We start from the raw sequence: 115,343 nt of genomic DNA, 5'->3' as shown, positions 1-115,343 counted from the left end.
TGTAACTGTAGCTAACATAGTTAACGTAGGGGGGTGTAGCATCAATAATTGTTACTCCCCCCTGGGTGCAGCCTTATTTTTTATTGGCCTTTTTCTCCTTCTTATCACTTCGCTTTTCTTTCATGGTTTTTTCAGGTTTCTTTTTAGTCGCTTTTTTTGAATCTTGGCCTTTAGACATACGTTTCTCATTTTACTGTGTTGATAAAATTGTCAGCGTCAGCTATTAGGTAGGCGCGACACTATGTGGGAATCATGCCTAGATATAAGCAATACAACCCATATCTAAGCATTTACGCCTCTATATAGCCATAGCTATGTGCTTACTGGCAGCCCTAGCGGCAAAAAACTGTTTTAGTCAGCGGTGGTTAAAGAACGCTGTTAATCCATGATAACGATGAGTGAGCCTGTAATCCCTTGTGGCCTAATAGGGCTTAATCTTTAAAGAGGTGTACGATAAGTAATCGTTACCGCTGCTTTAATCACCGTTTTAATCAACCCTGTAATCCCCGCTTTAATTATTCCTTTAATCATCTCTTCAATTAAAAAAGCCCATTCCCCCACTCAAAGCAGAAATAACACCGAGGGTAATAAGAAGTAACCCAAGCGCCTTTTCTACATAAGGCCCTTTAGCCACCACCTTTTCGATTAGCACTACGGCAGTCAGTATAAATATCCACTGCAAATTCATTACGCCGGTGACAAATAATAAGGCCATTAAAAACCAGCAGCACCCCAGGCAGTATTGGCCGTGTATAAACCCCAAGTGTATGGCGCCTTTTATGCCCTCTTGCCAGTGCAGCGATAGTAGCGACAGCGGCGAGCGGCAACGTTGTAAGCAGGCTTGTTTCAGCGGCGTGAACTGGTAGCTGCCAGCGGCAATCAGCAGCGCGGCACTAAACCATGGGTTAGCACTACGCATCATAGGGTTGAGTAGCGCCCAATAATGCAGGCCATATTGTATAAGGCTAATGGCTACACTATAGAGCGTCCATGCCAGCAGGTAGCCCAGCACAAAAAACAAGGTGGGTGTGTAGCTTGCTTGCCGCTGTATACGCTTTTGGTTGAGTTGCTCAACCAGCATAACCACCGGGTAGGCGGCAGGCAGCATCATGCCGGCCATCATAATCGCCCACATCATCATAAGCACCGCGATGTCGGCATAGCTCCAGGTGGCTACAGGCTGCATATTCATGCTCATACCAAACAGCATGTAGTACCAGCTGAAAATAATCAGCAGCAGAATAACCGCGGCCACTATTCGCCTATGGTAAAGGCTCTGTTGCCTAGTCACTTTTGCGACTGGGCTTAGCCGTTAGGCCAATTAGCAATGGCTTTTGCTGCAAAGCGGCCCACATGCTGAAAGGACATATTGCCATAATGCATAGACATGGCAGTGGTGGTGCCAACGATACCGTCGTCCCACATAAAGCCGCCGTCGGGGTAGGTGATATGCACGTGGTGGTCGTCACCGGTTACCGGGTTTTTTAACGGTGCTTGTTGGGCTTCTAATACCCCTTCAATAGAGAAGGAGGCATTGTTAGCATCGCTGTTCATGTGTATGTTTTTTATAACCGGGCCTTCAAATTCCGTGAAGGTGGAGGCTATGGCTTCTACCGGCATGCCGCCAGCCTGGCCTGACATAATAGTGGCTAAGGCCGTCACCTGTTCATCGCTAGCGGCACTATCAATAAATAAAGCGCCTTTGCCATTGCCCTCGTGAATGGCCTTGGGCCACATGGCAGCAAAAACCATTTTTAAGCCGGCTAAGTCCAGCTCTTTAAAGTGGCCTTTAATTACTTCAAACCCCAAAATAGCCTCGCAGCCACCAGATTCACTATCGGGGAAACCAGCAAACTGACAACCGCAGCCATGGCTACAGTTGCAGCATTCTATATGGTGCATGGATAAAGCCCATGGTTGTTGATTCGGCATGACTATTCTCCTGATAACCAAAGAATATGAGTATAGTTGGGCTTTTAAAATGCGTTAAAAAAATAACGCAATTAGTCAAATTATTTAGATGCCAACAGGTTTTTTTAAAAAATCCCTTGGTTCTTTTTGATCTAACAGGGCTTCGGCTTAATCTTTAAAGCAGTATTGTTCATAATCGTTACGAATCTTTTAGTGGTGTTTAGTTGGGCTAAAATAAACAACCATATGGGCCATTTAAGCGGCTCTAATAATGCGCGGTAGTACTATAAAAAAAGCATTAATATAATAAAAAGTGAATGGCTTGTTTATATTATTAGTTCGGGTATGCTTCATCACATTATTTAGTAATTAATTGGTTTAATTGTGAATAAACTTTATCGCTACATCTGCTGGAAAAATTCTCTTATCTTCCTCTACTAATGAGCGCGCCCGCGCTCACGCCTTATTTTTCAATCTAAAAAATTTAACACTGAGGTTTTCTGATGAAAGCTTTAACACCGTATTTATCTATTGCGGCGAATATCTGTGCGCGGGAATATTTGCTTACTAGACCTGGGGTGATGATGAACCATCTTTCGTTAGCCAATATTTTCGAAAAAATCGAAAAGCACAAAACTAACAAAGCCAATAACCAACATAAAATTCGCGTAGGCAGCAGAATTAAATTGTTGGGTGAGAAAAAATCATCAGTCATTACAATTACTTTAACAGAATCTGACGACTGCTATTCAGAAAACGGAAAGGTCTCAGTGCTGTCGTTGCTAGGGTCAAAACTATTAGGCGCTGAAGAAGGTGAGTCTATTAGTGTAAACGTATTATGGGGAAAGATTAATTTTACAGTGTTGAGCGTTAATAACGCACAACCATTAAAAGGAGGTGATTGATTATTTGCATGACTTGTTTTGAATTCTTTAATACAACTCCATTAAAAGGAAATCATTATGGCTAAAAATGTGAAGAAAAAACCTAAACGTACCTTGAAAGAAAAGCGAAACGAAAAAAAAGAAAAGCGTAAAAATTAACACGCTGAGATGAGAAAAGGGCGCATTTTTGCGCCCTTTTTTATAGGTTTACCCTTTAAGAGGGGTGTGTTCAAGGTTTAAAGTACACGGACCCCTTGAGGTTCTCACTGAAACTAAAGCCATAATATTTATCTATAATCGCATTCAATACGCCTTCAGTACGTAGCGCTGTAATTGCTTTATTGAGAGCTTCTATTTTATCAAGATGTTTGGATTTTTTGGACAATTGTAACCACTGTTCTCTATAGCCTAAATTAAAGCTGCCTTGTAAATCGACATATTGAATAGCGCCATATTTAGCAAGCTGATAATGCAACACCGCATCGCTACCCGCAGCAGCATCAAGGCGACCTGCCCGAATCATTTTTGCGGCTTGCTGGTAATGATTGAGTTTATATTTTTTAAGCGTGTCATCGGTATCAAACCTATCGCTAAGTTGAGTGCCGCGGGTTTTACCAATAATCAATCCTTTTAAATCATCGTAAGTGTTGATGGTGATACCTTTTCTGGGAATAACTGCAGTTTGCAGCGTGCGAATTAAAGCCACTGCCTCAATTAGATAATCTCGATCAGGGGAGCGAAAAATTATCCCGCCATCATGTGTGCCGGCTGCTAAACTTGCCCATAGCCTGCTGTAAGGTAGCAGTTTTTTGTTTATACAGACCCCAGATTTATTTTCAATGGCTGCTAAATATTCCCAGTGAACGCCGGTAGGTTGCCCGTTAGCATCTATATAACCCATGGGCGCGTTGTCTATTACATGCATACTCATGCACTCACTGCCATATACGGGTAATACTCCCGCCAGCATGGTGATCAGTGTCAGCCTTTTAATAGCGGCCCGTAGTGCAGTCATATATTCCTTTGCCGGCTTTAATTGGGGTTAGTTGAACAGCCCCAGCTAAACGGACTTGTTTAATGTAGGCGTCTTGGTGGCGTTGTTTATTAACTCGCTCGATTTGACCCCTTTTTAATGCAGTGCCGTGTTACCTAGGCTTGCTATCAGTCAATGGACTCGTATTCAAACTCTATGCCGCCAATTTTTGGTGATAATAGGTTGTATATCCACAGCCCAATACGCACCATAATGTAACCCATTATGCCCTGAAATACAGGCATCAGAATAAACATGCCAGAAAATATACCCATTGGTATTTCACTGCCGTTTGGCGCTGCTGGCGTTGGCGCTAAGAAAGAGATAATAATAAACGGTAATAAAATCACTAATGATGATGCAGCCATTAATAGTGCGAATACTTTTGCTGTTTGATGTGTTGAGAAACGCTTAATTTGAATTTTCAATATCAATACTCCTTGAGTTTATAGCACCTTATATGTGCGGTGCTTAAATTAACTGCTTAACGTCAAAAATATGCTAATGATAAAATTGCGCCATCTAGATTTATTTTGAATTCATAGCTTGTCCACTGTAGACCGGCTAGCATTCAAGGAGTCACACTCAAAGGGTCAGGGTCGTTGAAAAAACGTTAGTGATATCCTAGGTTAGAGAGATTCCTACCTAGTTTATTAGCGCGATGTAGCCACGAGATTAAGTTTTAAAAACCTTGACTCCTTGAACTGTAGGTTGACTTTGTTAGCTTTGAATTTTTCACGTAATATAATTACCTTTCATTTCAGGAGTATAGCATTCAAGGGGTCAGAGTCGTTGAAAAAACGTTAGTGATATCCTAGGTTAGAGAGATTCCTACCTAGTTTATTAGCGCGATGTAGCCACGAGCTTAAGTTTCAAAGACTCTGACTCCTTAATCTCCTTGATCAGTAGATAATATGATTGAGTTTTTGGGCTCTTCATGTTTTCTGATGTATTCCCGTATCTCAATAGTATACACGCCACCAGCGTGTTCAAAATAGGATATTCTTGGGCTTCCATTCCACGACAGTTCGGGTGTTGTTATATGCTCAGTAATCAGGTGCTCACCTTGGTAATCATATCTGGATACTTTTATATTGGGGTTTTCTTTAGACAAATAAATAAAATATATATTATCGATAGTGCAAATTATTTTGTTTAGGTGATGATATTCCTCGATTATCCTTGTCGGCGTCTCACTGACTAACAAGGTTAAAGTCGTATATCTCTTGTTTCCCTTAACGAGAATACTTCTATCTATGTTTTTATTATCACAGCCTATGGGATGATAAATATTAGGATAGTTATTAATGGCATAATCTTTATTTAAGTCAATGCCAGATAATGCTTTTGAAAGAAAAGTAACCTCTTCTTTTTTGGATGGTGATATAGATATGTTTTTTGTAATAAATTTTTCAAGAAATGGCACTTGTTTTTTATTGAATAATGATCTCAAAAAAATATCCCATAACGTGTTTGAAAACACATATCTTTCATAGCCTTTAAAGTCAACACCGTGAGGATAGAAAATATATTCTTCGCCTCCTAGGTGTTTTCTTCGTCGATGTTGTTCCTGAGAAATAATATGTCCGTTTTTCTCTAAGCGTAACTGATAAAATGAGGAACCGTTATCTAGTTTTTCTGTAACATCAAGGTGTAAAATATTATGTTCTTTGCTTGTTAGTTTTAAGCCAGTATTTAATATAATCTCTCTTACATTTTCATTCACATATTTTGGTCTTCTGTATCTACAGCCAGTCCCTTCATTGCAGTAATACGAAACACTATCAAATATGCCTTCTTTAAATTTAATATCCGAAACATTGCTGCTAAAACTAATTAAATCTTTGTCTGTTAGATTAATTTTGGAGCCTATATTTTTATAGTTAATATCCCCTGAAAACAGTTCCTGACCAATGCTGGTCAGTCTCTCGTTAAAACCATATCCTATTGAAATAATAATAATAATCGGAATGCTTACTAATTTTTTTATATTAAATAGAGAAAACACTTTATAAATAGCTAGACATATAGCGAGCATAAATATACTTGGAAGTGCCGCCATAAACAGCATATAGGCTATGGCGAATAGTATTATTAGAAGTACGAATATTTCTTGCATGTCAGTCCTTGATGCATAACGCTGCAGGCGAGTGATTTCAAGGGGTCAGAGTCCTTGAAATACTCTGTGGCTCTGCCCCCATAATTGCTAATCATGATAAAAAACAAAACTATGAACGCGATAGCCGCCCATTTGCTTGCATACATCTAAAAGCAGCCTCGCCCTTCCTTCCTCATATTGCATATCTGTTTTATAGCGAACAGGCGAATAGATGGCATCGTCACAAGTGACGCTTGTGTGCGAATAGCTAAACTGCGGTGTTTGTTGTGAAACTAACTTACCCAAATGCCTAAATGATGCAAAGGTTTGCTCCAGCGCTGGCTCAGTAACCTCAGCCTTAGCGCGTTCAGTTAATAGTTCCAGCCAATGATGGGTATCCCAGCGAGAAAAGTCCGCTACTGCTGATGCGGCAAAAGCCACAGCATCATCACCATAGGCGTCTTCCTGTTCAAAGGTTCGCTCTAGCTTATAAATAGCATTTAAGGTGTAGGAGTGATCATCGTTTTTATGCTTAAGTGATAAACATTCTTTATAAACCGGCAAGCTAGATCGGCGAGTATCAACATCTACAGATAATACATAAGCCTGCGCACATACCGCACGTTTGGTACGCCCTTCCAGCTCTAGCCCGCGCTCTATATCTTTACGAGCAGCGGCATGGTGGTTAAGCATGGCATGGCTATAAGCTCGGTAACGAAGTGAGTATTGGCCTAAAGGCCTTTCGATTAAAGACCGGGTAAAAGCCGAAATGGCTTTTTTATATTGCCCCTTGCCATAATAAACCCGGCCCTGAAGATAATAAGCAACGGCATGTCCACCTTCAGCCAATGGCGCCTCAATTAAAGCTAGCACCTCATCGTAAGCCTTTTTATTGAGTAGGGTGTCGGCTTTATCCCAGGTTGAAAACCAGCGTAAATGTTTTAGCTCTGGGTTGTCGGGTGATAATTTTTGAGCCTGCTGAGCTAACTCATCCATCCTCTTATGGCTGCCACGCCAGCGCGGCTGGTTGCTATCTATATAACTAGACCATACCAACCACGATGCGGGGTTTATATTTATGGCCTTAATAAAAGCCTTGTCCTTTAAGGAATTTTCACCTGCAGCGCTATAGAGGTTAATTAAACCGCTGTAAGCGGCCATTAAATCAGCTTTAAGGCTAATGGCCTTTTTGTAATCGGCAATCGCCAGTGCATGGTACGCATGCATATTGGCAAACTGCTCTTCTGTTGTATCCTTTGACCATTTACTGCCACGTTCTTCATAACTACGCTCAAGGTAAAATTGTGCGCTCAATAAATAGCTATAGGGTGAGTCGGGGTAGCGAGTAACTAACTGCTGGTAATGCGGTGCATCTTCCTTGCGCCGCAAAGTGATGGCAGCTATGGCAAAAGAGAGTTCTTCTTCAGTAATTTCACCCGCTTCCAATAATTGATACTGCTCATCAATATACTGATGCAAGGCTGGGTACTTGCCAGCCACTAACAAACGATGGCCTGTTAAGTAGCGTTCAAACTTGTCATTGAATATTTTATCGTAATCAATGGCTGGCTTTGCTTTATAGGCTACTGGAGTGACTAAATCAACAGGTTCTACGGCAAGCACACGAAAATAAAAAGCGGCCGCAGCCGCTGATATCAACAATAGTAATAAGGTGAAGGTTCTGCTCATTTTTGTAATGTATCCGTTTATATTATTATGCCCTTAATAGGGTGTATCGCTTTATTTAGGCTTCTATTTCAAGAGTTAGAGTTATTCTTGCCTAGTTTATTGGAGTGACGGAGCTAGGGGTTTAAGTTTCAAAGACTCTGACCTCCTTGATTCCTTGATTAATCTTTAAGAGGGCTGTATGAAAAATAATCGTTACGACCCCTTTAATTTTCTTTAATTTTTGTTTTAATTTATATTGCTATAAACTAAATATCAACGACTCTGACCCCTTGAATCACTAACCAATTGATATACAACCTATAGCGATTAATATTGAGACAACTACTGTTAATCCGTGGAGGATGAGTAGCGCATTTGGAACCCATATTTCTCGAGAAGTGAATGACCGATATATTTTTGGGTTCTCACCTCGCCCCAGCGCTTCCCATTCGGCTGCATATATCGCGGCTTCTAGGTGTCGCTCCATAGAATTTATAACTTTAAATTTTCCGGCATTCAATTGCCCGAAGGAAATTATCAGACTCCTCCATGCGCTACAAAGCACGACTCCAGCTATTGCCAATACAAAAATCCCCCAAGCTGCGAGACTCTCTCCTTCTGAGCTCTTCACTATAAGCCCAGATGCAGTCAGCAATGCGCCGTTCATAGTGAGGAAGAAGGTATTAACTGCCTGTCTTCTACCAACCAGTCCCTCAGAGCTCTGAACCATGATTTTGTAGAGTTCTAGAGCTTGCTTCTTAGAGTCTTCATTCTTAGGAGGGCCCTCAGGAAATAAAATATTGTCAAATGTTGATCTGGAGGGAGTCTCTTTTTCAAGGGCTATCGCAGCTTTTCGAATTGCTTTAACAAATACTTTATCTTGATTTTGTATTTCACTATCGAGTAGGTCGAACGGCTTGAGTGATTCGTGACTAGGATCTTCGCGCGCCATCCAAGCAGACCAAGCGTCATGAACATCGCTTTCAGTGACCGCTTGGCCTTTTACGCGAAGTAGCACAGCATAAATTTGTAGTAGTTCACCGTTATGCTCTTCCGGCAGCACTCCTCTCGGAAGGAAATTACTTATTTTCTTAGCTATTTCTTCGAGATACATACCCAATCACACCCACGTATTAAGCCAGTTTATCATTTGATAGAAATCCCAACGAATGACATTTTTTGATGGCAGCCCTGTAGGAATAGAATGTATTTTATCTTTGTTGATCTGAATGCCGAATATATAGTGATCTTGTCTAATTGTTTCAGCGATTTCCCAGAGCACCGCTTCAGATTTATAGGTGGTTTCTCCAATTAATACAATAGTCCCCTTTGTCGCCGCAATGCGTTTCTTGCACTCCGTTTTCCACTGCGATTCAAACGGAGTTTTTACCGAGTAGTCGTAAAACTGTATGTCGTTCTTTTGATCTTTCGCATGCTGAGATAGAAAGTCTCTTGCCCATTTATCTTCCATCTCAAAACTGATGAAGGCGCGTGGTTGTGCCATGAAATACTCCTTTAGAAATTTAATTTGCGAAAATTTGTAAATTTACTGTCTAACGACATGGTCGTTCAATGGTTTTTCAAGTGGTCAGAGTCGTTAAAACTCGTATGTGTAAATAAGGTTAGAATGATGTATTTCTAGTCTATTATCACAACGTTTCTACAAACTTAAGTTTCAACGACTCTGTTTCAGTAAGATAATCCAAATTTATTTATTAACTTTTCGCTTTGCTTATAAATATTAAAGCCATTACGTCAGCAATTTTTAACATCCATAATTAATTTCTTCTAATAGTTAATGTGTTTTGTATTTTCGCTTGACTCAGCCAGACTTAGCCTAGAAGATAATTTGTTTAAAGCCTAGTGTTCTCTACAAAAACTACAGTGGCCGGAGGTCTGATTGTCTGCGCTTGTTAAGTGCGCACTCAGGAACCTTGTGGGCTTAGTGACAGTGAACGACTCCGGTTTTAGTTTCCATGTGGCAGCATTGCCCTGGAGGTGAGCTTTTACGGCAACCACCACCGTGAGAAAAAGCAACTGTACTTGTTAGAATTAGAGCTAGAGTTATTACTGCCTTTTTCATATTACTTCCTTTTTAGTGAAATATATTAGCGGTGTTTTTCATGACACTGAGAGCCGTCTGCTTCCATACAGCATATTTCAAAGACTCTGATCCCTTGATTCTGCTGCGGCCATGCTGGCTTTGTGATGCTTTAATCTTTAACGTAAACAGCTAAGTAAGTCGTAGTGCCTTGACCTATACTTAGGCAGCCGGGCTGTGAAACTTGGAATACGGAATGAAACTTGTACCCTTCTGATGCTTTAGAATCCAAACGCTGCTCTAGGGCTTTTATTCCTTTATTTGAAAACTCTGAACCAATTGATTCAACTTTATATTTCATTTTACTTTCCTTGTTTTAAGTTTGAAAAATCTATACCGCCTGATCCTGGCTGGCACCGATGGAGTCTATTATATGTAAGCCTGGTCCCAACTATTAAGCCATGCTCCCTAAATGCTAATTCACTATAATGAGAGCAGCTAGGGTCAAATACACATCGACACCGTAATGCTTTTGGAGCTACCTTTCGATATAGGCGCAAAAAAACAATTACTGGTTTAATACATATAGGAACACCATCAAGAGAAAGGGCTGATACTTCTCTATCAATGGAAGTTGACCCTGTAAATTTTCTTTCAACAGAAGGCCTAAGCTTTTCATCAACATTAAACTCAAATGTATCCATACCTATTCCTTAATGCATAACAGCTTGTTCTTAGATCTGGTCAGATCTATATTCAAGGGGTCAGAGTCGTTGAAAGCCCCTATGTAATACATGGAACCAGAATGATACCTCTAGTTTCTTAAAGCGATGTAGCCACGAACTTAAACTTCAAAGACTCTGACTCCTTGATACCTTTAAGTGCTATAACTCCTGATCCTCTAAGAGGGCTGTATGAAAAATAATCGTTACTACCCCTTAAATTCCTTATACGATTTACTTGCAATTGGTATACACCGAATCTCCGATGGGAGTGCTTGTGCAATTAATATTATTTTGTTGGCTCGTAGACCATGCAGACCAAAGAGCGGCAGCAGCTGAATCACTTGCTGCTTGTGCTTGCCTACGCTGTGCATTAATAGATTGAACCTGCAAAGCAAACTGTAGATCTTTCTCTAGATTTGGATGAGATGCTTCGCGAGCAAGTGAGATATTATAATTACCTGTTGCACTGCCACATAGCTTGATGGGGTCCAGTAATGAGGATGCTCCGCTTACCCATTGGGCCTTAAAACCTTTTACAAGATAGCAGCCCTCAGAGTTAACGTGCTGCTTTAATGCTGCAGCATTGTAAGCTACAGAAACCGGGGCCATACCCCATGATTTTCCTGTGCCGACCTCTGTTATATAAGCGCCTTCCGGCTGAGAATAAACTGCCATTGTGGCTTGGGTTGAACAACCTGTGCAGATAGCAATTGAGATTATTGCAGAGATTATATTTATCATTAGAGCTCTCCGTGTGGTTTCGTATAACAATTTGTTTTTAGATATGGCCAGATCTAAACATAAAGTATAAATCTACAAAATTATCCCCAGATATAACCATGCTCCGCCGTTAATACATAAAGACTCATAGCTTATTAGTAAAACCCTGTTCCTTAGATTCCAGCAACTCTCTTAAAGCCAAAGGCAACAACGCGCGCATTTTTTGGGTAATTTCTTTTTCATGCTTTTGCCAAAGCACACCCAAATAAACAATGCCTAAACCTATAAAGGTTAAGGATATGGGAAACAGCCAGCTATCTTTAAAAATATCTTCGGCTAAGTGGCCTAGGTATAAACAGCAACCGATAGCGCCAAATATGGCGAATACGCGGCGTACTAGCAAAATGCCTGTGCCTATCATCACTAGGTTAATGCATAGGTAAATGAATTTGCTGAGTTCGCTGTCAGATTGTTGCAGCGTCATACCGCCCCAAAAGGCGATGACGCCGAATATGTATATCCAAAACGCATAGTCGGCTTGGTATCTTGCGCGTATGTCTACCCAAACGGCCAGGCCTATCATGAGTAAACCGCAATACATGGAAACGAGTTTGCGTAGCTCCCAGCTAAAACTATCGCCGCTGATAATCGCGGTAATATCCATGCTTAAATACCACAGCGTTACGGCGATAGGCATAATTAAAAACGGATATTTAAAGTGCCTAGCCATGATGGAGCCCACTATTAAGGTGCCGGCTTCCATATACAGCCAATGCCATTTTACATAGCGGTGATAGTCTTGGTAGTTGCTATCATCGGGCCACCAGCCCATGCCTTGTTGTAAGCCATAAATAGCCAAGGGGCTTAAGGCCACCACAAACGTGGCGCAAATGCCGGCGGGGATGCTTAGGCCTTTCTGTTTGAAGTTATGGCTAAGTTTTAGCCCTAGGGTGGCATAAATAAGTGAAATGCAAACTATGCCCCAGCCACCAAACGACTCCCAACCTAAGTTCATAAACAGGGTCATGGCGGCAATAGCAATTAGGCCGCCAAAGTAATACAGCACATGGGTAAAGTTAAAGCTGGGTGCAATATGTGAATTGGTATTGGGGTAGGTGTTTTCTTGAGAATCCGGGTGAGAACCGGTGATAGTATTGGGGCGAGTATCGGGGTGAGTCTTTAAAAACGCTAATAGTTTATCGGCTTGCTCTGCGCTGATAATATTTTCAGCAACCGCATCCTTAAAACTTTGTGGTGTGTACTGCATTAAAAATCCCTTTAACCGTCAATCATCCTAACGCGTTTTCTTAGCGTTGCCGCGATTGTTATCTATGCTGCACCAAAAAGCTAGCTCTTTGGGGGCGGTGTCGTTAATAAACACATGGCAGCGCGTTGAAAGCCACGGCCATTAGTTGGGTGGCTACACTGTTTGTTGACTCGCTATGCCGGCGTGCAAGGCTTACTTTATACGCTCATATATACCGAATGGATACCGGCGCGAGGCCGGTATGACGTTGTGTTGGGTTTAGTTGTTTGTGGATACCGGCGCGAGGCCGGTATGACGGTGGGTGTTGGGTTTGTGATTTATGGATACCGGATCAAGTCCGGTATGACAGTGGGTGTTGGGTTTCGTTATTTATGGATACAGGCGTAGGGCCGGTATGGCGGTGGGTGGTGCGCTTTGTCATGCTGAACTCGATTCAGCATCTATTTAGCTCGCCATTAACGCCTTCATTAACCCTGTTTTAACCTTGGCCTTGTTATGCTGGTCCAATAGTAGACTTTTACAGGTATTCACCTATGCATACGGAAATAGGCATAGCGGGAATAGGTTGTTGTCTTTAGCCTCGTCTTTTTATTTACGTTTATGGAGCATGCCATCATGAAATACCCAATCTGTACCGGGGGTATAGTGCTTGTAGCCGCTTTGCTAAGTGGTTGCCAACAAGATAACGCAGCAAGAAAAAGTGCGCCTGCACCAGACGTTGCCTACATTACGGTAACAACTGCCACACACAACATCGACACCCAAATGCAGGCCCGGGTAGTGGCTTCGCAGATGGCGGAAGTGCGCCCACAGGTAAGCGGTATTATTCAACAACGCCTATTTGAAGAAGGCAGCAGGGTTGAGCAAGGGCAATTACTGTATCAAATTGACCCCGCCACCTTTCAAGCGGCTTATAACGAAGCCAAGGCCAACCTCAATAGCGCTAAGGCCTCGCTGGTAACGGCACAATTAAAAGCCCAGCGTTATGCTAACTTGCTTAAATTTGATGGTATTTCTAAACAAGATGCCGACGATGCTAACGCCACCTATCTAGAAGCCAAGGCCGATACCGATAGGTACCAAGCGGAATTAGAAAGTGCGGCTATCAACCTTGAATACACCAAAGTTAAAGCCCCTATCGCTGGCCACATTGGTATTTCTACCGTAACCCAAGGCGCATTGGTAACGGCACAGCAGGCCACTGCCCTGGCCACTATACGCAGCTTAGACCCCATTTATGTGGATATGAGAAAAGGCAGTACCGAGCTGTTAAAGCTGCGCCAATTGCTGCGCGATAAAAGCATTAGCCAAGGCACTACGGCCGTTGCACTCACCCTAGAAGACGGTAGCGAGTACCTTTATAAAGGTGAACTTAAAATGCAAGAGGTGTCGGTTGATGCGTCTACCGGCACGGTAACCTTACGCGCTGAGTTCCCCAACCCCGAGGGCTTATTATTGCCGGGTATGTTTGTGCGCGCGCAAGTGAATGAGGCCGTTGATGAGCATGCCATATTGGTGCCCCAGCAAGGGATTTACCACAGCGCCAATGGCGAGTCTTATGCCTATGTGATTGACGATAAGAACGTGGTGCAAAAACGCATAGTACAAACGGTTAATGCCGTTGAAAACCAATGGCTAATCGCCAGCGGTTTATCGGTAAACGACAAGCTGTTAGTAGAAGGCTCTGACAAGGTGCGACCCGGCAGTGCGGTGAAGCCTGTGCAGGTAGAAATGAATAACAGTGGCACCATGGTAAACGTGGTGAAACCCACTAGCGATACCCCCGCCATGCAAGAAGGGGTGTAAGCCATGTTTGCTCGTTTCTTTATCGATAGGCCCGTTTTTGCCTGGGTTATTTCCATTATTATTATGCTTAGCGGTATTGCCTCTATTATGTCGCTACCCGTGGCGCAATACCCTGACGTAGCGCCACCGGTTATTAATGTAAGCACCACCTATACCGGCGCGGATGCGGCAACCGTTGAAAACAGCGTTACCCAAATATTAGAGCAGCAGCTTACTGGCCTTGATGGGCTGTTGTACTTCTCGTCTTCTAGCACCTCGGATGGCTCGGCCTCGGTGAGCGTTACCTTTGAGCAAGGTACCGACCCCGACTTTGCCCAAGTGCAGGTGCAAAACAAAGTGCAGCAGGTTAACTCGCGCTTCCCCGAGTCGGTGCAGGCGCAAGGGGTAACGGTAAGAAAATCCAATAGCGATTTTTTGCTGATTACCGCGCTGCATGATGAAACGGATCAAGCAACGGGGGCGGATATTGCCGATTACCTAGCCTCTAATATGGAAGACGCCTTAGCACGTGTTGAAGGTGTAGGTGATATAAGGGTGTTTGGTTCGCAATATGCGATGCGTATTTGGTTAGACCCCAGCAAGCTCAACGCCTATGCGCTAATGCCCTCCGATATTACCAGCGCCTTAAAAGCCCAAAACGTGCAAGTGCCCGCCGGTAAAATTGGTGCAATGCCCACCTTAGCTACGCAAGAGCTTAATGCCACGGTGACGGCGCAATCTATGCTTTCTACGCCGGAAGAGTTTCGCAATATCATCGTAAAATACGATGCCTCCGGTGCCAATGTGCGCTTGAGCGATGTGGCCAGGGTAGAAATTGGCAGTGAGAGCTATGACTCTATAAGGCGCTTAAATGGCCACCCGGCATCGGGTATTGCTGTGATGTTGTCGCCAGGTGCTAATGCCTTAGCCACCGCCAACCGGGTAAAAGCAAAAGTGGCCGAGCTGGTGCCAAGCCTACCCGACGGCTACAAAGTCACCTTCCCCCGTGACAGTACCGAGTTTATTAAAATTTCAATTAGTGAAGTGGTTTACACCCTCATGGAAGCGGTGGTGTTAGTGGTGCTGGTGATGTGGTTGTTTTTACAAAACTGGCGCGCCACCTTAATACCCGCTATTGCGGTACCGATAGTATTGTTGGGTACCTTTGGCGTGTTATCGGCCTTTGGCTTTTCAATTAACACCCTCACCATGTTTGGCATTGTGCTTTCTATAGGTTTGCTGGTGGACGACGCCATAGTGGTGGTTGAAAACGTAGAGCGGCTGATGCGCGAGAAAAACCTATCGCCACGCGATGCCACCATAGAGTCTATGGCAGAAATTAGTGGCGCACTGATAGGCATAGGCGTGGTGTTATCGGCAGTATTTTTACCGATGGCATTTTTTGGTGGCTCTACCGGGGTTATCTACCAGCAGTTTTCTATCGCGATTGTGTCGTCTATGACCTTGTCGGTGATCGTGGCGCTAACCCTTAGCCCAACCTTGTGCGCGAGCTTGTTGCGTGATGAGCGTAATGATGAGCACAATAGTGAAAGCAACAGTGCACACAACACCGCACACAATAGCGAAGGCAAAGGATTTTTTGCCAGTTTTAACCGCTACGTCGATCGCCTAACGGTTTCTTACAGCGGTTATGTACGCAAGATCATTACCGGTAAAGTGCGCTGGATGCTGGTGTACGGTGTGATTGTGCTGATCCTGGGTTTGCTTATTGTACGCATGCCTACAGGGTTTTTACCCCAGGAAGACCAAGGCAGTGTGATGTTTCAAATTAACCTGCCCGAGGGTGCATCCATCAAACGCACCAGTGCTGCGGCAGTGCAAGTAGAGAAATATTTAATAGAAGAGGAAACCGATAGTGTTATAGGCGCCTTTTCTATTTCGGGCTTTAATTTTTCGGGCAGTGGCCAAAATGCAGGCCTAGGGTTTGTAACATTAAAACACTGGGATGAGCGCTCCAAGCAAGATCAAAGTGCGGACGCGCTGATTGGGCGTATGAACAAAAACCTATCCTCTATACGCGATGCCAAAATATTTGCCCTGTCGCAACCGGTTATTCGCGGTTTGGGGCAAAGTAACGGTTTTAGCTTTGAGCTACAGGCGGCAGCTGGCACTAGCCGTGACGAGTTAGTTACCTTAAAGGACGAGCTACTCGCCCAAGCACGGCAAAGTGAATTGCTAGTGGGTATTAGGGAGGGCGCGCTAAGTAATACGCCACAGCTCAAAATTGATATAGACAACGGTAAGGCAACGGCGCTGGGTTTGTCCTTGTCGGATGTGTCCAGCACGTTAACTTCAGCGTGGGCTGGCAGCTATGTGAATGACTTTATTGACCGCGGCCGTGTTAAAAAAGTGTATGTGGCTAGTGATGCCGAGTACCGCTCGCAACCTAGCGATTTAAACGAGTGGCATGTACGTGGCCAAAATGCAGCGGGCGAAACCACCATGACGCCGCTATCGGCGTTTAGCACGGCGTCGTGGTCTAGTGCGCCGCAAAGTTTGTCACGCTTCAATGGCATAGCCTCGTTCAGCATACAAGGTGCCGCGGCCAGTGGCGTTAGCTCGGGCCAAGCCATGGCTGAAATGGAGCGCCTCACCAAGGACGTGGGCCAAGGCAAACTCAGCTATGCCTGGAGTGGCTTGTCCTATCAAGAGAAGCAATCCAGTGGCCAGTCGCCTATGTTATACGCCATCTCAATATTGGTGGTTTTTCTGGCGCTAGCGGCTTTATATGAAAGTTGGTCGGTACCGCTATCGGTTATTATGGTTATCCCACTCGGCGTGATTGGTGCCGCTCTGGCTTCGTCTATGAGAGGGCTAGATAACGATATTTATTTTCAAGTAGCGCTACTCACCACCATAGGGCTGGCCTCAAAAAATGCCATTCTTATTGTGGAGTTTGCGGAAGCCTCTTACCAACGCGGCATGTCGTTAATGGACGCCGCCGTGCAAGCGGCCAAATTACGTTTGCGGCCCATTATTATGACCTCCATGGCCTTTATGTTGGGCACCCTGCCCTTGGCCTTGTCATCGGGCGCTGGCGGCAATAGCCGTATAGCGATAGGCACCGGTATTGTGGGCGGCACGTTTACAGCAACGATATTAGGGATATTCCTGGTGCCCATGTTCTTTGTGTTGATTCGTGGCTGCTTCCCGAAAAGGCGTCCTGTTTATGACGATGACGAAAAGCCAGTGGAGCTTACCCATGAGTAAGTTATGCGCACAAGCGCAGATAAAGGTAGCTGTACTGCGCCGCGCAAGGTTATTACCCATCGCTTGGGCATTATTACTAACCGGCTGCAGCACCTTAGCCCCAGAGTACTCTCGTACGGAGTTGCCGCTGGCTAATGATTGGAGTACAGAGTCTTCTGCTCAAGACTCTCAGCAACTTAAGGCCCAAGGTTTATCCAGCGAGCTGGCCATGCAACTGCCTTGGCAACACTTTATTAAAGATCAGCGCCTAGCCGAGCTGATTGAGTTGGCGCTTAGCAATAACAGAAGCTTGCGACAAACCCTTGCCGATGTGGAAGCGGCCCGGGCCACTTACCGTATTCAGCGTGCCGATTTATTTCCTCACCTTGATGTGGGCCTAAGCGGTAATCGCAGTAGATTATCATCGGGCACTACCGAGACTAGCTACCAAGCAGAGGCCGGTTTAAGCGGTTACGAAATTGATTTGTTTGGTAAAAACCGCAGCCTTAGCGCCGCCCAAATGGAAGCCTATTTAGCCACGGCAGAAACCGCGAAAGCGGCCCATATCGCACTCATCAGTGAGATAGCCAATGCCTGGTTAAACTTGGCGGCGGATAACAGCGCGTTGACTCTAGCCCAAGAAACCATGGCCAATGCTCAAAAAACCTTGGACATCACCAACAAGCGCTTAGAGCTGGGCGTGGATTCACGGGTAGATGTGGCCAGCGCCGAAACGGTATACCACAGTGCCCGCTCCGATATTGCCCTGTATACAACCCAGGTAGCGCAAGATAGTAATGCCCTGCGTTTGCTGGTGGGTGAGCCGTTTGACCAGCGCTTGTTACCCGCTGCCCTGCCCAATAGCGCAACACTGGTCACCGATGTGCCTGCGGGTTTGTCATCAGCGGTACTGTTGCAACGGCCCGATGTATTGGCCGCCGAGCACAGTTTAAAATCAGCCCATGCCAATATCGGCGTTGCTAGGGCGGCGTACTTCCCCAGTTTGTCATTAACGGCAACAGGCGGTGTGGCTAGCTCGGTGTTTGCGGATATTTTTAGTGGCGGTGCCAGTACTATTTGGGCTATTGCCCCCAGCATTACCCTGCCCATATTCGACGGCGGCGCGAATGATGCCAACCTCGCGTATAGTAAAGCCCAACAACGCAAAGCGCTGGCCGCCTATGAATATGCTATCCAAAGTGCCTTTGCCGAAGTGGCGGATGCGCTAGCGCGACGGGCAACCATACAAGCGCAACTGGATGCCGAGCAGGCCTTAGTGGCCGCAGCAACCCGTAGTTATGATTTGTCGTTAGCGCGTTATCAAAATGGCGTTGATAGTTTTCAAACGGCCTTAGAGGCACAGCGCACTATGTATAGCGCACAGCAGTCGCTGATTCTTACTAGGCAGGCGGATCTGGATAACCGCATTACCCTGTATCGCGTATTGGGTGGTGGCTTGGCAGAAAGTAACATTGAGCAAGCTGAAGGCTAAATGTGCGCCTTGCTAGCTACTGTGTTGCTAGCTAAAAAGCTGACAGCAATGAAGGAATACCATCGCAATGATAAATGTACTGCTGGTTGAAGACGATATAGATCTGGCCACCACTATTGTCGACTATCTCGATATCGAATCCATTAGCTGTGACCATGCCAGCAATGGGCTAATGGGTTTGAGCTTGCTAGCAACTAATCATTACCAAATGATCATGCTAGACATCAATATGCCCAAAATGGATGGCTTGACGCTGTGCAATACCCTGCGCGAAAGAGGCATGGATATTCCTATACTGATGTTAACCGCACGCGATAGCCTAGAGCATAAACTGCAAGGTTTTGAAGCCGGTAGTGATGATTATTTAGTCAAACCCTTTGCCATGAAAGAGCTAGTGGCGCGCGTGCAAGTGCTGGCCAAGCGCCGCAGTGGCGAAGCCAGGCGCTTAGTATTAGGCGACTTAATATTAGATGTAAGCCAGCGCAGTGCGCTGTTAAACCAAAAGCCGTTAAAGCTTTCGCCCATCGCGTTTAAATTATTAGAAGTCTTAGTGCGCGCCAGCCCGCAAGCGGTAAGCCGCCAACAGATTATGCAAGCGGTATGGGGCGACGAACAGCCCGACAGTAATAGCCTAAAAGTACATATTTATCATTTACGTAAACAGCTGGATGCAGAGTTGAGCAGTATTAAACTAGATACTGTTTCAGGTATAGGCTTTGCCATTAAAAACAATAACGAGAACAAGAATGATAGCGAAGGGGCATTGTAGTGAAAATTAGGCCCAGCCTTAGGCTGTATTTTTTCATCAGTGTGGTGTTACTGGGCTCAGTAATGACTATAGGCTTTTCGTTTTTGAGTGTTCATTACTTTTTTGATGGCCTAGACAAAGGTTTAAAAAGCGTTATGCGTGAGCTAGCGAAAACACCGTATGTTGAAGATGGCCTACCTCAGCATATAGCGGGCTTTAGCGTGGCTAGCCGCTGGCAAGACACCCCGGCGATTATTCAGCAGCGCTTCCTGTCACCACCAGACGAGCTAGGTAAACTACAAAAATTAAAAGATCAGGACTGTATTTTTACCATGCCTGAAAATATTTATTTTTTGCTAAGTTATCACACCCCTGAAGGGGAAATGCGCTTTATAACCAGGGTTATGCTAGGCAAAGACCGGCCGGTAGAGGCGGGCACTAGCAAACCTAGAAAGCGTTTATATTGGACCATAGGCACAGCGGTTATCGCCATCGTATTTTTTGCCTTTGTGTTAATCATGATTATGCAAAAAATAGCTAAGCCTATAGAGTCGCTAAAAAATTGGGCCAAATCGCTAAACCAAGACACGATTCAGAACGCGCCACCAGACTTCAGCTACAACGAACTCAATGTGTTAGCGGAATTAGTGCAAAGCAGTTTAGCTTCGGCACACCAAAGCTTAGAGCGTGAGCAGCGCTTTTTAAGCTATGCCAGCCACGAATTACGTACACCTATTGCGGTTATACGCAGCAATGTAGATTTATTAAAACGCTTAAGTGAAAAAGACCCCATCAGCGACAAGCAGCAACTCACCTTACAGCGCATAGAGCGCGCAGGCCTAACCATGAGTGGTTTAACCGAAACCTTACTTTGGCTTAGCCGTAATGACGAACAAACCGTTGCGCCAGAGCCCATAAAACTCAATGAAAAAATACAGCAACTATGCAGCGACCTCAACTATTTACTCAACGGCAAAGCCGTTGAAGTCACCGTAGAGGCCGAAGCCTGTAACGTGAATATAGAAGCCACCGCCTGCCATATAGTGTTAAGCAATCTTATTCGCAATGCTTATCAGCACACCCAACAGGGCAAGGTGGCAATCAAACAACAAGATAGCCGGGTCACCATCACTAATAGTAACGATAGCGATAATACTAAAGCCCCTAAAGTTGAAGCTGGCGATAAAGAAGTCGCGTTAGGTTACGGCCTAGGCTTACAGCTCAGTGAAAAAGTGATTCAGCGCCACGGTTGGTTTTATGAGGTTACAGAGACGCAAGGAAATTATCACGTGACAGTTGATTTTGGGGGTGAGTAGTTTTGTGGTTGGGTGAAACTGAGGGGTAAATAGTTTAATTGGGGCCAGAAGTTAAGCTTCAAAGACTCTGAGCCCCTTGATCTCGCTATTAACAGTACGTTAGGTTAATAGCGCCAGCTAGGAGGCTTAAAATTTATAGCCTATGGCCAAAGTATAAACGTAAGGATCTAGATCTACATCGCTGCTGATGGTGTTGCCACCTTCAAAATTAATTGTTGCGGTGGTGTTTATATCTATCCAGCGTATAGACGCGTTGACTAGCCAGTTATCGTCAATGGCATAATCGGCACCCACTTGCAGAGCAATACCCCAAGAGTCATCTAATGCTACATCAGCTCCCGTCAAACCCAAGCCACTCAAAGCGGTATCGGCGGCATGAGTAATATCTTCATCAAAGAAAATCGTGTAGTTAATGCCGGCACCTAGATAAGGCTTAAAGGCGCTGCTGCTATCAAAGTAATAAATGGCTGATAGCGTGGGCGGCAGCTGCTTAACATCGGCAATATCTAGGCCGGCTAGCTCACCCGTAGCTGTTGCTGTATGGCGAAAAGGTGTGGCGGCCAGTAACTCAACTGCCCAGTGCTGATCTAAAACATAGCTAGCCGTTATGCCCAACTGAGTGTTGCTATCCACCGCTAAGTCGCTAGTGCGGCCTGTTAATGAGAGCACGCTGCCATTTAACGCAATCGCCTCGCTGTTTTCTTGCGGCTCTACCGTGGTGGCACCGGCGCGAATAATAATATCACCGGCCTGGTAAGCAAAAGTGGGAGTGGCAATGGCTGCGCTTAGGCCTACAATACAGGCTAACTGGGATACTGCTTTCATAAATTTATACTCTGGAATAAGGTTCTCGATGCTGATCACACCGCGGCTAATTTATGGCAGTCATTTAATCACAAGGCTAATAAGCATGTTTTGATGTAAATTAAGTTTTTTGTGTTTCGATGGGACAGAGTCTTTGAAAGCAGCTTGACAGACACTGTGTTTATGTACAGTATATGCCGATCTATGAAAATACTCCTTTTACCCAAATATGGCAGTGCTGTAGCGGCGGGCTTTCCGTCTGCCGCCGATGATTTTTTAGAAAATAATCTGGATCTTAATCAGCATCTTATCCGTCACCCTGCCGCCACTTACTTAGCCAGAGCCCAAGGTAGCTCTATGACTGGGCGCGGTATTTTTGATGGCGATACCCTCATTGTTGACCGGGCCATTGAGCCCAAGCATGGCAATATAGTAATAGCTGCCTTAGATGGTGAGCTAACCTGCAAAATTTTAGATAAACACAAGCAGCAATTAGTCGCTGCTAATCCCAAAATAAAGCCCATAGCCGTTGCTGAAAATAGCGAGCTAATAATAGAGGGCGTGGTTATACACTCCATTCGTCACCATGTACGCCTTAGTTGATTGCAATAGCTTTTATGCTAGCTGCGAACAAATATTTAGGCCCGACTTGCGTGGCAAGCCCGTGGTGGTGTTATCAAACAACGACGGCTGTATTGTTGCCCGTAGCAAAGAGGCAAAAAACTTAGGTATACCTGACTTACAGGCTTTTTTTAAAATAGCTCATCTGCTGCGCCAAAAAGGCGTGCACGTGTTTAGCAGTAACTACTGCCTGTATGGCGATATTAGCCATAAAGTAATGAGCACACTGCAAAACTATTCGCCCGATATAGAAGTGTATTCCATCGACGAAATGTTTTTATGTTTGGCGGGTGTGCAAGAGCCACTAATAGCCTATGGCCAAACGATCAAACAAACCGTTTGGCGCGATATACGCATGCCGGTAAGTGTAGGTATAGCACCGACTAAAACCTTGGCTAAATTAGCCAATCACGCCGCTAAAAAAATACCAAAAGTACAAGGTGTATGCCTATTAGACAGTCAAGAAAAATGGCAGTGGTTACAAAAGCGTTTACCTGTTACCAAAGTGTGGGGCATAGGCAGCCAGTTAGGTAAGCGGCTAAACGCAATCAATATAGTTAACATTTATGACTTAGCTACGGCCAATGCAAAGCACTTACGCAAGCAATTTAGTGTTGATGTTGAGCGCATCATAGAGGAGCTAAATGGAAAACCGGCTTTGTCATTAGAGCTGCAGCCAACGGCAAAAAAACAAATATTTTGTACCCGCTCATTTGGCGAAAAACCAACCGAGCTAAAACCGTTAGCACAAGCGATAAGCGCCTATGCAGCGCGAGCCTGCGAAAAACTTAGAGCGCAAAAGCAATATTGCAAAAGCATACAAGTGTTTATTAATACCTCACCCTATGACAATAATTACTACAGTCAACAATTGGTAGTGCAATTACCCTATCCCACCGACGACAGTAGAATTATAATTGCAAACGCCAACAAGGCCTTAAAGATTATTTATAAAGAGGATAAGCGCTATTTAAAAGCTGGCATAGGGCTGCTGGATTTAAGTGAGCGAAAATATAATCAACAAGACCTGTTTCAAAAGTCACAAAGCGAACAATGCGATGCATTAATGCTAACCGTCGATAAAATAAATCGCCGCTATGGCCAGGGTTTACTTTATTGGGGTGCAGAAGGCTCAAATAAACGCTGGCGCATGCGGCAACAGTTTTTATCACCGGCTTATACAACACGTTGGGAAGATATACCTTTTATAAATTGCTGAGTATCAAAGGGCAGAGGCGTGGAAAGTTTGAGTTTATATAGTCGGTGGTGCTATAGGATTATATTTCAAGAACCCGCCCCATTGAGCTCGCTTGATCTACATGTGCCTGATCGGTATGGGCTTTACGTTGACAATGTCAGTAATGAACAAAAATATTGACTATGTTCATATATGAACATAGTCTTAAGAGTAACCAAGGAGGACTGGTTATGAATATAGCAGCCAACCAAAAAGCTATCGATCACGGTATGCGGGGCCGTGTTGCGGTGAAGTTGTTTCTTGGCATAGCCGATGAATGGGGGCTATCAGAAGAGCAGCGCTGCACCCTTGCTGGCCTCAATAGCCGCACAACGCTTCATAATTGGCGTAAAAAAGTGGCCGCCAAAGAAGATATTAATCTCTCGGGTGATACCTTGGAGCGCCTATCTTACTTAGCAGGTATCTATAAGGGTGTTCAATTACTCTTTACCGATCCTGCTCAATGGAAGGCCTGGGTCAAAAAGCCCAACAGAGACTTTGGCGGGCAATCGGCGCTAGATAGAATGCTGGCGGGCCGAGTAGTCGACCTCTCAGATGTGCGCCGCCATATAGATGCGTGGCGTGGAGAGCATTATGGATAGGGTGGAATTAGTGTGTGATACCTACCGCCTTATTCCCAGCCATTTCCCGCCCATTCAAATTTTTGAGAACCTGCTAGACCCCGACGAGCTGGAAGTAGCCTATGCACTTGAAGGCATTACCAATGATAGGGTTCGGGACCAAGCCGGTGATATCTCGCTGGTTGTTTCTGAGGACAGGATAACAGGTTATGGCAGCACACCTATCATGGCAGCTTTCACCCATATCGGAGTCGAAAGCCGATTTACTAAGGGCCGCTATGGTGTCTACTACGCGGGGCTAAACCTAGCAACGGCACTCGCTGAATCCAAGTTCAGTAGAGCCAGATTGCTCAGTGCCACGGATGAAGCACCGCAAATACTTATGATGCGTTGTTACAAGTGCGCAGTAGATGGCACCGTGGTGGATTTACGTAATAATCCTCAGGTTCATAGCCCAGACAGCTTCGCTGACGCCCAAGCGGCCGCTGAAAAACTTCGAGAGCAAAACGAAATGGGCATTCTATACAATTCAGTACGCCATCCCGGCGGCGAATGCATTGCTGCACTTAGGCCCTCTCTGATGAAAGCACCGGCTATCCAGTCTGGTCACTACCAGTTTCATTGGAATGGTTCGGAAATAACCACAGTCTTAGCTGTTAACCTCGTCGAATAAAGGGAGAATCACTATGTCTCTTGAGCTAACTAATCAATTACTTTGGCCGTTTAAATCTCTTCCCGATGAGTATGTAGTCGTTGATACAGAAAGCACTGGCCTGTTTGATTCAGGCGGCGCACCAGGAATGGTTAGCGTAGGATTAGTTTTAGTTTGTAAGGGTAAGATTAAAAAAAGTGAGGAGTTTTTTGTTCGCCCCCACCGACCGATGACTGATGAAGCGTCTAAAATTAACGGTATTACCCAAAAGCAAGCGGAGCATCATCCAGCCTTCTGCGAACAGTGGCCCAAGATTTTACCCTGGATTAAAGGCCGCCTATTAGCATGCCATAACGCGTCATTTGATTGGTTGCTCATTGTAGATCATATAGCGAGGTATAACGCCGTTGCCGCTAGACCTGCCGGAGTATTTTGTTGTCAGCGTGCCGCACAACCATGGGCGCAAGCAAAAGAGATTCCATGCTCTACGCGTGGACCTTCACTGGATAAGCTTTCTGAATATTTAGGCTTAGAGAACTTACGGCACGCACAAGCGAATAAACATGGCGCGCTTGTTGATGCCAAACAAACAGCGAATGTGATTATTCGACTACAACAGTTTTGAAATAAGGCTAACCGACAGAGCCTTATAATAGGTTGCTTGCGTGATGGGTGGTAGTTAAGGGTTTTTATCTTTAGTAACTTGTGCCCGTTTAACCCATTTCCAGCCAGTAATCATAGGTTTAATCAGGTTTTCTTTTTTCCAAAGCCAATAATAAAAAATAGCTGCTACATGCAAAACGACCACCACGAGAATACATTTGGCTAAAAGCCCATGCCACCAAGCCAGGCTCGACATAGTGGCCTCAGTTACTAGGTAGGCAAGCGGCCCTGTTTCAAAGAAAACATCCGACTCTATAAATAAACCAGACAGCGCTTGCGCTGTTAGTAGTAAAAGTAATGCAAGCACCGAAAGCGAACCCAGTGGGTTATGCCCCGGTGTTCCGCTAGGGCTGCGTTTAGGTAACGTGCGGGCGTAATTTAACAGTGCCGACGGTCGAAAAAATAAGCTACTAAAACGTATAGGCGTGGGCCCAATAAACCCCCAAATCAAACGAACCGCCAATAAACCTAAAACCGTATAGCCACAATAAAAATGCCATTCTATGCGGGTGAATGACATGAATTCGCCAAAGAACCAACCTAGCGACACCACCACGGCTAGAACCCAATGCCACAAGCGTGTTAGTGGGTCCCAGATTTTTTCAAGTAGATACTTATGCAAGGCCGCTTACTGTTTTTCAGTAAAATCGTCGTGGCAAGCTTTGCAGGCTTTACCGACATCACCTAAGCTAGCGCGCAGCTCATTTAAGCTATTGCCAGCAGTGCTAGCGAGGGCATCGACAGCTGTTACATATTTCTCACCGTATTGACCAATTTCAGGGTAGGTGTCCCATATTTTTGGCAGCGCGGTAGTTTTACCCTCGTATTTATCGTTAGCGGTTCCTGGCGCCCACGCCCGGCCCATATCCAAACCATTTAACAACTGCAGGCTGTTACTAAGCTTAGCTGCCATCTCGGCATCGTAAGGCAACTTACCCTTCGCCATCGCCGCTAAGGGCCCTAAAAAATAAGAACGCAACTCCATATTACTTTGGCGAGCATGAATGAGGTCTAAGTTGGTGTCGTTACTATCGGCAAAACACTGCAAAGAAAGAACAAGCGCAGTAAAACCTAAAAGTGTGCGAGTGATGTTTTTCATAAATGCCTCTTTAATATTTGGAAAAATAGATTATGAACCAGTGTATTTTTTAACTCAAGGGAAAGCAGAAAGTCTGTGCGATTACATGTCTGATGCAAAATGCGCCATTATCTCAGCTGTAGTCATTTCTTTCGTTTCATTGGCAAAGCAGTAATAACTAGGGCGCATGTCGCTAAAATACTGCATATCCATTTCCAGCCCTTGCAAGCTTGAAAATAAGCCTAATGACATATTATATTCACCTGTCGCTTTAAATTTGTAAAACAGATGCGTTCCACATTCTGTGCAAAAGCCACGAGAGGCCCAAGATGATGATTCATACATTTTAACGTTATCACCACCTTCAATTGTTACCTTAGTGCCGCACTTAACAGCAAAGAAGGGTGATCCTCCCCAGGTTCTACATGATTGGCAATGGCACACCGTGAATTTTTGATTAACTTCATCTGCGGTAATTTTTACTGCACCACAAAGGCAGTTTGTTTCTAAATGCGACATGTTGATAACACCTTAGTAGGTAAAAATATAACAGTTTCAAGGGACAATATTGTTGAAATATCGTATGTTATGAGAGGGAAAGAACGATTGAGTCAAAATACAAACCCAAAGGATTTGAACCCTTGAGTTTATTAGTTTCCGCTTATTATTCAATGATAGTTGGATCTTTTACAATGTCTGGGACTTCACCAAATACAACTTCTTTTGAGTTTATATCTACGACCCATGGCTGAGGTATTGTTTCTTTTTTGCTTAGAATGTTTGGGTAAAACATTATTCTGTAATTTTTCCCTGCTTCTGCAATGAATTCAAGCTCGATATGGTCTTTTTTATCTAGAGCGTTGCTGATGCTACCGCCAATTAAACCTGTGCTAAATGCTTGTTGTGCAAAAGATTTTCCTAGGTTTGTATTGTATAGCAACGTGATTTTGTTTTTACCGGGTAAGACTTGGATTTCTTTTGGGTACCCTCTAGTAAAACTGCCTACAACGAGTTCATTCGATTGTGCAATAGCAAAACCCTCGTATTTTGTTTGAAACCCCCAGTCGTTATAGCCAGAGGCTTCAATGGTGGCTATTTTATCGCTAGATAATTTGACTCCAGGATAAGTTTGGCTGGTTCCGCAACCTATGAGAGCGATAGATATTATTATTGTTGCTAAAAATTTCATTCTATTTCCTATTTCAGAGAGTTTTTATTTTTTATATAGCGCTTAAATTTTCGTGTTTCAATAACACTGACTGACTTGATTTATAGGTCGTACGATAAATAACCGTTACGACCCCTTTATTTATTTACTTTGATGGCCTAGTTATAGCTCTATACTTAATCGTTTAAACGATGCTAAATAGTCCTCACTAGGACACTCAACTTCATTCACGTTGTATGCTGGAATAACGGCAAGTAATATTGGAATTGCGACTGCCGCCCATTGTGCAGGATTAGGTTCTATTTTAAGGCAGGTTTTAGTATTAGGTGAAAGAGTAATCTTAAACGTTCCACCGGTGCTGCCGTCTCCTGCTGTTTTAAAAATCTCCTCACCTGGGGGCAATAAAATATCAATGAATTCTTTCTCCATTATATCGACAATATAGTGCTGGGATGAACCAAAATTCGCAGCCATAGCTTTGCTATGACCGCCGGCATCTCTATAAACCAACAGTTGAGCTGGGTTATCTCCGGCATCGATCCATCTTGATTCTTTAGTAATTGAAGCGCAGCCAGTAATAAAGCTTAAAATTATTATTGTTATTGCAATTCTCACAAAACTCTCCTTGAGTTATAAAGGTTTTATTGGGGCAGAGTCCTTGATCCAAATAATATTAATCCTAGTAAAATATTATGCAGGATAATCCCCGTAACAGCTTTAGCCTTGGCAGTAATTTATAAATTTATCGTAAGCTCAAACTCAGCTGTATTAGTCGCAATATGATCGTCAATTACGCTGGCATTTAAATTAATGCTACTGCCGCTATTTTCCACATAGTCTGCTGATGTATTACCGGTGTTTTCACCTTCAATTTCATCTAGGGTAGTGTCAAAGTTAAGATTAATCTCTAATTCATCACTGGGGTCGGTAGGTTTAAATACACTAAGGCTTAGCTCTTCATTAGTACCGTTATTATTAACATCCACAAAAAAAACGGTGGACTCACCATCAAAGTCTACTGATACAGATAGAAGCTCGGTGGTGCCTTTATTTTGTGAAAAGCAGCTAAGCGCAATATCATCTTGGCTAAAGGAATAGCCATTCAGCTCGTAATTTAAGTTTAACTGGCCCATGGATATGGCATCTTGGATTTTAATGGCAGTAACAGTGCTGCTATTAACGCCCCCGCCTACATGTTGGCCTTCCATTAGCACATTACTAACAATACTCAGCTCAAGATCAGCGTCGGCCCTGTCATCATGCAGTGAGAGACCGCTGTCACCAGCGGCGAAGGTGTACTCGCGCAGGCTGCTGTCGGTGTTGCAAACATAAGCTTCTAAGTTGCTGCCGCTATTGGAAATACGCATCATCATGCGCTGCTGTTTGTTGCGCTCGGCATTGCGGCCAACTATGGAATAGTCCGACACTATCACCCATAGGCCGGTTAAATCGCTGTCACTCGCAGCGCAGGAGTCATAGCTAGTGCTTAGGTATGGCGCTGTTGTGGTTGCACTGCAGCTGGACTGATCGCCTGAGCCAGAGGAACTGCCGCCACCACCGCCACAAGCAGCTAATGCGAGCAATAAAATAGTCGAAAATGATAAGTGCTTAGTATCCATGGCTAGTTGCTCTCAATAGGCTAGATTGATAAAAACAATGGATAGAGTTGTGCTGTGGATAACAAGGGGGATTGGGCAAGAGCATTTCAACATCCATTTATTTTTTTATTATTCCTAACGCTAGTATTTAGCGTATCTCCCGATTCTGATCGAGATTAAACAAAAACGCTACCCTTGCAGGTAAGTTTTTTAACAGCTGCTCGGTAATACGCTGAAAATACATCACAAACTGTTTGATGGCCTCATCACTCATTACCCCACTAGCCTCCTGCTCACTGCCCTGCCCGGCTTTTATGCTGGCAGCGAGTTTGTGCTCTTGTTCTAAGCGCCATTGGTATATGCAATCAAAGGATGGGGCTTTAAGCATGGCCCAGGTATCTATTTGCTCGTGTAGGGTCTGGTAATGCTGTGCTAGTTGTTGGTTTACGTAGTGCCGCCAGGTGCCGTCGCTATCGTGCTCGGCTTCTAGGCTGTTGATGGCTGGCGATAATTCGGCATCGCTTTGTGGGCTAGCGCCTAAGCACCAGCCCTCTAAAATAATAATATCGACGGGGGCGCTAATGTTGGCCCATTGCTCGCGGGCTAGGCAGTCGTCGCTGGCTTTATTAAAGCGGGGTATGGCTACCCTGCCCGGCTTTTTTAATGCGGCTAACGTTGTGAGTGCCAATGCAATATCGTGGGTGCCGGGTACGCCGCGGGTGGCCAGCAGCGGGTGCACGGTTTTGGCTAAATGTAGTCGTGCACTTTTGGATAAGTAGAAGTCATCAATGCTGAGGCTCACCACCTTGAGTTTGTGCTGGTGGCTTAACACGGTGTGCAGGTAGGCGGCCATGGTGGTTTTGCCGCTGCCTTGGCTGCCGTTTATGCCTAGGGTGAGGGTTTGTTGGCTGTGGGCGTGTTGTTGTAGCAGTGTGTTTATTAGGGGCGTGTAGTGGTTGTGTGCTGATGTTAGGTAGCCATCGGGGAGTTGGTGTTGGGTTTGGAATTGTTTTAGAGTTTCCATTTATTTTTACGGCCGTTTTGTTTGAGGGTTACTTTCCGCCTTGCTGGGCGGGTTACTTTCTTTTGCTTGCCCAAAAGAAAGCTAACCAAAGAAAAAGGCACCCCTAGTCCGTCGTCGGCTGCGCCGATGCCCTGCGCTACTCAAAAAACTAACGGCCGCTGCGCAACTCACAAAAAACGATACTCAATCGTTTTTTGCTCGGACAGTGCTCGCTGCTTCGCGCCGTTATTTTTCTCCGTTGCTCGGCGACTCCCAAGGGGCAACGGGTGCTTCGTAGAGGGTGGTGTTTGTGATTGTAGGTAGTTAGAGAAACCTCTAACTACAAAAGATATTTTCTTGCTGGTGTGAATATAAAGCGTAACCAGTAAATCGATCAATTAATAAATTAAAACTAATGGGTACTAACTCAAGGCCGGTACGACTAGTGTAGTTTGTCATACTGAACTTGATTCAGTATCCACTTAGTTATGTAGATGCCGAATTAACTACTGCAAGGCCGCGTTCTATTTTTTAACTAAACCTAGCGCAGTGTTGGCTGCCCCGGCAACTAAAAACAAGCCTATCGCAAACACTACTATGGATGGCCCTGCCGGTGTATCTAGGCTGAGGGATAAACCCAAGCCCCCTACTACCGAGCCGCAGCCTATGGCTATGGCGGTGGCGGCCATTTGTTCGGGTGAGGTGACGAATTTGCGGCTGGCGGCGGCGGGGATGATGAGTAGTGCGGTGATGAGTAGCACGCCGATTATTTTCATGGCGATGGCTACCAGCAAGGCAATCATGAGCATAAGGGTGAGGCGCAGGCGCTCTACCGGCAGGCCTTCTACTTGGGCCAGTTCGGGGTGTACGGTGATGGCGAGTAGGTTGTTCCAGTTGCGCCATAGGGTGAGTGCTAGGGCCAGTGCTATGCCGCCTATCCAGTAGAGGTCGTGCAGGCTTACCGCGAGTAGGTCGCCAAATAGGTAGGCGTTTAGGTCTAAGCGCATATCGTCTATCAGGGCAATGGTGACTAGGCCCAGCGCTAAGCTGCCGTGGGAGAGTATGCCTAGTAAGCTGTCGCTGGCCAGTTGCGGTTTGCGTTGCAGCACTACTAACAACACGGCCAAGCCTAGGCAGCAGATGATGATGCCCAGTTGTATGTTAATGCTTAGCCACAGGCTGAGGGCTACGCCTAGTAAGGCGGAGTGCGCGAGGGTGTCGCCAAAGTAGGCTAGCCGCTGCCACACCACAAACGAGCCTAAGGGCCCTGCGATGGCGGCGATAATTAACCCGGCGCTAAGGCCCAACCATAAAAAATCAGGCATGGCCCTGCTCTCCTTTTTGTTCGTCTTGTTTCTGTTCGTTGTGCTTATTGTTGTGCTGATGGCTGCCGTGGTGATGATCGTGGCCGCAGCCGGCCTTCTCGCCATCATCATCGGCTATCACATCGCCGTGTATATCGTGCTCATGGTCGTGATCGTGATGGTATACCGCCAAGGCTTGGCTGTATTTTTCGCCAAACAGGGCCAAATAGGCGGGGTCGGTGCTAACGTGTTCGGGGTGGCCGTGGCAGCACACGTGCTGGTTAAGGCAGATGACGGTGTCGGTTTGCGCCATTACTAGGTGTAAATCGTGGGATACCATCAATACCCCGCAGCGGTGGCGGTCGCGTAGGGTTTCTATTAATTGATACAGTTCGGTTTGGCCGGCTATGTCTACGCCCTGCACCGGTTCGTCCAACACTAATAGCTGTGGATTGCGCAGTAGCGCCCTGGCTAATAGCACCCGCTGTAGCTCGCCGCCCGATATAGATTGCAAAGGGTTGTTGAGTAGATGGCTGGTGCCTACTTCGGCCAAGGCTTCTTTAATGGCTGCTTTGCTGGGGTGTGCCAGCCGCAAAAAGCGGCCCACGGTAATGGGCAGGCTGGGGTCTACATGCAGACGTTGTGGCATATATCCTATGCGCAGGCCGGGTTGGCGGATGATGTGGCCTTGGCTGGGTTTAATTAGCCCCAGAACGGCTTTAACTAGCGTGGTTTTGCCCGCGCCATTGGGGCCTATTAAGGTGACGATCTCCCCTGCTTTAATCGTTAAATCCACTGCCTGCAACACGGTTTGCTGGCCGTAAACCATGGAGACTTGTTTTGCCTGAAGTAAGGGCTCGCTCATGCCGTATCCCCCGCTGTTTCTGGGTTTATATTTTGGCATTGCGGGCATAGCCCCACCACTTCTACGCATTCATCCTCTACCATAAAGCCGGTGTCGTGTGCCGACTGGGCGATAGCGGCGCTAATGGCTGGGGTGGCTAGTTCTACCGTGCTATTGCAGTGGCGGCATATAAAAAAGTGGCTTTGATGGGTATCGCTGGGGCTGCAGCAACCTATATAGGCATTGAGCGAGGCGATGCGATGCACTAGGCCGTGCGCTTGTAAAAACTCTAGGGCTCTATACACCGTGGGCGGTGCTATGCGGCTGTTGTTACCGGGCGCGCGGCTGGCTGCTAGCATCTCTAATAACGTGTAGGCACCTAGCGGCTTGTGACTTTGCCAGATATAGCCCAACACCTGCCTGCGCAGTGGCGTTAGCCGCAGGGTTTTTTGCTGGCAGATGAGATCAGCCTCGGCTAAGGCGTTGCTAATGCAATGGCTGTGGTTGTGCTGTTCAAAACCGCTGGTATTGGTTGAGGTGCTCATGGCTTTTGGGTTGTGCCCTATGCTCATTAAAAGAAATGTTATAGTATAACGTTTCTTTTCGGGGTGATAGCGCCCGTTGTTATTAATGAAAATGATATTGACGTTATGACTAGCGTTATTACCACCCTATTGAGCCCACACACCGTGTTAACAACTATTGCCCATGCCTTGCCCCCGCTACGTTTAGCGCTACGCCTGTTATTGGCTGGCGTGTTGTTAATGGCGCCGTTGTTGTCGCAGGCCGATGCCGATGTTACTGCCGACGCTAAGCCCAAGTTATTAGCCTCTATCAAGCCTATACAGCTGATTGCGCTGGCGATTGCCGGTGATACGGCCGAAGTTGAGTTATTGCTAGCCCCTAATGTATCCCCTCACCTATACCAGTTAAAGCCTTCCGATCGCCAGCTTTTGGCCAATGCTGAGTTGGTGATATGGGTAGGCCCCAGCATGGAGCGCTTTTTAGCCAAGCCCTTATCGTTACTGCCCTCGCCGCGGGTGTTAACCCTGCTTAATGAATCAGAGCTAGATACAGGAGCAGATATAGAACCAGATCAAGACGAGCACGGCCATAGTGAGCACCAGCATCACGGCCAAGACCCACATATATGGCTAAGCCCAGTACAAGCCCAGCACATAGCCCGGCAAATAGCCCAGCGCCTAACCACCCTACTGCCCGCCCAGCGCCTTACTTTTGAGCAAAACCTGCAACGCTTTAGCGCCCAATTGGCAGCGCTGGATGCACAGCTGCAACAGCAGTTTAAGGCGCTACAGCCTAAACCTTATATGGTGCTGCACGATGGCTATGGCCATTTCGAGCGCCACTATGGCCAGCGCCATGCAGCGGTGCTAAGCCTTAGCCCCGACAAAAAGCCCGGGGCCAAGCACCTTTGGGCCCTAAGCGAGCAACTCAAGCAAGGCGGCATCGCCTGTGTTTTTAAAGAGCCGCAATACCAACCGGCGTTATTAGCCACCCTCACCCAAGGTTTGGCTATTAAACAGCAGCCCTTAGACCCCATGGCCAGCCATATAAAAGCCGAGGCCAATGGCTATTACCGCTTTATGGCCGAGTTCGCCGCCAGCTTTATTAGCTGCGTGCAGTAGTTAGAACATTTCCCCTAAGTTATTCAGTTAGTTATAACCCTTGCGTATAGATAACGATTTACCCTGTCGGTTAAATTTACATTTCACTGATTTGTATATCCAAAAAACAAACTTAAACTATTGATTTTAAACTATTTATTAAGATTGGCTTGATTAGTGTATATATAACTGTAGAAACGCAGTAGCCGTTGTCGTAATTTTGGAGTTATAGATGAACAATTATTTAAAAGCTTTGCTTGTCGCAGTAATAATTAGCGCTGCAGCACCCAATGCTTTTGCTGGCCTGATACAGGCAGAGTTTGGCTTTGGTTGGGGCGGTGATCGCAGCTACACCGGTACGTTAAGTGGTGTTGATGCCGATGCCGATGGTTTTTTACGCTTTGATGAGCTAACAGCGTTTTCTGCAGGGGGAACTTCTTCTGCAGGTACTTTGAGCATTAGCTTAAGTAGCTTATTTGATATAGGTGATATCGATTTAGTTAATCAAGTGTGGCTGCCCAATGCGGATTCTTGGTCTTGGGCCTCTGCAACTGCCTTTATTACATGGGATGACCGAGGCTCTTCTTGTACTACCTTCAATGGTTGTGGTGCCGATATTAATATTACCGTACCCGAGCCAGGCTCTATTATTTTATTAGCCATAGGCTTAATTGGCTTGGGCGTTGCTCGTCGCAGCCAGAAATAAAACAACACGAGTAAGCAGTGCTAAGTAAAAAGCTTAGCAAAAAATAATTAGTAAAAAACGGCCTCTTAGCAGGCCGTTTTTTTTTGGCTGATTAAAACGTAATGGAGTAGGGCGGGGTGTTCGCTACACTATTTTCATATTCGTAGGCTAATACAAAATATATTGCGGTTGTTAGGGGGTAAATAGCAGCGGTTTTTTTAAGCCTTGGGGGTAGGCTATAACCACAGCGAAAGTTGTTGTAGGGCAGGCCCTAAACCTGCGGGCAATAATTGTTTAAACATAATAACCAGAGGAACGAACCATGAAAGTATCCCCCAGACTTAGGCCAATACCGCTAGCTTTAGCTGCTGCTGTTGTGATTAATTGCACAACTAGTGCGCAGGCGCAAAGTGTTAGCAGTAACAACCTGATATTAGAAGAGATGATAGTCAGTGCCCGTAAGCGTGCTGAAAACTTACAAGACATACCCGATTCAGTTACCGTGTTTAATGAGGCGCAAATACGCGATGCCCGCATTACCACCATTAAAGATTTTTCTGCGCTAACCCCCAACCTTACGGTTGCTACCAGTTTTCGCTCGGGCTTAAATTTTGTCACCATACGCGGCTTAATTACCCCGCAGGTGGGTGAAGCGCCTTTGGCCTTTGTGGTTGATGGTGTGACCGTACCCAACCTTGAGTTTATTAACCAGGGCCTACAAGAGATAGAAAGCATAGAAGTTTTACGCGGGCCACAGGGCGCTTTATACGGTAAAAATGCTATAGGCGGGGCGGTTAATATAGTCACCAAGCAGCCATCTGATGAGTTAGAGGGTAGGGTGCAAGCCTCGTATGCCGAAGGTAATGACAAGAAAATATCGGGATCGTTAAGCGGTCCGCTAGTTGAAGATAAAGTATATTTTCGTGTGTCGGGTAACTACCGCGATTTTGACGGCCTAATCGATAATGACTATCTCGGTGAAGAGGTGGACTATATCAACGGCGCCTACGGTTTTCAGGGTATGTTGAAATTTAATATGTCTGATGTGTCTAGCTTAACCTTGAATGGCCGCTATTCGGATGTAGTACAAGGCAGTAATTATTTAGCCTCTATAGAAAAAGATGATTTAGAAAATTTTGATATAGAAGCCCAACCCAATGTAGTGGGTAGGGATGAGTCAACATTACAAACGTTATCGGCTAAATATGATTACGAAATGGATGGCGGTGATTTTACCTTTATTGCCGGGTGGAATGATGCCGATATTACCTTTTTCTCGGATGCCGACTTTGGCCATGCCGATGCCTCAGCCGAAAACTTTTTCTTTCCTAGTATGCAGTCTAACCCTATAAACGAAGACTCTATTAATATAGAAAGCCGTTATACCTCTTATAGCGATGGCCCTTTAGATTGGTCGTTAGGTGTGTTTTATGAAACTCGTGATAGAACCGTAGAGTTTGATACTATTTTTGACCTGCAACCCACCGAGCGCGTCACCCATAACACGCCGGTAGACCCCAGCTTGGTATTTGCCGGTGAGCGCACCGTGCAAGACACCGAAGCCTACGCTGTATTTGGCCAAACTAATTATGCTGTAAGCGATGTTATAGATTTTACATTTGCTTTGCGTTACGACTCAGAAACGCGTGAGGCTTACGATGAGCGCGCGCCACAGCTGTCAAAAGCTAAAGAAACCTATAGCGAAATACAGCCAAAAGCGTCTATAGCATGGCAGGCCAGTGATGATGCTTTGTTATCAGCAACCTATTCAAAAGGCTTTAGGTCAGGCGGCTTTAACGAGTATTCACCTTTCGTGGTACGCGACTACGACGAAGAAATTTCAGATACCTTTGAAATTGGCGCAAAAACTACCTGGATGGATGGCCGCCTGTTGCTTAACATGGCCGCGTTTTACATAGAGCAGCAAGACGCACAGTTCACCCGTTTTAACGGTAACACCTTAACCTTAGAAAACTTGAACGTAGATGAAGTTGAAATTAAAGGTTTGGAAATAGAAATTACCGCCAAAGCCAGCGAAACTATCCAGCTGTCGTTGGGTGCTGGCTATATAGACAATGAGATTGTTAAAAACACCGGTACCGATATATTAACCGGTAAAGACTTGGCCCTAAGCGAAGGCGATACCATGCCTTATGTTGCTGATTTTAATCTCAATGGTGCTATTAGCTATCTTAAGCCGGTTGACAACAACATGGACTTCAAAGCGCGCTTAGCCTTTAACACTTTAGGGCCGCTAAGCTATGATATTTTTAATGATGATACTGGCGAGTCAGATACCCATACCTTTTTTAATGCGAGTTTAGGTTTAGAAACGGATACTTGGTCACTGCTATTATTCGCTAATAATCTTAGCGATGAGGATGCCCCAGAAACGGTGTATAGCTATAACCCTTTAATTAGAATGCGTAACCAGCCTCGCCAAATAGGCGTACAAGCTTCTTATGACTTTTAATCTAAGGTAAATTCCCCTTGGCCCTGTATTTGTTGTGACAATGCAGGGCTTTTTTGTATCAAGCTTTTTTCTATGCGGTTATCCTAGTGATGAGTAATAAGAAAATGAATCAGGAGAGCATAAGGCATGGTTAATACCACAAGCTTGCAAAACAATGATAAGAACTATGACATGAGCTACGGCATCAGCGGCATTATCACCGCGCCTATAGGCTATGCGGTTTTATTATTCCTACCTATTTATTTAGAAGTGGCAGCAGCAACCCTAGGCTTAAGCGAGAGGCAGGTGGGCTTGTTTGCGGCTACCGATGCCTGTGGCTTGGCGTTAGCCACTTTGTTATTTTCGCTGTGGGTAAAAAAGTTAAATTTTCACACCGTTAGCTTGGCGGGTGTGGTGATTACCGTAGCCGGTAATTTGTTATCAGCGGTGGTGCAAGATTTTACCTTGCTGTGCTTAATTCGCGTTATCACCGGTATAGGCGAAGGTTTGCTAGTAGCGGTGGGGGTGAGTGCGGTGGGCATGACGGCTAACACCAATCGCTGGTTTGGCATTTACACCGCGGTTATCGTCGCCGTGCAAGCGGTGGGTTTATTAATTGTGCCTTTGGCTTATGAGTCGTGGCAGCTATCGGGTGTATTTTTATTGATGGCCGCATTTTATGCTTTGCCTTTGTTGTTTATCAAAAAATTACCTCGGGCTGCAGCCGAGAACGAAGGGGTAGGGGAACCGTCTATAACACCATCTGCGCCAGTCGCTGCGCGTTATATTATTTTGGCTTTACTGGGCTTGTTATTATTTTATGTTTGCATAGGCGGTGTGTGGGCCTATTTATCATTTATGGCCACAGATAGCGGGCTCACGCTAGCTTATGTGTCCAAAGCTTTATCTATTGCTTTGCTAGGTGGTTTAAGTGGCGCAGTATTCTTTGCATTGCTGGGCAAGTGGGGCGCTAGGCACAGTTTGTTATTCGTCTCTTCGCTTATTTTAATCGCCTGTTTATGGCTATTTAACGATATACAGAAAGGCATGTTCTTTATCGTGACGCTATTAGTGTTTAATTTTTTCTGGAGTGTTATAGGGGCAAGATTATTTGCTTTGATATCTGACGCGGATAAAACCGGAAAATATATTAGCGCGGCGCAAACTGTTGTGGGCTTGGGTTTTGTGTTGGGGCCTATTATTGGCTCCTTATTGGTTAGCGATTATGGCTATTTTGGTATTAATGCCATGGCTATTTTATCGATGGCCTTGTGCTTTATTGCCGTGACGCCTTTAGCGTTGTTAACAAAACGCTCTATTAGCTAGTTATAAAACTATGAGCTTAGTCGTTGTTAGAGCATTATTTTGTGCACGATTTAGATAACAACCTGCCTGTAATAGAGGAAAAGGTAATAAAAATGCACGAATAAACCGCTTGCCAAAAATAGCGACAAATTGTGCTGGCAAATTGATTCGATATTTCCTGATCTAAGGGTTATTCAAAACAATATTTGGTCATTAACTGATAATTTAACCATAGATATTAACCGCGCAGCTCGTTAGTGCAGTAGTAAAGAGTCTGGAGGCAGTATGACAGTTAGAGTAGCGACAGATGTTGGTGGCACCTTTACCGATTTAGTGTATGTAGAAGAGGGGACCATACGCACCATCAAAAGCGACACGGTATACCCCAATTTCGAACAAGGGGTATTAAATGCCGCCGCCAAGGCCGAGCTGAATTGTGAAACTATCGATTTCTTTGCCCACGGCACTACCGTAGTTATCAACTCCTTAACCGAGCGCAAAGGTGTTAAAACCGGCCTAATTACCACTAAGGGCTTTCGCGATGTGCTGGAAATTGCCCGCGGCGATACCCCCGATATTTTTAACAACTACTACCAAAAACCCAAGCCCTTTGTGCCGCGTTATTTACGCTGTGAAGTTGCTGGCCGCCTAGATTACAGCGGTGCCGAAGTGGAACCGGTGAATCTAGAGAACTTAGCCGATATTATTGCGCTGTATCAGCAAGAGGGCGTAGAGGCCATAGCGGTTTGTTTTTTACATGCTTATGCCAACCCCAGCCATGAGCAGCAAGTGGTCGCCGCCATTAAACAGCAGTGGCCAGAAGTGGCGGTTATAGCCTCACACCATATTTCACGGGAGTGGCGCGAGTATGAGCGCAGCAATACCACGGTGTTATCGGCCTATGTGTTGCCGCCTACCCAAGCTTACCTCGATCGCCTGCAAAGCAAGCTGGCCGAAAACGGCCTTAGCCGTGCGCCGTTTATTATGCAATCCAATGGCGGCATAGCAACTACCGCCGCCGCCAAGGCCAACCCCATCAGCTTAATTGAGTCTGGCCCGGTGGGCGGTATCTTAGGTGCCGCTGCCTATGGCAATTTAATCGACGAAAATAATGTATTGGCCTTGGATATAGGCGGTACTACCGCTAAGTGCTCGCTAATACATCAGGGCCAAACCGCCATCACCACCGAGTACGTAATAGAAAAAACCGCCAAAAGTAGCGGCTACCCGATAAAAACGCCGGTAATAGACATCGTCGAAATTGGTAATGGCGGCGGTAGCATCGCCTGGATAGATGCCGCCGGCAGTTTGCACGTAGGGCCGCAGAGTGCAGGTTCTACCCCCGGGCCAGTAGCCTATGGTCGTGGCGGCAGTGCGCCTACCACCACCGATGCTAATTTAGTGACTGGCCGCATTAACCCGCAAAGTTTCGCCAATGGCGACATTAGTCCCGACATGCAGGCAGTGCGCGAAGCTTTTACTGGGCTGGGTGAGCATTTAGGGGTGGATGCGCAAGCGGTTGCCCGAGGCGTATTACAAATTGCCAATGCCAATATGGTTAACGCCCTAAAATTAATTTCAATTAACAAAGGCTACGACCCCCGTGATTTTTCACTGATGGCCTTTGGTGGTGGCGGTGCTATGCATGCGGTTGAGTTAGCGGCCGAATTGAGCATACCCAAAGTTATCATCCCGCCCCATGCTGGAGTGTTTTCTGCCTACGGCATGTTAATGCTAGACCTGCGCCGGGATTATATCCAAACCCAAATTCTGCCCTTAAGTGAAAACGCCAAAGACGATTTACTGAATGCCTTTGGCCAACAAGAGCAGCAGGCCTATGAAGATTATTTAGCCGATGACTTCGGCGCCGAAAAAGTACGCTTTGAGCATTACATTGATGCCCGCTATAAAGGCCAAGAGCACACTGTAAAAGTACCCTTTAACAAAAATAGCCAGCTAGATTTAAACGCCATTATTCAAAGCTTTCACCAAGTGCATGAAAAGGCCTACACCTATCGCTTAGACGTAGCCATAGAAGTGGTTAACGTACACTTGGTGGCCTATGGCTTGGTAGAAAAATCCGAATTACAAAGCTTGCTGCAGGCACCTAGTGAAGATGCTAGCAGCGCCTACGTAGGCCAACGTGAAGTGGATTACGATGTGGCTGGCGTACATCAAGCAGCAATTTATCAGCGAGAAAAATTATTGCCGGGCATGTTAATTACCGGCCCTGCCATTATCGAAGAGAGCACCACCACCACCGTGGTGCTACCCAATAACCGGGTAACCTTAGATAAGTTTGGCGGCTTACACATACAGGTAAATGCATAGTCAATGATAGATGCAGCCATAAATGAATTCAGTAAGTAGGTGTAGATATGAACAAGGCAACTAACGATATTTTTACCATAGAGATAGTTAAAAACTCCTTGGTGGCGATAGGCGAAGAAATGTTTTTAGCGCTAAAGCGCTCTAGCATGAGCCCCATTATTTATGAGGCTTTGGATTACGGCATAGGCATTACCGATGCCACAGGCTGCCTTATCGCTCAAGGTAATGGCATACCAGGCTTTATCGGCACCTTAGATGGCGCGGTAAAAGCCATACTGGCTAAGTATGAAAACAGAAGCATAGATGAGGGCGATGTTTTTATTATTAACGACCCTTACTCTGGCGGCGGCACACACTTATCCGATGTCTCTATGGTTAAGCCAGTTTTTTACAAGGGCGAGCTAATTGCCTGGACCGCCAACAAAGCCCACTGGACCGAAATAGGCGGCAAAGACCCCGGCAGTTTTAGCGCCGATGCCTCAGAGATTTACCAAGAGGGTTTACAGTTTCCCGGTATTAAAGTGTTTGCTAAGGGCGTAGCCAATGACGCTATCTTAGAAATGATACGCGCCAATGTGCGTTTGCCCGATATGACCTTGGGCGACCTATGGGCCTGTTCGGCATCGTTGCAAGTGGGCGAACGCCGCCTGCTGAGCTTAATAGAAAAATATAGCTTAGACACGGTGCAAAATTCGATTACCCAATTATTGGACCACGGCGAAGCCATGGTAGCCGAGCAGTTTAAAAAACTGCCCCGCGGTGAATTTTATGCCGACGATATTATTGATGAAGATGGCTTGGGCAATGGCCCTTTTCATATACAAGTAAAAGTCACTATTACCGATAGTAAATTTATTGTCGACTTTACCGGCACCAGCCCGCAAGTGCCCGGCGGTATTAATATGCCCAGGGGGGCGTTGGTATCTTCGGCTAGGGAAGTCTTTATGGGTATAGCCGACCCCGGCGTGCCCGCTACCGATGGCTGCTTTCGTTGCATAGAAGTGATATGCCCCGAGGGCACACTATGTACGGTGCAAAAACCAGCACCGGTATCGTCGTATTTTGAAACCATGGTGTATGCCGCCGACGTGATGCGCAAGGCGCTATGCACCGCCATGCCCGGCGTGTTGCAGGCTGGTGAGTATGGTTCGGTATGCTCTATGGTGATGTCGGGTAAAAACAGCCAAGGCGATAGTTATTTATTAGTGCAGCCCTTGTTGGGCGGCTGGGGCGCAGGGGTGGATAAAGACGGCGAGAGTGGCCAGTTTTGTGTAGGCAATGGCGAAACCCGCAACATACCGGTAGAAATCACCGAGGCGCGCTACGGCGTGCGGGTAGAGCAATACGCTTTTAATGATCATGACGCCGGTGCCGGTACCGGTGAGCACCGCGGCGGCAAAGGCGTGGTGTTAGATTACAAAGCGATATCGGGCGATGCCGAAATCTCCACTTTTTTTGGTCGCGGCAAAACGCCACCCTGGGGCATAGACGGCGGCGATGTGGGCTCTTGCAACTACGCCCAAGTATTAAGAGATGGCCAAGTACTACAGCAGTTTAGTAAGGGTAGCCGGGTAGCGGTTAAGCAGGGCGATACCGTGCGGCTGGTTACCGGTACTGGGGCGGGTTGGGGCGACGCTAAAAAACGCGCGCCGGCTTTAGTGCAAGAAGATATACGCAACGGCTATATCAGTGCTGAGTTAGCTGAAAAAATCTACGGTAAGGCTTAAGCACGGTTTAGCGGCGAGCAGGCGTGATGGCTATGTTGAACAAGGAGGTTCACCCTAAGCGGCTAAGCCGCTTAGGGTTTTATATTTGATAAATACTGATTATCGAAATCTCATCTTTTAAATATTCTTCGTCTTCCGCTAAGTGATAAATAGCTTCTAATACTTGGCGGCCGCTAATAATGCGGCCAAAGGCAGCAAAGCCTAGGCCATCGGCGTAGCGCTTGCCGGCAAAATTCAGCGCTGGTTGCTCACCTATACAAAAAAAGAAACTGCCATCGGCGGTGCCTGGCTCAAAGCGTGCCATAGAAATCACTCCGTCTTCGTGCAATAGTCCTGTTTGCTCTGTGCTTTCGTGGGCGATGGGGGGTAGTAAGCGCTTATCACCGGGCGCCAAACCACCTTGTATCACTTGTATACTTGCGTTGGCGTCTTCGGCTTGTTGGGCGTTGTGCTCGTTAACAATGCGAAAAAAACTGCTGTTAGCAAACAAACCCTGCTGGCAATACTGTAAAAAGTTGGCCACGGTTAGTGGGGCCTGTTGTGGGTATAGCTCCACAATAATGGGGCCTAGCGGGGTTTCTATAGTGACCTTAGGAGTGGTGGCGGTAGATAAAGACATAGCATGGCCTTAATAGAGCGGGTTACAGAGTAAGGAATACGAACTATTATTGCCGTAGCAATCTATTATCGTATCCATCTATTGTCCTAGAAAGCGCAAAAATTATTTTTTGAAGTGCCCTGCGCTAACCGCAGTAATTACGGAATAGTGCAATGCAATCCGCCGCCTTTAGGGTGATATTGCGCCATACTAAGCTTAGCTAGAGTGTTATCGTTTAGCGACTAAGCGCTAAACCGGGAGACCTTGATGTCAAAAAAACCAATTAAGATGGACCGCATTAACCGTAATATTTTAAAAGAGTTACAGGGCAATGCGCGTATTAGCAACAATGAGCTGGCCGAACGTATAGGGCTTTCCCCCAGTGCCTGCCTGCAGCGAGTAAAAGCTTTAGAGGAGTCAGCCTACATTTTGCAGTATGTGATGGCGGTAGATATCAACAAGCTGTGTATTAATGTTAAAGCTTATTTGCATATCACCTTAAAAAACCAGGGCTATCAGGATTTTAGTGTCTTTGAAAAGGGTGTTAAGAAATACCCAGAGTTTTGCGATTGCCTGCGCGTGAATGGTGAAATCAATTATATTGCTTTTGTAGTTTGTTCCACCATTGCCGATTTCAATGAGCTCTGCGATAACTTATTGCAAAGCCCCTTAGGCATAGGAAAAATAACCAGTTATTTTGTACTGGATGAGCCCATGTGGTTTTCAGGCTACCCCTTAGATGGCTTGGAATGGCGCAACCCGGAATAATCTAACGGGCAGTCAATAAAAAAGCAGAAAGCAACAAACAGTAGCAAAAAACATAAGTAAGCATTAGAGGTGTGATGTGGTCCCCAGCAGTTTATCCCAGCAGTATCTTCAGCATATACAGCAACAGTTTAGCCAGACTTGCCAATTATTAAGTGAGCAAGGTTATGGCCGGCTGCTTATTGCTGCCGGGGATATTAACTATCACTTTCGCGATGATGGCGATTACCCCTTTAAACTTAATCCGTATTTTGCCAGCTGGTTAAATCTAGTAGAGGCTGCAGGCTCGTGGCTGATTATCGATTGCCAAGCAAGCAAGCCCACTTTATTATATTACTTCCCCGAAGATATTTGGCACCAGCCCGCGCCCTTAGATGATGCGCTAGTGCAGCAGGCTTTTGAGGTTGTTAGCTTTGACCATCCAAAAGAGTTACCGCAATGGTTAGCTAGCAACGAAGAAAAAATCGCTTATATAGGCCCTGCGCAGGCGTGTATAAAAAACTTAACAAACTGCACGACTAACTGTGAAAGCTTGTTAACGGCTATAGATTACTACCGCGCTTATAAAAGTGATTATGAGCAGGCCTGCATACGGCAGGCTAATGAAGCGGCGGTGTTGGGCCACCGGGCGGCAGCCGAGGCGTTTTACCGCGGTGAATCTGAATACCAAATACATATGGCCTATTTGCAAGCCACCCAGCAATTAGACAATGACCAGCCCTATAACAGCATAATTGCCCTAAATGAACATGCGGCGGTATTGCATTACCCCCATAAGTCGCGGCAACAACCGGCCAGCCCTAAATCCTTTTTAATAGATGCGGGTGTTAGCGTGGCGGGTTATGCCGCCGATATTAGCCGCAGCTATGCCTACCAGCCCGGCGTGTTTGCCGATTTAATTATCGCCATGCATAGCTTGCAACAAAACTTGGTGGCGTCATTGGCGGTAGGCTTAAGCTATGTGGATGTGCATATACAAGCACACCGTGCCTTGGCGGCGATATTATTAGAGTTTACATTAGTGCAGGGCAGTGTAGACAGCTTGTTAGCGCAGGGCGTGACTTCGGTATTTTTCCCTCACGGCCTAGGCCATTACTTGGGTATACAAGTGCACGACCGAGGCGGTTGGTTAACCGACCCACAAGGTGGCGAATTAAAAGCACCGCAGGCGCACCCTTATTTACGTTTAACACGCAGCATAGAGGCCAATCAGGTTTTTACCATAGAACCAGGTTTATATTTTATAGAGCCGATATTGCAGCAAGCGCAACAAGATGCGCGCGGCGCGGCCATAAACTGGGATGCCGTAACCGCCTTAAAACCTTGGGGCGGCATACGTATAGAAGATAATATTTTAATGACTGAAACCGGAGCGGTTAACTTAACCCGTCTAGCGGGTTTAGTGTAATTATTACTGTGTGTTGCTGAGTGCTGGGCTATTTAGTTATAGCCCTTTAAAAAACTATCACCCTCATCATTTCTATTTCTATCTTTTGGCTTGTCGCTAGTCGGCGGCTGCTTATTCAGTTTTAAACAATCAAAGTCAGTCGCTATGTTATTGGCAGGCTCAGCATTATGCTGAGCCTGCTTGTTGGCCTTGGTATTCTTGCTATCGCTGCTTTTCATCCGGTTAACTCCTCGTGGTTAACTAATACGTCATCTGTAAAAATCTTTATACCTAATTCCGGCTGATAGCCGTGAATTTCGGTGACATCTAACTTCAATAAAAAGTCTAAAATATCTTTGCTAACCACTTGCCCCGGCACCAATACTGGAAAGCCCGGCGGATAAGGAGTAACAAAGTGCGCAGAAACCACCTGCCTACCGGCGGCTATGGCATTTTGTAAATCTTGGTTATCAAAGCGCAGGTATTCGCAGTTGTCTTCTTCATAGCTCATAAAAAAAGCGCGGCGTATATCACCATCGGGTGAATGCTGGTGCTTAGTTTTAAAACAGGGATGAAAGCAGCTAAAGTCCGGCAGCGGTGGGTGCTCATGGGTTAATGAGTGTACACAGCGTTGATGCAGTAATTGCTCGGCGCTGTCAAAGCCCTCTATATTGCGTTTAATTTTCCTGGCCAGCTTGACTAACACTTCTAATAAAAACGTCACCGAACTGCGCGAGGTACCTATGTTGGTCATAAATAAAACGGTGTTACGTGAGGTTTTATTTATTTGTATGCCGTACTTGTTCATTAGATAGGTGTTTTTAAAGGTATCACCATCTATGCCTGCATGGCCTATATGTAAGGTGACGCGGCTGGGGTCTAGTACAAACTCATCTTGTTGCCAGGCTTCTTCCATACGGCTCCAGCCAGTTTTAGGGTCGTAAAAGCTTTCTACGCCTGAGACTCTATATTGTTCGGGGATGAGATCTTTATTTTTTAATACCCTAAAGTATTTTGATAATAGTGGGCTGGCAGATATTTGTTCGCGCAAATTAAAGGCAGTTTCTAATTGCTTGTGTACTAACTCATAGCCTTCTAATTCTACCTGGCGACGGCCTACATCCAATGACGCCAGTATTTGATAGTTAGGCGAAGTGGTGGTGTGGGTCATATAGGCTTCATTAAATGCGCCGCGGGCTTTTTTTCTGAAGTCCTGATCATGTATATGAATCATAGAGCCCTGCCGCATAGAGGTTAGGGTTTTATGGGTAGATTGTGTGGCATAAACCCGCAGCCGAACCTTGGCGGGGTCGGGTAATAGCTTTTGCGCAACTAAGCTGTCGATACTGGGTTCGCCATCGTGTGCTTGCTGTTTTGCTACAAACTGTTGATATTCTGTTTGGTAGCTAGCGCTGCTGTATTTTTCTTGTAATTGCTTGGCGGCATACATAGCGCTGCGGGTACGATAGCTGGGGTTAAAGGCAGCAAAGGCAAACCAGGCTTCATCCCAAATAAAAATCAAATCAGGCTTAATCGCTAAACACTCTTCCATAACCTGCTGTACGTTATAGACAATGCCATCAAAGGTGCAGTTGGTGAGTATTAGTAGCTTAACCTCATGTAAACGGCCGGCTTGCTTGTATTCTAATAGCTTACGTTTAATAGTCGCTAAGGGTACCGCGCCATAAATTGAGAATTCATTGAGCGGGTAAGAATCTAAATAAGAAACCTGTGCACCCATCATAACCATGCCGTAATGATGTGACTTGTGGCAGTCTCTATCGATAAGCACCACATCACCAGGTTTAACCAAAGTTTGCACAACAATTTTATTGGCGGTAGAAGTGCCGTTGGTTACAAAGTAGGTTTCTTGTGCGCCAAAGGCGCGGGCGGCTAATTGCTGGGCGTGTTTAATGGGGCCGCGGGGTTGTAATAGCGAATCTAAGCCGCCACTGGTGGCTGAGGTTTCAGCTAAAAATATATTCTTGCCGTAAAAATTACTAAAGTCTTTGGTCCACCGCGAGTAGTTGATGGACTTACCTCTAGAGAGCGGCATGGCATGAAATACACCAGTAGGTTTACGGGCGTATTCTTTTAAGGCGGTAAAAAAAGGCGTTTGATAGCGCTCGTGTATGCCCGCTAAAATACTACCGTGATGTTCTATATTGCCAGGCTCGCGGTAAAAACTGCGGCGAAAGTTGTCGGCGTCTAGGCTGGCGGTTTCTTCTACCCGGTCAGCGGTTACTAAAAACAAATCAATTTCTGGCCGTATATGCTTTATTTTTTCACCCAGCATAATACTGAGTTGGGTTTGGCTAAGCTTATGTAACTCGGTTTCGCTTACGTTTAATGAGAAGTGCTCAAATATATCGTAGTGGTTTTTTGAACGTATATCGAAGCCATAGCGAATAATGCAGGATTGTATATTGCGATTAATTAACACCGCGATTAAGGCATCTTCAAAGCTTCGCACGGTGACTATATTGTAAATGTATTTGTCATCTTCGTGGCGCAGGTCTAAAAACGTGGCCCGTATTTGTTCTTCATCTTCGCTGCTGTGAAAGGCATCTACCACTAAAACTTCAAAATAGGGGCGCGTATCTTCCTGGCCACTATTGTCGTTGTGTTGAAATACCTGGCCAGTGCTGTGGCTATTAAGGGTGGCGGGCTGGCCTAGGTCTACTGCTTTGTGATGATAAGCATCGTTAACCAAGGAACGTTCGATTAAATGCACAGCGCTGCTAAGATTTTCAAAATCTTTTTTACGCAGTAAGGCCCATAAATACGAAAAGTCTTTTTTAGAGGGAAAGGCGGAATATTCCTCTATATTATTGAGCAAGGTCATGGTGGCAAAAATACTACGCCGCGCCACCCGGTATTCAAGCGGGCTAAGTTTGCCGGAGTTAATACGGGTAAGCTGTTCTTTTAGCCGCGCCCAATAGTCTGAGCGCAGTTGAGAAAACTTATGGTAAAACCCCAGCATGTTATAGCTATGAAAGTTATTGGGCTTGCGAGGTGATATAGCGTGGCTGTAGTTCATGTTCTGGTTCTTGTTCTGGCTCATGTTATGGCTCATGCTGTTAATCATCACTCATGGCTAATAAGGAGGCGTTGCCACCTGATGCTGTGGTGTTGTTAGACACAACTTTTTCCAATACAAAGCGCTGCATCATATTGGGGCCATGGCGTTCGCTAATTAAAGGCAGTAAGGCACCGCTGCGTTGGCTTAATAGCGTATCGACATGTTGTTGCAACGCTGCTGAGCCCGCAACAGCCACGCCGTGGCAGTGTGGTGCTAATAGCAATGCCAGTAGTTGTTGCTCGCTGTTAACACTGTCGCGCTGGTAAAACCCTTGCAGGCCCGCTTGTTGTATATAGGGGCTAATGTCGAAAGCATTATCACTAAGCTGCACAACACGGTTACCGCATAAAATGGCGGCAGCAACTTGGCGTAGCCCATCTTCTAAATAGTGATCGCCCAATTGCAGGCACAGTAAATTGCCGCGCTTTTCTATGTGCAGTTGGTTGAGTTCACCAGTAGGGCCAGGCAGGGTGATAGCCTGTGCTTGGTTAGCTAGCGCCTCTTCGGCCATAACATTGATATGCTGGCTAAATAGCGGCGATAAATTTAAGGGGTTATCGGCCAGTAATAAATCTATTAAGTGGCGAACTTTTTCTGCGCGCTGGCTAACGGTATCACTAGCTGTGTTGATGCTGTTTGACGCTAGCATTAAAAAGTTTTGGTTTTCTTGTTGCTGAGCACCTACAGCTAAGGCCGATAAGTTAGGCGCGGTATTATCGTTAGCGCTAGTATTCTCAGCAGCTTGTTGAGTTAAGCGATAAACATAAGCCGGGCCGCCAGCTTTGGGCCCGGTGCCTGATAGGCCGTGGCCACCAAAGGGTTGCACCCCTACGATGGCACCTATGGTATTACGGTTAATATAAATATTACCGGCGTTAATATGCTTAACCGCTTTTTCGGCGCTGCTTTGTATGCGGCTGTGTATACCTGCAGTTAAACCAAAACCGGTGCTGTTAATATCGGCCAAGGCTTGTTCAAATTGATTGGCTTGGTAGCGCACTACATGCACAACTGGGCCAAACACTTCTTGCTGTAATACATTGATGCTATCTATTTGGTAAAGTCGTGGCGCAAAAAAAGTACCGTGTTGGCATTCGTCGCTAAGCTCGCATTGATACAGTAATTTGGCTTTGTCTTTGACGGCATCGCTTTGTAAATAGTGATCGTGTTGTTGTAAGGCCGATAAGGCTTTGTTATCGATAACCGGGCCTATGTCGGTGTGCAAATTATTGGGGTCGCCTATGTGTAGCTCTTGCATGGCACCGATAATCATTTCGATAATGTCGTCGGCGATTTCTTCCTGTAAAAATAATACCCGCAAGGCCGAGCAGCGTTGGCCAGCACTTTGAAAACCAGAGGCGATAACGTCGTCTACCACTTGTTCGGGTAAAGCGGTGGAGTCCACTATCATGCAGTTTTGGCCGCCGGTTTCGGCGATTAAGGGTATGCGTGGGCCGCTGCGTTCGGCCAGCTTATGGGCTATCCATTCGCCTACACCGGTAGAGCCGGTAAACATGACGGCGGCTATACGCGGGTCGGGTAGTAATAGTTTGCCGACTTGTGGGCCAGGCGTGACGATGAGCTGCACCACATTATCGGGGAAGCCACACTCGGCCATGAGTGCTATGGCGCGGGCGGCGATTAAGCACGTAGTGTCGGCAGGTTTGGCCAGCACGGTATTACCCGCGGCTAAGGCGGCGGTGACTTGGCCTAAGAAAATCGCCAGTGGAAAATTCCAAGGGCTGATGCACAGCACTACGCCACGTGACTGCAGCTGGCCGTGTTCGCCCCATTGTGGATGGGGGCCACAGGCTTTACGAGCCTGCACAGCATAGTAGCGACAAAAATCTACCGCCTCGCGCACCTCGGCTACGCCATCGGCAGCTATCTTGCCCGCTTCAAAAGTACACAGGGCGATAAACTCATCCATGTGCTGTTCTAGTTTATCGGCCAAGCGCTCTAGGCAGTTGGCGCGTTCGGCCACGGCAACCTTGGACCATTGTTGATACACGGTGGTGGCTTGATCTAACGCTAGGCTTAGCTGCTGGGACGAGCTGCGCGGCACGGCGCCTAAAAAATTACGTGTATCCGTGGGGCTGCTTGATACCGCTAAAGACTCATCTGCGAGGTTGAAGTCAGCGGCGGTTTTACTATGTTGCTGCGCCCACTCTTGGCTGTTGTTGGCCAAGCTTTGCAGGCGTGGTATATCGCTTAAATCAATACCGTGGGAGTTGCTACGCTCGTCGCCATATAAGTTTATGGGCAAAGGAATATGGGGGTTGGGGATTTGCGACCAGCTGCGTACTTTGGTTATGGGGTCTTGTACCAGCGAGCTTAATGGCACCTCGTCGTCGACAATACTGTTTACAAACGAGGAGTTTGCACCGTTTTCTAACAGGCGGCGCACTAAGTAGGCGAGCAGGCTTTTGTGTTCGCCTACCGGGGCGTAGTTGCGTACAGGTATCTGGCTGATAATATCGTCGTATAGGCCATCGCCCATGCCGTGCAGGCGCTGAAATTCAAAACCACTTAAGCTGCCGTTTTTGCCTTGTGAGGCGCGCTCTAAAATATAGGCCACCGAGTAGGCGTTGTGCGTGGCAAACTGGGGGTAGATTGCATCGCGGTTATCCAGCAATAAGCCGGCGCAGGCTTGGTAGCTTACATCGGTAGCGGCTTTGCGGGTAAACACCGGGTAGCCATCTAGGCCATCGACTTGCGCGATTTTTATTTCGCTGTCCCAATAAGCGCCTTTAACTAAACGCAGCATCATTTTTTTGCCGGTTCTTTTGCTTAGGTCTATTACCCACTGCAATACCGGCAGGGCGCGTTTTTGGTAAGCCTGCACCACTAATCCAAAACCTTCCCAGCCAGCTAGCTCGGGCGCGGTGAATACGGCTTCAATAACATCCAGTGAAATATCTAAGCGGTCGGCCTCTTCGGCATCAATGGTAAAACCTATGTCGCAGTCTTTTGCCATTATGGCCAAGGCTTTAAGGCGGCTAACTAACTCGTCCATGACCCGATCGCTTTTTAACAACTCATAACGGGGGTGTATAGCTGAGAGTTTTACTGAGATGCCGGCGCTCTTGTAAATATCGCGGCCCTTAGTGGTGGCTCCTATATGCTCAATGGCGGTTTGGTAGGCTTTAAAATAGTTGTCGGCATCGGCCATGGTGCGGGCCGCTTCACCCAGCATGTCATAGGAGTAGCGATAGCCCTTGGCCTCTAGTTTGGCGGCGCGTTTGCTGGCTTCGGCAATAGTACGACCCAGCACAAATTGGTTGCCCATAATACCCATGGCCTGACGCATAGCTAGCCGTATTACCGGCTCACCCAGTCTTGCTACTGTATTTTGCAGGGTATTGAAATGCTGTTGTTGATCATCAGCTTTAAAGCGCACCACTTGGCCCGATAGTAATAAACCCCAGGCGGAGGCATTAACAAAAAAGGAGGCACTTTTGCCTAGGTGAGCGTGCCAATCACCGCTGCACAGTTTGTCGCGTATTAGGCGGTCAGCGCTGATGCTATCGGGCACCCGCAGCAAGGCTTCGGCTAGGCACATTAAAACTATGCCCTCGTTAGTGGAGAGCGAATATTGATTGAGCAGGTTTTGTATGTGGCCGCCTTTTTGGGCAGCCAGACGCACCTGCTGGGCTAGGGTTAATGCCTGTTGATTAACGCGCTGCTGCGCGGGGCTAGTAAGCGTAGCTAGTGGCAGTAAGTCAGTGACTACCAGGGCTTCATCGTAGCGATAATACTGGCGTATGCGGTTGCGTAGCGCGTTGCTGGTGTCGATAGTGCTGGGCAGTTGCATAAAACGTTCCCTTAACATGGCGTTTACAGGCATAGCTGTATGGATAGGCTGAATAAATAGGTTCGGATAGCGCTATTTGTATGGGCAGATGGTAGGTAAAATGGCGCAGCATGTGCTTTGGAAGTACGCTATATTTTCAATACAAAATAGGGTTTATGGGTAATTAAGCCGTAGCTTAAATGGCAGCTTAGCCGTTACTCTAGTGAATCATGTTTATTGCTTAATACCCCTAGGGCTATTAAGCGGCGGGCTATTTATAGGAGTAGGGTTATAGCCATGAGTAAAACCGAAAAACAACTAGATCGCATCGATCAAAAAATTCTTGATACCTTGCAACGCAACGGCAAAATCGCCAATTGTGACTTAGCGGAGTTAGTACACCTTAGCCCTTCGCCCTGTTTAGAGCGGGTTAGGCGCTTAGAAAAACGCGGCTATATTAAAGAGTACGTGGCCCACCTTAACCCCGAGTTATTAGATGCCGCCTTGGTGGCGTATATAGAAGTGTCATTAAAACGCACCGCCACCGAAGACTTAAACAAATTTAATCAGAAAATGCGCGACTTGGATGAAGTGGTGGAGTGTGTGATGGTGGCCGGTGGTTTTGATTATTTAATTAAAATACGCACCGAAAACATGCAAAGCTATAGACATTTTTTAGGCGAAAAACTGGCCGCCATAGAGGGGGTAGCGCAAACCCATACCTATGCGGTAATGGAAGAGGTGAAGTCCACCCATATTATTCCGGTGGTGAAACCTGGGGCGAGAAAGTTGTAGGCATTTAAAAGTGCCAAGAATTATAAAGAGTTAATGGTAATCAACAGTTTTAATTTTCACGTCATACCGTCCTTCCGGCCACAAGCCGGAATCCATAAAGCTACAAAATTAGTAACAAAGTGAAAGGCCATGGATACCGGCTCGAAGGCCGGTATGACAGCAGTGGTTTTAAGTCATACGATTGCCAATCGTCCTTCCGGCCTTGCGCCGGAATCCAGAAAGCTAAGAAACCAATAACTAGCCGTAAAGTAATAATCCGAAACAGCGTAGCTTTATAGAATCATCAATTACCCAACCAAAAATTGAGCGGTAGCACTAACCCATGGATACCGGCGCAAGGCCGGTATGACCTACCCCATGAGCGAAGCGCTTGCGATGACTTAATCGAAGCACCCTGTCATCCCAAACTTGATTTGGGATCCATATTTTGCAGTGCTAGAAGTAGCAAGCTCGGCAAATACGTTGATAAGGATTTATTAAATAATAATTTTAGATTGGCGTAGTTAGTGTGGATTCCGGGTCGTGGCCCGGAATGACGCAGAGTAGGGCGATGACTTAATCGAAGCACCCTGTCATCCCAAACTTGATTTGGGATCCATGTTTTGCAGTGCTACAAGCGCCAGCCTTATAGCGGATAACTTCCCTTAATCATCACTAGGGTAAAGACGCTGCATCAAAATATTCTTATATTCCTGCGGATCTTTAATTTCCATTAAGCCGCCGGGGCGATGATGCTCGCCGGGGTCGAGTTTAATTAATAAGCGAGTCACCCAAAAGCGCACCGCGGCGATACGTAAAAAATCATTCCATACGCTTTTTTCATCGTCGCTGAGCGGGCGATTTTTTTCATAGCCGGCGAGTAGGGCGTCACAGTTATCGTGGTTTAAGCTGCCGTCATGCTGCGAGCACCAATCATTGGCTACCACCGCCAAGTCGTATATTAAATAACCATCGCTGGCACTAAAAAAATTAATAATGCCCGCTAGTCGCCCGCCTACAAATAACGCGTTATCTCTAAACACATCACCGTGTATTACGCAGCGGGGTAGGTTGAGGTTGCTGTTGTGCAAATTAACAAAGTGGCTAATTTCATCGTTGAGTAATTTTTGGTCGGCGTCTTCTAAATGCGGGTTGAGTTCGGCGGCGGCAGCTACCAGCCACTCCACTGAGCGCGGGCCTTGGTGCTGTAAATTGGCATCCATACAGGCGCGATGGATGTTGGCTAGGGTTGCGCCCAGTTCTTGGCATTGTGCCGGGTTGGGTTGCATTTGGTGTAGCCCCGGTACTTTCGGTATGAGTAGTGCGGGTTTACCTTGTAAGTATTTTAAGCTCACGCCGTCACTGTCACGCTCGGGGCAGGGCACGGGTAAGCCTTTGAGGTTAAGCAGGGTGGTGAGCTTGGTGTAAAATTGTAAATCGTCTAAGTTTTGTGCTTCAAATAAGGTGAGCACAAACTGATGCAGCGGTTCGGTTTGCAGCTCGCTGCCAAACTCGGATTGATCGGTGGTGATTAAATAATTGGTGTTGGTGATACCCTCGGCTATGCCTTTATAATTCACTAGCGGGCCTATGCCGAAGGGGGCGATGTAGGCCTCTATCTCTTCTCGGTCTAGCACGGTGTAAACAGCCATGCATTTACTCCTTTATCATTGCTTTATGTTTGGCGATTGCTGTTAAAAAGTAGCGATGCTACTGTAGCGCACCCCTATCTATAACTATAGCTCTGCTCTGCCTTTGTTGCTTGGCTGGGCGTTAATTAACTTCTTGTTGCGAATTAAAACCATGTCTCAAAGCCCTACTGCCCCGCTTGTTCTTGTTGATGGCTCCTCTTACTTATATCGCGCCTTTCACGCCATGTATAAAGCCGACTTACGCACCTCTAAAGGTGAGCCTGTAGGGGCCATTAGGGGCGTAACCAGTATGTTGCGCCGGTTAGTACAAGATTACCCCGGTAGCAGCATAGTGGTGATATTTGATGCCAAGGGCAAAACCTTTAGGGACGAGATTTACAGCGAGTACAAAGCGCAGCGCCCCCCCATGCCCGATGACATGCGCCCGCAAATAGAGCCTATTCATAATATTGTAAAAGCCATGGGCATGCCGCTGCTGGTAATAGAAGGGGTAGAAGCCGATGACGTGATGGGCACCCTAGCGCAGCAGGCCACCGATCAGGGTATAGATGTGGTGTTATCCACCGGCGATAAAGATATGGCGCAGCTGGTTAACCAGCATGTCACCCTAGTCAACACCATGACCGAAACCGTGATGGACGTGGAGGGCGTTAAAGAAAAGTTTGGCATACCCCCAGAGCTCATCATCGACTACTTAGCGCTCATGGGCGACAAAGTAGACAACATCCCCGGCGTACCCGGCGTGGGCGAAAAAACCGCCTTGGCCTTATTACAGGGCTTGGGCAGCCTAGAGAACATCTACAACAACCTCGATAAAGTGGCAGATTTAGACTTTCGCGGCGCTAAAAAAATGCACGAAAAGCTAGCGGCCAACCGCGAGCTGGCGTTGTTATCCTATGAGTTGGCCACCATTAAGCTAGATGTAGAGCTAGAGCAGGGCCCGCAAGATTTAGTGATGCACCCAGAAGACCGCGAGGCCTTACTGGCCCTGTTTACCGAGCTAGAATTTAAAGGCTGGATGGATGAATACAGCCAACCTCTCAAAGAGGGCGGCGGTGTCGATAGCGCGGTAGCGGCGGTGGCCGAAGTGGATTACCAAACCGTGCTCACCGAGGCGCAGCTGGATGAGTGGCTGGCCCGCTTACAGGCCGCCGACTTATTCGCCTTTGATACCGAAACCACCAGCCTCAATTATATGGAGGCCAAGCTAGTAGGGGTGAGCTTTGCGGTAGAAGTAGGCAAGGCCGCCTACGTACCCTTTGGCCACGACTACTTAGGCGTGCCCGAGCAGCTTAGCCAAGCGTTAGTGCTGGCCAAGCTCAAGCCGCTATTAGAAGACGCCAATAAGGCCAAAGTAGGGCAAAACCTAAAATACGATAGGTCGGTATTGGCCAACCACGGCATTAAGCTACAGGGCATAGCCTTTGACACCATGCTGGAATCCTATGTGCTTAACTCCACCGCCAGCCGCCACAATATGGACGACCTGGCCTCGTTTTATCTAGACCACAAAACCATACACTTTGAAGACATAGCCGGTAAGGGCGCCAAGCAAATTACCTTTAACCAAATAGAGTTAGAGCAAGCCGGGCCCTACGCCGCCGAAGATGCCGACATTACCCTGCGCCTGCACCAAACCCTGTGGCCACGGCTAGCGCGCGAGCCCAGCCTAAAATCGGTATTCGAAGACATAGAGCTGCCCCTAGTAGCGGTGCTATCCGATATAGAAATGAACGGCGCCCTAGTCAGCCGCGAGCTACTGGGCCAACAAAGCGCAGAGATTAGCGCCCGCCTCACCGAACTAGAGCGCGAAGCCTTTGAGTTAGCCGGTGAAGAATTTAACCTAGGCTCGCCTAAACAACTGGGCCGCATCTTATTTGAAAAGCTAGCCATACCCGTTATTAAAAAAACCCCCAAAGGCGCGCCCTCTACCGCCGAGGAAGTGCTGGCCGAGTTGGCCTTAGATTACCCGCTGCCCAAGTTATTAATGGAGCACCGCGGCCTAAGCAAACTCAAGTCCACCTACACCGATAAACTACCGGAGATGATCAACCCACGCACCGGCCGCATACACACCTCCTACCATCAGGCAGTAACCGCCACCGGCCGTTTATCCTCATCTGACCCCAACCTACAAAACATCCCCATACGCAGCGACGAAGGCCGCCGCGTTAGGCAGGCCTTTATCGCCGGGCCGGGCAATAAAATAGTCGCCGCCGATTACTCGCAAATAGAGCTGCGCATTATGGCCCACCTCTCGCAAGATAAAGGCTTGCTAGACGCGTTTTCAAAAGGTTTGGATGTGCACAAAGCCACCGCATCAGAAGTGTTTGGCGTGCCACTAGAGCAAGTGTCGGGCGAGCAACGCCGCAGCGCTAAGGCGATAAACTTTGGTTTAATTTACGGCATGTCGGCCTTTGGCTTAGGTAAGCAACTCAACATAGGCCGCAACGAAGCGCAGGACTATATGGATGCCTACTTCGCCAAATACCCCGGCGTGTTGCAGTACATGGAAAACACCCGCGAGCAGGCCGCCGAAAAAGGCTATGTAGAAACCCTATTCGGCAGGCGTTTATATTTACCCGAAATCAACGCCTCCAACGGCATGCGCCGCCAAGCCGCCGAACGCACCGCCATCAACGCCCCCATGCAAGGCACCGCCGCCGACATCATCAAAAAAGCCATGGTGCAAGTGCAAGCCTGGTTACCCGAGTCGGGCTTACAAGCCCGCATGATTATGCAAGTACACGATGAATTAGTGTTTGAAGTTGCCGAAGGTGATATGGCTGCGCTGTGTGATGGTGTGGTGGCGCTTATGGCTGAGGCGGCTAAATTAGATGTGCCGCTGATTGCGGATGTGGGGTTTGGGGATAATTGGGATGAGGCGCATTAAGCTGAGCGCGGGGCGCTCAGCAGCGGTAAGTTGTAAGCTTTAAGTGGTAAGAAAAGGATAAAAGCTAGGAGGGTGGTGGTAATAGGTAAGTGGAAGTCTGCGCCTTCTTGTTTGAGGATAATGAAAGTTTTATAGGCAGATGTAACTATATAGGTATGGGCATAAATATACGGATATAGGCTTTTTGCCTAGGTGCAAGCATTGTGTTTATATGTGGTCATTCTCAAGAATAAATGGTTATGTTTCATCAGTAGCCAACTAACATCTAAGAATATACGTTATGGAAAATGCACTATTTGGTTTGGGCGGGATAATTTTAGGGGCATTTATTGCCATTGCCAAAGATTGGTGGTTCACAAGAAGGAGTGAAAAAAAAGATCTCGAATATTTGGCAATCCAAGTGTCTTGCATGCTTGAAAACTTCGCATTGGTCTGCGAGGAGGTTGCGTTCGATGACGGATTGCACCAAGGCCTGCGCACTGCTGACGGCTGCAAAAGCATTCAGGTTGCAGCACCTGAGTTTGATCCAGAGCGACTAGATGTTGTGTGGCAGTCACTTCCTTCCGATATAATGTATAAAATACTTAACCTCCCAAATGAAATTAGAGTGGTTAATCGCCAGATATCGGATGTAACTGAACATGTATCAGGGCCACCTGATTATGAAGAAGTTTTCGAAGCTAGAACAATAGAATACGGCTTACTTGGCATTAAGGTTATGGAGTTAGTTTCGGACTTACGAAAGCTTGCTCAGCTGCCAAAAGAGGGGATAATTGAACATGATATATGCAGCACCTTAAAGCAACAAATTGAAAAAACAGAGTCTATAAAAGCTGAGAGAAGCAAAAGAAATGCAGAATTTATCGCTTCTATTCGAGTAAAAAAATAACAATACGTTCAAGTTGCGCCAGCAAGCTGGACCGCTAAAGACGGTGCTTCGCGTCAATGCGGCCCATTAACTTAGCGTTAGTATTTCTCAAGGAGTACTCATAGTCTATTTTGAAAATATTAAATTAAGTAAAAAAGCAATTAAAGGGATCGGTGACAAATGATAACTAATTACAAAGCTAAACGATTCTCATTTTTCTTCGACCTCTTTTGCGATATTCATATGTGACAATTCCCAGAAATGAACTGTTAAAGCTTTCTTTCATCGATAAATACAGGGTTATAAATGGACGTGCTTTCGAAAGAGTTCTTAGAAATATTATCAAGAGAGCGCTTGCTCGCAGCTGGCATTACTGCTTGTTTTGCATTTGTTGGTGTTTTAATTGGATTATTAGGTAATCGTTTACTAGAAGTACGTAGAGAAAAATTGTCTAAAAAAGTATTTTCGGCTTCATTAGCTGTTGAGATATCTGTAGCCATAGATATTATAGGCTCAAAAGGAAACCTAAGATCTTCATTAGTGGAATCTAAAGATAGGATTTGGGCATTACTTAAAAAAGAAACTGAATTAGATAGTCAATACATATCCCATTTTCCTAAAATATTTGACTCGAAAGTTACAGTAAATGAACTAAACAATAATTGGTTTCCAGTATTTCGAGATAGCTCTTTTAATGTTGGTATTCTTGGTCACAATAACGCTCAAGATATAGTCAGGTTTCACCTGCTAATGAATTCCGTATTTACTGACTTTATTCAGTACTCTAACTCTGATTTTTGGGGACATGATCATACTGCTGTGTCAAAATACAGAATAATTACTAAGCATCTTTCCATGCTTGATGAAGCTATAGAAATTGGAAATAAAGTATCGGAAGCTTTGAAGGTATAGAGTCAAGCAAATCAAGGGTCAGAACCGTTGAAATTTCAAATTAAAGGGGTCGGTGACAAATGATAACCAGTTACAAAGCTAAGCGATTCTTATTTGTCACCGACCACTTTAGGCTATGCACCGGAAAAAAATTTACGCGTTTTGTGTGCTGATCGCGCAAGCGTTAATATATTAGCATGCAAACCACTTCGCTTTCATTTTCGGTGATTGCGGCGTTATATTATATTGGAGTCTCGGATGTTGCATAAAATTGAAAAATGGATTGATCAGACGAACATTGAGTACCAAGATCAAAGGGTTTCTTGCTCTAAATTTTCTGATGAATTCAAAGGATTTTATCCTTTAGAGTTCCTTCAAAAATCATATTTTGTGATTATCGATACAATTCCAAAACCTAATTTTCCTGAGCTACGTAAAATGGGGTTGGGTGACTTTATAGATATGGAAGTGCACGGAATAACGTACAAAAACACTTATTATCTTCTTCCACAGCTGGCATCAGAGTTACGTTTACATTTTCATGAACTTGTCCATGTTGCACAATGGGGGCATTTAGGTGCAATACCATTTATGGAACGTTACATTACTGAAATTCAAACTTCGGGATATGATGAATCACCTTTAGAGAAAATGGCATACGCTTTTGATTCTCATTTTACGGATGGTGGCGAGAAAATAGATGTACCTAATTATGTGGCACAAAAAATATAAAAAGGCATTTAAAATCAAATTAAAAAGAATTAAAGGGGTCGGTGACAAATGATAACTAATCACAAAGCCAAACGATTCTTATTTGTCACCGACCCATTTTTCGCTATGTCAAATAGATATGGGTGGTTTCTACACAGCGTATAACCCAGCCATAAAACCAATAAGAAGTGAGCTGTGGATGGACGATTGTGTCAAAACGTTTTTCTGCAAGCTCGTTATAGCTGTCAAGAACTATTCAAGGAGCCATCTTGAAGTCAACAAAGTATCAAGTGTTTTTGAGTTCAACTTACTCTGATTTAGCAGATGAAAGAGAAAACATCATTAAAGCTATTTTAGAGATGTACCACATACCAATCGGTATGGAGATGTTCAGTGCTGAAGATGAAGATCAATGGGAAATAATACGAAGAACCATTGAAGTGAGCGATTATTACATTCTCGTATTAGGCTTGAGATATGGATCGAAAACATCAGATGGTATTAGCTTTACTCAGAAAGAATACGAGTATGCTTTAGAGAAAAAGATACCAATTCTTGCTTTTGTAATGAATGACACGGTTTCCTTGTCAAAGGACAAAAGAGATGATGACCTATCTGATATTAATAAGTTTAGAGAGTTGGTGTTAACGAACTCAAAAATGGCACAATTTTGGGAGACAAAGGATCAACTCATTAAAAGTGTCTCAATTTCGCTGATGAAACAAATCATGCAGAAGCCTGGGGTAGGATGGATTAGAGGAGATAGTGCTAACGCCGACGAAGCTCTTTCAAAGGAGTTGTCTGCTCTGAGCAAAGAAAATAGAGCGCTAAGAGAACGAGTAGTAGAGCTTGAGTCAAAGATTTCGTTAAAAGCCCCTGCAATAGAGATAGATATAAAGCAGCCAGTTATTGATGACAATTTTTTTTCGTATAAAAAGGAAGTAATTCCTAACGCATTGGACATTAAAGACGTAGATGCTCATTTATTAGAGTACATTTCAAAGGACGATATAGAGAAATACAATAACGCCATCCCAAGCCAGGGAGAGGTAGATGAATACAATCGTGAATGTGAAAAGGTTTTTAAAATAAAAAACTATTCCATCCCGCTAGTAATTGAGGTTTTCAACAGCGGAACCACGAAGGCCAAAAATGTCTACATTGATATAGAGTTCTCTGAAGGACTTTCTATATATGAAAATGAAGAAGAACATAGTGAGCCAAAATCTCCTATTCCATTCAACCCATTAGTTCGCGCACAATCCGATTATAGGGAGCAGAATTCGGCACTATCTCGCTTGCACTCTCAGCTTGGTATTGGAAGTACATTCGCTCAACTCTCGAAGATAAACCCAGCATTTAATGCGAAGCTCCTTCGCCCTATAAATCAGAAATGGTGGGCAAAGCTGGATGGGCAAAAAATCACAGTGAAAATTGAAAGTTTGCTCCATACAAGACGAATGATATTTGATGATGAATATATGATAGCTCCTTTGAAGTCAGGGAAGCATACGATTGATATTCGGGTTATATGCGAAGAATATGAGGAGATAGAAACCAAGTGTATTGAATTTGAGGTTTAGGTTGGGGATATAACAAAGCGCTGCTGTCGGACAATTTTTACGCTGCGCTCCAAAATTACCCCAGAGAGCGGCGTTATAGGGCTTTTAGATAAATCGATTTCACTGATATACGGATATTTAATAATGGAATTACCAAAAATTGAAACAAAACGATTACTTTTGAGAGAGATTGCTGAATCTGATTTAGATCACATATATGCCATTTACTCAAACCCTAGTGTCATTCGATATACTGGCGATACCCTTTGGACTGAAAAGGAAGAAGCAGTAGAATTTATTGAGGGGGCACATGAGGGCTTAGAAGAGGAGTCATTATTTGGTTGGTGTGTAGAACTTAAGGAAACTAAGCGAGTAATTGGCACCTGTGCCCTGTTTGACTGTGAACTCGAAAAAAGGGTGGCAGAAATATCTTATGAAATCCTTCCAGATTACTGGCGACAAGGTTTAACAAGTGAGCTTCTCCCTCCATTAATTGAATTTGGGTTTAAAGCACTGGATCTTAATCGAATAAATGCGTTTGCCGATTCTAGAAATACAGCTTCAATAAAACTGCTTACTAGTAATCACTTTAAGAACGAAGGGTTAATGAGAGAAAGTTGGATTGACAGTGATGGCTGCCCAGTCGATGAGCATGTAATGGGTTTGTTGCAACGAGAATGGTTAGCGTGAAAATACGCCCTATAACAATACGGGCAATGTACGCCTGCGGCTGGACAGCTAAAAGCGTGGCTTCGCCACAACGCTGCCCATTCCCTTTGCGTTAGATTTCTTGGAGGTTATGTGGAAATAGCTGACATCGCAGAAAAGTTACAGGGGTTGATCGATGATGACCCAGATAAAGCTATCAGTGAAGCTTTACAACTTTCAGGAAATATCAACCTTGAATTGTTAAAGGCAGCAATTCTTGTAGATGCAGGAGCAATGGTTAAAAGTTATGATGCGGTCCTAAAAGGAGTAGAAATATTTCGTAATGCGGTTAATGACTACCAAGATAACTCAGAATTAAAATATAACTTGGCCAACGGCTTACATGCTTTGGCTCTGTCTACAACATACAAAGATTTCAGTTGGTACAAAGACACTGAAACTTCTAGATTAGAAGCTAGACAAAACTTCTACATGGCAGCAAATGACTCTAAGGCTTCAAGTGATATAAGGTCTCAATCCTTTACCAATTTAGGAAACCTTTTATGGTCATCTTATCGTTGGGTAGAGGCATATGATTATTACACACTAGCTCTGACTGAGAACCCTCTGAATGGAGTCGCCAGCTCAGGTGCTTTAAAAATGCTCAAGCATGCATCACATCAAGAGTTAGGTGACTATGAATTACTAGTACAAGAGATTGAATATTTAGCAACCCATGCAAAGGAAAATTTAGAAACCATATTTTCTTACGCTGGTGGTTATGGTGTAAAAGGCATTGTAGATGAGATTAAAGACATTCGTACTGGAGAAAGAAAGAAGCCTGCTAATGAATGCGAAGAATATGAGAGTTTTGTCGTTTCAAATAATCTAACTTTGTCTCCGACTATTCATTCCCATGAGCACGCATCGAAATACTGGGATAATGTTAATATCTCTTCTGTAGGCGTTGATGTAAGTGGTAATAGTTCAGTTCCTGAAATATTCGCCATGATTAACATTATCAAATCTGATTATATCCTTGCTAGACAGTTATTTTTTAATGCTACTAATCGATTGTTTAATGAAACGGGAAACTATAACGACACTTTAAATTATGCGTGTTATGGAGTGAATGAGTCGGCTTTAGCTTTGGCGCAGCGTAGTGCATTAGATATTTTGGATAAGGTAGCAGTAGCTACACTATCCTATCTGGGAATTAGTGGAGCAAAGGGAACTTCGTTCAAACAGGCGTGGTTCAAAAAACCAAAAAAAGGCAAAGTCGAAAAAGAAGAAGAAGTTAAGCCAGAAATTTTCCAAGAAGTAGAAAATGGCAATGCTGCACTATTAGCATTGACCGAGGTTTCTAAAGATCTATCAAATAAAATGGGTTTTCTGTCTAATAAGCAGACGTCTCGAAACTCATCTACTCATCGTTTTACTATACTTCATGATTTTGGAGCGGTACCAACAAGTCCCTCTGGGTGTTTAGAGCATTTTGACTATGAAATGTTCTTAAGGGAATCGCTATATACATTAAAGTTAGCTAGAAGCTCAGTTCTTTACTTTGTTCAAATGGTACTTATTCGAGAAAAGAGGCTTGCGTCAGAAAAGGATGGCATTGTAATGCCATTATTCGTTCCGTCTCATGAGGATATTCGAGGGTACGATGAGTAAAAATCTAACAAACGCGTCAATTAGGACGCTCGCAAGCTCGCGCCTATAACGCGGGCGTTATATTTTCGTCGAGGGACTGAGTTCTGAATAAATATAGATATGATCCAATAGTTACAGGTGTTTTCGTAGGGATTGGAGCGTTAGTTTTATGGTCTTTCTCTTAACTAGCTATTGAAGGCAAAGTATTGCCTGCCTATTTTGAGCATGTGTCAAGATTCTTTACTGTATTGACTGCTGCACTGGTCGGTGCATTTGCTGCATTTCGTTTCAATTCGATGCTTGATAGCAAAAAGCAATTAAAGGGGTCGGTGACAAATGATAACTAATTACAAAGCTAAACGATTCTCATTTGTCACCGACCCCTTTTGCGGGCCTTCGCTTCTCCGACCCCATTTGCGCTTCGGGCTGGTGCTTGCTGTGTAGAAAGGCTTCTAATGAGTCGACTATCGCTTCCATTCAGGGGGTGTGAGGCCTTAAGGTGGGTGTCTTAATAGGGCTTGCATGCTAAAGGCTATAATAAGTCAATCTTACGGAACTCCGTGGGGTGGCGGCGTTAGCAGTAAGAATGCCAGAAAATAATTTAGCAAATCGAGGAAAAGATGAGCCAGTTTAATAATATTTCTGATTGGATAGGGCGCTTCGTGTACGGCCTTATCAGTATAAGTCTTGGTCTTATCAGCCTCGCGATGATGGGTGTTGCCCTGTGGAATATTTGGGTTTCGGTACACGAGCAAACGTTGCTTGTAAAAGCCCTTCTTGATGCCATAGGGTTGATTGTGATTGGGATGGCAGTCTTTGATGTCTCAAAATTCTTGCTGGAGGAAGAAGTATTCAGCGACAGTAGCACGAAGTCAGCCGCAAAACAGAGAGGGACTTTATTGAAGTTTCTCGTCATCATTGCCATTGCGGTAAGCTTGGAAGCCCTAGTGTTCATTTTCGATGCCGGAAGAAAAGATGTTGCTCTGTTGATCTACCCAACTTTTTTATTGATTGCCGCTGTTTTTGTAGTGGTCGGCCTTGGTGCATATCAGAAGCTGACTCTGGATGTGAAGGGGTAATAGAATTAACGATGAATTAAAGGGGTCAATTAAAGTGGTCGATGACAAATGATAACTAATTACAAAGCTAAACAAATTCTTATTTGTCACCGACCGCTTTTGCGTTACTGACCCCTTTTGCGTCAAAGTCGTTGAAATATAAGTACCTGCGCTTTGAAACTTTGGCGCCCTCTTGAGGCCCCACCTGCAACCTCCATCTCACATCCTAGTTGAGCTCAACCCGCTATTAGGCTAATCTGTGCGCCTTCCCCAAATAGGGGAGGTTCTCAGGGCGGGGTGGAAGTCCCCACCGGCGGTAATCGTGCGTAAGTGCGTAGCCCGCGGGCGCTCCCGTCACCATGTGGCGGGGGGACAAGCAGACTCGGTGTGATTCCGGGGCCGACAGTTACAGTCTGGTTATGAGAATGAGGTTGCTATGCTTTCCCACGCCATAACTGCCGTGAGAGGGCTAGTTGCCTTGTTTGCCCTGTTGTTTAATTGCTAACAGAGGCAAACAACAGATGAAATCTAATTCTATGTGTTTCGATATTGCTACCCGCGATCGGGTGGCGTTTATACAATCATGCTGGCACAGCGATATTGTGGACAGGCTGCGTGATTCTTTTCTTGATGAATTCGCCAAACTCGACGGCCGACAGGTTGATGTATTTGAAGTGCCCGGCGCGTTTGAGATCCCACTAAAAGCCCAGTTTCTGGCCAATAGCGGAAAGTACGCGGCAGTGGTCGCTGCTGGCCTGGTGGTTGATGGCGGTATTTATAGGCATGAGTTTGTTGCCAGTGCGGTGATAGACGGCCTGATGAAGACACAACTAGCAAGCCACACGCCCATCTTCTCCGCCGTATTAACCCCCCATGATTTTATTAGCGACGGCCAGCCTGAATTTTTTGCTGAGCACTTTACCGGCAAAGGCATAGAGTCCGCCCAAGCCTGCGCATTAACGCTAGCAGAATACTCGCGGGAGCAGATCGCGCTAGTTGGGTAAGTGGGCTTAAACATATGGGCGGCAGGTAAGCTTTTTGTACAACCCTACGCCTAACAAGCGCCAGCAACAGGGCTCGCCGCTGTGGCGGGCTTTATTTTCCTCGGAGAATATTTCATGACGATAATTGTTGCCGGAAAATTAATGCTTAAGCCAGGCGCAGGCAACGCGTTTATTGAAAAATCACGTGAGGCACTAGAAGCGTTCAGAAACGCAGGCCCAGATAAGAGTTCTTTTGCTCTGGTAGCGTCTTTTCATGTAAATGAGTATGAAATCAATACATAACAAGTGCATGTTGCCTAGCTGATTTGCAATTAACGCAATGAATCAAGTGGGTATCAGATGAAACAATGCTTAATGCGAGTAACAAATATTAGCCGTTGCAAATTATCCCGTTTAGTCTAAATTTATATTTGTACATTCATACTTAAAATAATAGAGAGGTGTTCATGAAAAAACTTATATCTTTAGCCTTCAGTGCATTAGTTATTGCTAGTAGTTATAGCCTTGCAGGCCCAGAAGACTGTGCAAGTGGGGAAAAATGGCGTGCTGACTTAGGGTGTTATACGCCTGCCGTGGGTTCTACCCGAGGTTAATGCTTGGTGTGTGGGGCTAGGTTGCCTCACACGCTTCCCCGCCTAAATAGTATTTCTTAATTAGTTGATCAATTCTCAGTATCTAGCCGTATGGCGATTACCCAATCTACAAAGCCTATTGTTAAGTAGGCGCGAAAGCGTTTTTATTCTGCTTATACACGCAATCGTTCTTTTATTTATCCCCTACACCTATACAATGCTACGTCAAAAAGGCGCATAGCTAATGCTACCTAGTGCAGCTACGGCACTCAGGCTGTTCAAGGGGTCAGAGTCGTTGAAAACTTGCATGTAATAAGCGGAAATAAAGTGATGCCCCCTAGCTTATTACCCCAAGGGGCCAGAAACTGTATTTCAACGACTCTGACCCTTTGAAATCTTACTCCTTGAAATCCTTGAAAATTGACTTTTTGAAACTAGAGTATTATCAATGTTAAAACTTTTTAGAATCGCAAGCCTAGTAGAGGGCTTTTCTTATCTACTGATATTGTGCGTAACGATTGGCCTTATTAACCGAGAGTTTGTTTACTTTCTTGGGATGGGGCATGGTGTATTGTTTTTGTTGTACGTTACGTTTTCAGCTTTAGCTTCACATACGCAAAATTGGTCTGTGTTTGTTTGGCTAATGGTTCTTATAGCAGCTGTTGTACCCTTTGCGTTTATTCCAATAGAAATATTTATCAAAAAAGAACTCACTAAAAATGAACAAAGCACATAACTAAAAGAGCAATGCATGTGCGCCTTCGTTGTACGGACGGGTTATCGCCAGCTCATGGTTTGGAATAAACGGTAGAATAAACGGGGCCAGGGTAATTTTTAGTTAACTTATCGAAAATTAAAGGGGGCGGTGAAAAATGATAGCTAATTACAACGCTAAACAATTCTTATTTGTTATAGGCCTCTTTTGCACACAAGTTGCTCGCCATTTATTCGGGCGTTATATTTCAGTACATAAATCATGAGCTATACAATAGATTTTGATCAAATCGAGAAAATAGTAACGGTCACTTACTCAAAAACAGTTAGCCTTGCTGATCGCATCATGGCAGTTAATGATGTCTGCTCTTCCTGCGCAGATATAACACCCCTTAAAATATTAGTCGATGTTCGCAATCTAGTAATGCACTTAAAAACGCGTGAACAAAAAGATTTCGCCGTTTTTTTATCCAGTAACCCTTTGCTAAAAAGGGCTAGAATAGCAGTTCTACATGAGGCTACTTTTAATCCAAATGTAATAATTGATACCATTGCATTTAACAATGGCTATAAGTTAGCGCAGTTTAATCGGAAAAATGATGCCGTAGTCTGGCTCAATGAAATAGGATAAGTTGCAGAACAACCGCAGCAAGCTGCTGGGGCGGGCTGCCGACCGGGGACAGGGTCAACGACGCTGTCCGCTTGAACTGTACCTTGAAGTTTGTGGCTATTCACTTTAGTGCATAGTGGTGTGCATAGCGGGGTCATGCATAGTGGAGTCAGATAAAATTTATTTTTAAAAGAATCCATGCTTTGTCTAGGCGGTAGGAAATATGTTGAATATTTTGTTTCTCTTTGTGGGTATAGCCTTACTTACCTGTGGCGGTGAAGTATTGATTCGTGGCTCGCTGGCTGCCGCAAGGCGTCTGGGGGTGTCACCTTTACTAAGCGGCCTGGTTATCGTCGGTTTTGGCACATCGGCTCCGGAGTTAGTGGTCTCCGTTAATGCGGCCATAGAGGGGCGACCAGACATTGCTATTGGTAATGTTGTTGGTAGTAATATCGGCAATATTTTATTGGTGTTAGGCCTCTGCGCGGTGATCACGCCGTTAGCGGTCAAACCATTGGTGTTAAGGCGAGACGCTGCCACCGTAGTGGCTGCAAGTATATTGTTTCTAGTTTTAGTGCTGGTTGGCGGCGGTGCCCTTGGGCGTGCCGATGCAGCCATCTTCCTGCTTGCCTTAGTCATCTACTTAGTCTGGGCTTATTGGAGTGAGCGCTTCCACGCGGCACCGTCGGGTGAGCTACATCAAGCTGAAGCAGAAGAGCTTTCCACCGAGCCGAAGTCAATATTGTGGACGGTAATTGCTGTGGTTCTTGGCTTGTCGTTGTTAATTGGCGGATCACAAGTACTGCTGATTGGAGCCATTGGTATTGCCGAGCACTTTGACGTACCAGAGGCCGTTATTGGTTTGACCTTGGTGGCGGTGGGCACGTCTCTTCCCGAATTGTCTATATCGGTGATCGCAGCGATTCGGCGCCACGCTGATGTGGCGGTTGGCAATATACTTGGAAGTAATATCTTCAACTTACTGGGAATTCTGGGAGTATCAGCACTGCTACAGCCACTACCGGTGCATGTAAGAATCTTGCAGTTTGATCAATGGGTTATGCTTGCAACGTCTTTGCTCTTGTTTGTGTTTTTGTACACTGGGCGTCGTTTGAGTCGCTTTGAGGGCGCAATACTATTGCTGGGTTACGGTATCTATGTCTGGCTAAGTTTTACGGTATTCGGTGGTTAGCAGAAAATAAACGCAATAAGCGAGACCAGAGACCTTTTTAGTTAACGATTTAAAGGGGTCGGTGACAAGTGATAACTAATTACAAGGTTAAACGATTCTTATTTGTCACCGTTCCCTTTTGCATTTTAGTTCGCACCTCAATGGGAGAGCTTTTTATCAAAAGGATTTACTTTCGGCTCATTAAATACCCGTAACCAAAAAGTCTATTGCGCCAACAATATCTTCTCTACTGGTAACTAATGATCCTTCGTTCTTTTTGAGGAGTTTTGTAGAAACACTAGTGATCTGGTGTGTTAATAGAAAGTGATTTTTATTCTTAACTTTGATTATAGGGCAAAGGTTGGAGGGGTAGCTTTTATCGGCTTTGCTTGCAGGTGTTAGCGGTATTACCACTCGGCTATTTAAGTTATCTAGGAGGCCGCTTTGAATATCAACAAAATAGGGGTAAGCCTTATTTGTGTCCTTATCTGTATTCGCATAAACATCAAACTGTTTCATTAAAAGATCCTATGCTTATCAGCAAAGAGGCCGTTTTGTTCAGTAAGCTCATTACAGGTTTCTATGGCTTGCTTATTGTCTTCTAACCACTGTTTACGGCGTTCTTTACGTACTTTTTCGGTAAGCGCCTGCTCTAATGTTGCAGAGAGGTTTATTTTCAAAGCACGGGCTTCGGCTAGTAAGTCTTTGTTTATACTAAGGTTTGTAGCTTTTTTAGGGTTGTCCCTATCAATTATGGGCTGCATTATATTTACTCGCACTATAGTCTATACGCATTGATCATGCGCATTATCGTAGTTGGAGGTATATAACAAGTCAAGCAGTCGGATTACAATAGGCGGGATCAGTAGTAAGCGGGGTCTGAGATATTTTTAGTTAACGTATCTGTTTTCTTAAGATTAGAAGATCAATGATGATACGGTAGAGGCTGATTTTTCAGTTTTCAGGCATGGCGTAACTTCCTACCCCCCCCTCCTACAAAAGTAATAACAATAGCGTCATGGAATAGTGTTTATGCCAAAACACATTTCTTCAGGCTCGATATGTTTCAAGAGGCAATAATGAGTATTCAAGAAGTAACTCAAAAAAATTATCAAGAATTAATCGATGTTTGGGAATCGTCAGTTAGAGCAACCCACGATTTCCTTCCCAAGAAAAATATAGCAGAATTAAAGCCTGTTATTTTGGCGCACTATTTTGATGCGGTGGAATTACGTTGCTATAAAAATAGTGGTGATGAAATTATCGGGTTTATTGGTGTTGCAGATTCAAATATAGAAATGTTATTCGTAGAAGCCGATCACTTTGGTCAAGCAATAGGACGAAATCTCACTGAATATGCAATTGAAAATCTGGGGGCGATGATGGTTGATGTGAATGAGCAGAGCCCGGCTGCGATCGAATTTTATAAGCGTATGGGGTTTGTTCGAACAGGGCGTTCAGACCTTGATGGTCAGGGTAACCATTTTCCATTAATTCATATGAAATTAAATAAATAAACGCTCCTAAGCGGGGCCAGAGTAATTTTAGTTAACGTATCAGTTCATCAGGAGATTTAATGGCGAATATCATGGTAATTGGCGCAAGCCGTGGGCTTGGTCGGGCTTTTGTGGAGGGGCTGGCTAGTGATGGCGATAATATTTTTGCTGTGTCACGAACAAAGCCTGAGGGTATTAATGTGCCGCCTGATGCTGAGCTACATTGGATTGAGGCTGATATGGCGAAGCCTTTAAAAGCCGCGCAAAAAATTGCAGAGGCTGCACCCCAGAAGGTTGATACACTTATTTATAATCTTGGAGTATGGGAAGAGTATGCCTTTGAGGACAACTATCAGTTTGAACAGGATGATGACGCGTCCATCATCGAGATGATAAGCATCAACATCACGAGCACGATTTTGTTGCTGAAGCACATTATGCCTAAGGTGTTAAATGCCGATAAGCCGCAAGTGATCATTACCGGTTCAACCTCGGGGCTGCGTCAAAGCGGTAGGCCGGAAGTGACTTTTGGTGCATCCAAGCATGCGTTGACTGGCATTGCCGATGCCTTGCGTGAGGGCTATAGAAAAAGAAACCTCGCCGTTACCTGTTTGCAGTTGGGTGATCTCAATACGGATGATGCGCTTGATGTTGCGGTATCAGAAGCTGCCAAAAAGGGCGAGGGGCGTTTGATTCCAGTACACGATGTGGTTGCTGTGGTTAGAACGCTGCTGCAGCTATCGCCATCGTCGTTTGTCAGAGAGCTAACCATGCCGGCTATCTTGGATGATCGATTTTAGTGAGCGCCTAATAGCCCTATAGGCTTTTTTAGCTAGCAAATGATGGCTGCAATAAAACGAGTTAATAATGTTTAAACGATTCAATAACTGGCTGGAAAACCGGCGCGTTAAAAAAATGGGCTTTACCGCCCAGCAGTGGGAGTCAGCGATTGCTGATTGGCCGGTTATGCAGCGTTACCAAGGTGCTGAGCGGGATGCATTGCGCGATATGACCTTTCGCTTTTTGGTTCGTAAGCGTTTTGTTTCTGGCGGTGGCTTTCAATTCACTGATGCGATGTGTTTAAAAATTGCCACCATGGCCTGTGTGCCTATTCTGCAGCTAGGCTTAGATTGGTACGACCATTGGGTTACGCTGATTATTTATGAAGGGGATTTTGTACCCAACCGCCCTTATCGCAGCGATGATGGTGTGGTTCATGCAAGAAGCCCGGCTCTAAGCGGCGAAGCCTGGCTTAGAGGGCCGGTGATTTTATCATGGGCGTCTATCTGTGAAACGGGTGCGCATGCGCGGCACAATAAGGCCAGTAATGTGGTAATTCATGAGCTGGCACATAAGCTAGATATGTTACGCGATGGTGCCAACGGCGCACCGCCTATGCATCAAGATATGCGTGCAGGGGAGTGGCACGATATTTTTACTGCGGCCTGGGATAGATTACAGCGCGATTACCACAAGCACCGTCCATTACCCCTTGATGATTATGCGTTAACAACGTCGGGCGAGTTTTTTGCGGTATGCAGTGAAACCTTTTTTGAAGACCCGCATAGCATGAAGGAGCATATGCCAAAGGTGTATCGCTTGTTATGCCAGTTCTATAGGCAACAGCCTGTACCGATTGCAATATCGGGCATGTGAATCAAAAATACATTAAGGGAGAGAAGTCTTTGGTTAGTAATAGAAAGGCAATTGACTGAGCTGCAAATACTCTCAAACATTAATTTATCTATCTAGTACTTTACTATGCGCATTGGCATGCGCATAATTGGCAAATAACTCACTGAGGGCAGAGCTATGGAACCTTTATTTGACAAAAATGCGCCAAAAAAACCAACAAACCTTAGCGTAAACAGTGACTTACTGAAAAAGTCCAAGGCGATTAATATAAACCTTAGCGCCGCGCTTGAGCAGGCATTAAAAGATAAGCTTGCCCAAGATCAGGCTGAAAAATGGGCCGATAACAACAAAAATGCGATCAAAGCCTACAACAATTTCGTTGATGAGCACGGTTGTTTTGGCGATGAATACAGGGAGTTTTAATGTCTCAATTTGACGTTTATATAAACCCAAGCAAAAACACCCGCGCTGCCCTTCCCTATATTATTGATATACAAAACCCTATTATTTCTGATATCGCCACAAGAATAGTCATCCCTCTTGGGCGGAGTAAGAATTTTAAAAATGAAAAAATGCAGGGGCTTACGCCTGAAATTAGCTACGATGGTGAAACACTGTTACTGCTAACACCTCAAATTGCCGCAATCCCATCCAAACTGCTAAAAAATCCTATTGGCTCACTAAGTCATTTTCGTGACGAAATTATTGCCGCTATGGATTTTGCTATTACCGGTATTTAATCAGCCAGCTAAAAACGTTTATAAAAAATACCGTACCCATTGAGGTGCGAGCTTAAGTTTTCAAAATTCTGGTTAGTACTTTTACTTCACATCCGTATAACAGTACTCTATAACATGCTATGCATTAATTGTTAATCAAGGAAATTTAATATGGAAAATTCACAAGAGTTTTTACGTTTAGTCCTTGATTCAATTACTGAGCACATCGTTGTTATAGATAAAACGGGAGAAATTAAGTTTGTTAATAAGAGCTGGTCTGCCTTTGGCGACAACAATGCCTGCGCTGTAAGAGGCGGCTGGGCTGGCGTTAACTATATTGAAGAATGCGATAAGGCTGCCGTTACGGGCGATGAATTTGGCGCAAAGGCAGCGGAAGGTATTAGGCGCGTAATAGCAGAGCGTGACGCTATATTTTATTTTGAATATCCATGTCATAGCCCGGAAGATGAGCGTTGGTTTATGATGAGGGTTACGCCTTTTCAAGTCAGCCAAAATAAATACTTTGTCATATCTCATCAAAATATAACAGAACGAAAGCTAGCGGAAGAAAAGGTTAAAGCTTTAGCAAGAGTGGACGGCCTTACTAAAATACCCAATCGTCGGACGTTTGATGAGTTTTTACATAAAGAATGGCAAAGATGTTACAGGTTAAATAAACCCATCAGTGTGGCTATAGTAGACTTAGATTACTTTAAGTTAATCAACGATAGATATGGGCATCAAGCTGGAGACGAATGCTTGATTAGGGTAGCAGAAGTATTAAGTGAACTCTCCAATCGCCCCAGCGACATCTGTGCCAGATATGGGGGTGAGGAGTTTGCTGTAGTTTGGGGTGATACCAGCTTGCAGGCAGCAAGCGTGTTGGCTGAAAAAATATTAACAAAAATTGTTGGCCTCAATATACCAAATGCTGACTCGACAATTGATAAATTTTTAACTGCTAGCATTGGAGTGGCCGAATTAATCCCATCCAGTGAAACAACGGAAGCTGAAATTATAAAAAAGGCAGATCAAATGCTCTACAGAGCGAAAGATAGTGGTAGAAATAGAGTCAGCTATTGAATCTGCATTTCTATTACTAACAAAGAGCGAGGGCGCTAAGGTGCTTAGGCTGTATTAGCCTCATGCTCCGCATAACGGATGGCAATTTCACCTAGCATGATGGCTGCGATAGAGCCGATCACTACGGGCCAATCAAAGCCCACTTCTGGGATGTACATAAATAAGAAGATACAAACCGTAAGCATAGCAATGCTTGCAACTGTGATTAAGCGGGCAAAGCCATTGCCACCAGGAACTCTGTAAGGGCGCTCTTTATCAGCATCGATTTGCCGAGCACGATAGAAAGCCGCAACGGTGCCTATGTAGGGGAGAAGGAAAAGAACGGCGGAAGCAGCAAATAAAGACCAGAATAAGTCTTCGTTTGTTTCTGCAATCATTGCATAAAAAACTAGCACCAAAGTTACCATCAGTACCATGAAGAAGGCTGCGCCTACGGGGGTGCCGTTTACAGTGTGTTCTTTGGCAAGGAAGTTTGGCATTTCACCATCTTTAGCGGCTTCAGCCATAGAGCGATTGGTGCCAATACACCAAGTCGTAATATTTGAAAAAAAGGTAAACATGGCAAATAGGCCTAGGGTCATTGCTGCGGCACTACCAAGCTGTGAGTCACCGAAAACAACGCGTAGGGTATCAATAAGGCCTTCTACCAGGTCAATTTCCCCCACGGGAACTACGGCCAAAATCGCAAAGGTGCCTAGGAAATAGGCCATAAAAATCAGAACACCCGAAATGAAAATAGAGCGCGGGATATCACGCTTGGGGTTTTTCATTTCTTCACTGGCAGAGGACATCAATTCGAAGCCCAGCATGCCGTATATAATGGTGGAGATGTATTGGCTGCTGCTACCCCATTGAGGGGCGAAGGCTTCCCAAGAAAACTCATTGGCCAGTTGATCGGGAGTATTAATGGCAAAAATAATACCGGCAACTATCAAGCTGGTGAAGGTAATCATTTTTAAAATAGCGCCAATGTTCGGAACCCACTTACCGATACTCAGGGATTGAATGGTCATAAAGAAAATAACCCAGTTCAACAGAATGGCTAAGCCCAACTTGAGCATCAAACTCATCGCCGGCCAAAATAATGCGGCAAACATGCCTACAAATAAAACCGATACTGAAGCTGACCAAAGCACATTGTTTAGCCAGTACAACCAAGTGACTCGAGTTCCCCAGCGCTTGCCAAAGGTGTCTCGTACCCAAGCGTAGATACCACCTTGCTCAGGATAGGTGGTTCCCATTTCTGATGAAATCATGCCGTAGGGAATAAAGAAGACTAAGGCGAGTAGGGGCCACCAAAATAAGCTGGACACACCAATGGAGGCGGAAGCCGCCAAGGTATCCAATAGTAAAATGGCTGACACCGTAAACAGGGTCATGTCGCCCACATTCAGCGAGCGTTTGTGGTGATGGCTTTGGCCTGATTGCTTCATGATTTAGCTCAACTCTATTATTGTTGTATGTTGAATTCAGGGTCCGGAATCCAGGGCTCAGCCCCTTTTAAATCTAAGCTCGCACCTTAATGGACGTGGGCTTAATGATTAAAGCGTTGTTACTGCGATAAAAACTTATTGAATTTTTTATTCAACGACTCCTTGAGTTTTTCCTTGGCGCGTTCTTCTTCGGCCTTGGCTTTGGCGCGCAACTCTGCCTTGGCCGCTGCTTCATCGGCTACATCTATGCCTAGCTTATCACTTAATTTTTTTGCGCCCTTGTCTCGCAAGGCTTGAGTGGCGGCTTGTTCAAATAATGTATTCATGGCGCTGCCATCAGGCTTACACCATTGGATAATCGGTGTTGCCAAGGTGCCTTTACAGCGCACTGGCCACTGTGTGCCTTTGAGGTATTTGTTGTCGCTAAGCGCTGCCAGCATCACGGCAATTTTATAATCAAAACCTTGGTTAAGTAGGTCTATATCGCCACTGGCGTTGAGTTTCCCTTGGTCAGTATCGGCAGTAAAGTTGGGCATAATCAGGTGGCCTTTTTCTACTTTGATATTGGCCAGTAGTTTGCTAATTTCAGTATCAGCCTTGAGGGCCATGGGTAGCTTTTGCTCGTAGTCGGGCAGCAGCGAGGCAAAGTCACCCAGTTTATTTTTGATGGCATCTGCCGCTATCTGGTTGACATTAACACCGTGTAGCACGGTATTCGCCATGCTTACATCGATTTGGCCTAGCGCCTGTTTGATTAGAGTGTCGATGTCGTTGCCTTCGGTGCGGGTATCTAGCGCTACGCTGCTACGCCCCGATAATAATTGCACGCTCATAAAGGGTTGTAGTAATTGGCTAATTTCGATATCACTAAGAATAATGCTGGTGGCGATAAGCGGTTTTGCCGAGCGGGCATCCACCGTTACTTTACCGGCGAGTGAGCCCTGTAATAGTTTTGCGTTGATATCAGTAATGCGCACATCGCCATCCAAGGCTTTAATATCGAGCGCAATAGCTTGCAGCGGAATTTGTTTGAGGATGATTTCATCGGCTGTGAATTTGCCTTTTAAATTCAAGCCTCGCAGTGTTTCTAGCGGGAGTAATTCGGCGACAGCTTCGACGTTAGGTTTAGCCTTGTTTTTATCTTTACCCGCAGCGGGTGGGCCAACAACTTGTTGCGTTTTTGGGGTGTCGTTACTTGCGGGCGGTAAATAGCGATCGGCATCGAGTTTGTCTAGGTGCAGGGTGAACTGTAGCGCTTGTTTGGCAACATCAACAACGGCCACTTCACCGGACAAGCTAGAATCATCCAGTTTAAGGGTGAGCGGTTTTATGTTGATAGTGTTTGGCGTGCCATTGAGTTGCGCGTTGAATGTTACTTTTGTGAGCGCGTGTTTATCTTGAGTAAGCGGTGCGGGTATCGACAAAGCGGCCATCAATGTTTTGGCATTAAATGTTTCAGATTGTAGTTGGCCACTAAAGGCCGGCGCAGTACTGACGCTAGTGGCCTCGATAGTCGCTTTTGCGACTAAATCGGCTAGCTGTAATCGCGACAGATTGATCGAGGTTTTATCGTTAGCTTGGTCAAATTGAAGGTCACCCTCAATTTTTACCGCAACGGGCTTGGCAAATACCCCGGCTATATCTGCTGATAGCTGCAGCTCACTGAGGCCATAGTGCTTTGTTGCCAATGACGCATTGACCATGGCTTGTAATCGGGTGGTGACGTCCAACTGTTGTTGATCGCGCACCCGCGCTTCTAGCAGTAGTGGAAAAGGTTGGTTAAGGTTAACGTGCTGCAATTCTAATAAGGGCAGATCAACCGTATAGGCTACCTGGGTGGTTTTATCTTGGTAGTGAATGCTGGAGTCGCTAATGCGTATGCGGGGTATCAGCAGCTCAGGAAAAGTTTGCGGCTTAGCTTTTTTGGTAGCGACAGTGTCGGTATCAGTGCCGGCAGGTGGTTGCTGCTCAGTAGAGGCGATTTGCCAGTTATTTTGGCCTTGTTCATTGATGCTTAAGTTGGCTTGTAGACCTTTAATATCCAAACCGTCGATTTCAATTTTTTTCGATAACAGTGGCAGAACTTTGACCTCTAGGGTCATCTCATCTATTTTTAGCAGCGGCGGCTGGCCGGCTTGCAAGGCCAGTTCAACGGCATTGGCGCCAAAGCCTACTATGGGGTAAAAGCGCCAGCTTAAATCGCCGCCTAGCGTTAAGCTTACACCGGCTGTGTCGTGGGCAACACGGCTGATATCCTCACGATAGTCGTTGGGGTCTACCAAGGTCACCAACAGCACAATAAGCAACACTGCCACCAGCACCACAACGCCTAGCAATGCCAGTATGGTATAAGCAACACCTTTGAAAACCTGTAACATGGTTATTTCCCAAGAAAATAAAAGTATATCGGGTGGCTGTGTGCAAACTACCCTTAGCCTACCACTTACCGCTAGCTGATAAGTAGTTAAAAAACCCTGCCTCTTGGACGACATGATAGTGCTTTTGTTCGATAGAGATCTGTAATCACGTAATCAAGGGGTTCGAAAAATGGGGTCGGGGACATTTTTTCAAAAACTAACTCGAAACCCAATCGTTTAGCCTTAATGAGGCTGTCTTGATAGATAGTTTTGATAGATCGTTGATAGAGAGAGATTGGTAAGCAAACAGACGGATAAACAGAAAGAACAGCAATGGCGCAGAGGGGACGGGCCAACACAATACAAGGTGTTGCCACCACCTCCAACCTAGGCGGCTGGAGGTGGTGACTAACGCGACGGGCTTATGCCTGCTTTTTTTCGGGCTGGGGCTGGTCGTGTAGAAAGGCTTCTAAGGAATCGTCCATCGCTTCCATCCATGGGGTATGGTGCTCGGGTGCCTTGGTGCCGGTTAGGGTGGAGCGGTAGCTCTTGTTGCGGTAACCGAGTATGTCCGCTTCCTTGTCGTGCTCCCATTGCTTAAACGTTTCGGCAACGGCGCTTAGATCAAAGGGCGGGTAGTCGGTAGGTTCTAGCAGGTCGACTATGTAGGCTGTTTGAAAGTCTATCTCGTCGCTGGGGTCGGCTGATAGCTCTTCGCGGGCCACCCACTGTTTCGTGTCGGCTAACATCTCCTCACTGCTGGGTAGTTCGATGCGGCCCAGCATAATGTCGCGGGCATACCAAGCTTGGGCATCAAACATGTTAAAGGTGTAGTACTGATCCTGCATGCCTAAGAAGATGAGTTTGGGGTTGGCGAGTGACACGATGCCTTTGTACAAACCTTCGGGGTAGAGCCTGTTGTGAGTGGTTAGCGTTAGCTCGTCGGGTAGAAACGGGAAGTGATGCTGATAGCCGGTACATAGGATGATGGCGTCTACTTCTTTGCTGCTGCCATCTATGAAGTGTGCGGTTTTGTCTACTACTTCGGTGAGCAGCGGCACTTCGGCAAAAGAGTCTGGCCAATTAAAGCCCATGGGCTGGGTGCGATAGCTAAAGGTAACGGATTTGGCGCCGTACTTGTGGCACTGCGTGCCTATGTCTTCGGCGGAGTAGCTACTGCCAATTAACAGCAAATCTTTGCCTTCAAATTCGCAGGCATCGCGGAAATCATGGGCGTGTAAAACGCGGCCGGGAAACTGCTCTAAGCCTTCAAAGTAAGGCGCATTGGGCGTGGAAAAATGCCCGGTAGCGACGATGACCTGATCGAACTCTTCGCTGCTTAATTCGTCTTGCTTGAGGTCACGCACGGTAACGGTGAACTTGCCGGTGGCCTCGTCATAGGCAACCCAATGCACCGCAGTATTGAACTGGATGTACTGGCGCATATTACTCTTGGCTACGCGGCCCATGATGTAATCGCGTAACACCGCGCGTGGCGGGTAGGAAGCAATGGGGCGGCCAAAATGCTCTTCGAAGCTGTAATCGGCAAATTCTAAACATTCTTTGGGGCCGTTAGACCAAAGGTAGCGGTACATGCTGCCGTGTACCGGTTCGCCATAAGCATCTAAGCCGGTGCGCCAGGTGTAGTTCCACATGCCACCCCAGTCGTTTTGTTTTTCGTAGCAAACGATTTCGGGGATTTCAGCGCCGTCGCGGCGGGCTGCTTCAAACGCACGTAATTGGGCTAGGCCGCTAGGGCCAGCGCCTAGTATGGCAACTCTATCAGTCATAATGACTCCTATTTTCAGGCGATACGTCGTGTACTGGGCTCATTATGGCCAGCGACGATTTAACGCGGAAAAGAGCGCGGCTGGTACCAGTAACGGTAGGGCCATCAAGCTCTGTAATAATGCGCACTAAGATCGGGTTTACCGATGGCGCAATGTGATGGAGGCTACATCTGTCGGTGAAACAGAGAGCCGTGGGCGGGCAGGCCGCCGATGAAACGCGAGATCTCGAGAAACGCTGGAAGAAAGCGCTCGAACTGGTCAAGTAAGAGAAAAATACTTGGTAACTCGTATACCAGGGCGGGCACTTTAACACAGATCAGGTGTCGGCGTCTTTTGCGGCCTTAGGGCGATGGTTTCGACGAGGCAAGCTGGAGCCGCCGACCTAGCCTTCAACACTGAGAAAATAGCGCTGCAGTGGATGGTTTAGTGGCAGCAAGTATTAATATGGGAGTCTTAATAGAGAATATAATGTCGTTGGACAAACTAAGATAAAGGGCTAAAGTTATGAAAAATAACTACACCTAGTTTATACACGCGCGCTATGGTTTGGTATGTAATGCGATCGTCTTTGAAGGCATGGAATTGTTTTTTCGAAAACAGATAAGGATATTATGCTTAAATGGAAAAAGTATATGAAGATAGAGTCAAGGAAGCTGAACTAGAAACACTTCGTGCACAACGAGATAAGCTTGAATTAGAATCTAGAGAAATACGCGAGCGGCTCGATGAGACCAAAAAAACCGTAAACTGGAGTGTAAGGCTTAACAGTAAGTTGGGGATTTTGCTGCTAGGCGTATTTCTTTCAGGGATCATTGTCCCGGCCTTTCAATACAATCAGCGTGCTTGGGAATGGAAACGGGAAAATCAGTACCAGGCTTTCCAAGAACAAGAACAGCGCAAGTATATTTTACTTAAACACGTTATTGCCTCGATGGTCTATGTTACTCGTTCGAGTGACGTTGTTATGAATCTTATAAAAGACAATGATACAAGCGCCGAAGCGGTTAAACATGCTTTGGAAGTGATCGCTGAGGCGCAGTCAAATCGTTTTGAAGTAAACACCAGCATAAGTTACGAAAAGGAATTGATTGACGATAAGGAGCTGTCAATTAGCGTTGGTCAATTCTTTAGTGCGTATAACGAACTTATTGTTGGCCAGCGTGATATGGTGATTGCCCTTTATGATGATCCGAAAGCACGTAATTCTACCCGCTTCGGTAAATCTGTGGCTGAACTGGTTAAACACGCGGACGGACTAAACCAAAACTACACGACATTGATTGCGTCGATTAAGCAAAGCATACAGAGGACAAAAGATGAGAATAAAACACTTAATTTTTTCTAGTTTCTTGCTATGTGGGTTTTACGCTTCCCCTCTGTTAGGGGGGGCGGAGAGTGGTCGCACAGAAATAAAGTGGGATGAGGCGATTTCACCGTATGCAGGAGGCAAGCCACTCGACGTGGTTTCTATAGAGAGAGTACGACAGCAGGCCAACACCGCCAGAGTTTTGATCTCTCAAGATAAGCAATGTAACAATGCATTTTTGTATTGGCTTGATTCCAGTAGCTCTAATGATTTTTATCAAGGAGTGAAACATTACTTTAGGCTAGATAATCCACCGTGGAAAATGGGTTTCGCAGAAATTAAATCGATAACAATAAAAAATATATTGGGCGAAATAACCGAGGTCGACGCGATCGTATTCCCTCGTGAACTACCGTATACGCTTGTTAACAACCCGCTAAGCTATGACATGTTGACTGAAAAATACCAAGAGACTATCACCCTGAAGATCAGAACAGTAAATGAATCGACCGGTCAGTCTCTTGCCATTGGCTGTACTAGCGGTGATTGGCCGGAGCAAAAGGTCGATCAACTTACGCCAGGCCAAAGTATTGTGTTTTCGTACAACGCCGCCGATCCGTATGCGCCGATATGGTGGGCGGTGGATTCAGTCGCGAGCAGTGACAATTATCCGTACAAACTCAAAAAATCCATCATCTATCCTAATATGAAGTCCGCGGGCGATTCTCGCTAAGCACCACCAAAACGAATGTTGAATAGGGCTGACTTAGGGTAAAATACGCGATTATGTTAATTGATGATAACTATGGCCATTAACACCAAAAATACAGCCAACACCGAAGTCACTTGCTCCAATTGCCAGGCTTGTTGTTGTCGTTTAGAAGTGATGATTATCACTGATACCGGTGTTCCCGATAGGCATATTGCACGCGATAAATGGGGCGCAGAAACCATGCTGCGTTTAGAGGATGGTTGGTGCTCGGCGTTAGATCGCGACACCATGATGTGTTCAATTTATGAAAACCGGCCTTGGATTTGCCGAGAATTCGAAATGGGCTCCTATGAATGCCGCGATGAAAGAGCGGTGCATTTGATAATAAAAGTCGCTAGTGATTAAGTCGATAGTCTCTAGTAAAAACAAAAATGCCAAGCAAATTGCTTGGCATTTTTTGTAACAGCGGTAAAATTTTCTAGAGACTAGAGACTAGAGACTAGAGACTAGAGACTAGAGACTAGAGACTAGAGACTAGAGACTAGAGACTAGAGACTAGAGACTGCTACCCCCCCATATTACTCACCATCATATTCAGCTCAGCCGTAGATTCTAATAATTTTTCTATCGTCTCTTCAGCTTTAACCGGGTCTAGGTTGATGCGTTGGTAGACTTCGGCGGGGATGTCTTCTAAAGGCGCGTCGCCTATACGATGTTTGCGCAGTAAGCGGCTGGCAACGTAGAGCAGGTTGGCGTGTACAAAGTCTTCGCCTACGTAATTGGGCTCGTTTTGAAAGCGTATGGCGGTGCACACTTCGTCGGGCATGCTCCACAGGCGCATTAACCAGCTGCCTAATTGCTCACGGGTTACACCCAGTACGTGGCGGTCTATGTGGTTGTGGTTGCTGTAGGGGTTAGCTTCTTGCAGACGACAAATGTTGGAGAATTGCGGCGGGAATACTTCAGCCAAAATAAGGTGGCCAAAATTGTGCAGCAAGCCGGAGAGGTAAGTCACGCCCATGGCGGGGCGCTCTTTGGGGCTGATGGCGCTAACCAATGCCTCTACTGCCGTGGCAGTGTATACCGCTTGCTCCCAATAGGGGCTAAAGCCACTGACGGAATCTTTAGGCATGCTCAGCGTTTTACCTAAGGACAAACCCAGCGATAAGTTTAATACCAAGTCAAAACCCAGCACCCGGACGATGGCATCGTGTACCGATTTAATTTTACCAGGGGCGGCGTAATAGGGCGATGAGGCCCAGCTAACGACTTGTGCCGCCAGTGAGGGATCGGCCTCAACGATATCGGTTAAGTCTTGTATATCGGCATTGGGGTCTACCCGCAGTTTAATAATGCGTTGTGCGGTGCTGGGCAGCGGGGGGAACTCTAAGGTTTCTTCCAAGCGTTGTTTAATACGTAGTTGGGTAAAGTTAGCAATGGCGGAGGTGATTTCGTCTACATCTTTGGCGTGGTCTAGGGTAGTGCTTTGCAGTTTATCCAAGTCCACGGTGGCGGTCATATAGGTGACATTGGCGCAAAGGTTTTTAAAATCGGCCACGCTCACATAGATGGTTTGTTCGTTGTGGCCGGTGGCCATTTGCACTTCTTGTGCATCTAACACGCTCTGGTCGACGATGGTGTATAGCGGCAGCACGCCGGGCACGCTGGGGCATTCGTCTAATTCATACTTTTCACACAGCTCTTTTATTTCAGCCTTGGTGCTGGCGCTGAGTTGGCGTTTAACTTCCGTGTTGAGGCGGTCTATGTCTAACAGGCTATTGGCAGCGCTGATAATTTGCACTTTGCCGCTGCCATCTTGCAGTACCGTAGACTTAAGAGTGAGGGCATCTGGGTGTGGATTCACGGCTTCTACCAATGCGTAGTGAGTATTGTTTTGTTGTAGCACTTTTTCAGTGGCGGCAGGTACAGCCATGAGTTGGATCCTTTTGGTAATACTGGGCGTTATCGCCCTTATTGTTTAATGCGGTGTTTATTGTGTAAGGGTTTTTACTTATGGCTGCAGTGTAGCCTAACTCTAGCGCTATGTTGAGCGCATAGAATAATTTTAGCAGATATTGTGAACTTGATTTTATTTGTCTTAAGCCTAAATCTACACTTGTGCATATTGCTCGCTATCAGCCAGCCAGCGCTGGATTAACGGGGCAACGATGGGCTGTTGCTGTGCCAGCAGTTGTTCGGCGCAGTGTTTAACGGCGGGCAGTAGGTGGCTATCGCGCTGCAAATCGGCGATGCGCAGTTGCAGCAGGCCGGTTTGGCGGGTGCCTAGTAGTTCACCGGGGCCGCGCAGTTGTAGGTCTTTTTCAGCGATGACAAAGCCATCGTTGCTGTCACGCATGGCTTGCAGGCGCGCTTTACCTTGTTGCGATAGTGGCGCTTGGTACATCAGTAAGCAGTGGCTGGCAGTGCCGCCTCGGCCCACCCGGCCGCGCAATTGGTGTAATTGTGCCAGCCCTAAGCGCTCGGCGTTTTCAATAATCATTAGGCTGGCGTTGGGTACATCGACCCCCACTTCTATCACGGTGGTAGCCACTAATAAATCTATCTGCTGGGCTTTGTAGGCTTGCATGGTGGCGGCTTTGTCAGCGGCTTTCATGCGGCCGTGTACTAGCCCCACGCGCACCTGCGGCAGGGCCGTTTTAAGCAGCTCGGCGGTGTGCTCGGCAGCTTGCGCCTCTAACGCTTCCGACTCATCGATTAAGGTGCATACCCAATACACTTGCCGGCCCTGTGCGCAGGCGTGGGCAACGCGGGCGACCAGTTCATCGCGGCGGCTGTTGCTGATAACCGCGGTGTTCACCGGCGTACGCCCCGGCGGCAACTCGTCGATGATGGAGGTATCAAGGTCGGCATAGGCGCTCATGGCCAATGTGCGCGGTATCGGGGTGGCGGTCATAATCAGCTGGTGGGGTTGGCCTAGTGGTGTTTTTTCTTTGAGGGCCAGGCGCTGGTGTACGCCAAAGCGGTGTTGCTCGTCGATGATGGCCAGCCCCAAGCGAGCAAACACCACCTGCTCTTGAAATAGGGCGTGAGTGCCCACCACCATGGCTGCGCTGTTATCGGCGATGGCGTTGAGCTGGGTTTGCCGCTGCTTACCTTTGAGCTTGCCGCTAAGCCAGGCGACGTTAACGCCTAGCGGGGTGAGCCAGTCGGTAAAATTGTTGAGATGTTGCTCGGCCAAAATTTCAGTGGGGGCCATCAGCGCTACTTGGTAGCCGTTGGCTATGGCTTGCAGTGCCGCCAGCGCCGCGACCACGGTTTTACCTGAGCCTACATCCCCTTGCACTAAGCGCAGCATGGGCTGTGGCTGGCTGAGGTCTAGTCTGATTTCGGCGGCTACCCGCTGCTGGGCGCTGGTAAGCCCAAAGGGCAGCTGCTGTAAGAATTGCTGATTAATCTCGGCCACATAAGGCAGCGCGGGCGCGCCCTGCTGGCGGGTTTGTTGGCGCTGCTTAATGAGGCTGAGGTGGTGAGCCACCAACTCCTCAAAGGCCAAACGCTGCTGGTGGGGGTGTAGACCTGCGCTTAAGGCTGCTTGGTCGGCGTTACTAGGCGGGCGATGTAGGTATTGTAGTGCCTGCGCTAAAGCGACCCCGCGGCTGTGTTGCTGGGGCAGGTATTCCTGTGGCTGGTGTTGCTGCATCAGTAACAATGCTTGCTCACTGAGTTTGCGCCAGCTCAGCTGGCTTAGGCCCTCGCTGCTGGGGTATACCGGCGTGAGGGTGGCCTCGGTGGGCGGTGGCTGTTGTGCGTTGACGACGCTGTATTCGGGGTGGTACAGCTCAAAGCCGCTGGTGCCACGGCGCACTTCGCCATAGCAGCGGATGAGGGTGCCGGGGCTGAGCTGGTTTTTTTGCGCTGCCGAAAAATGGAAAAAGCGCAGAGTCACGGTGCCAGTGCCATCTTGTATGCGGCAGGCTAGGCTGCGGCGTTTACCAAACATGATGTCGGCCAACCTAACTTCGCCATCGATCACCGCATCTTGGCCTGCCTGCAAGGCGCCTATGGGCGTGACTTTAGTACGATCCTGGTAGCGCAAGGGCAGGTGAAAGAGCACATCTTGCACGGTGCATATGGCTAGTTTGGCCAGTTTTTTGGCCAAGGCTGGGCCTACCCCGGTTAAAGCGGTGACCGGTAGTTGATCCAAGGTTAGCGGCTCAGGCATAGGCGGTGGCTTAGTGTAGGGCTAAATGGCAGTGTTTAATGGCATCACACAGCGCTTCTATAGCCTGCGGCCTAGGGAAGCTGGCGCGCCAAGCCACCGCGACCTTGCGGTTGGGGCTGTTTTGGGTAAACGGCTTTACGGTGTAGGGGCCGTCATCGTGGCCTTCGGCTAACTGTGCCGCCGAGGCGGGCAGTATGCTAATGCCTAGGCCTGAGGCCACCATGTATTTGAGGGTTTCCAATGAGCTGCCTTCTATCACGCCGCTATGTTGTTTATTGAGATTGGGGCAGGCCGCTAACACCTGCTCGCGAAAACAGTGGCCTGCGCCTAGCAGCAGCACGCTTTCTTCATTGAGTTGTTTGCTGCTAAGGCTGTTATAACGGTTGAGGGCGTGTTGCTGGGGCAGGGCAATCACGAAATCCTCTTGGTATAGGGGCTTGGTCACTACGTCGGGTTCGTCAAAGGGCAGTGCCACGATAATTGCATCCAATTCGCCGTTGCGTAGCTTTTCACGCAACACCGCGGTGTAGTTTTCTTCTATGAACAGCGGCATATGGGTGGCAATTTTGCGCAGTTGTGGCACTAGTTGTGGGAATAGGTAGGGGCCTATGGTAAAAATAGCCCCCACTGAAAAGGTGCTGCCCAAAGGGTCTTTGCCTATGCTGGCGATGTCGGCGATGACGCTAGCCTGCTCTAATACCAGCTGTGCTTGTTGAATGATTTTTTCGCCTATGCTGGTGGCACGTACTTGCTGGCGGCTGCGTTCAAACAGCACTACATCTAAGCTTTCCTCTAACTTTTTGATGGCCACGCTTAAGGTGGGCTGGCTGACAAAACACTTTTCGGCGGCTTTACCAAAGTGCTGGGTTTGATGCAGGGCAACAATGTAACGTAGCTCGGTCAGTGTCATGGCCTAGGACTCTTAATTGATAAAAACTATTAAAAACGCAAAATAGATTGTGCTATTAAATAAAAGCTTGCGCCAGATAACAAGTCTGAGCGTAACAAACCGAGAGGGTATCGATGCAAAAATTATTAATTGTAGGCTGCGGTGATATAGGTATAAAGCTGGCGAGCGTGTTGCCAGCGGCGGTAAGCGTGTACGGGCTACGCCGGGATATTAGCAAGTTGCCCGAGCGCATCATAGGCCTGTGTGCCGATGTGACTGAGCCGGATAGCCTCAAAGCCTTAGCCGATATGGATTTTGATGCGGTGGTGATTAGCTTAACCCCGGGTGAGGCCTCGGATGAACGCTATCAGAAAATCTATGTGCAAGGGACGGCGCAGCTATTGGCGGCGTTAAACCACGAGCGCCTGCAGCGATTGATATTTGTGTCCAGCACCAGCGTGTACGGCCAAAACGATGATAGCTGGGTGGACGAGCACAGCGTTACCGAACCTACACGTTACTCGGGTAAACGATTACTGCAGGCAGAGCAACTGTGCCTAGACTATGGCCGGCAACATCAAGTCGCTACCAGTGTGCTGCGCTTTGCCGGTATTTATGGCCCCGGCCGAGGACGCTTATTACAGGATGTGTTGGCGGGCAAACAATCGCCACCGCTGTATAGCAACCGCATACACAGTGATGATTGCGCAGGTTTTTTGCAGCATTTACTACAACTGCCTGTCGCGCAGCTACAGCCTTGTTATATAGGGGTAGATGATTTACCGGTGCGCTTAAACGAGGTAAAAGATTGGCTGGCTCAGCAGTTGGCTTGCGAGCTACAAGCAGTAATGGCGAGCTCTGCTCAACGCGCAGGCAGTAAACGCTGTAGCAATCGAGGCATGAAGCAATCCGGCTATCAATTGCTATACGGCAACTATCAGGCAGGTTATACACAGTTATTAGCGGAACTCATCTATACTGGCTAAACGATAGTAAAAGCTGAGGCTGTTATGAAGGTGTTGATGAAGTTGTCTTTGAATGTAATGTTGAAGCTATCACTGAAGGAATTATTATGAAATTGCGATTACCGGCTTGGCGTTTGCTTGCTTGTTTGTTGCTTAATGTCTTGCTCAGTAGTTATAGCGCAGCCGCGCCAGCTTCTATGCAGCAAATAATGGCGCAAGGTGAATTACGGGTGGGCATGAGTATGGCCACGCCCTGGGTAATGAAAGCGAAAGACGCTAGCTTAATAGGCTCCGAGCCAGATATCGCTAGGCGTTTAGCCGCAGACATGGGCTTGACGGTTAAATTGGTAGAGCTGCCCTGGCCACAACTGGTACCCGCGCTCAAGCAAGGCCGTATCGATATTATTATTACCGGCATGGCGATCACACCCAAGCTCGCCTTAGATGTTAATTTTAGCCATAGCTATGGTGAATCCGGTATAGGTATGGCCAGCCATATGGAGAAAACTAAAAATATAAAAACCATGGCCGATTTACAACGCGCCTCGGTAAAAATAGCGTCAGTCGCTGGCAGCAGCGCTGAAGAGTTAAGCAAACGTTTATTTAAAAACGCCACCTTAAAAACGTTTTATTCGATTACAGAAGCCGAGCAAGCGTTGGTTAAAGGGGATGTTGATGTATTGATAGGCCCCAATGCTGAAATGCATTTTTTAAGCCTGCGCCATCCCAAGATAATAGACCAACCTGTAGCTACCCCCTTATTAAATACCTATGAAGCCTTTGCTGTGCGTAAAGGCGATTATGATTTCATCAATTTTTTAAATGCTTGGATAATTTCGCGCAAGGCCGATGCCTGGTTAGATAGCACCCGTTACTACTGGTTTAAAACCTTGCGCTGGCAAGGTTTGGTGGCGCCATGAAAAAATCTGTAGCAAGCACTAGGCGTGTTTTATGGGCTGCGCTATTATTCGCCGCGCCGCTGTATGCCGAGCAAGAAATAGAGCTGCTACCAATCCAAGACTACCGCATAGAAATGGAAGAGCTGGTGGTTAAAGGCGTAATCCCTGAATGGCGCATAATTGAACTGGAACAAGAGCTGTGGAACCGCAACCGCTTTAAACTAATGGAGCAGCAGCTAAACCCTCGCATAGAATGGTTTCCGCAATACACCAAAGACGAACGCGATAGCGCCCATGACATTAAAGATCGCACAGAAGAAAAGCCAGAGATAAAACTTTTTGAGTGGTTGTTTTAGGGCGGAAAAGTCTCTAGCTTTTAGTCGCTAGTTCCTACTAGAAAAGATTTGCAGTTTTCCGTTGACAGTAGTCTGTGTTGAGGCAGAATTTTAGCGACTAGCGACTAGCGACTAGCGACTAGCGACTAGCGACTAGCGACTAGCGACTAGCGACTAGCGACTAGCGACTNTAGCGACTAGCGACTAGCGACTAGCGACTAGCGACTAGCGACTAGCGACTAGCGACTAGCGACTAGCGACTAGCGACTTTAGTGCGTTAACCGCGACACTTTAACCACATCAGAAATCTGCCGTATACGTTTCATTATTCTTGCTAGGTGTATACGCGAATGCACACTCACCACCACGTTGACTATGCTCATGCGTGGGTCTTCGTCTTCTATACTAATTTTTTCTATATTGGCGTCGGTGCCATTTATACGGTTGGCTAACACGGCAATAATGCCACGGCTTTTAATCAGCTCTACTTTTAACTCAGCAGAAAATTCGCCTTCGACTTCTTCGGCCCATTGCAGCGGTACTGAACGCTCGGGGTTGTTGCGAAACTCATTGCTGTTATGGCAGTTGTCGGTGTGCACGACAATGCCGCGCTCGGCGCTAATAAAGCCTATGATGGCATCGCCGGGTAAGGGGTAGCAGCAGCGAGCAAAGTTCACTCTAAAGCCTTCCGTGCCATTGAGGGTGAGAGATTGTTGGGCGGGTTGTTTGCTGCTGTCGTTGTCGCGCATAAGTTGGTGCGCGGTTAAAAATGAAGAGCGTTTGCCTAAACCTATGTCGGTTAATACGCCATCGATGCTGTCGTGGCCGGTGTTACCCAGTAGGTGCAAAACTTGTGATTCGCTTAGCGTGTTAATGCTGGAGTTCATGCCGGTGAGGGCCTCATCCAGTAAGCGGCGACCTAGGCTGACAGATTCTATCGCGCGCTGATTTTTTAGCAGGTGCCGTATATTTGAGCGCGCCTTGCTGGTGACCACAAAGTTTAACCACGCCGGGTTAGCTTGGTGTGTGTGCGCCGTCATAATATCTACGGTTTGGCCACTTTGCAGCGGCTCTGACAGCGGTGCTAAGCGGCGATTAATACGACAAGCTATGCATTTATTGCCTACATCGGTATGCACCGCGTAGGCAAAATCTACCGCAGTGGCACCCTGCGGCAATTCCATAATTTTACCCTTGGGGGTGAATACATAGACTTCGTCGGGGAATAAATCCAATTTGACGCTTTCGATAAACTCTAAAGAATCGCCCGCGCGTTGTTGCAGCTCTAATAAACCTTGCAGCCACTGTCGTGCGCGGGTGTGGCTGCCGTTCACGGGTTCGCCATCATTGGTTTTGTACAGCCAATGGGCGGCGATGCCGAAGTTGGCCATCTCTTCCATTTCGTGGGTGCGAATTTGAATTTCTATGGGCACGCCGTGTAGGCCAAATAGCACCGTGTGTAAGGATTGATAGCCATTGGCTTTGGGTATGGCGATGTAATCTTTAAACTGGCCGGGCACGGGTTTATATAAACTGTGTATGCAGCCCAATACCCGGTAGCAGGTGTCTACGTCGTCTACTAAGATGCGGAAGGCGTAGATGTCCATGATTTCAGAGAAGGATTTTTTCTTACTCTCCATCTTTTTATAAATGCTATAGAGGTGCTTTTCTCTACCGCTAACTGCGGCGCTGTGGCCTTCGCGGACTAGGCAGTGCTCTATGGACTCTTTGATTCTTTCGATTAATTCTTTGCGGTGGCCGCGAGCCTGTAACACCGCGGCATGTATGCGTGTAGAGCGCATAGGATGCAGGGTGGCAAAACCTAGGTCTTCAAACTCTACCCGTATATTGTGCATGCCTAGGCGCTGGGCGATGGGGGCGTACATGTCTAGGGTTTCGCGGGCAATGCGGCGGCGTTTTTCGGGTTTGAGCACACCGAGGGTTCGCATATTGTGTAGCCGGTCGGCTAGCTTAACTAAAATAACCCGTATGTCTTTGGCCATGGCCAAAGCCATTTTTTGAAAGTTCTCGGCCTGCGCCTCGGCCTTGGATTGAAACTCCATTTGGGTCAGCTTGCTGACGCCATCCACTAGGTTGGCAACGGTGCCGCCAAATTGTTCTTCTAGGGATTTTTTGGAAATGGCGGTGTCTTCGATGACATCGTGCAGCATCGCGGCTATTAAGCTTTGATGGTCCATGTGCATATCGGCGAGTATGCCGGCTACAGCCAAGGGGTGGGTGACGTAGGGTTCGCCACTACGGCGGCGCTGCCCTTCATGGGCTTGCTCGGCGTAAAAGTAGGCGCGTTGGATCTGATTGACTTGTGCTGAGGTGAGGTAAGTCTGGAGAGTGGTGCTTAGCTCTTCAATAGAGGACACGTCTTGATGTTCGTGTCCTGCAGGAAAGAAGCTGTATTGTTGCATGGCACTCTCCGGGTAATACTAAGCCTGTGGCTGTTCTTCCTCGGACGACGCAACGGCTATCTCAAACTCAGCCTCTGGGTCTATCTTTTTGGGATTCATGATTTCAGCAGGGGTAATTTTTTCGCCGGCAATTTCGCGTAACGCTATGACAGTTGGCTTATCGCCGTCCACGCTGACTAGTGGCTCTTTGCCACCGGTGGCAAGTGCGCGGGCGCGTTTGCTGGCAACCATAACGAGTTCAAAGCGATTGTCGACTTTATCTAAACAATCTTCAACGGTAATACGAGCCATCGAGGTATCCTACTTTTCAGCCCCAGTGCAGGGCAGTTTAACATGAGTGTGGCACAGGCTGGGTTAATGCTAATAACGCCCAGCCCAGCTAGCCGCGTAGTGTATCAAATATGTTCAGGTGATAATAGCGTTAGCGGCCGCTAGTTGTGACTATAAGCGTAGTTACAAGCATAGTTACTGTCTGACTTAACTAACTTAGCAGCTGTTGCAGTAATTGGGGGTGCAGGCGCTGTTGTTGCTGTCTGCTGAGGCGGTGGCAGCGGAAGATGGCCTTGAGGTCATCTAGGGCGCTGTTGAAGTCGTCATTGATCACCAAAAAATGGGCTTCGGCATAGTGTGACATTTCGCTTACCGCTTCATTCATGCGCTGCTCTATCACGCTTTCATCATCTTGGCCGCGTTGGGTGAGGCGCTCACGCAGGGCTTGCTGCGAGGGGGGCAATATAAAGACGGAGACGGTTTCGGGCATAAGTTGACCAATTTGATGGGCACCCTGCCAATCTATTTCCAAAATGACGTCTTTGCCTTGCGCTAAGGTCTCTTGTACCCAGTGCTTAGAGGTGCCGTAGTGGTTGCCGAATACTTCGGCGTGTTCTAAAAACGCCTGCTCAGCCAGCATGGCCTCGAATTGTGGGTGCGTGCAAAAGTGGTAGTTCATGCCATCGTGTTCGCCGGGGCGTATGGCGCGGGTGGTGTGTGAAACGGAGACGCAGATATTGCTGTCGGCTTCTATCAAGGCCTGTACTAGGCTGGTTTTACCGGCACCTGAGGGCGCGGAGATAGTGTAAAGCTTACCGGTGGGCATGGCAGTAATCCTGTGTCTCTATAGTGGGTGGGTATAGGGCTTATTGGGTTAAGCGGTTAGCTTACTCGATATTCTGAATTTGCTCGCGCATTTGTTCGATTAGCACTTTTAATTCAACGGCGGCCTGGGTGCTGTCGCTGACGATGGCTTTGGATGAAAGGGTATTGGCTTCGCGGTTGAGCTCTTGCATTAAAAAGTCTAGCCGGCGACCGCAGGCGCCCCCTTTTTTGAGCACCCGGCGCACTTCGTTCACGTGGGTCACTAGGCGGTCCAGCTCTTCGTCTACGTCGGCTTTTTGCGCTAATAAGACGATTTCTTGTTCAACCCGCTCGGGCTGGAGGTCGGCGGCCAGTTCGGCCATGCGCTCTTGTATTTTGCTTTTTTGTGCCGCCAGTATTTGTGGCATTTGCTCGCGTACCGATGCAGTAATCTCGGCTATGGCGTCTAGCCGTTGCACAATAATTTGTTTGAGTTCGGCCCCTTCGCGCGCACGGCTTTCGTTGAGCTGACTTAAGGCGGCATCAAAGGCGACCAGTGCTTGTTGCTGAATTAACTCGCTGTCTATATCTGAGGCTTCTAATACGCCGGGCCATTGCATGAGTTGCAGGGCGTCTAGTGGCGCCGGTTGTTGTAGTTGCTGCTGTATGGACTCGCTGGCGCTAATGACTTGTGCTAGTAAGTCTTGGTTAATGTTGAGCTGCTCGTTAGCGCTATGGTTTTGAAGTTGAAAGCGCAGGCCGCACTCTACTTTGCCGCGGCTTAACTGCTTGCGCAGTTTGTCACGGATGGCGGGCTCTAGTGCGCGCATGGTATCCGGCAGTTTTAGGCTGGGCTCTAAATAGCGGTGGTTGACGGAGCGTAGCTCCCAAACCAGTGTGCCCCAATCTTGTTGGCTGCTGTGGCGGGCAAAAGCGGTCATGCTGCGTATCATGTGATGGCCTTGAAGATAATGGCAAAGGACAGGCATTCTAGCCTGTCGTTTCCTTGCTGGAAAGTACATGGCTGGAAAGTGCGTTGCGGGCCATCGCACTGGTGGCGGGCTTAGTGTGTATAATGGCGGCTTTCTGTTACTTACTTTATGCTTGGATGTAATCATGATTAGACCCAGTGGCCGCGCTGTCGACCAATTACGCGATGTTTCTATTACCCGTAACTTTACCTGCCATGCCGAAGGCTCGGTGCTAGTGTGTTTTGGTAATACCAAAGTAATTTGTACCGCGTCTATAGAAAGCCGTGTGCCGCCGTTTATGCGCGGTGAAGGCCGGGGCTGGATAACCGCCGAATACGGCATGCTGCCTCGCTCTACCGGTAGCCGCATGGGCCGTGAAGCCGCCAGAGGCAAACAGGGTGGCCGCACCGTAGAAATACAGCGCCTTATTGGCCGCTCACTGCGTGCCGCGGTAGATCTAGAAGCCTTAGGTGAAAACAGCATCACCATAGATTGCGATGTCATCCAAGCCGATGGCGGTACTCGCACTGCGTCGATTACCGGTGCCTGCGTAGCTATGGCCGATGCCATTGCAGTGATGCAAGAGCGCGGCATGATTACGGGCAATCCGCTGAAGCAAATGATTGCAGCCATTTCGGTAGGGGTATACCAAGGCCAGGCGGTATTGGACTTAGACTATCCAGAAGACTCCAATGCGGAAACCGATATGAACGTTATCATGGGTGACAGCGGCGGCTTTATAGAAGTACAAGGCACCGCCGAAGGCGAAACCTACAGCCGCGATGAGCTCAATCAAATGCTAGATTTGGCAGGTAAAGGCATTAACGAACTTATCGCCATGCAGAAAGAAGCTTTGGCTAAATAAGTAGAGCCTGTGGCTCTACAGCGGCAAGAGGTAAGCTACAAGCTGTAAGAAATAGGTAGTCTTAATAAAAAAAGCCCTCATCGAGGGCTTTTTTTATCTTGCGGCTTAAAGCTTGCCGCTGATCTAAACCCGCACAGCGGGTTTAGATCTTACATCTCAAAATCAAAATCCATAATAATCGGCGCATGGCTGGAAAATACCTGGTTTTTATAAATCGCGCCATACTCTATCACCGGCTGTAAACCGCTGGACACCACCTGATAATCTACCCGCCAGCCATCCTTGCTGTTGCGGTCGCCATTGGGCCACCAGGTGAATTCATCGTTGTCGTCATTGATTTCACGGAAGGCGTCGACATAGCCCATATTGTTGAATAGTTGGTCCATCCACTGTTGTTCTTCGGGCAGGAAGCCTGAGCAATTTAAGTTTTGGCTGGCGTTCTCTACGTCTCTATCGCGGTGCGCCATATTCCAGTTACCGCAAATCACAAACTCGCGGCGTTTGTTGCGTATCTTAGTTAAGTGGGCTTGGAATAATTCAAAAAAGTGCTTTTTGTGATGCTGCGCTTTGGCATCTTGCTGGTAGGCACTGGGGGCTAAGAGGCAGCCTATGCTGATATTTTGGAAATCCGCCTGTATGTAGCGGCCCTCCATATCAAAGTCCATAAAGCCTAAGCCGGTCATGATGGCCTTGGGCATGTCGCGGCAATAAATAGCAACGCCGTTAGAGTTAGGCTCTACCGCATCGAAAAAATAAGGGTTATAGCCCTGCGGGAAAAAGATCTCGTCGTGCAGGTCGTATTCCTGCGCTTGCAGGTTTTGCACACAAATAAAATCGGCGTCTTGGTCTAATAGCCAGTCGTAAAAGCCCGCCTGGGCGGCTTCACGGATACCGTCAGCACAAAAACTAATAATTCTCATAGTCGTCTCAAATCTATGCACGTGTGCAGTTTACAGAGGTGTTATGCGCACAGCGGCTATGTTATGTATTTATTGTGTGTTATTAAACCACAAAATCTATCGCATAAGGCCTTACACTAATGATCGCCTAGTGATCGATTAACATATGTAACCATTACCGATAGGGAAATTAAAATTAGTTGCGCAAAGGCGGTGTTGCTATAATTATCAGCGCCCGGCAGCTAATGTAGCAAGAGTGTAGAACTTGTTGGCCCCGAAGGCTAGTAGCCCGGTTATTTTTTTAAATGCTATAGGATGTATATGCACGCGTATCAACAACAGTTTATAGAGCTCGCCATAGGCCAAAAGGCCTTGTGTTTCGGCGAGTTCACCTTGAAGTCAGGGCGTATTAGCCCTTATTTTTTTAATGCCGGGTTATTTTGCAGTGGTGCTGCGCTGGCGTTGTTGGGGCGTTGCTATGCCAATGCCATCGTCGAATCTGGGGTAGAGTTTGATGTCATCCTAGGTCCGGCCTATAAGGGTATACCTCTAGCTGCAGTGACTGCCTGTGCCTTGGCCGACCATCATGGTCGCGATGTACCTTATGTGTATAATCGCAAAGAAGCCAAAGATCATGGTGAGGGCGGCGTGTTAGTGGGCGCCCCCTTAACCGGCAAGGTACTGATTATTGACGATGTAATTACCGCGGGTACTGCTGTGCGCGAGGTGATGACTATGATAGAAGCTGCCGGAGCCGAGCCTGCTGCCGTGGTGATAGGCCTCAATAGGCAGGAGCGCGGCAAGGGTGCGCTATCAGCCATACAAGAGGTAGAGGCTGACTATAAAATACCGGTGATCAGCATTATTAATTTACAGCACGTTATCAATTTTTTACGTGAGAAGGGCAGTGCTGTTGAGCTGGAGCAAGTGCAGTCGTATTATCAGCAATACGGTGTATAGGGAATAATCATCAAACAGGATGGGATTAAACGGGTGGCGAACTTACAAACATTATTGCTAGGTGTTCTTTTATACAGCTGCTGTGTGGGGGCTTATGCCGCAGATACTGGCAGCGAGAAGAGCTACTACCGCTACGTTAATGAAAAAGGCGTGCAGGTTATTGTTGATTACCTGCCGCCAGAAGCGGCCCCTCTAGGGTATGACGTTATTACGGTGGGTGGCCAATTGATCAAGCGGGTGCCTCGCCAGCTGACGGGTAAGGAGCTGCTGGACAAAAATAATGTGCTTACCCAAGAGCGTATGCGTGAAGAAGAGCAGCGGCGTTTAGACGAATGGGACAAATCCCTAATGCTGCGTTATAGCAGCATAGAAGATATAGAGGCTGCCCGTGAGCGCGCCATACAAAGCGTCAAGGTGCGGGTGAGTATCTTAAAATCGAATCGCTCTTCGGTGAAATCTGAAATCGAGCGAGAGCAAGCAAGGGCCGCCGATATAGAGCGCGGTAGTCGTGAAGTGCCTCAGCCTTTGCTAGAGAAAATCAATGTCTTACACGATGAGATTAAAGATATAGAAGACTCTATCTCGGCGCGCGAAAATGAAGTGGAAACCATCGCCTCGCGTTTTGCCAGGGATATCGATAGATTCAAAACGCTGCAAGACCGCATCCATATACGCAGCCAAGCACGGCCTAAAGCGACGAAGAGAAGTTATTACTAAACGTGGGTTGCCTTGCTGCCGCTAAACCTTTCGCCGCTAACCATCTGTTGCGGCTGCTCAGTCCTAGTGGCGGCTACTAATTAACTGCTAACCAAGGCTTCTTTCATTAAACCGTTAACCAATACTGGCCATTGTAGTTGCCAGTTTTCGGTGGGTGGGCGTTGAAATTCACTGCGTACAAATTGACTAATGCGGCCTTCGGCGGCACTCAATAATAGGTTGGCGGCGATATTTACCGGTAGGGTGGTGCGTACGCCTTCGCGGATTTCGGCTTCACGTAAAATCTGCTTAAGCTGGGTTTCTAGGCGGTCGTAAAACTGCGCTACGCGGTTGCGTAAGCGCTCGGTTTCGCCGGCTAAGGCGTCACCGGTTAATATGCGGCACAGGCCTGGGTTGCGTTCACTAAAGCCTAACAGCAGTGTGAGTATCAGTTCGCAGCGCGCTAAGGCTTGCGGCTCATCATTTAAGATTAGGCTGACTCGGCTAAATATCGTTTCTTCAATAAACTCAATTAAGCCCTCAAACATTTTAGATTTGCTGGGGAAGTGGCGATAAAGTGCAGCTTCAGAAACCCCCACCTCTTTCGCCAGCTTGGCGGTAGTGATGCGTTCGCCCGGGCTAATTTCTAGCATGTGAGCGAGGGATTCTAAAATTTGTTGGCGGCGTGATGTTTTTTTAGTCATGACCAATTATTCTGTATTGGTTGAGCAGCCATCCTAACTACTCGTAGCTCGGGCTGCAATAAAAAAAAGTGTGAGAAATACAAATAAATAACAATAAAACTTAGCGGTTTAAGCCGGCGTGAAATAACGCCGTACGCTTTTAGTTTTTATTGGTAATTAAAGTACCCACGCCTACGTCGGTAAAAATTTCTAATAGCAGCGCATGGGGCACGCGACCATCTATAATATGGGCGCTGTTAACACCGGCTTTTACGGCGCTTAGGGCGCAGGCTATTTTAGGTAGCATACCGCCATATATAGTGCCGTCGGCAATTAAACTATCAACCTGTGGTGTAGATAAACCCGTCAGTACTTCGCCTTGCTTGTTCATTAAGCCGGCGATATTGGTGAGCAGCATTAACTTTTCGGCCTTTAGCACTTCAGCCATCTTGCCCGCCACTAAGTCGGCATTGATATTGTAGGAGCGGCCGTCTTCGCCTACGCCTATGGGCGCAATAACCGGTATGAAGTCGCTGTCAATTAAGGTGTCTAAAATGCCGGTGTTAATTTTTTCGACTTCGCCCACGTGGCCTATATCAATGATTTCAGGCGCCGTCATGTCGGGTGTTTGGTGATTAACGGTCATTTTTTTGGCTTGTATTAAACGACCATCCTTACCGGTAATACCTACCGCTTTACCACCTATAGTGTTGAGTAGGTTAACAATTTCTTTGTTGACTGCGCCGCCCAAAACCATTTCTACCACGTCCATGGTTTGGCTATCGGTAACGCGCATGCCGTCGACAAAATGGGATTCTATGTTGAGGCGTTTCAGCAGTGAGCCTATTTGCGGGCCGCCGCCGTGTACTACCACGGGGTTCATGCCTACCAATTTCATTAATACAATGTCGCGGGCAAATTGTTGTTTGAGGTTGTCGTCTACCATGGCGTTGCCGCCAAATTTCACAACGATGGTTTTGCCGGTAAATTGTTGGATATAGGGTAGCGCTTCGGTTAGCACATTGGCGATATTGGTGGCGGCGTCTCTAGAGAGCGACATGGTGGTCCTTAACAAGTAAAAGGCGCTATTGTAGCGCGGGCGTTGTGGCTCTGCGAGAGGTGGTGTTAACAGCGCCTAAAAATAAACCGGCGCTAGTTAAAAATCAAACTGCAGGCTGCTATCTATATTGCTCAGCTGCTGTTTAAAAATAGTTTGGATATCGCTTAGAGTTTGCTGATCGTTGGCCTCAAAGCGCAGCACCAACATGGGGGTGGTATTCGAGGCGCGTACCAAGCCCCAGCCATCATTAAAATCAACTCTAACCCCGTCTAGGGTGGAGACTTTGCCATCACCAAACTGACCCTGTTGAATGAGCTGTTCAATAATGCTGAACTTGCGCTGCTCGTCGCTGGCCACTTTCAATTCGGGGGTGGCTACGGTAACGGGGAAGACACTGAGCTGGGCGTCTAGGTCGGGGTCGGTAGTGCTTAAAATTTCGATTAAGCGTGCCGCCGCATACATGCCGTCGTCAAAACCAAACCAGCGCTCTTTAAAGAAAATGTGGCCGCTAAATTCGCCGCCCAGTAAGGCGCCGGTTTCTAGCATTTTTTCTTTCATAAAGGAGTGGCCGGTTTTCCACATAATGGGGCGGCCGCCGTAGTTACTGATTAAGCTGTTGAGGCTGCGGGTGCATTTAACATCAAAAATAACATCGGCACCGGGGTTACGGGAGACGACATCCTGCGCCAGCAGCATTAATAAGCGGTCGGCGGGCACGATATTACCTTCGGCGGTTACTACCCCTAGGCGGTCGCCGTCGCCATCAAAGGCTATGCCTAAGTCGGCACCCTCTGTTCTTACTTTGACGATTAAATCTGCGAGGTTGGCCGCTACCGTAGGGTCGGGATGGTGATTGGGAAAGTCGCCATCTATGTCGCAGTAAAGGGGAATAACGTCACAGCCCAGCTCTTCAAACAAGCGCGGGGCGATGTTGCCGGTGACACCATTGCCGGCATCAATCACAATTTTTAGCGGCTGGGCGATAGCGACATCGTTAATAATATAATCGATGTACTCGTCTTCTATCACTTCGCTGCGGTAGGCGCCCTTGCCGCTGTGCAGCTTGTTATTAACTATGCGATCGCGCAGGGCGCTGATGGCTTTTTCGGATAAGGTGTGGCCGGCAATAACAATTTTAAGGCCGTTGTATTCGGCGGGGTTGTGGCTGCCGGTAATCATCACGCCACTTTGGGTTTCTAGCTGATGAGTAGCAAAGTACAGCAGCGGGCTGGGCACCATACCTATGTCTATCACATCGCAGCCGCTGGCCAATATGCCCTTGCTCAGCGCCTCGCGTATGCGGGGTGAACTGTGGCGGCCGTCGGCAGCAACCAGTAGCGATTGCTGGCCTTGGTCGCGGGCTTCACTGCCTATGGCTAGGCCTATGGCGTAGCAGTGTTCGTCGGTGAGTTCTTGATCGGCAATGCCGCGTATATCGTAGGCTCTAAAGATGGTGCTGGGGATGTCTTGCGGCAGTGCTGGCGCTGAGTCGCCGGCCTGGCTATTTTGGCCTAGCTCCGCGGCTATAGCATCTACCGGGTTGATGTTGGCGGTGTCGTCTTGTTGCTTGGCGGCGGCCTGTTTTCTTTTGATTTGTGCCTCTAGTTTTTTCAGGTCTGCCAGCAGTTGTTGCGCGGTATCGCTAAAGCCCGGCAAGCTAAAAGGCCCTTTGCTGCGGGCAGCTAATAGCGCCAGATTATCCGCCAGCGCTTTGTTTAGGCTGCCGAAGGTGAGCGCTGTAGCAGCCAGTATGGCCACTAGGCAGATAGCCAGCAGTATCCAAATCAGTGGCGAGGCGGGGCTGTGGTTGGCGATCAGTTGTGCTGAGGGAGTGAAGCTGAGCTGCCAGTGGTTAACGGCGGTGCTGCGGGTAATGGTAGGCGCGTTACTGGCGGCGTCACCTATTTTTGCCAGAGTGCTATTGCCGCCCAAGGTTTGCACTAAGCTAGTTTGCCCTAGATTGCTGTCTAGTTGGCTTAGTATCTCGTGTAGCAGGGTGTTGTTGTAACTAATCAGTAAGGCACCTGCGGCGTGTTTTTTACCTTTGCCTTGAATGGCTTCGGCCAGTGAAAAAAGTGGCAGCTTATCGCTGCGATAAGACTCGATGACGATTTTTTCATCGTTGCTTACTCGCCGCAACATATCCAACTCAATATTATTGCGTAGAGAGGCCTGTTGTTTATCTAGCCCGGCTATACCCAATGTTCCCAGAGGGATGATTTTGGCGCTAATGGCTAGCGGGAAGCTGCGCTGTAGTTCAATTTGAAAGGTGACCAAGCGAGCGGAGTCGCCGTTTTCTAGAGCGGCAAGTAATTGTGGGTTGGTAGCCAGTTGATGGCTGCGCAGCTGGATAGTGTCTATGGCTTGGTTGAGCAAAAAAACTTGGTTGTCGGCTAAGCGGTTGGCTAGGGTGTCTAGCTGTTCGCGCTGGCTATTGGGCTGTTCAATTAAGGCCAAATATAAAAAGCTGCCGCACACGGCTAGTAGGCTGATTAAAGCGCAGCGTACTAAATTGGTTTTAATCGCATTGGCGGGCTTAGCGGCGGGGCTGTTGTTATTATTTTTTTGCTTAACCATATCTATCCATAAGGGCAATAGCCCGTTGCAAAAAGCTGTCACTTACGTGTGCTAAATAATGGGAGTTGTTGGCTCCCTTGTCCAGTTTATATCGTCATAGCGCTTACTTGGCGCTTAACAGTTTGCTTGCTTAAAATGCTGGGCGATATGGACAATAGCGGCACGGGCTAATTGTGTTTTACTGGCCAGCGCTAAGAGCTGCTGGCCATGTTGAGTAATGAGGGTGGCGGCATTGTTATCGCTGTTAAAGCCGATGGCGCTATTGGCGACGTCGTTGGCAATAATCATATCCAGATTTTTACGGGCCAGCTTTTGTTGGGCGTGGGCCAGTAGGTTTTCGGTTTCGGCGGCAAAACCTACGCAAAAAGGACGCGGCTGGTGCTGGGCAACGGCGCTAATAATGTCGGGGTTGCGCACGAGGCTGATGGTCATGCTGTCGTCATTTTTTTTGATTTTTTGCTCGGCTACCGTGGCGGGCCGGTAGTCGGCAACGGCGGCACAGCCTATAAAAATATCGCAGTGCGCTAGTTGCTCGTTGACTGCCTGCAACATTTGCTCGGCGCTTTGTACATTGATGCGCTGGCAGCGTTCGGGGGTGGCTAGGTGTACGGGGCCGGCGATTAGGGTGACGCTGGCGCCGGCGTCTATGGCGGCCTGCGCTAGAGCAAAGCCCATCTTGCCGGAGCTGTGATTGCTGATAAAGCGTACGGGGTCTATGGCTTCTATCGTGGGCCCGGCAGTGATTACGAGTTTAACGCCGTCTAGGCTGCCGCTAGCAAATTGCTGGGCGGCTAGCTCGGCAATGTGGTTGGGCTCTATCATGCGGCCGGGGCCTACATCGCCGCAGGCTTGCTCGCCGTCGCCGGGGCCAAAAATGGCGACCTGCTGGGCGATTAACGTGCTTAGGTTTTGCTGGGTGGCGGCATCGCGCCACATGGCTTGGTTCATGGCTGGGGCGATGGCGATGGGCGCATTGGTGGCCAAGCATAGGGTGGTGAGTAAATCGTTGGCCTGGCCGGTGGCTAGCCTAGCCATAAAGTCGGCGGTGGCGGGGGCGACTAAAACTAAGTCTGCCCAGCGGGCTAGGGCGATATGGCCCATGGCGGCTTCGGCCTCAGGGTCTAGTAGGCTGGTGTGTACCGGGTTGCCCGAGAGCGCTTGTAAGGTTAGCGGGGTGATGAATTCCTGCGCCGCTGCGGTCATCACCACTTGCACTTCGGCACCTTGTTCTTTGAGGCGGCGTATCAGCTCAGCGGATTTATAAGCGGCTATGCCGCCGGTCACGCCTAATAGGATGTGCTTATTGTTTAATTGCTGCATGGGGTTGTGGGTCGACCAATAATTAATAAAGGAGTAAATTAAGCGCTACATAATAACAGCGAATTGTAAGTAACTGTGCAGGGGATTGCACGAATAAAGCCTAAACAAGGAGTGGTGATGGCAATTACAGACTGGCCCGCGGCAGAGCGGCCCCGAGAAAAACTGTTGGCAAAAGGCGCTGCGGCCTTATCGGACGCAGAATTACTGGCCATATTCTTACGCACCGGCACTAAGGGCATGAGCGCTGTCGATTTGGCACGCGATTTATTAGAGTCCTTTGGCGGCTTGCGGCCGTTGCTCAATACCGATTTGACTCAGTTCTGTGCCGCCAAGGGTTTGGGGGCCGCCAAATATACCCAGTTGCAGGCGGTGCTAGAGATGTCGCGCCGCCACTTGGGTGAGCAGCTACGCCGCTCCAACGCCCTCACCAGCCCGCAATTAACCCGTGAATATTTGCGCGCCTGCCTCAGGGATGAATGCCGCGAGGTGTTTGCCTGCCTATTGCTGGATAGCCAGCACCGGGTTATCCACTACGAGCCGCTGTTTTACGGCACCATCGATGCCGCTTCCGTTTATCCGCGAGAAGTCGTTAAACTGGCGTTAAAGCATAACGCCGCGGCACTAATTTTGGCCCATAATCACCCCAGCGGCATAGCCGAGCCTAGCCAAGCCGACCAGCGTATTACCCAACGTTTATGTGAGGCTTTGGCGACGGTGGAGATACGCGTTTTGGACCATATTGTGGTGGGTGATGGCGAGGCCTTATCGTTTGCTGAGCGCGGCTTATTGTGAGGCTAATCTGGGGTAAATACGTGTTTTTGGGTGAAATATAGACTAAATTGGCTAAATTCACTCCATTCAGTTGATATGGCATAGCTGTTCTGGTATAAAGTCGCGCTCTGTTCGGGGTGGTCTACATAGAGATCACATGCAGTCTCCATAAAGTGCTCTTTGAGCCTTGAAAGACCTTGTAGCTTGCCCGGCTCACCAGTTTTAATTTGCTATCTGAAAGGGGCGCTCAGCTCATGTCTAAAGTATGTCAAGTTACCGGCAAACGTCCGATAACAGGAAACAATGTTTCCCACGCAAAAAACCGCACTAAGCGTCGTTTTTTACCTAACTTACACCAGCACCGTTTCTGGGTTGAGTCTGAAAAACGCTTTGTTTCATTACGTGTTACCAGTAAAGGTATGCGTATTATCGATAAAAAGGGTATAGATGTCGTATTAACTGACATTCGTGCTCGTGGCGAAAAAGTTTAAGGAGCTAGATTATGGCTAAGAAAGGTGCACGCGACCTCATCCGTCTGGTTTCAACTGCCGGTACTGGTCACTTTTACACGACTGACAAAAACAAGCGCAACACTCCTGATAAGATGTTGTTCAAAAAGTACGATCCTGTGGTTCGTAAACACGTTGAGTACAAAGAAGCGAAAATTAAGTAATTAATCTCGCTGCTTAAAAACCCAGCCCTGTGCTGGGTTTTTTTATGTTTCGAGTTAAGCGCTAGGCGCTTAACAGTGGCAAGTTATAAGCTGCAAGCTGTAAGAGTGAAAATTTGCCGGTGGATGGAACCAAGTTGGAAGAGGGGCGTCAGAGTATGCAGAACGGAAATATTTATTGTTTTTGATCTGAACTCCCTGAATCGTGCCCACCCCCTAAGGGCACACTTTAGACCCGGCGCGTTAATTGTGACCGGGTTTTTTTATGGGTGAGAGTCGCTAGTTCCTAGTGGTTAGTCGCTAGAAGAAAATATTTAGCGGGAATGGAACTAGTGTTGAATAGGGGCGTCATAGTAAATATGAGGATGCTAAGCATTCCCCATCCAGGTCTCCAAAGTGTCTCGATCCCCTATGTTTAGACACTGTTTTATGCCCAGTACGGTTTTCGTCGCTGGGCTTTTTTTTGGATAAAAAGTCGCTAGTTATATAGTCTTTAGTCGCTAGTAAAAAACGCTAGAGGCTTTATAGCTAGGTGCTTTTCAGCTCGGAACTAGAGACTAGCATCTATTGACTGAGGTTGTGGCCGGGCTGGGCCCAGCCACTCCCCCAACTTCGTTCTCAGCTCTGGCAGCCCGGTACGCTTTAGCGACGAGAATAGTTGCACGGAGATTAGCGGTTCGGCTCCAAACTCGTTGCGTACCTTTAGCAAGGTGGCTTTGGCGGGGCCGTTTTTAAGCTTGTCGCTTTTGGTGAGTAGTATATGCACCGGCATTTGGCAGCTTTGTGCCCAGGCTATCATCATGCGGTCAAATTCCTGCAGCGGGTGGCGGCTGTCCATTAATAAAATTAAGCCTTTTAGTGATTGCCGCTCGCGTAGGTATTGCTCCAGGTGGCGCTGCCAGGTTTCTTTGACGGCTAGTGGCACTTTAGCATAGCCGTAGCCGGGTAGGTCGACTAAGCGCTGGCTGTCGCTGAGTCTAAAAAAGTTAATCAGTTGGGTGCGCCCAGGAGTTTTACTGATGCGGGCCATCTTTTTATTTTCGGTCAGGGTATTAATAGAGCTGGATTTACCGGCATTAGAACGGCCGGCAAAGGCAACCTCTACCCCTATGTCGGGCGGGCAGTCAGCCAATTTGGGGGCGCTGGTGAAAAATTCGGCAACTCGAAAGTTAAGAGCTTTGCTACTAGGTTCGCTGGTCACACGTTGGCCTTAGGCTGAGTATTGCTAGTGGTCTATGGGGTTAAGCCGTCAGCAGTATAGCTGCTGGCGTAGGCTTATTCGTTAAAGCTTGTCGTGCGGGGATGGCGGTTTGAGTCTACTCTTGTGTATAATGCCGCCGTTTTCTAATATAAGTGCGCACTGCGAGTGCATTATCGTAGTCTATGCAGGAGGTATGCAATGAAAAAACTACTTTTAGTTGTTCTTTTACCGTTTATGGCGTCTATGACGCAAGCTTCCGAACAGGCTGTAAGCGCGTACTACGCTAAAACCTGCGGACTATGCCACGCCACCGGTGCGGCCAATGCACCTAAAACAGGGGTGGCCAGTGACTGGGCTCCACGTTTAGAAAAAGGCATGGATACCCTTCTGCATAGCGTACAAAACGGCTTAAATGCCATGCCGCCTAAAGGTATGTGTATGAACTGCAGCGCAGATGACTTTAAAGCATTAATCGAGTATATGTCGGCGGCTAAATAACCGCGGCCTAATAACAACAAGTCGTTTTTGATAATGGCTGCTATTTGAAGATTGGATTGATTATGAAAAAACTATTAGTAGGGGCTTTAGTTTCTTTCGGTTTGGCGAGCTGGGCCTATGCTGGCGGCGATGCTACTGCCGGGGAAGGCAAAGCAGCGGCCTGTGTGGCTTGTCATGGCCAAGGTGGCAACAGTACGGTTCCCAGCTTCCCTAAGCTAGCCAGTCAAAACGAGCGCTACTTAGTTAAACAGTTACAAGATATACAGTGTGGTGCCTTATCAGCTGATGAGCAAAAAGCACGTAAATGTGCCGGCCGCAATATTGCCCAAATGGCAGGCCAGTTGAATGGCCTCAATGATCAAGACTTAGCCGATATCGCCGCTTACTTCGCCGCGCAGCCAGCATCCGGTGGCCAAGCGAAAGCTGAACTAGTGAGCAAGGGTGCAGAAATTTACGCCGCGGGTATACGTGCTAAAGGTGTTGCCGCCTGCGCTGGCTGCCACTCACCTACCGGTAAAGGCAATGCGCCTGCGGGTTTCCCGCGTTTATCGGGTCAGCATGCTGACTATGTTGCTGCGCAGTTAAAGGCTTTCCGTGCCGCCGCCGATGGCGACCACAGTGGCCGCAGCAATGATGGCGACACGCAAATGATGCGCGACAATGCTTACCCGCTTAGCGACAGTGAAATTGAAGCGGTAGCCAGTTATATTTCTGGCTTGTATTAATAGCCCTCATAATGACTCTAGTAATATGCGTTTGGGTCATGTAAAAAAGGCAGCTATGGCTGCCTTTTTTGTTGCTTGCGCTTAACGCTAAGACACTTTAAGCACGCGCTAGGAGCTCTTATAGAGGAACTCTATAGCCAAGTTTGGTGTCTTACCAACCCAGTATACTTATACCGATAATATGATTTAGTTTGGAGAAGACTATGAGCTCAACGAGACGACTGGCATCCCTGGTGATCAGCGCCCTAATGTTAATGATAGCAACTACAGCCTTTGCCCAGCAGCAATATGAGGCGGGCGTACACTACACGGTGCTGGATACCCCTGTGCGCACCCGTGATGCCAGTAAGATAGAAGTGGTAGAAGTGTTTTGGTATGGCTGCGGCCACTGCTATAACTTTGAGCCTATTATTCATGCTTGGGAAGAGAGCAAGGCCGACGACGTAGACTTTTATCGCTCACCGGCAATGTGGGGCGGCGCTATGAAACTGCACGCGCAGGCTTATTATGCGGCGCAAGCACTAAAAGTCTTGGATACCCTACACACACCTCTATTTGTGACCTTGAATGTAGAGCGTAAGCGCTTGAATACGCCAGCAGCTGTGGCCGATTTGTTTGCCGATTATGGCGTAGATCGCGATCAAGCCTTAAAAACCTTAGGGTCATTTGGGGTGCTAAGCCAAGTGCGCCAAGCCGATGCCCGTGCTCGCAGCTATAAAATTAGCGGTACTCCGGAAGTTGTGGTAAATGGCAAGTATCGTGTTAGCGGTAAGATGGCTGGTGGCCAACAGCAAATGATAACCGTAATGAATTATTTAATTGCTAAAGAGCGCGCAGCTATGGCAGCGGCCAGCTAGACGCCTTTTAAATAGTCATTCGTCACAATACCCACTAAAGCCGAGATGAATCTCGGCTTTTTTATGGGGGCTATTTACTAGGCTATACTTGCCAGTAATTTTTTAAATAGAGATTTATGCCGTGCCTACCCAATCCAATAATAATGCCGGCAAGAGCTGGAAAGACAAATATCTAGATAGTCTCGATCAACAAGAGCGCCAAGATAAGCAGTTTAAAACCTTATTGAGTTTGCTTAATCAAGCCACCTTGCGCATTAGCATGATTGCCGATGGCATGGACAAGGGGTTGGATAAACAGCTGCTAGGTATGCGCGGCTTATTACAAGCCAAAAGCGTATCCGCCAAAGAATTAAAGACCGTAGTTGAGGCTTTAGGCGGGCAAGTAAAACGCATGGACGCCATTAAAACCGATAGAGGTCGGCAAGTGGCCTTGGCTTTTACCGCGTTAGTGGCACAGCTGCAGCAGCTAAAACCCGATAGTGATAATAATAAAGCGCTGAAGGCTTTTCAGAAAGTGGCCAAAGCGCGCAGTGCCGATTTGCCCTTTCAGCCCTTATTGTTAAAAGAATTTAGTGAGCTACAGCAGCGGGTGCTCGCCGATAACGCAAATGCTGCGCCTAGACGGTCATGGTGGCAGCGTTTACGAAGCGGGAGCGGTGAGTCGTCGGCCGAACAGGTGCAGCCTGAGTCCGTGGCGCATGAGGCTGATGGCAGCGCTGAACCGGCCTTAGGCTTAGGTGTAGGCTCGGCGGCAGAGTCTGGCTCAGAGCAGGCGTTATCGCTGTCGGTTGCCGCGGCCGATGAAGTGGTACCGGATCTACCTCGTGTGGGGGTGGATAAAAGCCAGTCGCTAGAGCCGGGCTTTTCAAGAATTAATACGGTTGTGTGTGAAATCTTGAGGGAGCTACTACAGCAAATAGAGCCGCCGCCCATGGCTGTGGCAAACCATGAAAAGGCCATGCAGCAAATAGAGCAAGGCTTAAATTGGTATGAATTAGTCGCTGTGCTGGAACAGATAAGCATAGTGATAGTGTCGGCTTTTGATAGAGACCAGCAGGCTTTCGAAAGTTTTTTGCAGCAGCTAAATGATAGGTTGAGTTCGGCCTATGACATTATTAGTAGCTCGCAGCGGTCACAGGGTGATAGCGAGCACGCCCAGAAATTGCTACAGGCGTCCATGCGTGTACAAGTGGCGGCCATGCAAAATAGCGTGGTCAATGTTAACGACCTAGAGCAATTAAAATTAGAGGTCAGCGACCGCTTGGATAAAGTGTTGTCGGTGATGAATAAACATCAGAGCGGCGAGCAAACCCGCGAGCAAGACGTATCCGCGCAACTCGACGCCTTGGTTGAGCAAGTTAAAAGTATGGAACTGCAATCACAGCAGGCGCAGCTGCAAATAGAAGAGCAGCGTCAGCGTGCGTTGCGGGATGTGCTCACCCAGCTGCCTAACCGTGAAGCGTACAATCTGCACCTAGAGCAGGAGTTTGAGCGCTGGCGGCGCTATCAGCGGCCGCTGACCCTAGTGGTGTGCGATATCGATCACTTCAAAGCCATTAACGATAGTTACGGTCACCAAGCGGGCGATAAAGTATTGCGTATTATTGCCCGCAGCATTGCCAGTCGCCTGCGCAAAAGCGATTTTATTGCCCGTATTGGTGGCGAAGAATTTGTGGTGTTAATGCCAGAAACGAATCAGCAGGCAGCGTATACCGTAATCGATACAGTAAGAGAGGCGATAGCCCAGTGCCCCTTTCACTTTCAAGAGCAGCCAGTCACCATCACCCTCTCCTTTGGCATAACCGAGTTTAGCGGTGACGACGATTCCGATGCGGTATTTGCCCGCGCCGATAAGGCGCTGTATCAGGCGAAGCACGAAGGCAGAAACCGTGTGATAGTCGCCCCGCAAAATCATAAGGCTTAAATTGGCTCGCGTTGCTGGGTCCGCAATTGCAAGGCGTAGCTCATAAAAAACACACTGTACGATGCGGCTGCCGCTGCGCGTGGCCATAAGGCGGGAGCGGGCGATACACGCAGCCTCTGCCGGTTACGTATAGTTCATGCGAGCTGCGGGTTTAGAGTATTACGAGGTAGGGTTATAGTTGCAGCCTACTAGCGGTGGGGCTGCCTAAGGCGTATGGCTATGGGGGTACGTTGCCTAAGGGTCTGGCCACGAAGCCCAAAACTAGGGGCTGTAGCCTCCTATTCACGCAAAGTAGTGGCCGGCGCGTCATGGCTGTTTAGTCTGGTGCCGTTTCAATTCGTCAAAAGCCGAGCGGTATTATCTATACCAACAGAGCAAGCAGCTGCGACGATACGGTATAAGCTTATAAAAAAGCGATCATAGATTAACCCCATTTCAACTAGCAAGCAGCCGCTAACCCCCTTATAATACTGCCCTTTTCGGAAGTGAATGCGCTTTTTGGCGCACAACAGAAAGGTTCGTGATGAGCAGTAAATATAATTTAACCCACTTGAAGCAATTAGAAGCGGAGAGCATACACATCATTCGTGAGGTGGCTGCGGAATTCGATAACCCTGTCATGCTCTACTCGGTGGGGAAAGATTCGGCAGTCATGATGCACCTAGCCATGAAAGCCTTCCATCCCGGCAAGCCCCCCTTCCCCCTAATGCACATAGATACCACCTGGAAATTCAAAGAGATGATTGAATTTCGTGACCAGCGTATTAAAGACCTAGGCTGGGATTTGCTGGTGCATATCAACCAGGAAGGTGTGGATATGGGTATTAGCCCCTTCGTGCACGGCAGTGCCAAGCATACCGATATCATGAAAACAGCGGGCTTAAAGCAAGCGCTAGATAAATACGGCTTTGATGCCGCCTTTGGTGGCGCGCGTCGCGATGAAGAAAAGTCTAGAGCCAAAGAGCGCGTGTATTCTTTCCGCGACAAAAAGCATCGCTGGGATCCAAAAAACCAGCGTCCTGAGTTATGGGATACCTACAATGGTAAAGTCGACAAGGGCGAAAGCATACGCGTGTTCCCACTGTCTAACTGGACTGAGCTAGATATATGGCAGTACATACATTTGGAAAGCATTCCCATAGTGCCCTTGTACTTTGCTGCCAAGCGCCCGGTAGTTGAACGCGACGGTGTATTAATAATGGTAGACGACGAGCGTATGCCTATAGAAGAAGGCGAAGTGGTCGAAGAAAAAATGGTGCGCTTTAGAACACTAGGCTGCTACCCGCTAACCGGCGCGGTAGAATCAGAAGCCACCACCATGACTGACATCATCCAAGAAATGCTGCTCACCAAAACCTCAGAGCGCCAAGGCCGCGTCATAGACAGCGACAGCTCCGGCTCCATGGAAAAGAAAAAGCAGGAGGGCTATTTCTAAATCTTTGATTTAGAAATAAGCGGCAAGCGGTAAGTTTCAAGCTGCAAGAAAGAGCGGCTAGGCTCGCCTAGATAGGCTAACAAAGCACAAGGATGTGTGATGAATTTTGAAAAATTGGATGTTTGGAAGCGATCGCTGATTTTATCGTCGTCATTGTACAAGGCGTTTGCTGGTCATAATGATTTTGGGTTTAGGGATCAAATAACAAGATCGGGGCTTTTAATTCCCAGCAATATTACAGAGGGTATGGAAAGAGATACCAGCCCTGATAAAGCGCGCTTCTTAACCATGGCAAAAGCGTCATGTGCAGAATTAAGAACGCAGCTATTAATAGCGAAAGATATAGGCTACTTAAACCAGCACGACGCACAAAACTGGATCGCGGAATCATACGAGATATCCCGAATGCTAGCAGGCTTAATTAAACGCGTTAAGCCATAAAATTGAATATGAACTACTTGAAGCTTATAGCTTATCGCTTATAGCTTCGTTCCAAAGGAACGATTTAATGAGTCACCAATCAGATTTAATCGAACAAGATATTAACGCTTACCTTAAGCAGCATGAAAACAAAGAAATGATGCGCTTTTTAACCTGCGGCAGCGTGGACGATGGTAAAAGCACCTTAATCGGCCGCTTGCTACACGATTCGAAAATGATCTATGAAGATCAAATGGCGGCAATTACTAGTGACAACCAAAAGCATGGCACCACCGGTGAAAAAATTGACTTAGCTTTATTGGTCGATGGCCTACAGGCCGAGCGTGAACAAGGCATTACTATCGATGTGGCCTACCGCTATTTTTCTACCGAAAAGCGCAAATTTATTATTGCTGATACGCCGGGGCATGAGCAGTACACCCGTAACATGGTTACCGGTGCGTCTACCTGTGACTTAGCTATTATTTTGATTGATGCCCGCTACGGAGTGCAAACGCAAACTCGTCGCCATAGCTACATCGCTTCTTTGTTGGGCATTAAGCATATCGTAGTCGCGATTAACAAAATGGACTTGTTGGATTTTGACCAAGCCACTTTTGAAAAAATAAAAGCCGACTACATAGAGTTTGCCAAAGACCTAAACGAGCAAGAGATACAGTTTGTGCCGCTGTCAGCCTTAGATGGCGACAATGTAGTCGATCGCAGCGAGCGCTCGCCTTGGTATACTGGCCAAACGTTAATGGAAATTTTAGATACGGTAGCCGTTGCAGAAGATAAAAATATTACAGATTTTCGTTTCCCTGTGCAATACGTTAATCGTCCGCATTTAGATTTTCGCGGTTTTTGCGGTACGGTAGCCTCAGGTATTGTTAAAAAAGGCGAGGCCATAAAAGTTTTACCTTCAGGTAAAACCAGCACGGTAAAAGACATCGTGACCTATGATGGCTCTTTAGAGGAAGCTTTTATTGGCCAGTCGGTAACCTTGACCTTAGATGATGAAATCGATGTTAGCCGTGGTGATGTGCTCGTTAAAGCCGACGATAATTTACAAACCAGTAACTGCTTTAAAACCCACTTAGTGTGGATGGCCGAAGCCGCCATGCAGCCAGGCAAAGAATATTTATTTAAATTCGCCAGTAAAGTCACCGCGGGCGTTATCGATCATGTGGATTATAAAATCGATGTTAATACTCAGGCCCATGAGCCAGTAGAGACATTGCAGCTAAATGATATAGCAGTAGTGGATGTGCAGCTGTCCCAAGCGGTAGTCGCCGAAAAATACCATAAAAACCGTGCCACCGGCGCTTTTATTGTTATCGACAGGCTAAGCAATATCACTGTAGGCGCGGGCATGGTTGAGCAAGTGCTAGCGCAAAAAGGTGAGGCGCAAGCCGGCACTAATTTCTCAGCATTTGAAGTAGAGCTTAATGCCTTGGTGCGAAAACACTTTCCACACTGGGATGCCAAAGACCTTAGTCAATTATTAAAATAGTAGAGATACTGTTTTAATAGCCATTAACTAAACGTAGATAATAAAAATATTATGGAATGGCAGCAATGGACAATGGTGCTTCTTTTTGGTGGCACCATTGCAGGTCTTATAAAATTTCAAAAAGCGCCGCAGCGTGTATTCGGCGCTGCCTGCCTTATATGCTTGGCACTGTCGTTTGTGAGTGTGGGCGACTTACTGGCTAATGCGGTTAACCCGGGTTTAGTCACTTTGCTATTGCTGATTATCAGCGCCTTTGCTTTAGAGCGCACCAGCGCCATACATAAACTAACAGCAAAGCTAATTAATGGCTCTGTCACAAAGTCCTATATACGAACTTTTTTGGTCACTATATTCTCCTCGGCCTTAATCAATAATACGGCAGTAATTGCTGCCTTATTAGGGCCTATACGGGCCAACAAATTAATAAACCCCTCTCGTATTTTGTTACCACTGTCTTATGCCGCCATTATGGGCGGCACCTTAACCTTGGTGGGTACCTCTACCAACTTAATTGTTAACAGTTTGCTGATAGACCAAACCGGTGTGGGCTTTGCGTTTTTTGACTTCACCTTGATAGGCTTGTCAGTTTTGTTGCCCTGTGTGTTGGTGATGATGCTGACATTAAAAAACTTACCCAATAATCAGGTGGCGCAGCAAAAAGTACAAAGTTATTTTTTAGAGGCAGAGATAGACGCCGGCTCGCAATTAATTGGTAAAAGCATAGAGGCCAATGGCCTAAGAAACCTAGATAGTCTGTTTTTGGTTGAAGTGATACGCGCAGACAAGGTTATCAGTGCGGTAACTCCCGATTTCGTCTTGCAGGGTGGCGATAAGCTGATCTTCTCGGGTGATGTCAGCAGCGTGCTGCGCTTAAAGCAATTTGATGGCTTAAGCTTATTTGCCGACGAAGATGGTTTGTTGGGCGAGAACCTAACCGAGGCTATTGTTAAACAGGAGTCGGCCATCATAGGGCAAACGTTAAAAGAGGCGGGTTTTAGAGCGCGCTTTGATGCAGCGGTAATCGCCATACGTCGAGAGGGGCAAAGTTTATCGGGCAAGCTGGGTAATATACGTATACAGGGCGGTGACTTTTTAGTGATGGCCGCAGGTCGAGATTTTATTTCGCGGCCCAATATCACCAAAAACTTTTTTATACTCAGCGGTATTTCCCCCAAAAACTTTATCAGTGGTTGGCGTGAGCGCTTAGTGATATGGGGTTTTATCGCGGCACTGGTAATATCGATAGTTGCCGGCGTTAGCTTAATTAAAGCCTTACTGTTTTATCTAGCTGCCATTGTCGTGAGCAACTCTTTTAGCATTAATGAAATACAGCGCCGCCTGCCCCTAGATTTGCTGCTCATAGTTATTAGCGCCCTAACCATAGCCAAAGCTTTGGATAACACTGGCGTATCCGCCTTGGTAGCGAGCGGTGTGCACGATGTATTATTAGATGTACATATCTATTGGGCTTTTATCGCTATTTATCTATTTACGGTTTTTCTAACCGAGCTCATCACCAATAATGCCGCAGCGGCATTAAGCTTCCCCATAGCCTATAGTGTCGCTATTGGTTTAGGCGTTAGCCCCACCCCTTTTATTATGATTGTCGCTTTCGGTGCCAGTGCTAGTTTTATTAGCCCTTACGGCTACCAAACCAACTTAATGGTTTTTAACGCCGGTAATTACAGGCTGGCTCAGTTTGTGAGATTTGGCCTGCCTGTGTCGGTGGTGTACAGCGCTATGGTGCTTTGGGTCACGCCGTTGGTGTATCCGTTTTAAGAAGAGCGTTACACGCTCTTCAGCGGCAAGCTTGAAGCTGTAAGAGGCAAGAAAAAGCCAAAAAAAAGTTGAATATTGTTAGCTGAAAAACAAAAAATATTATGTAGCTTGTAGCTTGTAGCTTGTAGCTTGTAGCTTGTAGCTTGTAGCTTGTAGCTTGTAGCTTGTAGCTTAATTTTTAGGAGAAAAATTAAATGCTAATCCCCGTTATTATGGCCGGCGGTTCCGGCACGCGGTTATGGCCTTTGTCCCGTGCCTTATACCCTAAACAGTTTTTGTCGTTACATGGCGAGCACAGCATGCTGCAGGCAACGGTTAAGCGTTTGTCGGGTATAGACACAGCCGCACCGTTAACCATCTGCAATGAAGAACATCGTTTTATAGTGGCCGAACAACTGCGCGCTATTAATGAACTCGGGCCTATTATCCTAGAACCAGAAGGCCGCAATACTGCACCTGCGATTGCTTTGGCGGCTGAAGTGGCGCAGCAACAGCACGCAGATAATGACCCGTTATTACTAGTGTTGGCCGCCGATCATATTATAGAAGACGAAGCGGCGTTTATTAGCGCTGTGCAAAAGGCTGTCCCTCTAGCCGAGCAAGGTAAAATGGTAACCTTTGGTATAGTGCCTAACAGTGCGCATACGGGCTATGGTTATATCAAACGTGGTAAGGAAAAAGAAAGCTGTTTTAGCGTCGACAGCTTTGTAGAAAAGCCCGACCAAATTACCGCCCAGCAATACGTCGATAGTGGTGAGTATTATTGGAATAGCGGCATGTTCTTGTTTAAGGCCAGTCGCTATTTATCCGAGCTGCAGCAGCATCGCCCCGATATCGCACAAGCCTGTGCGGCTTCACTGCAAGCGACTACCCATGATTTAGATTTTATCCGCGTCAATAAAGCAGAGTTTCTCGCCTGCCCAGAAGATTCTATCGATTATGCCGTGATGGAAAAAACCACAGAAGCGGTAGTGGTGCCTTTAGATGCGGGCTGGAACGATATAGGCGCCTGGTCGGCATTATGGGAGGTGGGCGACAAAGATAGCAATGGCAACGTGGTAAAAGGCGACGTCATACTAGAAGACACCCGCAACTGTTTAATACAAGGCGGAGAACGTTTAGTCACTACTATAGGCTTAGATAACATCGTCATAGTTGATACTAAAGATGCACTATTAGTCGCAACTAAAGATAAAGTACAAGAAGTTAAAATAATAGTTAACAAGCTAAAGGCGCAA

The 115,343-nt window shown here is 46.8% G+C and carries 107 protein-coding genes and 1 riboswitch (2 of these 108 only partly in view); of the genes, 61 read left to right on the top strand and 46 right to left on the bottom strand.

Annotation, left to right across the window (positions count from 1 at the left end; genetic code table 11):
- Nucleotides 1–5 carry the 3' end of a carbonic anhydrase gene (locus B067_RS0103210; protein ID WP_019528611.1) on the top strand. Its footprint begins 652 nt before the window's first position, so 5 of the gene's 657 nt are visible here — the last part of the coding sequence; its start codon lies beyond the left edge, outside the window; the stop codon is at nucleotides 3–5.
- A 530-nt stretch (nucleotides 6–535) separates the two neighbouring features.
- Here B067_RS0103210 and B067_RS0103200 read toward each other — a convergent pair.
- Nucleotides 536–1,255: a DUF2182 domain-containing protein gene (locus B067_RS0103200; protein WP_019528609.1), complete on the bottom strand. Its 720-nt coding sequence runs from the start codon at nucleotides 1,253–1,255 to the stop codon at nucleotides 536–538.
- A 50-nt stretch (nucleotides 1,256–1,305) separates the two neighbouring features.
- Nucleotides 1,306–1,932 (bottom strand): DUF1326 domain-containing protein, encoded by a 627-nt coding sequence (locus B067_RS0103195; RefSeq protein ID WP_026244374.1) that lies wholly within the window; start codon nucleotides 1,930–1,932, stop codon nucleotides 1,306–1,308.
- A gap of 482 nt (nucleotides 1,933–2,414) precedes the next feature.
- Here B067_RS0103195 and B067_RS0103190 point away from each other — a divergent pair, with 482 nt between their 5' ends.
- The gene (locus B067_RS0103190; protein ID WP_019528607.1) at nucleotides 2,415–2,816 is read left to right on the top strand and encodes a GreA/GreB family elongation factor; all 402 of its coding nucleotides are present in this window, start codon (nucleotides 2,415–2,417) and stop codon (nucleotides 2,814–2,816) included.
- 208 nt (nucleotides 2,817–3,024) lie between these two features.
- Here B067_RS0103190 and B067_RS0103180 read toward each other — a convergent pair whose 3' ends face one another.
- The 10 genes from B067_RS0103180 to B067_RS0103130 form a co-directional block, all read right to left on the bottom strand.
- Nucleotides 3,025–3,810, bottom strand: coding sequence for a substrate-binding periplasmic protein (locus tag B067_RS0103180; protein ID WP_019528606.1), 786 nt, complete (start codon nucleotides 3,808–3,810; stop codon nucleotides 3,025–3,027).
- A gap of 146 nt (nucleotides 3,811–3,956) precedes the next feature.
- Nucleotides 3,957–4,256 (bottom strand): hypothetical protein, encoded by a 300-nt coding sequence (locus tag B067_RS21765; RefSeq protein ID WP_156820731.1) that lies wholly within the window; start codon nucleotides 4,254–4,256, stop codon nucleotides 3,957–3,959.
- Nucleotides 4,257–4,717: 461 nt separating this feature from the next.
- Nucleotides 4,718–5,947: a hypothetical protein gene (locus B067_RS0103165; protein ID WP_019528603.1), complete on the bottom strand. Its 1,230-nt coding sequence runs from the start codon at nucleotides 5,945–5,947 to the stop codon at nucleotides 4,718–4,720.
- Nucleotides 5,948–6,034: 87 nt separating this feature from the next.
- Nucleotides 6,035–7,615 carry a tetratricopeptide repeat protein gene (locus B067_RS0103160; RefSeq protein ID WP_019528602.1) on the bottom strand — a complete coding sequence of 527 codons (1,581 nt, stop codon included), beginning with the start codon at nucleotides 7,613–7,615 and terminating at the stop codon, nucleotides 6,035–6,037.
- A 277-nt stretch (nucleotides 7,616–7,892) separates the two neighbouring features.
- Nucleotides 7,893–8,708, bottom strand: coding sequence for a RipA family octameric membrane protein (locus B067_RS0103155; RefSeq protein WP_019528601.1), 816 nt, complete (start codon nucleotides 8,706–8,708; stop codon nucleotides 7,893–7,895).
- Between the two features lie 6 nt (nucleotides 8,709–8,714).
- Complete coding sequence (locus tag B067_RS0103145; protein ID WP_019528600.1) at nucleotides 8,715–9,098, bottom strand: TIR domain-containing protein; 384 nt, start codon at nucleotides 9,096–9,098, stop codon at nucleotides 8,715–8,717.
- Nucleotides 9,099–9,807: 709 nt separating this feature from the next.
- Entirely contained in the window at nucleotides 9,808–9,996 is a 189-nt protein-coding gene (locus B067_RS21575; protein WP_083921346.1) for a hypothetical protein, read from the bottom strand.
- A gap of 1 nt (nucleotide 9,997) precedes the next feature.
- The gene (yidD, locus tag B067_RS21570) at nucleotides 9,998–10,339 is read right to left on the bottom strand and encodes a membrane protein insertion efficiency factor YidD (RefSeq protein ID WP_083921345.1); all 342 of its coding nucleotides are present in this window, start codon (nucleotides 10,337–10,339) and stop codon (nucleotides 9,998–10,000) included.
- A gap of 252 nt (nucleotides 10,340–10,591) precedes the next feature.
- Nucleotides 10,592–11,101, bottom strand: coding sequence for a hypothetical protein (locus tag B067_RS0103135; protein ID WP_156820730.1), 510 nt, complete (start codon nucleotides 11,099–11,101; stop codon nucleotides 10,592–10,594).
- Between the two features lie 124 nt (nucleotides 11,102–11,225).
- Nucleotides 11,226–12,347 carry a hypothetical protein gene (locus B067_RS0103130; RefSeq protein WP_019528597.1) on the bottom strand — a complete coding sequence of 374 codons (1,122 nt, stop codon included), beginning with the start codon at nucleotides 12,345–12,347 and terminating at the stop codon, nucleotides 11,226–11,228.
- A gap of 615 nt (nucleotides 12,348–12,962) precedes the next feature.
- Here B067_RS0103130 and B067_RS0103120 point away from each other — a divergent pair.
- From B067_RS0103120 to B067_RS0103100, 5 genes are all read left to right on the top strand, one after another.
- A complete protein-coding gene (locus B067_RS0103120; protein WP_026244373.1) occupies nucleotides 12,963–14,153 on the top strand; it encodes an efflux RND transporter periplasmic adaptor subunit in 1,191 nt (396 codons plus the stop codon).
- Between the two features lie 3 nt (nucleotides 14,154–14,156).
- Nucleotides 14,157–17,363, top strand: coding sequence for an efflux RND transporter permease subunit (locus B067_RS0103115; protein WP_019528595.1), 3,207 nt, complete (start codon nucleotides 14,157–14,159; stop codon nucleotides 17,361–17,363).
- Nucleotides 17,356–18,834 (top strand): efflux transporter outer membrane subunit, encoded by a 1,479-nt coding sequence (locus tag B067_RS0103110; RefSeq protein WP_019528594.1) that lies wholly within the window; start codon nucleotides 17,356–17,358, stop codon nucleotides 18,832–18,834. Before B067_RS0103115 ends, B067_RS0103110 begins: the two co-directional genes overlap by 8 nt.
- A gap of 67 nt (nucleotides 18,835–18,901) precedes the next feature.
- Nucleotides 18,902–19,603, top strand: a complete 702-nt coding sequence (locus B067_RS0103105) for a response regulator transcription factor (protein WP_019528593.1) — start codon at nucleotides 18,902–18,904, stop codon at nucleotides 19,601–19,603.
- Nucleotides 19,603–20,898 carry a sensor histidine kinase gene (locus B067_RS0103100; RefSeq protein ID WP_019528592.1) on the top strand — a complete coding sequence of 432 codons (1,296 nt, stop codon included), beginning with the start codon at nucleotides 19,603–19,605 and terminating at the stop codon, nucleotides 20,896–20,898. The genes B067_RS0103105 and B067_RS0103100 overlap by 1 nt, the downstream gene beginning before the upstream one ends.
- Nucleotides 20,899–21,024: 126 nt before the next feature.
- Here B067_RS0103100 and B067_RS0103095 read toward each other — a convergent pair whose 3' ends face one another.
- Nucleotides 21,025–21,723, bottom strand: a complete 699-nt coding sequence (locus tag B067_RS0103095; RefSeq protein WP_019528591.1) for an OmpW/AlkL family protein — start codon at nucleotides 21,721–21,723, stop codon at nucleotides 21,025–21,027.
- A gap of 183 nt (nucleotides 21,724–21,906) precedes the next feature.
- Here B067_RS0103095 and B067_RS0103090 point away from each other — a divergent pair, with 183 nt between their 5' ends.
- The 5 genes from B067_RS0103090 to B067_RS19550 all read left to right on the top strand — a co-directional run bounded on the left by B067_RS0103090 (nucleotide 21,907) and on the right by B067_RS19550 (nucleotide 25,418).
- Entirely contained in the window at nucleotides 21,907–22,305 is a 399-nt protein-coding gene (locus B067_RS0103090) for a LexA family protein (protein ID WP_019528590.1), read from the top strand.
- Nucleotides 22,289–23,542, top strand: coding sequence for a Y-family DNA polymerase (locus tag B067_RS0103085; protein ID WP_019528589.1), 1,254 nt, complete (start codon nucleotides 22,289–22,291; stop codon nucleotides 23,540–23,542). Before B067_RS0103090 ends, B067_RS0103085 begins: the two co-directional genes overlap by 17 nt.
- A 209-nt stretch (nucleotides 23,543–23,751) precedes the next feature.
- Nucleotides 23,752–24,162: an MbcA/ParS/Xre antitoxin family protein gene (locus B067_RS0103080; RefSeq protein ID WP_019528588.1), complete on the top strand. Its 411-nt coding sequence runs from the start codon at nucleotides 23,752–23,754 to the stop codon at nucleotides 24,160–24,162.
- Complete coding sequence (locus tag B067_RS0103075; RefSeq protein WP_019528587.1) at nucleotides 24,155–24,814, top strand: RES family NAD+ phosphorylase; 660 nt, start codon at nucleotides 24,155–24,157, stop codon at nucleotides 24,812–24,814. The genes B067_RS0103080 and B067_RS0103075 overlap by 8 nt, the downstream gene beginning before the upstream one ends.
- A 13-nt stretch (nucleotides 24,815–24,827) precedes the next feature.
- Entirely contained in the window at nucleotides 24,828–25,418 is a 591-nt protein-coding gene (locus B067_RS19550; RefSeq protein ID WP_019528586.1) for a 3'-5' exonuclease, read from the top strand.
- 54 nt (nucleotides 25,419–25,472) lie between these two features.
- Here B067_RS19550 and B067_RS0103065 read toward each other — a convergent pair whose 3' ends face one another.
- The 10 genes from B067_RS0103065 to B067_RS0103020 form a co-directional block, all read right to left on the bottom strand.
- The gene (locus B067_RS0103065; RefSeq protein WP_026244371.1) at nucleotides 25,473–26,078 is read right to left on the bottom strand and encodes a cytochrome b/b6 domain-containing protein; all 606 of its coding nucleotides are present in this window, start codon (nucleotides 26,076–26,078) and stop codon (nucleotides 25,473–25,475) included.
- A gap of 6 nt (nucleotides 26,079–26,084) precedes the next feature.
- A complete protein-coding gene (locus tag B067_RS19545) occupies nucleotides 26,085–26,555 on the bottom strand; it encodes a c-type cytochrome (protein WP_019528584.1) in 471 nt (156 codons plus the stop codon).
- Nucleotides 26,556–26,636: 81 nt separating this feature from the next.
- On the bottom strand, nucleotides 26,637–27,053 hold the full coding sequence (locus tag B067_RS0103055) for a GFA family protein (protein WP_026244370.1): 417 nt from the start codon (nucleotides 27,051–27,053) through the stop codon (nucleotides 26,637–26,639).
- A gap of 145 nt (nucleotides 27,054–27,198) precedes the next feature.
- The gene (locus B067_RS0103050; protein ID WP_019528582.1) at nucleotides 27,199–27,723 is read right to left on the bottom strand and encodes a hypothetical protein; all 525 of its coding nucleotides are present in this window, start codon (nucleotides 27,721–27,723) and stop codon (nucleotides 27,199–27,201) included.
- A 141-nt stretch (nucleotides 27,724–27,864) separates the two neighbouring features.
- Nucleotides 27,865–28,317 (bottom strand): hypothetical protein, encoded by a 453-nt coding sequence (locus tag B067_RS0103045; RefSeq protein WP_019528581.1) that lies wholly within the window; start codon nucleotides 28,315–28,317, stop codon nucleotides 27,865–27,867.
- Nucleotides 28,318–28,436: 119 nt separating this feature from the next.
- The gene (locus B067_RS0103040; protein WP_019528580.1) at nucleotides 28,437–29,321 is read right to left on the bottom strand and encodes a hypothetical protein; all 885 of its coding nucleotides are present in this window, start codon (nucleotides 29,319–29,321) and stop codon (nucleotides 28,437–28,439) included.
- Between the two features lie 127 nt (nucleotides 29,322–29,448).
- Nucleotides 29,449–30,324, bottom strand: a complete 876-nt coding sequence (locus B067_RS0103035; RefSeq protein ID WP_019528579.1) for a hypothetical protein — start codon at nucleotides 30,322–30,324, stop codon at nucleotides 29,449–29,451.
- A 503-nt stretch (nucleotides 30,325–30,827) separates the two neighbouring features.
- Nucleotides 30,828–31,628: a metal ABC transporter permease gene (locus B067_RS0103030; protein ID WP_019528578.1), complete on the bottom strand. Its 801-nt coding sequence runs from the start codon at nucleotides 31,626–31,628 to the stop codon at nucleotides 30,828–30,830.
- Nucleotides 31,621–32,472, bottom strand: a complete 852-nt coding sequence (znuC, locus tag B067_RS0103025) for a zinc ABC transporter ATP-binding protein ZnuC (RefSeq protein ID WP_019528577.1) — start codon at nucleotides 32,470–32,472, stop codon at nucleotides 31,621–31,623. The genes B067_RS0103030 and znuC overlap by 8 nt, the downstream gene beginning before the upstream one ends.
- Nucleotides 32,469–32,996 (bottom strand): Fur family transcriptional regulator, encoded by a 528-nt coding sequence (locus B067_RS0103020; protein ID WP_051083817.1) that lies wholly within the window; start codon nucleotides 32,994–32,996, stop codon nucleotides 32,469–32,471. The genes znuC and B067_RS0103020 overlap by 4 nt, the downstream gene beginning before the upstream one ends.
- Nucleotides 32,997–33,101: 105 nt before the next feature.
- On the opposite strand from B067_RS0103020, the gene B067_RS0103015 reads away from it, so the two are divergent.
- From B067_RS0103015 to B067_RS0102990, 6 genes are all read left to right on the top strand, one after another.
- A complete protein-coding gene (locus B067_RS0103015; protein ID WP_156820729.1) occupies nucleotides 33,102–34,097 on the top strand; it encodes a zinc ABC transporter substrate-binding protein in 996 nt (331 codons plus the stop codon).
- Between the two features lie 211 nt (nucleotides 34,098–34,308).
- A complete protein-coding gene (locus B067_RS0103010; RefSeq protein WP_019528574.1) occupies nucleotides 34,309–34,782 on the top strand; it encodes a PEP-CTERM sorting domain-containing protein in 474 nt (157 codons plus the stop codon).
- Nucleotides 34,783–35,083: 301 nt separating this feature from the next.
- A complete protein-coding gene (locus B067_RS0103005) occupies nucleotides 35,084–37,234 on the top strand; it encodes a TonB-dependent receptor (RefSeq protein WP_019528573.1) in 2,151 nt (716 codons plus the stop codon).
- A 126-nt stretch (nucleotides 37,235–37,360) separates the two neighbouring features.
- Nucleotides 37,361–38,539: an MFS transporter gene (locus B067_RS0103000; RefSeq protein WP_019528572.1), complete on the top strand. Its 1,179-nt coding sequence runs from the start codon at nucleotides 37,361–37,363 to the stop codon at nucleotides 38,537–38,539.
- A 264-nt stretch (nucleotides 38,540–38,803) separates the two neighbouring features.
- Nucleotides 38,804–40,849, top strand: a complete 2,046-nt coding sequence (locus tag B067_RS0102995) for a hydantoinase/oxoprolinase family protein (protein WP_019528571.1) — start codon at nucleotides 38,804–38,806, stop codon at nucleotides 40,847–40,849.
- A gap of 47 nt (nucleotides 40,850–40,896) precedes the next feature.
- Complete coding sequence (locus B067_RS0102990; RefSeq protein ID WP_019528570.1) at nucleotides 40,897–42,576, top strand: hydantoinase B/oxoprolinase family protein; 1,680 nt, start codon at nucleotides 40,897–40,899, stop codon at nucleotides 42,574–42,576.
- A 79-nt stretch (nucleotides 42,577–42,655) separates the two neighbouring features.
- Here B067_RS0102990 and B067_RS0102985 read toward each other — a convergent pair whose 3' ends face one another.
- Nucleotides 42,656–43,195, bottom strand: a complete 540-nt coding sequence (locus B067_RS0102985) for a peptidylprolyl isomerase (protein WP_019528569.1) — start codon at nucleotides 43,193–43,195, stop codon at nucleotides 42,656–42,658.
- A 246-nt stretch (nucleotides 43,196–43,441) separates the two neighbouring features.
- Here B067_RS0102985 and B067_RS0102980 point away from each other — a divergent pair, with 246 nt between their 5' ends.
- Both B067_RS0102980 and pepQ read left to right on the top strand, forming a co-directional pair.
- The gene (locus B067_RS0102980; RefSeq protein WP_035801155.1) at nucleotides 43,442–43,942 is read left to right on the top strand and encodes an Lrp/AsnC family transcriptional regulator; all 501 of its coding nucleotides are present in this window, start codon (nucleotides 43,442–43,444) and stop codon (nucleotides 43,940–43,942) included.
- Nucleotides 43,943–44,018: 76 nt separating this feature from the next.
- Complete coding sequence (gene pepQ / locus B067_RS0102975; protein WP_019528567.1) at nucleotides 44,019–45,347, top strand: Xaa-Pro dipeptidase; 1,329 nt, start codon at nucleotides 44,019–44,021, stop codon at nucleotides 45,345–45,347.
- A 32-nt stretch (nucleotides 45,348–45,379) separates the two neighbouring features.
- On the opposite strand, the gene B067_RS0102970 is transcribed toward pepQ, so the two are convergent.
- From B067_RS0102970 to putA, 3 genes are read right to left on the bottom strand one after another with little or no spacing between them, the layout of a single operon-like run.
- Nucleotides 45,380–45,565 carry a hypothetical protein gene (locus tag B067_RS0102970; RefSeq protein ID WP_019528566.1) on the bottom strand — a complete coding sequence of 62 codons (186 nt, stop codon included), beginning with the start codon at nucleotides 45,563–45,565 and terminating at the stop codon, nucleotides 45,380–45,382.
- A complete protein-coding gene (locus B067_RS0102965) occupies nucleotides 45,562–48,390 on the bottom strand; it encodes an aminotransferase class I/II-fold pyridoxal phosphate-dependent enzyme (protein ID WP_205619933.1) in 2,829 nt (942 codons plus the stop codon). Before B067_RS0102965 ends, B067_RS0102970 begins: the two co-directional genes overlap by 4 nt.
- A gap of 16 nt (nucleotides 48,391–48,406) precedes the next feature.
- Nucleotides 48,407–52,222, bottom strand: a complete 3,816-nt coding sequence (putA, locus tag B067_RS0102960) for a bifunctional proline dehydrogenase/L-glutamate gamma-semialdehyde dehydrogenase PutA (RefSeq protein ID WP_026244368.1) — start codon at nucleotides 52,220–52,222, stop codon at nucleotides 48,407–48,409.
- A 276-nt stretch (nucleotides 52,223–52,498) separates the two neighbouring features.
- Between putA and B067_RS0102955 the strand changes: the two genes are divergently transcribed.
- Nucleotides 52,499–52,996 (top strand): Lrp/AsnC ligand binding domain-containing protein, encoded by a 498-nt coding sequence (locus B067_RS0102955; protein ID WP_019528563.1) that lies wholly within the window; start codon nucleotides 52,499–52,501, stop codon nucleotides 52,994–52,996.
- A 644-nt stretch (nucleotides 52,997–53,640) separates the two neighbouring features.
- Here B067_RS0102955 and B067_RS0102950 read toward each other — a convergent pair.
- The gene (locus B067_RS0102950; protein WP_019528562.1) at nucleotides 53,641–54,627 is read right to left on the bottom strand and encodes a homoserine kinase; all 987 of its coding nucleotides are present in this window, start codon (nucleotides 54,625–54,627) and stop codon (nucleotides 53,641–53,643) included.
- Between the two features lie 151 nt (nucleotides 54,628–54,778).
- Between B067_RS0102950 and polA the strand changes: the two genes are divergently transcribed.
- The 13 genes from polA to B067_RS0102870 all read left to right on the top strand — a co-directional run bounded on the left by polA (nucleotide 54,779) and on the right by B067_RS0102870 (nucleotide 69,003).
- Nucleotides 54,779–57,520, top strand: coding sequence for a DNA polymerase I (polA, locus tag B067_RS19540; protein ID WP_019528561.1), 2,742 nt, complete (start codon nucleotides 54,779–54,781; stop codon nucleotides 57,518–57,520).
- 280 nt (nucleotides 57,521–57,800) lie between these two features.
- Complete coding sequence (locus B067_RS0102935; protein ID WP_019528560.1) at nucleotides 57,801–58,409, top strand: hypothetical protein; 609 nt, start codon at nucleotides 57,801–57,803, stop codon at nucleotides 58,407–58,409.
- Between the two features lie 285 nt (nucleotides 58,410–58,694).
- Nucleotides 58,695–59,300, top strand: coding sequence for a hypothetical protein (locus B067_RS0102930; protein ID WP_019528559.1), 606 nt, complete (start codon nucleotides 58,695–58,697; stop codon nucleotides 59,298–59,300).
- A gap of 237 nt (nucleotides 59,301–59,537) precedes the next feature.
- Nucleotides 59,538–60,011, top strand: coding sequence for a hypothetical protein (locus B067_RS0102925; RefSeq protein ID WP_019528558.1), 474 nt, complete (start codon nucleotides 59,538–59,540; stop codon nucleotides 60,009–60,011).
- 248 nt (nucleotides 60,012–60,259) lie between these two features.
- A complete protein-coding gene (locus B067_RS0102920; protein ID WP_020700266.1) occupies nucleotides 60,260–61,573 on the top strand; it encodes a DUF4062 domain-containing protein in 1,314 nt (437 codons plus the stop codon).
- 123 nt (nucleotides 61,574–61,696) lie between these two features.
- Nucleotides 61,697–62,242, top strand: a complete 546-nt coding sequence (locus tag B067_RS0102915; RefSeq protein ID WP_019528556.1) for a GNAT family N-acetyltransferase — start codon at nucleotides 61,697–61,699, stop codon at nucleotides 62,240–62,242.
- Between the two features lie 111 nt (nucleotides 62,243–62,353).
- A complete protein-coding gene (locus tag B067_RS0102910) occupies nucleotides 62,354–63,874 on the top strand; it encodes an LA2681 family HEPN domain-containing protein (RefSeq protein WP_019528555.1) in 1,521 nt (506 codons plus the stop codon).
- Between the two features lie 599 nt (nucleotides 63,875–64,473).
- Nucleotides 64,474–64,932: a hypothetical protein gene (locus B067_RS22000; RefSeq protein ID WP_019528553.1), complete on the top strand. Its 459-nt coding sequence runs from the start codon at nucleotides 64,474–64,476 to the stop codon at nucleotides 64,930–64,932.
- A 258-nt stretch (nucleotides 64,933–65,190) separates the two neighbouring features.
- Nucleotides 65,191–65,342, top strand: a riboswitch (FMN riboswitch).
- Between the two features lie 90 nt (nucleotides 65,343–65,432).
- A complete protein-coding gene (locus B067_RS0102895; protein ID WP_019528552.1) occupies nucleotides 65,433–65,915 on the top strand; it encodes a 6,7-dimethyl-8-ribityllumazine synthase in 483 nt (160 codons plus the stop codon).
- Between the two features lie 114 nt (nucleotides 65,916–66,029).
- Complete coding sequence (locus B067_RS21935; protein ID WP_169335536.1) at nucleotides 66,030–66,197, top strand: hypothetical protein; 168 nt, start codon at nucleotides 66,030–66,032, stop codon at nucleotides 66,195–66,197.
- 738 nt (nucleotides 66,198–66,935) lie between these two features.
- Nucleotides 66,936–67,223 carry a DUF3817 domain-containing protein gene (locus B067_RS0102880; protein ID WP_019528550.1) on the top strand — a complete coding sequence of 96 codons (288 nt, stop codon included), beginning with the start codon at nucleotides 66,936–66,938 and terminating at the stop codon, nucleotides 67,221–67,223.
- A 240-nt stretch (nucleotides 67,224–67,463) separates the two neighbouring features.
- A complete protein-coding gene (locus B067_RS0102875) occupies nucleotides 67,464–67,832 on the top strand; it encodes a hypothetical protein (RefSeq protein ID WP_026244366.1) in 369 nt (122 codons plus the stop codon).
- A 202-nt stretch (nucleotides 67,833–68,034) separates the two neighbouring features.
- Nucleotides 68,035–69,003, top strand: a complete 969-nt coding sequence (locus B067_RS0102870; RefSeq protein WP_019528548.1) for a calcium/sodium antiporter — start codon at nucleotides 68,035–68,037, stop codon at nucleotides 69,001–69,003.
- A 180-nt stretch (nucleotides 69,004–69,183) separates the two neighbouring features.
- Here the strand turns inward: B067_RS0102870 and B067_RS0102865 are convergent, their stop codons facing one another.
- Entirely contained in the window at nucleotides 69,184–69,501 is a 318-nt protein-coding gene (locus tag B067_RS0102865) for a CcdB family protein (protein WP_019528547.1), read from the bottom strand.
- On the bottom strand, nucleotides 69,501–69,746 hold the full coding sequence (locus tag B067_RS0102860) for a type II toxin-antitoxin system CcdA family antitoxin (protein WP_019528546.1): 246 nt from the start codon (nucleotides 69,744–69,746) through the stop codon (nucleotides 69,501–69,503). Before B067_RS0102860 ends, B067_RS0102865 begins: the two co-directional genes overlap by 1 nt.
- Nucleotides 69,747–70,061: 315 nt before the next feature.
- Here B067_RS0102860 and B067_RS0102855 point away from each other — a divergent pair, with 315 nt between their 5' ends.
- The 6 genes from B067_RS0102855 (at nucleotide 70,062) to B067_RS0102830 (ending at nucleotide 73,915) form a co-directional block, all read left to right on the top strand.
- The gene (locus tag B067_RS0102855; protein ID WP_026244365.1) at nucleotides 70,062–70,499 is read left to right on the top strand and encodes a GNAT family N-acetyltransferase; all 438 of its coding nucleotides are present in this window, start codon (nucleotides 70,062–70,064) and stop codon (nucleotides 70,497–70,499) included.
- Between the two features lie 59 nt (nucleotides 70,500–70,558).
- Complete coding sequence (locus tag B067_RS0102850; protein WP_019528544.1) at nucleotides 70,559–71,278, top strand: SDR family NAD(P)-dependent oxidoreductase; 720 nt, start codon at nucleotides 70,559–70,561, stop codon at nucleotides 71,276–71,278.
- Nucleotides 71,279–71,345: 67 nt separating this feature from the next.
- Nucleotides 71,346–72,134 (top strand): M90 family metallopeptidase, encoded by a 789-nt coding sequence (locus B067_RS0102845; protein ID WP_019528543.1) that lies wholly within the window; start codon nucleotides 71,346–71,348, stop codon nucleotides 72,132–72,134.
- Nucleotides 72,135–72,290: 156 nt separating this feature from the next.
- Nucleotides 72,291–72,536, top strand: a complete 246-nt coding sequence (locus tag B067_RS0102840; RefSeq protein WP_019528542.1) for a type II toxin-antitoxin system CcdA family antitoxin — start codon at nucleotides 72,291–72,293, stop codon at nucleotides 72,534–72,536.
- Nucleotides 72,536–72,853, top strand: coding sequence for a CcdB family protein (locus B067_RS0102835; RefSeq protein ID WP_019528541.1), 318 nt, complete (start codon nucleotides 72,536–72,538; stop codon nucleotides 72,851–72,853). Before B067_RS0102840 ends, B067_RS0102835 begins: the two co-directional genes overlap by 1 nt.
- Nucleotides 72,854–73,003: 150 nt before the next feature.
- Nucleotides 73,004–73,915, top strand: coding sequence for a sensor domain-containing diguanylate cyclase (locus B067_RS0102830; RefSeq protein ID WP_019528540.1), 912 nt, complete (start codon nucleotides 73,004–73,006; stop codon nucleotides 73,913–73,915).
- Nucleotides 73,916–73,959: 44 nt separating this feature from the next.
- Here B067_RS0102830 and B067_RS0102825 read toward each other — a convergent pair whose 3' ends face one another.
- The 3 genes from B067_RS0102825 to B067_RS0102810 form a co-directional block, all read right to left on the bottom strand.
- Entirely contained in the window at nucleotides 73,960–75,294 is a 1,335-nt protein-coding gene (locus tag B067_RS0102825) for an APC family permease (protein WP_240472821.1), read from the bottom strand.
- Nucleotides 75,295–75,467: 173 nt separating this feature from the next.
- Nucleotides 75,468–77,726: an AsmA family protein gene (locus tag B067_RS0102820; protein WP_019528538.1), complete on the bottom strand. Its 2,259-nt coding sequence runs from the start codon at nucleotides 77,724–77,726 to the stop codon at nucleotides 75,468–75,470.
- A 401-nt stretch (nucleotides 77,727–78,127) separates the two neighbouring features.
- The gene (locus tag B067_RS0102810; protein WP_019528537.1) at nucleotides 78,128–79,495 is read right to left on the bottom strand and encodes an NAD(P)-binding domain-containing protein; all 1,368 of its coding nucleotides are present in this window, start codon (nucleotides 79,493–79,495) and stop codon (nucleotides 78,128–78,130) included.
- A 619-nt stretch (nucleotides 79,496–80,114) separates the two neighbouring features.
- Between B067_RS0102810 and B067_RS0102805 the strand changes: the two genes are divergently transcribed.
- The 3 genes from B067_RS0102805 to B067_RS19530 all read left to right on the top strand — a co-directional run bounded on the left by B067_RS0102805 (nucleotide 80,115) and on the right by B067_RS19530 (nucleotide 81,918).
- On the top strand, nucleotides 80,115–80,840 hold the full coding sequence (locus B067_RS0102805) for a hypothetical protein (protein WP_019528536.1): 726 nt from the start codon (nucleotides 80,115–80,117) through the stop codon (nucleotides 80,838–80,840).
- Nucleotides 80,812–81,534 (top strand): hypothetical protein, encoded by a 723-nt coding sequence (locus tag B067_RS0102800; RefSeq protein ID WP_019528535.1) that lies wholly within the window; start codon nucleotides 80,812–80,814, stop codon nucleotides 81,532–81,534. Before B067_RS0102805 ends, B067_RS0102800 begins: the two co-directional genes overlap by 29 nt.
- A 72-nt stretch (nucleotides 81,535–81,606) precedes the next feature.
- Complete coding sequence (locus B067_RS19530; RefSeq protein ID WP_051083815.1) at nucleotides 81,607–81,918, top strand: YkgJ family cysteine cluster protein; 312 nt, start codon at nucleotides 81,607–81,609, stop codon at nucleotides 81,916–81,918.
- A 160-nt stretch (nucleotides 81,919–82,078) separates the two neighbouring features.
- On the opposite strand, the gene B067_RS0102790 is transcribed toward B067_RS19530, so the two are convergent.
- The 3 genes from B067_RS0102790 to B067_RS0102780 form a co-directional block, all read right to left on the bottom strand.
- On the bottom strand, nucleotides 82,079–83,446 hold the full coding sequence (locus B067_RS0102790; protein ID WP_019528533.1) for an HDOD domain-containing protein: 1,368 nt from the start codon (nucleotides 83,444–83,446) through the stop codon (nucleotides 82,079–82,081).
- 177 nt (nucleotides 83,447–83,623) lie between these two features.
- Complete coding sequence (recG, locus tag B067_RS0102785; RefSeq protein ID WP_019528532.1) at nucleotides 83,624–85,696, bottom strand: ATP-dependent DNA helicase RecG; 2,073 nt, start codon at nucleotides 85,694–85,696, stop codon at nucleotides 83,624–83,626.
- 10 nt (nucleotides 85,697–85,706) lie between these two features.
- On the bottom strand, nucleotides 85,707–86,606 hold the full coding sequence (locus B067_RS0102780; RefSeq protein WP_019528531.1) for a hydrogen peroxide-inducible genes activator: 900 nt from the start codon (nucleotides 86,604–86,606) through the stop codon (nucleotides 85,707–85,709).
- Between the two features lie 113 nt (nucleotides 86,607–86,719).
- Here B067_RS0102780 and B067_RS0102775 point away from each other — a divergent pair, with 113 nt between their 5' ends.
- The 3 genes from B067_RS0102775 (at nucleotide 86,720) to B067_RS0102765 (ending at nucleotide 88,805) form a co-directional block, all read left to right on the top strand.
- Nucleotides 86,720–87,571, top strand: a complete 852-nt coding sequence (locus tag B067_RS0102775) for an SDR family oxidoreductase (RefSeq protein ID WP_019528530.1) — start codon at nucleotides 86,720–86,722, stop codon at nucleotides 87,569–87,571.
- 86 nt (nucleotides 87,572–87,657) lie between these two features.
- Nucleotides 87,658–88,470, top strand: a complete 813-nt coding sequence (locus B067_RS0102770; RefSeq protein WP_019528529.1) for a transporter substrate-binding domain-containing protein — start codon at nucleotides 87,658–87,660, stop codon at nucleotides 88,468–88,470.
- Complete coding sequence (locus B067_RS0102765; RefSeq protein WP_019528528.1) at nucleotides 88,467–88,805, top strand: hypothetical protein; 339 nt, start codon at nucleotides 88,467–88,469, stop codon at nucleotides 88,803–88,805. The genes B067_RS0102770 and B067_RS0102765 overlap by 4 nt, the downstream gene beginning before the upstream one ends.
- Nucleotides 88,806–89,053: 248 nt before the next feature.
- On the opposite strand, the gene spoT is transcribed toward B067_RS0102765, so the two are convergent.
- The 4 genes from spoT to B067_RS0102740 form a co-directional block, all read right to left on the bottom strand.
- A complete protein-coding gene (gene spoT, locus B067_RS0102760; protein WP_019528527.1) occupies nucleotides 89,054–91,207 on the bottom strand; it encodes a bifunctional GTP diphosphokinase/guanosine-3',5'-bis pyrophosphate 3'-pyrophosphohydrolase in 2,154 nt (717 codons plus the stop codon).
- An 18-nt stretch (nucleotides 91,208–91,225) separates the two neighbouring features.
- The gene (rpoZ, locus tag B067_RS0102755; RefSeq protein WP_019528526.1) at nucleotides 91,226–91,498 is read right to left on the bottom strand and encodes a DNA-directed RNA polymerase subunit omega; all 273 of its coding nucleotides are present in this window, start codon (nucleotides 91,496–91,498) and stop codon (nucleotides 91,226–91,228) included.
- Between the two features lie 190 nt (nucleotides 91,499–91,688).
- On the bottom strand, nucleotides 91,689–92,303 hold the full coding sequence (gene gmk, locus B067_RS0102745) for a guanylate kinase (RefSeq protein ID WP_019528524.1): 615 nt from the start codon (nucleotides 92,301–92,303) through the stop codon (nucleotides 91,689–91,691).
- Nucleotides 92,304–92,364: 61 nt separating this feature from the next.
- On the bottom strand, nucleotides 92,365–93,234 hold the full coding sequence (locus tag B067_RS0102740) for a YicC/YloC family endoribonuclease (protein ID WP_019528523.1): 870 nt from the start codon (nucleotides 93,232–93,234) through the stop codon (nucleotides 92,365–92,367).
- 163 nt (nucleotides 93,235–93,397) lie between these two features.
- Between B067_RS0102740 and rph the strand changes: the two genes are divergently transcribed.
- Nucleotides 93,398–94,117, top strand: a complete 720-nt coding sequence (gene rph / locus B067_RS0102735; RefSeq protein WP_026244363.1) for a ribonuclease PH — start codon at nucleotides 93,398–93,400, stop codon at nucleotides 94,115–94,117.
- A gap of 149 nt (nucleotides 94,118–94,266) precedes the next feature.
- On the opposite strand, the gene B067_RS0102730 is transcribed toward rph, so the two are convergent.
- The gene (locus tag B067_RS0102730) at nucleotides 94,267–95,037 is read right to left on the bottom strand and encodes an exodeoxyribonuclease III (RefSeq protein WP_019528521.1); all 771 of its coding nucleotides are present in this window, start codon (nucleotides 95,035–95,037) and stop codon (nucleotides 94,267–94,269) included.
- A 300-nt stretch (nucleotides 95,038–95,337) separates the two neighbouring features.
- Here B067_RS0102730 and pyrE point away from each other — a divergent pair, with 300 nt between their 5' ends.
- Both pyrE and B067_RS19525 read left to right on the top strand, forming a co-directional pair.
- On the top strand, nucleotides 95,338–95,976 hold the full coding sequence (gene pyrE, locus B067_RS0102725) for an orotate phosphoribosyltransferase (protein ID WP_026244362.1): 639 nt from the start codon (nucleotides 95,338–95,340) through the stop codon (nucleotides 95,974–95,976).
- 33 nt (nucleotides 95,977–96,009) lie between these two features.
- On the top strand, nucleotides 96,010–96,693 hold the full coding sequence (locus tag B067_RS19525; RefSeq protein WP_019528519.1) for a hypothetical protein: 684 nt from the start codon (nucleotides 96,010–96,012) through the stop codon (nucleotides 96,691–96,693).
- Between the two features lie 80 nt (nucleotides 96,694–96,773).
- Here the strand turns inward: B067_RS19525 and slmA are convergent, their stop codons facing one another.
- The 4 genes from slmA to coaBC form a co-directional block, all read right to left on the bottom strand.
- Nucleotides 96,774–97,376, bottom strand: coding sequence for a nucleoid occlusion factor SlmA (slmA, locus tag B067_RS0102715; protein WP_019528518.1), 603 nt, complete (start codon nucleotides 97,374–97,376; stop codon nucleotides 96,774–96,776).
- A gap of 139 nt (nucleotides 97,377–97,515) precedes the next feature.
- Entirely contained in the window at nucleotides 97,516–98,415 is a 900-nt protein-coding gene (gene argB / locus B067_RS0102710) for an acetylglutamate kinase (RefSeq protein ID WP_019528517.1), read from the bottom strand.
- A gap of 96 nt (nucleotides 98,416–98,511) precedes the next feature.
- Nucleotides 98,512–100,992 (bottom strand): phosphomannomutase/phosphoglucomutase, encoded by a 2,481-nt coding sequence (locus B067_RS22225; protein WP_083921357.1) that lies wholly within the window; start codon nucleotides 100,990–100,992, stop codon nucleotides 98,512–98,514.
- A 114-nt stretch (nucleotides 100,993–101,106) separates the two neighbouring features.
- Nucleotides 101,107–102,312, bottom strand: coding sequence for a bifunctional phosphopantothenoylcysteine decarboxylase/phosphopantothenate--cysteine ligase CoaBC (gene coaBC, locus B067_RS0102700; protein ID WP_019528515.1), 1,206 nt, complete (start codon nucleotides 102,310–102,312; stop codon nucleotides 101,107–101,109).
- Nucleotides 102,313–102,429: 117 nt separating this feature from the next.
- Here coaBC and radC point away from each other — a divergent pair, with 117 nt between their 5' ends.
- The 3 genes from radC (at nucleotide 102,430) to rpmG (ending at nucleotide 103,756) form a co-directional block, all read left to right on the top strand.
- Nucleotides 102,430–103,104 carry a RadC family protein gene (gene radC, locus B067_RS0102695; protein ID WP_019528514.1) on the top strand — a complete coding sequence of 225 codons (675 nt, stop codon included), beginning with the start codon at nucleotides 102,430–102,432 and terminating at the stop codon, nucleotides 103,102–103,104.
- 233 nt (nucleotides 103,105–103,337) lie between these two features.
- A complete protein-coding gene (rpmB, locus tag B067_RS0102690) occupies nucleotides 103,338–103,574 on the top strand; it encodes a 50S ribosomal protein L28 (protein ID WP_019528513.1) in 237 nt (78 codons plus the stop codon).
- Nucleotides 103,575–103,585: 11 nt separating this feature from the next.
- Nucleotides 103,586–103,756: a 50S ribosomal protein L33 gene (gene rpmG, locus B067_RS0102685; protein WP_019528512.1), complete on the top strand. Its 171-nt coding sequence runs from the start codon at nucleotides 103,586–103,588 to the stop codon at nucleotides 103,754–103,756.
- A gap of 547 nt (nucleotides 103,757–104,303) precedes the next feature.
- Here rpmG and yihA read toward each other — a convergent pair.
- Nucleotides 104,304–104,954: a ribosome biogenesis GTP-binding protein YihA/YsxC gene (yihA, locus tag B067_RS0102680; RefSeq protein WP_019528511.1), complete on the bottom strand. Its 651-nt coding sequence runs from the start codon at nucleotides 104,952–104,954 to the stop codon at nucleotides 104,304–104,306.
- A 198-nt stretch (nucleotides 104,955–105,152) separates the two neighbouring features.
- Between yihA and B067_RS0102675 the strand changes: the two genes are divergently transcribed.
- The 9 genes from B067_RS0102675 to B067_RS0102635 all read left to right on the top strand — a co-directional run.
- Nucleotides 105,153–105,452 (top strand): c-type cytochrome, encoded by a 300-nt coding sequence (locus B067_RS0102675; protein ID WP_019528510.1) that lies wholly within the window; start codon nucleotides 105,153–105,155, stop codon nucleotides 105,450–105,452.
- 62 nt (nucleotides 105,453–105,514) lie between these two features.
- Nucleotides 105,515–106,177 (top strand): c-type cytochrome, encoded by a 663-nt coding sequence (locus B067_RS0102670; protein WP_019528509.1) that lies wholly within the window; start codon nucleotides 105,515–105,517, stop codon nucleotides 106,175–106,177.
- Between the two features lie 203 nt (nucleotides 106,178–106,380).
- Nucleotides 106,381–107,034: a thiol:disulfide interchange protein DsbA/DsbL gene (locus tag B067_RS0102665; protein WP_051083804.1), complete on the top strand. Its 654-nt coding sequence runs from the start codon at nucleotides 106,381–106,383 to the stop codon at nucleotides 107,032–107,034.
- A gap of 121 nt (nucleotides 107,035–107,155) precedes the next feature.
- On the top strand, nucleotides 107,156–108,958 hold the full coding sequence (locus tag B067_RS0102660; RefSeq protein WP_019528507.1) for a sensor domain-containing diguanylate cyclase: 1,803 nt from the start codon (nucleotides 107,156–107,158) through the stop codon (nucleotides 108,956–108,958).
- A 523-nt stretch (nucleotides 108,959–109,481) separates the two neighbouring features.
- On the top strand, nucleotides 109,482–110,393 hold the full coding sequence (gene cysD / locus B067_RS0102655; RefSeq protein WP_019528506.1) for a sulfate adenylyltransferase subunit CysD: 912 nt from the start codon (nucleotides 109,482–109,484) through the stop codon (nucleotides 110,391–110,393).
- 99 nt (nucleotides 110,394–110,492) lie between these two features.
- Complete coding sequence (locus B067_RS0102650; RefSeq protein WP_019528505.1) at nucleotides 110,493–110,834, top strand: four helix bundle protein; 342 nt, start codon at nucleotides 110,493–110,495, stop codon at nucleotides 110,832–110,834.
- Between the two features lie 67 nt (nucleotides 110,835–110,901).
- Entirely contained in the window at nucleotides 110,902–112,326 is a 1,425-nt protein-coding gene (cysN, locus tag B067_RS0102645) for a sulfate adenylyltransferase subunit CysN (protein ID WP_019528504.1), read from the top strand.
- A 51-nt stretch (nucleotides 112,327–112,377) separates the two neighbouring features.
- On the top strand, nucleotides 112,378–114,105 hold the full coding sequence (locus B067_RS0102640; protein WP_019528503.1) for an SLC13 family permease: 1,728 nt from the start codon (nucleotides 112,378–112,380) through the stop codon (nucleotides 114,103–114,105).
- Nucleotides 114,106–114,299: 194 nt separating this feature from the next.
- On the top strand, nucleotides 114,300–115,343 hold the 5' portion of the coding sequence (locus B067_RS0102635; protein WP_019528502.1) for a mannose-1-phosphate guanylyltransferase/mannose-6-phosphate isomerase. It continues 366 nt past the right edge of the window; the window shows 1,044 of its 1,410 coding nt (coding positions 1–1,044); its start codon is at nucleotides 114,300–114,302; its stop codon lies off the right edge, out of view.

The sequence above is a fragment of the Dasania marina DSM 21967 genome, from assembly GCF_000373485.1.
Lineage (GTDB): Bacteria > Pseudomonadota > Gammaproteobacteria > Pseudomonadales > Dasaniaceae > Dasania > Dasania marina.
This window is presented reverse-complemented; position numbering and strand designations above follow the sequence as displayed.

Excerpts from the sequence above, each read along its gene's own strand:
- B067_RS0103195 (WP_026244374.1), bottom strand. The coding sequence starts at position 1,932 with ATGCCGAATCAACAACCATGGGCTTTATCCATGCACCATATAGAATGC.
- B067_RS0103190 (WP_019528607.1), top strand. The coding sequence starts at position 2,415 with ATGAAAGCTTTAACACCGTATTTATCTATTGCGGCGAATATCTGTGCG.
- B067_RS0103180 (WP_019528606.1), bottom strand. The coding sequence starts at position 3,810 with ATGACTGCACTACGGGCCGCTATTAAAAGGCTGACACTGATCACCATG.
- B067_RS0103165 (WP_019528603.1), bottom strand. The coding sequence starts at position 5,947 with ATGCAAGAAATATTCGTACTTCTAATAATACTATTCGCCATAGCCTAT.
- B067_RS0103160 (WP_019528602.1), bottom strand. The coding sequence starts at position 7,615 with ATGAGCAGAACCTTCACCTTATTACTATTGTTGATATCAGCGGCTGCG.
- B067_RS0103155 (WP_019528601.1), bottom strand. The coding sequence starts at position 8,708 with ATGTATCTCGAAGAAATAGCTAAGAAAATAAGTAATTTCCTTCCGAGA.
- B067_RS0103145 (WP_019528600.1), bottom strand. The coding sequence starts at position 9,098 with ATGGCACAACCACGCGCCTTCATCAGTTTTGAGATGGAAGATAAATGG.
- B067_RS21575 (WP_083921346.1), bottom strand. The coding sequence starts at position 9,996 with ATGAAATATAAAGTTGAATCAATTGGTTCAGAGTTTTCAAATAAAGGA.
- yidD (WP_083921345.1), bottom strand. The coding sequence starts at position 10,339 with ATGGATACATTTGAGTTTAATGTTGATGAAAAGCTTAGGCCTTCTGTT.
- B067_RS0103135 (WP_156820730.1), bottom strand. The coding sequence starts at position 11,101 with ATGATAAATATAATCTCTGCAATAATCTCAATTGCTATCTGCACAGGT.
- B067_RS0103130 (WP_019528597.1), bottom strand. The coding sequence starts at position 12,347 with ATGCAGTACACACCACAAAGTTTTAAGGATGCGGTTGCTGAAAATATT.
- B067_RS0103120 (WP_026244373.1), top strand. The coding sequence starts at position 12,963 with ATGAAATACCCAATCTGTACCGGGGGTATAGTGCTTGTAGCCGCTTTG.
- B067_RS0103115 (WP_019528595.1), top strand. The coding sequence starts at position 14,157 with ATGTTTGCTCGTTTCTTTATCGATAGGCCCGTTTTTGCCTGGGTTATT.
- B067_RS0103110 (WP_019528594.1), top strand. The coding sequence starts at position 17,356 with ATGAGTAAGTTATGCGCACAAGCGCAGATAAAGGTAGCTGTACTGCGC.
- B067_RS0103105 (WP_019528593.1), top strand. The coding sequence starts at position 18,902 with ATGATAAATGTACTGCTGGTTGAAGACGATATAGATCTGGCCACCACT.
- B067_RS0103095 (WP_019528591.1), bottom strand. The coding sequence starts at position 21,723 with ATGAAAGCAGTATCCCAGTTAGCCTGTATTGTAGGCCTAAGCGCAGCC.
- B067_RS0103090 (WP_019528590.1), top strand. The coding sequence starts at position 21,907 with ATGAAAATACTCCTTTTACCCAAATATGGCAGTGCTGTAGCGGCGGGC.
- B067_RS0103085 (WP_019528589.1), top strand. The coding sequence starts at position 22,289 with ATGTACGCCTTAGTTGATTGCAATAGCTTTTATGCTAGCTGCGAACAA.
- B067_RS0103080 (WP_019528588.1), top strand. The coding sequence starts at position 23,752 with ATGAATATAGCAGCCAACCAAAAAGCTATCGATCACGGTATGCGGGGC.
- B067_RS0103075 (WP_019528587.1), top strand. The coding sequence starts at position 24,155 with ATGGATAGGGTGGAATTAGTGTGTGATACCTACCGCCTTATTCCCAGC.
- B067_RS19550 (WP_019528586.1), top strand. The coding sequence starts at position 24,828 with ATGTCTCTTGAGCTAACTAATCAATTACTTTGGCCGTTTAAATCTCTT.
- B067_RS19545 (WP_019528584.1), bottom strand. The coding sequence starts at position 26,555 with ATGAAAAACATCACTCGCACACTTTTAGGTTTTACTGCGCTTGTTCTT.
- B067_RS0103055 (WP_026244370.1), bottom strand. The coding sequence starts at position 27,053 with ATGTCGCATTTAGAAACAAACTGCCTTTGTGGTGCAGTAAAAATTACC.
- B067_RS0103050 (WP_019528582.1), bottom strand. The coding sequence starts at position 27,723 with ATGAAATTTTTAGCAACAATAATAATATCTATCGCTCTCATAGGTTGC.
- B067_RS0103040 (WP_019528580.1), bottom strand. The coding sequence starts at position 29,321 with ATGGATACTAAGCACTTATCATTTTCGACTATTTTATTGCTCGCATTA.
- B067_RS0103035 (WP_019528579.1), bottom strand. The coding sequence starts at position 30,324 with ATGGAAACTCTAAAACAATTCCAAACCCAACACCAACTCCCCGATGGC.
- B067_RS0103030 (WP_019528578.1), bottom strand. The coding sequence starts at position 31,628 with ATGCCTGATTTTTTATGGTTGGGCCTTAGCGCCGGGTTAATTATCGCC.
- znuC (WP_019528577.1), bottom strand. The coding sequence starts at position 32,472 with ATGAGCGAGCCCTTACTTCAGGCAAAACAAGTCTCCATGGTTTACGGC.
- B067_RS0103020 (WP_051083817.1), bottom strand. The coding sequence starts at position 32,996 with ATGAGCACCTCAACCAATACCAGCGGTTTTGAACAGCACAACCACAGC.
- B067_RS0103015 (WP_156820729.1), top strand. The coding sequence starts at position 33,102 with ATGACTAGCGTTATTACCACCCTATTGAGCCCACACACCGTGTTAACA.
- B067_RS0103010 (WP_019528574.1), top strand. The coding sequence starts at position 34,309 with ATGAACAATTATTTAAAAGCTTTGCTTGTCGCAGTAATAATTAGCGCT.
- B067_RS0103005 (WP_019528573.1), top strand. The coding sequence starts at position 35,084 with ATGAAAGTATCCCCCAGACTTAGGCCAATACCGCTAGCTTTAGCTGCT.
- B067_RS0103000 (WP_019528572.1), top strand. The coding sequence starts at position 37,361 with ATGGTTAATACCACAAGCTTGCAAAACAATGATAAGAACTATGACATG.
- B067_RS0102995 (WP_019528571.1), top strand. The coding sequence starts at position 38,804 with ATGACAGTTAGAGTAGCGACAGATGTTGGTGGCACCTTTACCGATTTA.
- B067_RS0102990 (WP_019528570.1), top strand. The coding sequence starts at position 40,897 with ATGAACAAGGCAACTAACGATATTTTTACCATAGAGATAGTTAAAAAC.
- B067_RS0102985 (WP_019528569.1), bottom strand. The coding sequence starts at position 43,195 with ATGTCTTTATCTACCGCCACCACTCCTAAGGTCACTATAGAAACCCCG.
- B067_RS0102980 (WP_035801155.1), top strand. The coding sequence starts at position 43,442 with ATGTCAAAAAAACCAATTAAGATGGACCGCATTAACCGTAATATTTTA.
- B067_RS0102970 (WP_019528566.1), bottom strand. The coding sequence starts at position 45,565 with ATGAAAAGCAGCGATAGCAAGAATACCAAGGCCAACAAGCAGGCTCAG.
- B067_RS0102965 (WP_205619933.1), bottom strand. The coding sequence starts at position 48,390 with ATGAGCCAGAACAAGAACCAGAACATGAACTACAGCCACGCTATATCA.
- putA (WP_026244368.1), bottom strand. The coding sequence starts at position 52,222 with ATGCAACTGCCCAGCACTATCGACACCAGCAACGCGCTACGCAACCGC.
- B067_RS0102955 (WP_019528563.1), top strand. The coding sequence starts at position 52,499 with ATGAGTAAAACCGAAAAACAACTAGATCGCATCGATCAAAAAATTCTT.
- B067_RS0102950 (WP_019528562.1), bottom strand. The coding sequence starts at position 54,627 with ATGGCTGTTTACACCGTGCTAGACCGAGAAGAGATAGAGGCCTACATC.
- polA (WP_019528561.1), top strand. The coding sequence starts at position 54,779 with ATGTCTCAAAGCCCTACTGCCCCGCTTGTTCTTGTTGATGGCTCCTCT.
- B067_RS0102935 (WP_019528560.1), top strand. The coding sequence starts at position 57,801 with ATGGAAAATGCACTATTTGGTTTGGGCGGGATAATTTTAGGGGCATTT.
- B067_RS0102930 (WP_019528559.1), top strand. The coding sequence starts at position 58,695 with ATGGACGTGCTTTCGAAAGAGTTCTTAGAAATATTATCAAGAGAGCGC.
- B067_RS0102925 (WP_019528558.1), top strand. The coding sequence starts at position 59,538 with ATGTTGCATAAAATTGAAAAATGGATTGATCAGACGAACATTGAGTAC.
- B067_RS0102915 (WP_019528556.1), top strand. The coding sequence starts at position 61,697 with ATGGAATTACCAAAAATTGAAACAAAACGATTACTTTTGAGAGAGATT.
- B067_RS22000 (WP_019528553.1), top strand. The coding sequence starts at position 64,474 with ATGAGCCAGTTTAATAATATTTCTGATTGGATAGGGCGCTTCGTGTAC.
- B067_RS0102895 (WP_019528552.1), top strand. The coding sequence starts at position 65,433 with ATGAAATCTAATTCTATGTGTTTCGATATTGCTACCCGCGATCGGGTG.
- B067_RS21935 (WP_169335536.1), top strand. The coding sequence starts at position 66,030 with ATGACGATAATTGTTGCCGGAAAATTAATGCTTAAGCCAGGCGCAGGC.
- B067_RS0102880 (WP_019528550.1), top strand. The coding sequence starts at position 66,936 with ATGTTAAAACTTTTTAGAATCGCAAGCCTAGTAGAGGGCTTTTCTTAT.
- B067_RS0102875 (WP_026244366.1), top strand. The coding sequence starts at position 67,464 with ATGAGCTATACAATAGATTTTGATCAAATCGAGAAAATAGTAACGGTC.
- B067_RS0102870 (WP_019528548.1), top strand. The coding sequence starts at position 68,035 with ATGTTGAATATTTTGTTTCTCTTTGTGGGTATAGCCTTACTTACCTGT.
- B067_RS0102865 (WP_019528547.1), bottom strand. The coding sequence starts at position 69,501 with ATGAAACAGTTTGATGTTTATGCGAATACAGATAAGGACACAAATAAG.
- B067_RS0102860 (WP_019528546.1), bottom strand. The coding sequence starts at position 69,746 with ATGCAGCCCATAATTGATAGGGACAACCCTAAAAAAGCTACAAACCTT.
- B067_RS0102855 (WP_026244365.1), top strand. The coding sequence starts at position 70,062 with ATGAGTATTCAAGAAGTAACTCAAAAAAATTATCAAGAATTAATCGAT.
- B067_RS0102850 (WP_019528544.1), top strand. The coding sequence starts at position 70,559 with ATGGCGAATATCATGGTAATTGGCGCAAGCCGTGGGCTTGGTCGGGCT.
- B067_RS0102845 (WP_019528543.1), top strand. The coding sequence starts at position 71,346 with ATGTTTAAACGATTCAATAACTGGCTGGAAAACCGGCGCGTTAAAAAA.
- B067_RS0102840 (WP_019528542.1), top strand. The coding sequence starts at position 72,291 with ATGGAACCTTTATTTGACAAAAATGCGCCAAAAAAACCAACAAACCTT.
- B067_RS0102835 (WP_019528541.1), top strand. The coding sequence starts at position 72,536 with ATGTCTCAATTTGACGTTTATATAAACCCAAGCAAAAACACCCGCGCT.
- B067_RS0102830 (WP_019528540.1), top strand. The coding sequence starts at position 73,004 with ATGGAAAATTCACAAGAGTTTTTACGTTTAGTCCTTGATTCAATTACT.
- B067_RS0102825 (WP_240472821.1), bottom strand. The coding sequence starts at position 75,294 with ATGACCCTGTTTACGGTGTCAGCCATTTTACTATTGGATACCTTGGCG.
- B067_RS0102820 (WP_019528538.1), bottom strand. The coding sequence starts at position 77,726 with ATGTTACAGGTTTTCAAAGGTGTTGCTTATACCATACTGGCATTGCTA.
- B067_RS0102810 (WP_019528537.1), bottom strand. The coding sequence starts at position 79,495 with ATGACTGATAGAGTTGCCATACTAGGCGCTGGCCCTAGCGGCCTAGCC.
- B067_RS0102805 (WP_019528536.1), top strand. The coding sequence starts at position 80,115 with ATGGAAAAAGTATATGAAGATAGAGTCAAGGAAGCTGAACTAGAAACA.
- B067_RS0102800 (WP_019528535.1), top strand. The coding sequence starts at position 80,812 with ATGAGAATAAAACACTTAATTTTTTCTAGTTTCTTGCTATGTGGGTTT.
- B067_RS19530 (WP_051083815.1), top strand. The coding sequence starts at position 81,607 with ATGGCCATTAACACCAAAAATACAGCCAACACCGAAGTCACTTGCTCC.
- B067_RS0102790 (WP_019528533.1), bottom strand. The coding sequence starts at position 83,446 with ATGGCTGTACCTGCCGCCACTGAAAAAGTGCTACAACAAAACAATACT.
- recG (WP_019528532.1), bottom strand. The coding sequence starts at position 85,696 with ATGCCTGAGCCGCTAACCTTGGATCAACTACCGGTCACCGCTTTAACC.
- B067_RS0102780 (WP_019528531.1), bottom strand. The coding sequence starts at position 86,606 with ATGACACTGACCGAGCTACGTTACATTGTTGCCCTGCATCAAACCCAG.
- B067_RS0102775 (WP_019528530.1), top strand. The coding sequence starts at position 86,720 with ATGCAAAAATTATTAATTGTAGGCTGCGGTGATATAGGTATAAAGCTG.
- B067_RS0102770 (WP_019528529.1), top strand. The coding sequence starts at position 87,658 with ATGAAATTGCGATTACCGGCTTGGCGTTTGCTTGCTTGTTTGTTGCTT.
- B067_RS0102765 (WP_019528528.1), top strand. The coding sequence starts at position 88,467 with ATGAAAAAATCTGTAGCAAGCACTAGGCGTGTTTTATGGGCTGCGCTA.
- spoT (WP_019528527.1), bottom strand. The coding sequence starts at position 91,207 with ATGCAACAATACAGCTTCTTTCCTGCAGGACACGAACATCAAGACGTG.
- rpoZ (WP_019528526.1), bottom strand. The coding sequence starts at position 91,498 with ATGGCTCGTATTACCGTTGAAGATTGTTTAGATAAAGTCGACAATCGC.
- gmk (WP_019528524.1), bottom strand. The coding sequence starts at position 92,303 with ATGCCCACCGGTAAGCTTTACACTATCTCCGCGCCCTCAGGTGCCGGT.
- B067_RS0102740 (WP_019528523.1), bottom strand. The coding sequence starts at position 93,234 with ATGATACGCAGCATGACCGCTTTTGCCCGCCACAGCAGCCAACAAGAT.
- rph (WP_026244363.1), top strand. The coding sequence starts at position 93,398 with ATGATTAGACCCAGTGGCCGCGCTGTCGACCAATTACGCGATGTTTCT.
- B067_RS0102730 (WP_019528521.1), bottom strand. The coding sequence starts at position 95,037 with ATGAGAATTATTAGTTTTTGTGCTGACGGTATCCGTGAAGCCGCCCAG.
- pyrE (WP_026244362.1), top strand. The coding sequence starts at position 95,338 with ATGCACGCGTATCAACAACAGTTTATAGAGCTCGCCATAGGCCAAAAG.
- slmA (WP_019528518.1), bottom strand. The coding sequence starts at position 97,376 with ATGACTAAAAAAACATCACGCCGCCAACAAATTTTAGAATCCCTCGCT.
- argB (WP_019528517.1), bottom strand. The coding sequence starts at position 98,415 with ATGTCGCTCTCTAGAGACGCCGCCACCAATATCGCCAATGTGCTAACC.
- B067_RS22225 (WP_083921357.1), bottom strand. The coding sequence starts at position 100,992 with ATGGTTAAGCAAAAAAATAATAACAACAGCCCCGCCGCTAAGCCCGCC.
- coaBC (WP_019528515.1), bottom strand. The coding sequence starts at position 102,312 with ATGCAGCAATTAAACAATAAGCACATCCTATTAGGCGTGACCGGCGGC.
- radC (WP_019528514.1), top strand. The coding sequence starts at position 102,430 with ATGGCAATTACAGACTGGCCCGCGGCAGAGCGGCCCCGAGAAAAACTG.
- rpmB (WP_019528513.1), top strand. The coding sequence starts at position 103,338 with ATGTCTAAAGTATGTCAAGTTACCGGCAAACGTCCGATAACAGGAAAC.
- rpmG (WP_019528512.1), top strand. The coding sequence starts at position 103,586 with ATGGCTAAGAAAGGTGCACGCGACCTCATCCGTCTGGTTTCAACTGCC.
- B067_RS0102675 (WP_019528510.1), top strand. The coding sequence starts at position 105,153 with ATGAAAAAACTACTTTTAGTTGTTCTTTTACCGTTTATGGCGTCTATG.
- B067_RS0102670 (WP_019528509.1), top strand. The coding sequence starts at position 105,515 with ATGAAAAAACTATTAGTAGGGGCTTTAGTTTCTTTCGGTTTGGCGAGC.
- B067_RS0102665 (WP_051083804.1), top strand. The coding sequence starts at position 106,381 with ATGAGCTCAACGAGACGACTGGCATCCCTGGTGATCAGCGCCCTAATG.
- cysD (WP_019528506.1), top strand. The coding sequence starts at position 109,482 with ATGAGCAGTAAATATAATTTAACCCACTTGAAGCAATTAGAAGCGGAG.
- B067_RS0102650 (WP_019528505.1), top strand. The coding sequence starts at position 110,493 with ATGAATTTTGAAAAATTGGATGTTTGGAAGCGATCGCTGATTTTATCG.
- cysN (WP_019528504.1), top strand. The coding sequence starts at position 110,902 with ATGAGTCACCAATCAGATTTAATCGAACAAGATATTAACGCTTACCTT.
- B067_RS0102640 (WP_019528503.1), top strand. The coding sequence starts at position 112,378 with ATGGAATGGCAGCAATGGACAATGGTGCTTCTTTTTGGTGGCACCATT.